Here is a 101,684-nt window from a genome sequence, read left to right as displayed (position 1 = left end):
GGTGGTCCACAGCTCCAGCGCCAGCGGCGCCGGGCTGGGCGGCGGCGTGGTCTGCAGGCCGCCCCACAGCAACAGGCCGATCACGCCGGCGTGGAACAGCGCCGAGGCGATGAAGGCCCAAGGGCGCGGAGAGGAGGGCGCTTGCGAGCTCATTGCTTGCTGATTTGCTTGACGGTCAGCGCCACGCGCTTGATGCCGGCCTGGTGCAGGCGGTCGGCGATCTTCACCACTTCGGCGTATTTGAGGTTGGCGTCGGCGGAGATGGCCACCGGGCGCTGTCCGGCGCCGGCCAGCGCCTGCAATTGGCTGGCCAGATCGTCCAGCGAGTCGACGCGGGTTCTCTGCTCGCCGTCCACCAGCTCGATCTTGCCGGCGGCGTCCACGGTGACCTCCAGCGGGCGGACATCGATGGCGGGCGCCTCGGAGACGCTGGGCACGTCGATCACGCCCGGCGTGAACATCGGGGCGGTGACCATGAAAATCACCAGCAGCACCAGCATCACGTCGATGTAGGGCACGACGTTCATCTGGTTCATCTGGCGGCGGGGGCGGCGGTTCAGCATGACGGTGACGGGGTAAGCTCGGTCAACAAACGGCCATCATAGCACCGGCGGGGGCGGCGGCGCTGTGGCCAAAACGTTACAGACCATTCGGCGATGGCGAAAGTTCATGCGCGCCGGCTAGCGGCGGGTGCACAGCGTCAGGCCGTCGCCTATCGGCAGCACGCACATGTGGACGCGCGGGTCGGCCTTCAGGCTGGCGTTGAACGCATGCACCAGGTGCACGCCGGGCGGGTCTTCCGGCTTGGGCTCCACCACGCGGCCGGACAGGAAGATGTTGTCGATGGCGATCACGCCGCCGGGGCGCACCAGCTCGAGGCAGGCTTCGTAGTAGTCGCGGTAGGACGGCTTGTCGGCGTCGATGAAGGCGAGATCGAAGCGGCCGGCCTGGTCGTCGTCCAGCAGCTCGCGCAAGGTGCTCAGCGCCGGCTGCAGCCGCAGGTCGATGCGGTCGGCGACGCCGGCCTTGGCCCAGTATTCGCGGGCGATGGCGGTGAAGGCTTCGCTGACGTCGCAGGCCACCACCTGGCCGTCTTCCGGCATCGCCAGCGCCACGGTCAGCGCGCTGTAACCGGTGAACACGCCGATTTCCAGGTAGCGGCGCGCGCCGATCAGCCGCGCCAGCCAGCCCATGAACTGGCCCTGGTCCGGCGAGATCTGCATCTTGGCCAAGCGGTGGCCGGCGGTGAATTCGCGCAGTTCGCGCTGCGCCGGATGCTCGGCGACGGCGATGTCGAACAGGTAATCGGAGAGGGCGCTGCTGAGCGCCACCGTGTGGCGGGTCATATTCGGGTTTCCAAAATGACGAAACGCCCGCGAGGGGCGTCGGGAACGATCCAGGCGGCGCTTATTCCGGCTGGTAGACGTAGGCCTTCTGCGGCACGCTGGACTCCTTCCAGCGGCGCTGGTCGTCCAGGTTGAGCTCGCGGTCCCACAGCGTCAGGCGCAGTTCGCGGCGCTCGCTGTCCACTTCCGGGTTCTTGTCCAGGAAGCCGTTGATGAACTGGGTGAATTCGGACTGGTACATCGTACCCTCCATGGTGGCTGATCGGACAATTTTAATCGATTCGCGGCCCCGCCGCCACGCCGGCTCAGTCGGTCCCGCCTTCGCCGTACAGCATGCACTCGATGCGCCGGTCGGGGACCAGCCACATCAGCGCCACCGCCAGGTACAGCGCGCCGGCCAGCCAGGTCTGGTACCAGGCGAGGCCGATCGCCAGCAGGTAGCACAAGGGCGAGATCTTGCCCTTGATGTCGCCGCCCAGCGCCTCGGACAGCCGGGTGCGGTTGCCGGGCAGGCACAGCAGCGCCTGCTGCATGATCCACCAGGCGATCGCGCACATCAGCAGCACCGAGCCGTACAGCGCCACCGGCAGCGGCGCGTAGTGGTTCTCTCCCATCCAGCCGGTGACGAAGGGAATCAGCGACATCCAGAACAGCAGGTGCAGATTGGCCCACAGCACCCGGCCGTCGACGCGGCGGGCGGCGTGGTAGAAGTGGTGGTGGTTGTTCCAGTAGATGCCCACGTAGACGAAGCTGAGCAGGTAGCTGAGGAACACCGGCAGCAACGGCGCCAGCGACTGCCAGTCGGTGCCGTGCGGCACCTTCAGCTCCAGCACCATGATGGTGATGATGATGGCGATCACGCCGTCGCTGAACGCCTCCAGGCGGTTTTTTTCCATGCGGGTCTCGTGCGGATGGTCCTGACTGGAATGTAGAGCGTAGGGGCGCGTTCGGCAAAGCGCGACGGCATCAGCCCCGCCTGGCGGCGCGGCAGGGCAGGCGGACGCGGGCCTGGTAGCGGTCGCCGCGCCGCTCGGCGGCGAGCGAGGCCTCGGCGTCGTACAGCAGCGCTAGCCGCTCGCGCAGGTTCTCCAGCGCGATGCCGCTGCCGGCGGTCGGCGCGGCGTCGGCCGGCAGCGGATTGTCCAGCGCCAGCTCCAGCAGGCCGCCAGATACGCGGGCGGAGATGACGATCTCCACCTCGCCGGCCACGCGCTCGGCGCCGTGACAGACGGCGTTCTCGGCCAGCGGCTGCAGCAGCAGCGGCGGCAGCTCGGCGTCCGGCGGCGCGTCGATGCGCCAGCTGACCGTCAGCCGCGGCCCCAGCCGTTCGGACTCTATCGCCAGGTACATCTTGGCCAGCTCGATCTCGCGCGCCAGCGTGGACAGCCTCTCCGGCGCGGCCATCTGGGCGCGGAACAGCTCGGCCAGATTTTCCAGCACTGTTTCCGCCTGCTGCGGCCGCGAACGGATCAGCGCGATGGCGGCGTTCAGGCTGTTGAACAGGAAATGGGGGCGGATGCGCGCCTGCAGCGCGGTCAGCCGCGCCTCGGCCAGCGCTGGCGACAGCGCGCGCCGGCGCAGCGCCAGGTAGTGCAGCAGCAGCGGGGCCGCCGCCATCGCCAGCGCCGCGGCGGTCCAGGTCCGCGGCCAGTCGTCCTGCAGCCGCCATTGGCACAAGGCGAAACTGGCGCCGGCGATCAGCGCAACCCAGGCGGCTCCGCGCCGCCGCTGCGACAGCCAGGGGGCGGCCAGCGCCAGCAGCGCCAGCGACAGCAGGCTGCCCGGAATCAGCGCCAGCGCCGATTGCAGCCAGCGCCACAGCGGCTGCTCGGCCGTCAGCGCCAGCAGGCCGTCGGCGCACAGCAGCAGCGCAGGCAGCTGCAGGATGCGCAGCATCACGCCGGGTTGGCGGAAATCCGGCAGCGGCGTCGGAATCGGGCGGGACATGGCGGGTCTCCGGGGGCGATGCTGCGATGATAGCGCGCGGAGGGGGAGCGCGCTCTTGCTGATGCCCCAGGTCCGTGCGGCGGGCTTTCTGAGCGGAGGCGCTTCCGCGTCAGCGGAAGCCGCTGTCGGGAGCTTGTGCAGCCTGCAGCAAGGCGTCGATGACGATGCGCATCCGGGGAGGCATATAGTGGTTTCGCGGCCAGATGACGTGAATGGGCATGTGTTCGCCGGACAACTGGTGCAGTACCGGGATCAATTCCCCGGTTTGCAAATGTTTGCTCGCCAGCCACGTAGGGAGCTGTGCCAAGCCGAGACCGGCCAGCGCGGCGGCCAGAATGGCCTCTCCGTCGCCCATTTCGTGGCGGACGGGTATCTGGCAAAGCTCGCCGCCGTCCTCCGTGCTCCTGAGGCGCCAAGCGTGGTTTGGTCCCCGGCGCCAGTCGACCAGGCAATCGTGCCGCTGCAGGTCTTCTTTGGCATGCGGCGTTCCTTTCCGTTCGATATAGGCCGGAGATCCGCAAATCAGCAGATGCTGCTCCCCCAGCCTGCGGGCGACCAGTTCCGCGTGGTCTTCGAGCCGGCCTATCCTCACCGCCAGGTCTATGCCATTGCCGATAAGGTCCACCATGCGTTCGCTGAACGTAATCGATAGATCCAGGCCCTGGTGCCGCGCGGCCAGTTCCAGCAGGACCGGCAGAACATGCCGTCGGCCGAAAGCCGCGGGTAGGTTGATATGGACGCGCCCAGCCGGCTCCGCCTGCCCGATGTTCAGGTAGCCCTCCGCATCCTCCAGAGCGGCGACCGCGCGCAGGCAACTGGCCAGATACACCTCTCCCTGGCTGGTCAAACTCACTCTGCGGGTGGTGCGATGCAGCAGTTTGCTCCCCAGCCGGGCTTCCAGCCGCATGATCTGCTTGCTCAGGGCGGAGCCGGTGACGCCCAGCGCATCAGCGGCGGCAGTGAAGCTGCCGGTCCGGGCGATGGCGATGAATTCCCGAATGCCAAGAAATTGATGCTTATCCATACCACATTACGTCTCTATGGGACCGAGTGTTTCAATATTTTCCAACTTAATGAATCTGCTGGAATCAATCAAGCTATGGGCGCGGCGCAAGAGGCCGGCGGCAGGAGCGGGTTGCCGCGGCGTTTGCATGGGTTCATGTCCCAGCGCGCCGTCTTGGTTCATTTTTCAATCCTCGGAATTTGGAGAAGACATATGGGTACGATGAAATTTCTGCAGGGCAAAACTGCATTCGTGCAGGGCGGGTCGCGCGGCATTGGCGCCGCCATTGTCAGGCGGCTGGCAGATGAAGGGGCCGTGGTGAGCTTCAGCTACGCGTCGGCTGCGGCCAAAGCCGAAGCGCTGGTAGATGGAATCGCCGCGGCAGGGGGTATGGCATACGCCACTCGCGCCGACAGCGCCGACGCCGAGGCGCTACGGCAGGCGCTGCGGCATGCCGCGGGACGTTTTGGCGCGCTCGACATTCTGGTCAACAATGCAGGCATCCTGCCGTGGGGATTCATCGAGGAGCTTTCCCTGGAGACGTTCGACCGCGCCATGGCGGTCAATGTGCGCAGCGCTTTCATCGCCAGCCAGGAGGCTGCGCGCCACATGGGCGATGGCGGCAGGATCATCAACATCGGCAGCGTCAATGCGGATCGCATGCCGGTCGCCGGCGGCTCGGTTTATGCGATGAGCAAGGCTGCGCTGGTCGGTTTGACCAAAGGCATGGCCCGCGATCTGGGCCCGCGCGGCATCACTGTAAACAATGTGCAGCCTGGGCCGGTGGATACGGACATGAATCCGGCGGATGGCGAGTCGGCCGAGCAACTCACGGCGCTGATGGCATTGGACCGCTATGGCCGCGCGGATGAAATCGCGGGTTTGGTCGCCTATCTAGCCGGTCCGGAGGCGGGATACATCACCGGAGCCAGTCTGAGCATAGATGGCGGCTTCTCCGCCTGAGTCCGGATCGGGGGCTGGCATTTTCGGACAGCGCTGACTTCATGTTGGATCGGCTGGCAGACGGCATCGGCCAATGAGCCGATGCTGATCTGGCGCAAACTTGCTCGCGAACGGCGGTTTTCCCCGCTTTACAACCCTGCCGCGCCGGCGCTAGTGTCAGCCTTGAATAATATCAGACAAATCTAATTTGCATCGCTGCCTGACGGCGAGCGATGGACCAGCTTGTCGAACGGTCGACGCACGGCTCCGCTGGATGGATTTATTGCGCCGCGCAATGCCTTCGGCATGTCCGATTTCCCGGTTGAATCAAGCCTGTCAGACGATATACGGTAGCCAATATATGCCTTGCATAATGCGGCGCAGCATGCATTTAATGATTTCCAAACGATCGTTCCCAACTGCCGCGCACGACCGTTCCCGTTTCTGATTCCACCATCCACTTGCAGGAGATATCCTATATGAATATCGTCATTCCGGCCGAGCGGCTGGCCGGCGAGCACCGTGTGGCGGCGACGCCGGACACGGTGAAGAAGCTGGTCGGCGCCGGCCACGCCGTCGTCGTGGAACAGGGCGCCGGCCTGGCGGCCGCGCTGCCCGACGCCGCCTTCCTGGCCGCCGGGGCGACCATCGCCGAGCGGCGGCAGGAGATGCTGGCCGCGGCCGACATCGTGCTGGCGGTGCGCATGCCCGAGGCCGCTGACGTGGCCGCGCTGAAGCCCGGCGCGGTGCTGGTCGGCATGCTGGCGCCGTACCAGAACCCGCTGCTGCCGCAATTGGCGGCGCAGCGGGTGTCGGCTTTCGCGCTGGAGCTGCTGCCGCGCACCACCCGCGCCCAGAGCATGGACGTGCTGTCCAGCCAGAACAACATCGCCGGCTACAAGGCGGTGCTGCTGGCCGGCCAGTTCTACCCCCGCTTCATGCCGATGCTGATGACCGCCGCCGGCACGGTGAAGGCGGCCAAGACGCTGGTGCTGGGCGTCGGCGTCGCCGGCTTGCAGGCCATCGCCACCGCCAAGCGGCTGGGCGCGGTGGTGGAGGCCTACGACGTGCGCCCCGCCACCCGAGAGCAGGTGGAGTCGCTCGGCGCCAAGTTCGTCGAGGTGCCGATGACGGATGAGGAGAAAGCCGCCAGCGGCGGCGTCTACGCCCGCGAGATGTCGGCCGAATTCCTGGCGCGGCAGAACGCGCTGATCGCGCAGCGCGCCGCCGCCGCCGACATCGTCATCTCCACCGCGCTGATTCCCGGCAAACCGGCGCCGCGCCTGCTGTCCGCCGACGCGGTGGCGGCGATGAAGCCGGGCTCGGTGATCGTCGACCTGGCCGCCGAGGCCGGCGGCAACTGCGAGCTGACCCGTCCCGGCGAGGCCTGGCTGACCGGCAACGGCGTGCGGGTGGTGGGCCTGACCAATCTGCCCGCGATGCTGGCGGCCGACGCCTCCAGCCTGTACGCGCGCAATCTTCATACCTTCCTCGGCCTGCTGTTGGGAGAAGGCGGCCTGACGCTGGATCTCGACGACGAGCTGGTCGCCGCCACGCTGGTCACGCACCAGGGCGAGCAGCGCTTCGGCGCCGCCGCCCGTCCGGCCGAGGCCGCCAATCACGACAAGGAGCCGCACCATGGCTGATCCCTTCATCACCAGCTTCACCATCTTCGTGCTGGCGGTGTTCGTCGGCTACCACGTGGTGTGGAACGTCACCCCGGCGCTGCACACGCCGCTGATGGCGGTCACCAACGCCATTTCCGGCATCATCGTCGTCGGCGCCATGCTGCAGGCGGTCGATATCGACGGCCAGGAGATCACCGTCACCTCGGTGTTGGGCGCTGTCGCCATCTTCCTCGCCAGCATCAATATCTTCGGCGGTTTCCTTGTCACCCAGCGCATGCTGGACATGTTCAAGAAGAAAAACAGGGGATGACGATGCAGAATGTTTCGGCTGTTCTTTATCTGGTCGCCGCGGTGCTGTTCATCCTGGCGCTGAAGGGCTTGTCCAGCCCGGCTTCGGCGCGGCGCGGCAATCTGTACGGCATCGTCGGCATGGCGATCGCGGTGCTGACCACGCTGCTGATCATTGACAAGCCAGTGCTGGCGCTGATCGCCGGCGCCATCGCCGCCGGCGCGGTCGTCGGCGCCTGGAAGGCGCGCACGGTGGAGATGACCGGCATGCCGGAGCTGGTGGCGGCGATGCACTCGCTGGTGGGCCTGTCCGCGGTGTTGATCGCGGTGGCGGCCATCTTCCACGGCGGCGTCGAGCACACGCCGGTGCAGAAGGTGGAGCTGTTCATCGGCGCCTTCATCGGCGCGATCACCTTCACCGCCTCGGTGATCGCCTACGGCAAGCTGTCCGGCCGCTTCGGCGCCAAGGCGATCAGCTTCGCCGGCCAGCATCCGCTCAATCTGCTGCTGGCGCTGGCCATGGCCGGTTTCGGCGCGGCCTACTTCTTCACCGGCAGCCAGGCCGCTTTCCTCGCCATGGTGGCGGTGGCCCTGGCCCTGGGCGTGACGCTGATCATCCCGATCGGCGGCGCCGACATGCCGGTGGTGGTGTCGATGCTGAACAGCTACTCGGGCTGGGCGGCGGCCGGCATCGGCTTCACGCTGAACAATCCGGTGCTGATAATCGCCGGCGCCTGCGTCGGCTCGTCCGGCGCCATCCTGTCCTACATCATGTGCAAGGCGATGAACCGCTCCATCGTCAGCGTGCTCTTGGGGGGCTTCGGCGCGGAGACCGTAGCCGGTCCGGCCGGCGACGCGGGGCCGGCCAAGTCCTACAAGGCCGGCAGCGCCGAGGACGCCGCCTTCCTGATGGCCAACGCCGACCAGGTGGTGATCGTGCCCGGCTACGGCCTGGCGGTGTCGCGCGCGCAGCACGCCTTGCAGGAATTCGCCGAACTGCTGCACGAGAAGGGCGTCGGCGTGCGCTACGCGATCCACCCGGTGGCGGGGCGGATGCCGGGCCACATGAACGTGCTGCTGGCCGAGGCCGAGGTGCCGTACGAACACGTGCTGGAAATGGAGGAAATCAACGCCGATTTCTCCACCACCGACGTGGTGCTGGTGATCGGCGCCAACGACGTGGTCAACCCGGCGGCGCAAAAGGACAAGCAAAGCCCCATCTATGGCATGCCCATCCTGGAGGCGCACAAGGCGCGCAACGTCATCGTGGTCAAGCGTTCCATGAACGCGGGATACGCGGGGCTGGACAACGAGCTGTTTTACATGGATAAAACCATGATGGTGTTCGGCGATGCCAAGAAAGTGGTGGAAGACCTGCTCAAGAACGCTGTGCACTGAGCGCTCGTCCGCCGTCCCGAACGCCCGCCATTGGCGGGCGTTTTGCCGTCCGCAGTCATGGAAAAGGAAACCCGCATGCCTTCTCTCGGCGCCCTGTTGATCAGCGGCAGCATGATGCTGCCGACTCAAGCCCTGCCCGACCTGCAACACACCGAATGGCGGCTCCAGTCGCCGGCCCAACCGGCGCCGCAGCCTACCCTGAGCATCTCCGACAGCCGCATCAGCGGCTTCGCCGGCTGCAACCGCTTCACGCTGGGCATAGACGAAGACGGCCGCCACCAGGTTTCCACCACCCGCATGGCGTGCGCGCCGGAGGCGATGGCGCGCGAGCAGGCCTTGCTGAAATTGCTGGGCGCGCCGTTCCGCCTGCTGCCGTCTGCCGATGGCCGCTATCTGACGCTGGCGGCCGGCAAGACCGTCTACCGCTTTGCGAAAGCGGACGCCGCCCAGGCGGCGGCCCCGGTTTCGCCGCAGGCGGCGTGGCGGCCGCAGGCTGGCGAGCAATACTGGTACGCGACGCGCGGCGACTGTCCGGACGGCACCTGCCTGCGCTTGCGCGGCAATGAAGGCGAGCCGTGGCGCGATTACCACGGCGAGATCGCCGGCTTCACGCCCGAAGCCGGCCGCAGCTACTACCTGAAGCTGCAAGGCGAGCCGGAACGCGGCGGCGGCACCGCGCTGCAATTGGTGAAAGTGATCTATCAGGAGACAGTGACGCCGGTTGTCGATTGACGGAACCTGTGAGCTCCTTAGGCGTCATAGTCTGTTTCTTGTTCAGGATATCGCGATGTCTTACCGACTGACCCTGCTGGCGCTCGGCGCCGCCTTGCTGGCCGGCTGCGCCAGCCCCACCGCTCCGGCTCGCCAGGGCCCCGCGCCGGCGATGGAGCAACTGCAAGGCGAGTGGAAGCAGACCGGCGCCGGCGACAAGGGCATCCTGCTGCGCATCGACCAGCAGCGGCTGTTCGCCAAGGCCGGCTGCAACGGCATGTTCGGCCCGGCCGCGATCGACGGCGGCAAGCTGCGCGCCGAGCGCCTGGCCTCGACGCTGATGATGTGCCCGCCGGAGGCGATGCAGCGCGACGCCAAGCTGTCGCGCCAGCTGGAGGCCGGCATGGATGTCAGCCTGGACGGCGAGCGTCTGAAATTGTCCGACGGCAAGGACGCGCTGACCTTCGAACGCCAGCCGCAGGGCGAGATCAAGTTCATCTACGTCGCCGCCGAGCGCAAGGCGTGCACCGGCGTCGCGCCGATGCAGTGCCTGCAGGTGCGCGCGGACAAGTCCAAGCCCTGGGAGCTGCACTACGGCGAGATCGAGGGCTTCCAGCCCGAGCCGGGGGTGGCCTACCGGCTGCGGATCAAGGAAGTGAAGGTGGACAACCCGCCGGCCGACGCGTCTTCCATCCGCTGGATTCTGGATCTGGTGGTTGAGCAGGAAGTGGTGAAGAAGCCCTGATCGGCAACTCACGATCTTTCGCATAGGTTTGGGATTGCACTCGCGAGAGACGGAGAACACCACGTATGCGATGTGCCCCCGGTCCCTCCAAGCCTGCCGCCGGGTGGCAGGCCCGAGGTCTTAAGCGGCTGCCTGTTCGAGCCCCGCGACGTTAGCGCGGGGCGAGTTCAGCCGCGCCTCGGGCCTGACGGGACCCGGCGGGTAGCCGAAGGCCAGGCTTGCAGGGTGGCTTTTAGGGGTGGAGGGGATATTTGGCCAAGCAAATATCCCCTCCCTGCTCGCCGGGCAGCCCCGGCTAAGAAAATCATCATCCGCGCAGCGGATGCAGAACCATGAAGATTGCGGGCAGACTCCGGCTCGGGCGCGGGATGACCGCTCTGCTACAATCGCGGCATTGAAATTGCAGGAGGCCGCCATGAGCCTGATTCCCGAAATCAAACCGCAGCAATCGCTGGAATTGCTCAAAGAGCTGCACATCCTCACCCGCGACGGCAAGATCAACCAGGACACCCGCCGCAAGCTGAAGCAGGTTTACCACCTGTACCAGTTCATCGAGCCCTTGATGGCCGACGTGCTGGAGAACAAGGGAACGATGACGCTGGCTGACCACGGCGCCGGCAAGTCCTACCTCGGCTTCATCCTGTACGACCTGTTCCTGAAGGACAAAGGCGCCGGGCACGTCTATGGCGTGGAGACGCGACAGGAGCTGGTGGACAAGTCGCGCGAGCTGGCCGACCGCCTGGGTTTCGATCGCATGGGCTTTCTCAACCTGACGGTGGAGCAGTCGATCACCTCGACCGAGCTGCCGGAACAGGTGGACGTCATCACCGCGCTGCACGCCTGCAACACCGCCACCGACGACGCGATCCGCTTCGCGCTGGCCAAGAACGCCCAGTACATCGTGCTGGTGCCGTGCTGCCAGGCCGAGGTGGCGTCGGTATTGCGGCAGAAGAAGAACGAGACCTTCGGCAAGACGCCGTTGTCCGAGCTGTGGCGCCATCCCATCCACACCCGAGAGTTCGGCAGCCAGCTGACCAATGTGCTGCGCTGCCTGCAACTGGAGGCGCGCGGCTACCAGCTGACCGTCACCGAGCTGGTCGGCTGGGAGCACTCGATGAAGAACGAGCTGATCATCGCCAAGAAGACCGGCAAGGGCAAGAACAGCGCCCGCGAGCGCCAGCTGGCCATTCTGGACAAGCTGAACCTGATGGATCTGCGCGAGCGCTTCGCCTATTGATGGCAGAACGATGCGGCGGGCCCTTCGTTCCGCCGCCCGTCTTTCCTCCTAGCGCGCCGCCGCCGGGACGAACTTGAACTCCTGCATCACCACTTCCACTTCCTTGCCGTCCGCCGGCGGCTTGCCCTGGAACAGCCACAGGTTCAGATGCACCGGCAGCGGCTGCTGCGGCACGCGCTGCGCCGCGTCGACCGGATTGAAGCGCCAGTGGGCGATGGGATAAAGGTCGCCGTCCTGGAAGCCGTGCAGCGACTGGTAGTCGACCGCGGCCGCGCTCCAGTCGAAGCGGTGGGTGCTGTAATCGCCGCCCAGCGCGAAATCGAAGGCGTAGGAGGTGGGGGCCGGACCCGGCCGGGCCGGGTAGACGGTGTAGTTGCCCATCGGATTGGCCGGGCTGCCCCAGCGCGAGAACTCGATGTCGATCTCGTTGCTGCCGTCGGGGCCGACGTCCGGCGTCGGATAGTTGAACAGGCCCAGCACCACATTGGGGTCGAAACGGTCCGGGCGGCCGATCAGCTTGAACTGGTAGCGGCCGAAACCCAGCCGCTGCGGCAGATAGAGTTCGGCGGCGGTCCATTGGCCGCCGCGCTTGGCGATTTTCAGGTGCAGCCGGCCCTGGGCGTCCAGCCAGGCGTTGTTTTCGTCCCAGACATTGGGGCCGGGGCCGCTGCTGCCCTGGCTGCGCACTTCCCAGTCGTAGCCTGAGAAGCGGATGGTCTTGGCGGCGGCGGGCTGGGCGCAGGCCAGCGCGGCCGATAGCGCGCAGCCGAGCGCGAACGCGATTTTCATGATGGCGGCTCCTGTGGGGAAAACCACCATGTTGCCACGGCCCGCGTCCGGCGCGTGGCCGCCTAGTCTATCGGGACAGTCCGGCAGAGAACTTTTCCCTACAAGCGGAAGCGCGCGGTGACGTTCTGCAGGTTATGCGACAGCGCGTTCAGTTCGCTGGAGGTGGTGGCCAGTTCTTCCACGGTGGCGCTGTTGGACTCGGCCATCTGCGACACCTGTTCCATGCTCTGCGCCAGGCTGAGGCTGGCGGTGCGCTGCTCGCTCAAGGCGCTGGTGATGTTGCCTATGGTGCCGACGATGTCGCGGGTGCTGCCCTCGATCTCCTCCATCGACTCGCTGGCCTCGCGCGCGGTGCCGGAGACGGCATCCACGCTGGACAGGCTCTGGTCCATGCTGCCCACCACCTTTTCCACGCCCTGCTGGATCGCGCGGATCATCTGGGTGATTTCCTGCGCCGAACTGGCGGTGCGCTCGGCGAGTTTCCTCACCTCGTCGGCCACCACGGCGAAGCCGCGGCCCATCTCGCCGGCGCGGGCCGCCTCGATCGCCGCGTTCAGCGCCAGCAGATTGGTCTGGTCGGCCACGTCGCGGATCACGGTGACGATGTTGCCGATGCGCTGCACCTCGCCGGTCAGCGTGCGCATCTCCTCCGAGGTGGCGGCCACCGCGGTGCTGACCGACTGGATCTTGCCGACCGAGGCCTGCACCGCGTGGCCGCCGCGGCCGGCCAGATCGCCGGCGTCGCGCGCCTGGCGCGAGGCCTGGTCGGAGTTGTCGGCGACGTGGTTGATGCTGACGGTCAGCTCCTCGATGGTGGCGGCGGCTTCGGCGGTGGCTTCGGACTGCCGCTGCGCGCCGGTGGCCACCTGCTGCGCCATGCTGGACAGCTGGTGCGCGGAATCGGACACCTGGTTGGCGTTGTCCTGAATGCTGGCCACCACCTCGCGCAGCCCCTGGCGCATGTTCTGCACGTTGCGGGCGATCTCCATCGCCTCGTCGCGGGATACCGGCAGCGCTTCGTCGGGTCCGGACAGATCGCCCTGTTCGATATTGCGCACTAGCGCCACCGATTTTCTCAGCGGCGTGGTCACCAGATTGGAGATGAACAGCGCCACCGCCACTGACAGCAGCAGCGCCACAGCGGCCGACCCTAGCAGGATGCCGATGGTTTGCTTGTATGCGCTTCTGCTGTCCTCCACGGCCTGTCGCACCTTGTCGTTCTGGTAGGCGGCCAGCTCGGTCAACGTTTTCATGAAGCCCTCGTTGGCGGGCACGAAGCGCTGCTTGAGAAAGGCCTGCGCCTCGGCGTCCTTGTTGGCGCGCACCAGCGCGTACAAAGGCGGGTACTGGGCGGACAGCGTTTCCCGCGCCTGCAGCGCCCGGGTCAGGATCCCGCGGCCCTTGGGCGAGACCAGGGTCCGGTCCAGTTCCTGAATGTAGCCGGTGTTTTGCGCGCGCAGCGCCTCGATTTTGGCAATGACGGATTCAACCTCTTGCGGGTTGCTGGCCATGATGGCGTCGCGGACCTTGCGCGCCACGTCGTAGGTGAGCAGCACGATCTTGTTCGCCAGCTCGGCTTTCGGATAGCGGTTCTCGGTGATGTCTTGGATCTGGCTTTCTATGGTGTTGAGCTTGGATATCGACGCCAGCACGATGACAACAAGGATCACGATCAGCAGGCCGTAGCCGGCCAGCAGCTTCTGTTTGACGGAGAGTTGCGACAGCATGGGTTTCTCCCATTGGGCGGCGCATGGAGGAGGGAAATGTCTGTAAATCAATTGTTTGCACGCGTCGCATGCATGAAAAATAGTCAGATTCGGAGGGATAAGCAAAATTCCCCCCCATCCGTTCGGCCGATTAGCGGATGGGCGAGGGCGGTTTCTCTTCCCTTCCCGGTGCGATTGCCTAAGCTCAAACCTGCGAAACCGGCAAGCGGGAGAGCGTCGATGCAGGTGGGTGAAATCTTTGAAAAGGCCTCGGGCAGGCTGCCGATGGTTCCCAAGGTGGTGCAGGAATTAGTGGCCAGCTTCCATCGTACCGACGTCAACATCACCGACATCACCGACAAGGTGATGCACGACCAGGTGCTGAGCGCCCGGGTGCTGAGGCTGGCCAATAGCGCGCGCTTCGGCAGCAGCCGCCGCGTCGGCTCGCTGGACGACGCGGTGATCCTGCTGGGCTTCGACAACCTCAGGGTGCTGGTGATCGCCTCCGGCGTCACCGGCGCTACGCTCGGCATCAGCGGCTTCGACATGAAGGCGTTCTGGCAGCGCAGCTTCGCGATGGCCAACACCGCCAAGCTGCTGGCCAGGCTGGCGGGGCTCGAGCCCCAACTGGGCTACACCTGCGGCCTGCTGGCCAATATCGGCGAACTGGTGCTGTACGTCGCGGTGCCGGAGCAGGCGCAGCAGATAGACCGCATCGTCGCCGGCGGCGCCGACCGCATCGCCACCGAGCGCATGTTGCTGGGCCTGGACCTGACCGAGCTGGGCGCCGAGCTGGCGCGGCGCTGGAACTTCCCCGACGAGATCCAGGGGGCGATCTACCGCCAGCACGACCTGCTGAATGAGGAGGCCTCGCCGTACGCGCAGCTGATCGGCCTGGCTACCTTCGTGGTGTCCGGCTTCCGCCATGGCATGAGCGGCGAGGACATGCTGTCCAGCCTGCCGGAGGGCGTGCTGGAGCGGCTGGCGCTGGACCGCGACCGCGTCGCCGGCTCGATCGAGCCGCTGCAGCAGTCCAGCACCCTGGTTGATGACCTGTTCTAGCGCCGGCCCGCCTCAGGCGGGCTGGCCGCTGCGCAGTTCGCGGCGCAGGATCTTGCCGACGTTGGACTTGGGCAGCTCGTCGCGGAACTCGACGTGGCGCGGCACCTTGTAGGCGGTCATATTGTCGCGGCAGTGGCGCAGCAGTTCCTCCGCCTGCAGCGACGGGTCCTTGCGCACCACCACGATCTTCACCGCCTCGCCGCTGCGCTCGTCCGGCACGCCGATGCAGGCCACCTCGCGCACGCCGGGATGCTGGGCCACCACGTCCTCCACTTCGTTCGGATATACGTTGAAGCCGGATACCAGCACCATGTCCTTCTTGCGGTCCACCAGCTTGAGCAGGCCGTCGGCGGTGCGGACGCCGATGTCGCCGGTGGCGAAGAAGCCGTCGGCGTGGAACACCTTGGCCGTCTCCTCCGGCCGCTGCCAGTAACCGGCCATCACCTGCGGCCCGCGCACGCAGACCTCGCCCGGCTCGCCGTCGGCGGCGGGCCGGCCGGCGTCGTCGCGCAGCTCCACCTCGGTGCCCGGCACCGGCATGCCGACGGTGCCGGTATAGCGTTCCACCGCCAGCGCGTTGACCGAGACCAGCGGCGAGGCCTCGGTCAGGCCGTAGCCTTCCAGCAGCACCAGGCCGGTTGTCCGCTGCCAGGCTTCGGCCACCGCCTGCTGCACCGCCGCGCCGCCGCCTATCGCCACCCGCCAGCGGCTGAAGTCCAGCTTGGCGAAGCCGGCGTGGTGCGTCAGCGCGTTGAACAGGGTGTTGACGCCGGTGAAGGCGTTGACCGGATGGCGGGCGAGCTCGGCCACCAGGCCGTCCAGATCGCGCGGATTGGTGATCAGCAGGCTATTGCCGCCCAGGCGGGCGATCAGCAGGCAGTTCACCGTCAGCGCGAACACGTGGTACAGCGGCAGCGGCGTCGCCACCACGGTCTGGCCTTCCAGCAGCGCGCCGCCCAGCACCAGCCGCGCCTGCTCGACGTTGGCCAGCAGGTTGCGGTGGCTGAGCATCGCGCCCTTGGCCAGGCCGGTGGTGCCGCCGGTGTATTGCAGGATGGCCAGCGCGTCCGGCGCCAGCCTGGCGTCGCGCCAGCGTCCGGCGTCGCCGCCGGCCAGCGCCCGACGGAAGGGAACGGCGCCCGGCAGATGGTAGGGCGGCACCAGTTTTTTCACGTAACGCACCGCCGCGTTGACCAGCCAGCGCTTGGGCGCGGGCAGCAGATCGCCGACCGCGGTGACGACCACATGCTGCAGCGAGGTGTCGGCGCGGGCTTCTTGCACTACCTGGGCGAAGTTTTCCAGCACCACGATGGCGCGGGCCTGGGAGTCGGCCAGCTGGTGGTGCAGCTCGCGCGCGGTGTACAGCGGATTGACGTTGACTGCCACCAGGCCGGCGCGCAGCACCGCGTACAAGGCCACCGGATATTGCAGCAGATTGGGCATCATCAGCGCCACCCGCTCGCCGGCGCGCAGCCCCAGCCCGCGGGTCAGATAATCGGCTAGCCGGGCGCTTTGCCGGTCCAGCTCGCGGTAGCTGAGGTCGCGGCCCATATTGTGGAAGGCGGTGTGGTCGGGGTAGCGGGCGACGGTCTGCGCCAGCATCTCTCCCAGCGAGGCGGCGGACAAGGCGTCGATCCGGTCGGGGGTGGCCGGGTGGCGGGCGAAATCCTGCATGTTTCCTCCTGTGCGCGCGGCGGAAGACGCGCCGCGGATGAGTCTTGTTATCGTGGGATGCGGGTGATGCGACATGCGGCAAGACGAGATTGCACCCGGGACGTTAATCCAATGTCATTGCAATTTCAATCGAACGTCCAGGCGGAACGTCCGCATGCGGGGGAGAAACCGTGAGAGTCCGCTCGTTGACGCGCGGATACAACAGGCGCGCGCGCCGGCCTTGAACAGGTTCTTGGGCGGACAAGCGCGAAAAAGCCGCCGGGCCTCGCGGCGCGGCGGCTTTCCATCAGGCGGGGAGAGCGCTCAGCTTTCCTCGTCCTCGCCGGCTTCTTCGACATGGTCGAGGCGGCCGGTGTAGCGCAGCTCCACGTCCTGGGTCAGCAGGTCCACCTTCACCACCGACAGCTGCACGCGGTCGCCGCGCGCCAGTTCCGGCAGGCCGGGTATGCGCAGCCTCAGCGGCAGGCCGTCGATGCGCACCAGGTCTTCCTTGATCACGGACGCGGTCGGCTCGGTGATGTTTTCCTGCAGCAGGTACTTCAGGCACCAGTAGTGTTCCATCTTGTCCTGGAACGACAGGTAGGCGCCGTAGGTGGCGTCGAAGTCGCGCAGGATGGCGAACAGCATCGCGTCGCCCTGGGCGAACTGCGGCTTCTCGCCTCGGATCATGGACGCCAGCTGGCGCTGGTTGATGAAGTCGCTGGCGCGGCGCAGCGGCGAGGTGCTCCACGCGTACTGGGCCACGCCCAGGCCCATGTGCGGTTCGGGGCGGGTGGTCATCCGCACCTTGCCCATGCTTTGCGCGCGGTACATTGCCGGGATGTCGGCCTCGGCCAGCATCCGGCCCCACTCGCTGTTGGCCAGGATCATCAGCTCGGACACCAGTTTGTCCATCGGCGCGCCGCGCTTGCGGATGGTGATGGACACCTGGCCGTCGACGACGTCGATGTTGTAGTCGTGCTGCGCCGGGCGGCTGGGGTCGTGCTTGCCGCGGCGCTTCTCCAGCGCCTCGGCGAACTGCCACAGCCACACCAGTTCGCGCTTGAACGGGTAGTCGACGCCGGGGTCGTTGGCCAGCGTTTCCTCGTTGAACACCTGCTCCAGCTCGGCGTGGCGCAGGTTGGCGGCCACCGGCACCCGCTCGATACGGTTTTCGAAGGCCAACAGCTCGAACTCCGGCGTCACCTCGGCGTACAGCGAGAACGCCGGGCAGTCGCGCCCTTCCTGCAGTGTGAACGCCTGCACCACGTCGTCCGGCAGCATGGTGATCTTGTCGCCGGGGAAGTAGGCGGTGGACAGCCGCGACAGCACCATCTTCTCGATGTCGGAATCCAGCGCCACGCCCAGCGTCGGCGCGGCGATGTGGATGCCGACGCGCTTGTTGCCGTTGGGCAGGTCTTCCACCGACAGCGCGTCGTCGATCTCGGTGGTGTTGGCGTCGTCGATGGAGAAGGCGCGCACCGCGGCCACCGGCAGCTCCGGCGGCTCGGCCGGCGGCGCGTACTTGCCGAAGCCGGCGCCCTTGGGGAAGTACTCCATCAGGAAACCGGCCATCAGGTAGTCGGGCACCGACGGAATGCCGCCCACCTTGTGCGCCAGGCGCAGCGGCGGCAGGTTCTGTTCGCGGCTGGCCTGATCGAAGGCCTTGAATTCCAGCGTGTTCTTGTCGGGCTTCCACAGCAGTTGCATCAGCTGGGCGCGGATGGCTTCCGGCAGCGCGCCGGCCTTCAGCTCGCCCACCCAGCCGTCTATCTGCTCCTGCTCGCGCTTCTTGCGCTCGACGCCTGCCAGCGCGGCCTGCAGCGCGTCCTGCGGCGCTTTCTTGTAGCGGCCCTTGCCCTTCTTGTAGAAGTACATCGGCGCGCCGTGCAGTCGGCTGATCAGCGCGGCGGCCTCGATCGCGGAGGGCTCGCGGCCGAAATAGTCGGCGGCCAGATCCTGGTAGCCGAACTCGTCGTCGGGGCTGCATTCCCACAGGAAATCCAGGTCGATGTCAGTGGCCACGTTGTCGGCCGACGGCAGAAAATCCGCCAGCGAGGAGCTAAACTCCAGAAAGACGTTGGCGCTCTTGATCTTGGCGCGTTTGCCGTACTGGGTGTCCACCTGCAGGCTGGCGTCGCTGCGCGACACGATGCTGCCGACTTTGAAACTGCCGCTCTCTTCGTAAAAAACGTTCATCAAAACTTGCCAGGCCGTTGAATTTAAGGGCGGATTATAGCAGTTCGCTCCGGCGGCAGAGCCACAAACTTCGCCGTCAGCCTGGCCGAATCCAACAGAAAACGGAACCATCGCCCGATGAAACAGGCTGCATCCATCCATCCGGGCCAGCGCATCCATCTGGCGCGGGAAATCGACCGCATCGGCTATATGCTGGTGTCGCGCTGGGAGCGGCCGCTGGCCGCGCATCTACTGTCGCTGGTGACGCGGATGGAAAACCTGGTGCGCGCCATCAGCTTGCTCGAGCTGGCCAAGGAGGCGCGCGCGTTGGCCGCGCTGCTGGAGCAGTGGCTGCAGCAGCCGGAGGCGGCGCCGTCGGAACGGGTGCGCTACGGCCAGCTGCGCCATCACCTGGGCGTGGTCTGCCAGCTGGGGCTGATGGAGCGCCAGCAGAACCTGGGCAGCCTGGACGGACTGCTGCAGCCGGGCGCGGAGGACGCCACGCTGTACATGTGGCTGCCGGCCGGCCTGGACGATGGCAGGCTGCAGCGCCAGCTGGCCTGCTTCGGCTTCGAGGTGACGGTGATGTCGCAGGCGGCCAAGCTGGCCAAGGCGCTGCAGCGGCAGGCGCCGGCCGCGGTGGTGGCGTTCGCCGACTTCACCGACAACGATCCCATCCGCCAGCTGGCGTCGGCGATCAGTAGCAGCTGCCCGCTGGTGATCACCTCGCCGCGGCGGGACTTCCCGGCCCGGTTGGAGGCGGTGCGGATGGGGGCCTGTGGGTTTCTCGACTGGCCGCTGCAGGTCAACCAGCTGGTGGATCTGCTCAGCTTCGGCGACATCGGCGAGCGGCGCGATCCGCTGCGGGTGCTGATCGTGGAGGACATGGCGTCGCTGGCGGGGCTGTACTCGCGCGTGCTGGCGGCGCACGGGGTGGAGGCCGCCAGCGAGACCAATCCGGAGCGGGTGCCGGAGCGTATCCAGCAGTTCAACCCGGACCTGATCCTGATGGACATGTACATGCCGCAGTGCAACGGCATCGAGCTGGCCAAGGTGATACGCCAGCAACGGCTGCTGGACGGCATTCCCATCGTCTTCCTGTCGGTGGAAAAGCGCCAGACGGTGCAGCTGGACGCGCTGACGCTGGGCATAGACGGCTTCCTGACCAAGCCGGTGGCGCCGGAAGAACTGGTGGTGACGGTGGTGAACCGCGCGCGCCGCTACCGCAAGCTGCGTTCCTACATCGTCAACGACAGCCTGACCGGCCTGCTCAACCACTCCCATCTGCACGGCCAGCTGGACAGCGCCGTCGAGCGCGCCCGCCGCGCCGGGCAGCCGCTGTCGCTGGCGATGCTGGATCTCGACTATTTCAAGCAGGTGAACGACAACTACGGCCATCAGGTCGGCGACGAGGTGCTGCTCAACCTGGCGCGTTTCCTGAAGGAGAGGCTGCGGCGCACCGACCTGGTGGGCCGCTACGGTGGCGAAGAGTTCGCCATCGTGCTGGCGGGCACGCCGGCGGACAAGGCGTGCAGGATGCTGGAAACATTGCGGCAGGATTTCTGCCGGCTGGAGCAGCAGGTGGGCGAGCGGACCTTCCGCCAGACTTTCAGCGTCGGCGTCAGCTCGCTGGCCAGCGCCGAAGACGCCACCAGCCTGGTGCAGCAGGCCGACGAAACGTTGTACCGCGCCAAGGCGGCCGGCCGCAACCGGGTGGAATGCTACGGCGGCTAGAAAAACAAAACCCCCGCGAGGCGGGGGCGTGCAAGCGGCGGACTAAGCCGCCGGCCCGTCCGGGGACGGGAAAGTCCATCAATTACTTGATGTTGTACTTGATCGAGTAGATCACGGCGTTCTGGTACGCGGTGCTGCCCAGCTTCTGGTCGGCGTAGCGGTACTGGATGCCGGTAGTCACTTCCTTGACCGGGGTCCACCACAGCGCGATGGCGCCGTTTTGGCCTACGCGCGGACGGTCGCCGGCTTTGTACGCGCCGATGAACTTGTCCTGGCGGTTGAACTCGGTTTCATGCCACTGGGTGATCATCAGGTTCTGGCCGAAAGCCTGGAACGGGTACAGCATCACATAACCGGTCATGAAGCCGTTGTAGCCGGATGCGGAGCCAGCAGGCATCAAGGCATCCATTTGGTTGTGGACACCGAAGAACGGCTTGATGCTCAATGCGCCGAAGCTCAGGTCGGTGCCCAGGCCCAGTACGCGGTTTTGAGTGAAGAAGTGGCGATCGGCGGGGCCGTTGCCACGGGTGTCGTAGATGTGGCCGTACAGCTGCACCGGCACGCCGCCGACTTCAGCCAAGTTGTAACGGCCGACTACTTTGGTGGTGAAACGGCGGTCGCGGCCCTCGGTATTGCCATTGCCCTTGCCCGGATTCTCGATGTCGAAGAAGCCGTACAGTTCGCCCCACTTGGCGCCCAGGCCGCCTTCGGCTTCCAGGTAACCAAAATCTTGTTTGCCGGATTGTTGGGTGGTGCGATCCGACCAGTCCAGCCAGTTGGCGCTGACGTTTGCGAAAGAGTATTCACCACCGGCGTGAGCCAGTGTGGAGGCGGCCAACAAGGACAGGGCCAGCAGCGACTTGCGAGTATTCATTGTTTCACCAGACTATTTTCGTGTAGTAAGCATCCGACAAGGCGTCGGCGAGCGCGCGCAGATTAGACTTAGAACCGGACGTATGCAAACAATTTGTCATCTGTCTGTCGCTTTTCTGCAAAGAAACGTTGAGCTGTTGTAACAAAATGACATAAGAGTTACATTCTGTTGCCATAATGCCACATGGAAATATCTCTACGTGGAGATAAGTATCTGAGCGCGCGCCGGTTTCTGGCTTGTTTCAGGTCAAACCATCGGGTCGGGCCAGCCGAAAATCCTCAGGTCCACCTTGCCGTTGGCATTGAATTCCACCCCTTCCTCCTCCAGCTGCAGCCGTTGCCAGTCGGCATGGTGGCTGCCCGGGCGCGACAGCCTGCCGCCGGCGCCCAGCACCCGGTACCAGGGCGCGGCGACGCCCTCGGGCAGGTTGCCGAGCAGATGGCCGACGTGCCGCGAGTGGCGCGGGTAGCCGGCCAGCTCGGCCAGCGTGCCGTAGGTGGTGACGCGGCCGGGCGGCACTTCGGCCAGCAGCGCCAGCACGCGGCGGGCGAATTCGGGCGGCATCAGCGGTAGCGCGGATTGGCGACGTAGGGATTGCCGCGCTTCTCCGCGCCTATGGTGGTGAACGGGCCGTGGCCGGGGATGACCACGGTGTCGTCGGGCAGGATGAACAGCTTTTGCTGGATCGCGTCTACCAGCTGCTGGTGGTTGCCCATCGGAAAGTCGGTGCGGCCGATCGAGCCCTGGAACAGCACGTCGCCGGCCACCAGCACCTTGGCCGCCGGGCTGTGGAACACCACGTGGCCGGGGGTGTGGCCCGGGCAGTGGATCACATTCAAGGTTTCCTCGCCGACGGTGACGGCGTCGCCCTCTTCCAGCCAGCGCTGCGGCGTCAGCGGCTCGCTGCGGGGGAAGCCGAACATCTGGCCCTGGGTGGGCAGCTGGTCCAGCCAGAAGCTTTCCGCGCGCTGCGGCCCTTCTATCTCCACGCCCAGCCGGTCGGCGAGAACGGCGGCGCCGCCGGCGTGGTCGATGTGGCCGTGGGTCAGCAGCAGCTTTTCCACCGTCAGGCCCTGGCTGTCCACCCAGGCCTGGATGCGGTCGATGTCGCCGCCTGCGTCGACGACGGCGGCCTTGCGGCTGGCGTCGCACCACAGCACGCTGCAGTTCTGGGCGAACGGGGTGACCGGGATCACGTGGTATTTCAGGGCCATGGCATTGCTCGCGGCGGAATCTCAATCCGCCATTTTGTCACGGCCGACGGCGCTTGGGGAGCGCCGGCTCACTGATACAGCGCGCTCTCGATGAAGTGGCGCGGCACTTTGGGTTTGGGCACCCGCGCGTCGAACCAGCCGCGCACGTCGCCGTCCAGGCCGATGCCGTGCATGAAGTTGTACAGCGCCTTGTTCAGCCCCTTGCCCATCAGCTCGTGGTCGGTGCCGGTGGGGTCGATGAAGCCGACGTCGTTCTTGGCGAAATCGCCTTTCGGCAGCGGCACCAGCTTGACGCCGTATTCTTCCGGGTTCTGTCCCACCGGCGAATGCACGGTGCAGGCGAAGCGGTGGAAGAAGCCGGACTGGATGCAGCCGTTGTCGAACAGCTGGCGCACGTATTCCAGCGCGTCCACCGTGTCCTGCACCGTCTGTGTCGGGAAGCCGTACATCAGGTAGGCGTGCACCAGCACGCCGGCTTCGGCGAAGCCGTGGGTGACGCGGGCCACCTGCTCCACCGACACGCCCTTCTTCATCAGCTTGAGCAAGCGGTCCGACGCCACTTCCAGGCCGCCGGAGATGGCGATGCAGCCGGATTCGGCCAGCAGCAGGGCCAACTCCGGCGTGAACGATTTCTCGAAGCGGATATTGCCCCACCAGGAGATGGACACCTTGCGCCGCAGCAGTTCCTCGGCCAGCGCTTTCAGCATCTTGGGCGGCGCGGCCTCGTCGACGAAGTGGAAGCCGGTCTGGCCGGTTTCGGCGATGATGGCCTCGATGCGGTCCACCAGCAGTTCGGCCGACGCGGTCTCGTAGCGCGAGATGTAATCCAGCGTCACGTCGCAGAAGCTGCATTTCTTCCAGTAACAGCCGTGGGCGATGGTCAGCTTGTTCCAGCGGCCATCGCTCCACAGCCGGTGCATCGGGTTCAGCATGTCCAGCAGCGACAGGTAGCGGTCTATCGGCAGGCCGTCCCAGGTGGGCGTGCCCACTTCGGAGAACGGCACATCGGCTTCCTGCATGTTCACATAGCGCACCGCGCCGTCCTGGCGCAGGAAGGTGCGCACCAGCCGGCTTGCGCCGCGTTTGCCCTCGATGTGTTCCATCAGCGCCAACAGCGGCCGCTCGCCGTCGTCCAGCGTCACGTAGTCGAAGTAATCGAACACCCGCGGCTCGGCCAGCTCGCGCAGCTCGGTGTTGGCGTAGCCGCCGCCGAGGCAGATCTTGATGTCCGGCCAATGGCGCTTGATGGTCTGGGCGATGCGAAAGGCCGCGTACACCGCGCCGGGGAACGGCACCGAGATCAGCACCAGTTGCGGCTGGTGCCGGTCGATCGCCTCGCGGGTCAGCGCGTCCAGCGTGTCGTCCACCCAGTTCGGCGCCGCCGCCAGCGCGCGCGCCAGCGGTTCGAAGCTGGGTTGCGACAAGGCCAGCGATTCGGCGTAGCGGACGAATTCGAAGCGCGGGTCCACCGCTTCGCGCAGCACGTCGGCGATGTCGTTCAGGTACAGCGTGGCCAGGTGGCGGGCGCGGTCCTGGGTGCCCAGCGCGCCGAAGGCCCAGGCCAGCGGATCGCCGCCGTCCGGATCGTCCGGGTCCACGTACACGTCCAACGAGGCGAAGCGCGGGCCTTCCGGCAAGTAGTTGCGGCCGGCGATGCGGTAGGACAGCGTGGCGTCGCGGCCTTGCAGGAAGCCTATCGCCGCGTCCACCGTCGCTGCGTAGCGGTCGTAGGAGATGTCGAACTGCATCATGCAGTCGCTGCGCTGGCGCATCGGGATGCGGTGCACGTGCTCGCGCAGCGTGGCCAGGCCGGCTTTGGAGAACAGCCGCAGCACCAGCGCCAGCGCCAGGTCTTCCTGGAACGCCGCCACGCCGCGCGAGCGCAGGAAGCCGGTGAGGTAGGCGGTGGATGGGTAGGGCGTGTTCAGCTGCGTCATCGGCGGGATGAGCGACAGCACGCGCAGGGAGCTGGCAGACATGCGAAAAATCCGGCGGGTGGTTCAAAAAGCATAGCCGGGTCAAGAGCCTGTTCATGATCTTTTTCCGGCGGCGGCCGCTCTTTGCCGGTGCAGGGCGCGAAAAACGAACCGCAGCAGTGTCATTCACTGCCAGGAGCGTTTGACAAAGCCATGCACCGGCAAAAAGCAGCCCCGAAGGGCAGACCAAGCCGGAGGCCATCTGAAGCGTTGTCAGGCTAGCCCTTGGAATGACCAAGGGCTGCGCCCTCCGCCTTTCATCTGGTCTCCGGCTTGGTCTGCGCTGTTCGCAAAAAGATCATGAACAGGCTCTTAAAGCCCGGCTGCGTGCGATTGTCCCACAGCGGACGGTGCGAGACTAGGCGGTCTTGGCGCTGAACTGCTCGAAGGCGGCCAAAGCGTGGGCGGAATACATCAGCGATGGGCCGCCGCCCATGTAGACGGCCATCGCCAGCGCTTCTTCCACTTCCGTCTTGCTGGCGCCCAGCTTGACCAATGCCTGGGCGTGGAAGCCCAGGCAGCCGTCGCAGCGCGCGGCCACGCCCAGCGCCAGCGCGATCAGCTCCTTGGTTTTCTTGTCCAGCGCGCCGTCGCGGGTGGCAGCGCGGGCCATGTCGTTGAAGCCCTGCATCACTTCGGGCACGTCGGCGCGCAGCGTGGCCAGGTGCTTGGAAATGGCGTGGGTCAATTCCGGGTAGTTGACTTCATTGCTCATGCTCAGGACTCCCTGTTGTGAAGATGGGCGGCGAACCGCTATTAGTATATTGATTTATATAATATCAATTGATATATTGAAGTCAAGCCGTTACGCAAGAGAGTCCGTCGTGAATCAAGCTTCTCCCCATCTCGCCGACATGCGCGCCGCCGCCGGGCAGGCCTGCGGCCTGCTGCGCGCGCTGGCCAATGAAGACCGCCTGCTGCTGCTGTGCCAGCTCAGCCAGGGGGAGCGGTCGGTGAGCGAGCTGGAAGAGACGGTTGGCATTCGCCAGCCGACCTTGTCGCAGCAGCTGGGCGTGCTGCGCAAGGAGGGCCTGGTGGCGACCCGCCGCGACGGCAAGCGCATCTATTACTCGGTGGCTGACGCCGACGCCTTGGCGGTGCTGGCCACGCTGTATCAACGTTTCTGTCCCGGGGAGGCATGACGATGATGGATTGGAGCCATTTCACGCCGGCGAGCGCCCTGGCCGGCGGCGCGCTGATCGGCCTCGCCGCCGCCTGGCTGATTTTGCTGAACGGCCGCGTGGCCGGCATCAGCGGCATCGTCGGCCATTTGCTGGCGCCGGGCGGCGACAAGGGCTGGCGGCTGGCCTTCGTCGCCGGCCTGGTGTTGTCGCCGTGGCTGTACCGGCTGTTCGCCGCGCCGCCGGCCATCCAGCTGGACGACAGGTGGTGGCTGTTGATTGCCGCCGGCTTGCTGGTCGGCTACGGCAGCCGGCTGGGCTCGGGCTGCACCAGCGGCCACGGCGTGTGCGGCTTGGCGCGGCTGTCGCCGCGTTCGCTGGCGGCGACGCTGGCCTTCATGGCCGCCGGCTTCGCCGCGGTGTGGCTGACGCGGCACTGGGTCGGATAGGAGGACAAGATGAAGCTTGTCAGCGCATGTCTGGCCGGGCTGATGTTCGGCATCGGCCTGATCGTTGCCGGCATGGCCAACCCGGCCAAGGTGCTGGGTTTCCTGGATCTGGCGGGCCGCTGGGACCCGTCGCTGGCGCTGGTGATGGCGGGCACCGTCGTTGTGGCGCTGCCGGCGTTCGCCCTGGCGAAGCGGCGCGATCGCGCGCTGCTGGGCGATGAAATGCGATTGCCGGCCGCGCGGAGCGTGGATCGTCGCCTGCTGCTGGGCAGCCTGGTCTTCGGCGCGGGCTGGGGGCTGGCCGGCGTCTGCCCGGGGCCGGCGCTGGTGCTGGCGGGCAGCGGCTTGCCTTCCGGCCTGCTGTTTTTGGCGGCGATGCTGGCTGGAATGCGGCTCCACCGCGCCCGCGCGGGGTGAATGCCGCCGTAGACGCGCAAGCAGGGGCGGCCGGAGCGATCTATATCTTCTTCATGTCATTGGAATGGAGATGGCCATGAGGCGATGGATACTCGCCGCGCTGCTTGGATGGGGATGGCTGGCGGGCGCGCCGGCGCGGGCCGAGCCGGCGCAACTGGCCCGGCAGCTGTGCGTCAGCTGCCACGGCGTGGATGGCAAAGGCCCGGGGGTCGCGCCGCGGCTGGCAGGCCAGCAGGCCGCCTATATCGTCCAGCAGCTGCAGGCGTTCCGCCTGCATCAGCGCGCCGACGGCGGCGCCCATCAGGCGGCGCTGGCCGTGCTGAAGGACGAGGCTGCGCTGCGGCAGTTGGCCGACTTTTTCGCCGCCCGTAAGCCGGCGCTCGGCGCGGCGCGAGGCGTCGACGCCGGGCTGGCGGCGGCGGGGCGCAAGCTGTACGCCGAGGGCAATCTGGCGGTAGGCACGCCGCCCTGTTTCAGCTGTCATGGCGAACGCGGCGAAGGCGGCTCGGCCGCGCCCAGGCTGGCCGGGCAGCTGCCGGACTACCTGGCCCGGCGCATGCGGGTGTCGGACGCGCCGCAGCCGGATTCGGCGATGGAGATGCAGGAAATCCTGAAGACGATGAGCGCCGACGACATCAAGGCGCTGCTGGCCTATTTGGCCACGCTGTAGCCGGACAAAAGAAAAGGCCACGCAAGGTGGCCTCAAGTTTCGGAGAAAAAAATCCTTCCGGCACGGCGGTCCGGATGGACACGGGCCGCGCACGGCCCGTCTTTTTCAGCCGGTGATTCTAACGTCGACGATGGCGCGAGGCAATCGTTTCAGTCGCCCAGCGCCGCCAGCAGCTCCGCTTGCTGTTCGGCGATCAGCGCGCTGGTCAGTTCGACCAAGTCGCCGTCCATCACCTGGTCCAGCTTGTACAGCGTCAGGTTGATGCGATGGTCGGTGATGCGGCCTTGCGGATAGTTGTAGGTGCGGATGCGCTCGGAGCGGTCGCCGGAGCCGATCAGGCTCTTGCGTTCGGCGGCTTCCTTCTGGTTCTTTTCGCGCAGCTGGATGTCGTAGATGCGCGCGGCCAGCACCTGCATCGCGCTGGCCTTGTTGGCGTGCTGCGAGCGGCCGTCCTGACACTCCGCCACAATCCCCGTCGGAATATGGGTGATGCGCACCGCCGAGTCGGTCTTGTTGATGTGCTGGCCGCCGGCGCCGCTGGCTCTAAAAGTATCGATGCGCAGGTCGGCCGGGTTCAGCACCACTTCGGCGATCTCATCCGCTTCGGCCATCACCGCCACCGTGCAGGCGCTGGTGTGGATGCGGCCCTGGGTTTCGGTGGCCGGCACGCGCTGCACGCGGTGGCCGCCGGATTCGAACTTCAGCCGCGAGTACGCGCCCTGGCCCACCAGGCGGACGATGGCTTCCTTGTAGCCGCCGAGGTCGGATTCGCTGGAGGACACGATCTCCACCTGCCAGCGGTTGCGCTCGGCGTAGCGGGTGTACATGCGCAGCAGGTCGGCCGCGAACAGCGCCGCCTCGTCGCCGCCGGTGCCGGCGCGGATTTCCAGGAAGATGTTCTTGTCGTCGTTGGGATCCTTGGGCAGCAGCAGTTTCTGCAGCTCGACGTCCAGCGCTTCCAGCCTGTCCTTGCCCTCGGCGATTTCCGCCTGGGCGAATTCCTTCATTTCCGGATCGGCCAGCATGTCCTCGGCGGCGGCGATGTCGCCCTCGCACTGCCGGTAGGCGGCGAAGGTTTCCACCACCGGCGTCAGCTCGGCGTGTTCGCGGGTGAGTTTGCGGAAGGCCTCCATGTCCTGGGTGGCCGTTTCGCTGGCAAGCAGGTGGGTCACCTCTTCCAGACGGTCGGCCAGCTGGGCGAGCCTGGCCGCGATAGACGCTTTCATTACGACTCCGGATGTAAACGGTAAAGCCGCGCGATGGTCTGCACCTGCGCGTCATGCTCCGCGCCGCTGCCCGAGGACAGGGCCTGGGTCGGCGGGTGCATCAGTTTGTTGGTCAGCTGGACGGACAGGGCCTCCAGCACTTTTTCCGGCGCGTCGCCGCGCGCCAGTTGCTTCATCGCGCCTTCCAGCGCGTGGCGCCGGGCGCGGTCGGCCTCGTCGCGCAAGGCGCGGATCAGCGGCACGGTTTCTCGTTTCTTCAGCCAGTCGGTGAACTCCGCCACCCGCGTCTGGATGATGGTTTCGGCCTCTTCTGCGGCGCTCTGCCGCGCTTCCTTGCCCACTTCGACGATGCCGGCGATGTCATCGACGCTGTACAGGAACACGTCGTCCAGCTTGCCCACCTCCAGCTCGACGTCGCGCGGCACGGCGAGGTCCAGCATGAACATCGGCCGATGGCGGCGCGCCTTGATCGCCCGCTCCACCATGCCCTTGCCGATGATGGGCAACTGGCTGGCGGTGGAGGTGACTACCACGTCGTAGCGCGCCAGCGTTTCCGGCAGCTCGGCCAGCGTGACGGCGTTGCCGCCGAACTGCTCGGCCAGCCGTTGCCCGCGCTCCAGCGTGCGGTTGGCCACGGTGATACAGGACGGATTGCGCGCGGCGAAGTGGGTGGCCACCAGTTCGATCATCTCGCCGGCGCCGACGAACAGCACGTTCAGTTCGGCGATGGATGGAAAGATCTGCTCCGCCAGCTTCACCGCTGCCGCCGACATCGATACCGAGCTGGAACCGACCGCGGTGTTGGACCGCACTTCCTTGGCCACCGCGAAGGTGCGCTGGAATAGTCCGTTCAGCAGCGTGCCCAGCGTGCCGGCGTGTTCGGCGCTGCGCACCGCGTCCTTCAACTGGCCCAGGATCTGCGTCTCGCCCAACACCATCGAGTCCAGCCCCGACGCGACGCGGAAGGCGTGGCGCGCGGCCTGGGACGCCTCCAGCCGGTACAGATAGGGCTCCAGCTCGGTCCGGTTCAGGCCGTGGAACTGGCACAGCCAGTCCAGCGCGGCATGGGGGTCCGGGCTGCTGCAGTAGATCTCGGTGCGGTTGCAGGTGGAGACGATGGCCGCCTCCCGCGCCGCTTGCGAAGCCAGCAGACTTTCCAGCGCGCGCGGCAGGGTTTCGGCCGGGAAGGCCAGCTTTTCCCGTATCGACAGCGGTGCGGTGTGATGGTTGAGTCCGAAGGCAAGCAGATGCATGGGCGGAAACGCCGCGGGACGAAAACAGGACATTTTAGCCTAAGTCGCCGATGCCGTCCCGCGAGGCGTGACGCGTGCATGGGATTGGATGATCCGATGAGGCTGCCTGACCGGAATGATTGGGCGGAGAATGGGGATCATGACAACTTGTTGTTTTGTTGACACAGTCTTCGCGCTGAATATCGAGCGGTGTTAATGGAAAAACACACTTTTCATCAATGGATTAACAAATGGGGGCGCTGCTTCCCCATTCTTTCTGGTGAGAGGCGGAAGGCAAACAATTTGCCGTTGACATGTTTTGATGCCATTTTCATTCCCTGCCGCAGTGTTGCAACCATGTGACAACGACGGCATAGATTTGCGCCCACGCAGCGCAGACACCGTGATGAACAAAGGGAAACGAGATGAGAGTCAAGACTCTTGCCCAGGCGATCGCCGCGATCGGCCTGCTGGGCAGCGGCTTCGCGCATGCCGCAGAAGACAGCCAACTGGAACGGGTGACGATTACCGGCTCCAACATCAAGCGCAGCATCAAACAGGAAAAAGCGCTGCCGGTCACCATCCTCAAGACTGAAGAACTGGCCAAGCAAGGCTTGACCACGGTCGAGCAAGTGGTCAACAGCATAGCAGCCAACCAGTCCACTCAAGGCTCCTCCTACTCGGTGGGTGCGTCCACTGGCGGCGGCTCTTTCGCTAGCCTGCGCGGGCTGGGCAATCAATACACGCTGGTATTGCTGGATGGCCGCCGCATGGCCAACCAGGCCATTGACGGCACTTCGGCCGACCTGAACGCCATCCCGTTGTCGGTGATCGACCGGGTGGAGGTGTTGCTTGACGGCGCGTCCGCGATCTACGGCACCGACGCGATCGGCGGCGTGATGAACTTCATCACCAAAAAAAGCGTCAAGGGTCTGAATATCGGTGGCAGTTTCGCCAATCCCCAGCATGGCGGCGGCGATGAAAAGCGCATCAATGCTTCGTATGGCCTGGGTGATCTGGCGCAAGACGGCTTCAATGTCTACGGCGCGATCGACTATCTGAAGCACGATGCCATCATGGCCAGCCAGCGCGACTTCTCCAACAAGATCACCGCGGATACCGGCAACAGCCCGAATGCTTGGCCGGGCAATTACGTGGACGGCGTGAGCAAGACCTGGAAAGGCACCAGCGCGAAGTGTCGGCCGCCTTATTCCCAACCGATTGGTGGGATTTGTAAAGAATACTATTCTCTGTACCCGGCATTGTCGCCTGAGGTCGAGCAGATTTCCGGCATCCTGCGCGGCACCAAGCGTTTGGGCGACAACCATGAGCTGTCGCTGCAATACACACGCACCGAAACGATCACCACCTCGCAAAACGCGCCGCTGCCAACCGGCGGTGAGATCACTCGCGCCAACGCGACCGACCCGACCAAGCGCGACCTTCTTTATGTCCGCACCGTGCCGCTGGGCAATCGCGAAACCGAGGCCAACTCCGTCACCCAGCGATTGATGCTGAACCTGGAAGGCTTGGTGGCTGGTTGGGATTACCGGGCTGGCATTGGCCGTTCGGAAAACCTGGTGAAAGAGACGCTGACCTCGGGTTATGTCAGTAAATCCAGAATGCAGGCCGCGGTGGATAGCGGCGCGTTGAATCCGTTCGACGGCAGCAACCTCGCCGCCTGGCGCGCCGTGGGAATCTCCGGCCAGACCAAGGAGGCCAAGTCCACGATCGACATGGCGGATGCCAAGATCAGCCGCGAGTTGTTCCAATTGCCCGCCGGCATGGTCGGAGTGGCATTGGGCGCTGAAGTGCGCCGTGAAAGCTTGAGCACGGTCTACAACAAGGCCATCACCCGCGACGCGCTGAGCACGGGTCAGAGCAAGACAGAGGATTCGATGGGCAGCCGTTCCGCCTACGCCATTTTCGGCGAGGCGGAGATTCCGGTGGTGAAAAACCTGGATCTGCAGCTCGCCACTCGCTACGACCATTACAGCGACACTCAGAGCTCGTTGAACCCCAAGGTGGCGTTCAAGTTCCAGCCTGATCCGAAGGTGCTGTTCCGCGGCTCCGCCAGCAAGGGTTTCCGCGCGCCGTCGCTGTACGACATTTATCGTCCCAATCAGCTGCAGCTGACCGGCACCAAGTTCGTCGATAACGCCGCGTGTCCGGGGGGCGTGCCCCTGCCAGGCACTGATGGCACCGGTTGCAGCAAGATGCAGCGCGACAAGCGCGTCGGCGGCAGCAAGAACCTGAGCCCGGAAAAGTCGTCCTCCCTGTCGTTCGGCATGGTGATCGAGCCGACCAAGGATTTCACCGCCAGCGCGGATCTGTGGTGGACGATGATCAAGGACCAGATCAATATTCTCGACGAAACCCTGATCCTGGATAACCCGTCGAAGTATGCCAACCGCTATGTGCGCGACGCCAACGGCAACTACGATTACATCATCGACGACATTTCCAACCTGGGGAACATCAGCGCTTCCGGTGTCGACCTGCGCATGAGCTGGACGCTGCCGAAATCGTCGTTCGGCACTTTCATGCTGACGCTGGACGGCACGTATTTGGCCAAGTATTCGTATCAGAACGAAAAAGGCGGCGATTACACCAATAGCGTCGGCACTTACGTGGACGCAGGTCCCAACTTCCGCTGGCAGCACAACCTGACGCTGAATTGGATGTATGGACAGTGGAGCACGATTCTGTCGCAGAACTACAAGTCCGGCTACACCGACCAGAACGCTACCGATAACTCGGCGGGCAGCAATCACATGGTCAAGCCTTACTCCACCTGGAATCTGTCCGCTTCCTACGCCTGGAACAAGCAATTCACGGTGACGGCCGGCGTCAAGAACCTGTTCGACCAGGAGCCGCCGTACAGCAATCAGCAAAGAATGACCCAGCAGAACTACGATCCGCGTTTCACCGATCCGACGGGCCGCAGCTTCTTCCTGAAGGGCGCGTACAAGATGTAAGCTTGCTTCATCTTTCGCTGAAAGACGAAACGGACAACCTGAGGGTTGTCCGTTTTTTATGGCTGGCGGCGCTTACTCCCGCCTCATGTCCACATGCAGAATCCCGCCGTCGTCATATGGTTCCGACACCGGCAGGAAGCCGAATGACGCGTACAGCGAGCTGGCGTCCACCTGGGCCGACAGCATGACGGGCGCGTCCGGGAAGTGGCTCTGGCACTGCGCCACCGCCTGCTCCATCAGCGCCTTGCCCAGGCCCCGGCCGCGCGCTTCCGGCGCCACCACCACCCGGCCGATGGCCGCCGCGTCCGGGTATTTCTCGCCCGGGGCGATCAGGCGCGCGTAGGCGAGCAGCCGGCCGGCGTCGTCGCGGCCGGACAGGTGCAGGCAGCGGGTGTCCACGCCGTCCACGTCGCCGTAGATCGACTGCTGCTCCACCACGAACACCTGGTCGCGCAGTTGCAGCGCCTGGTACAGCGCGAGCGGCGTGAAGCCGTCGAAACCGTGGCAGTGCCACGCTATCTTGTTTGCCATAGTAGAATCCCCTCATTCCGGTAACGACCGCTCCGATGTTATGCCATCCGGCGCGGCCATGTGCCCTTATCCAGATCAAGACACCAACATCAAGAATATGAACGACCACGATCTCTTCGCCCAGCCGGACGCTGCCGGCGATAACCTGCCGCCGCCGCCCGCCGCGCCGGATGCCGTCGGCGGCGACTGGATTCCGCTCGACCTCTACGCCGAGCGCGCCTATCTGGAATACGCGATGAGCGTGGTCAAGGGCCGCGCGCTGCCGGAGGTGGCCGACGGCCAGAAGCCGGTGCAGCGCCGCATCTTGTACGCGATGCGCGACATGGGCCTGGCCCACGGCGCCAAGCCGGTGAAGTCGGCCCGCGTGGTCGGCGAAATCCTGGGTAAATACCACCCGCACGGCGACAGCTCGGCCTACGAGGCGCTGGTGCGGATGGCGCAGGACTTCACGCTGCGCTACCCGCTGATCGACGGCCAGGGCAACTTCGGCTCCCGCGACGGCGACGGCGCGGCGGCGATGCGTTACACCGAGGCGCGGCTGACGCCGATCGCCGAGCTCTTGCTGTCCGAGATCGACATGGGCACGGTGGACTTCATCCCCAATTACGACGGCGCCTTCGAAGAGCCGTCGCTGCTGCCGGCTAGGCTGCCGATGGTGCTGCTCAACGGGGCCTCCGGCATCGCCGTCGGCATGGCGACGGAAATTCCGCCGCACAATCTGACCGAGGTCGCCGCCGCCTGCGTGGCGCTGCTGGACGACCCGACGCTCGACACCGCCGCGCTGATGCGCTACGTGCCCGGCCCCGACTTCCCCGGCGGCGGCCAGATCATCACCCCGGCCGCCGACATCCTGTCCGCCTACGAAACCGGCAGGGGCAGCGTGCGGGTGCGCGCCAAGTGGGAGCTGGACAAGTTGGCGCGCGGCCAGTGGCGCGCCATCGTCACCGAGTTGCCGCCCGGCTCGTCGGCGCAGAAGGTGCTGGCGGAGATCGAGGAAGCGACCAACCCCAAGCTGAAGGCCGGCAAAAAGCAGCTGTCGCAGGATCAGCAAAACCTGAAGAAGCTGATGCTGGACCTGCTGGACCGCGTCCGCGACGAGTCCGACAGCCAAAGCCCGGTGCGGCTGGTGTTCGAGCCCAAGTCCAGCCGCCAGGACCCGGACGAATTCATGAACATCCTGTTGGCGCAGACCAGCCTGGAAGGCAACGCCTCGCTGAACCTGGTGATGATAGGCCTGGACGGCCGCCCGGGTCAGAAGGGCCTCAAGCCGATTCTCACCGAGTGGATAGACTTCCGCCGCGCCACCGTCACCCGCCGGCTGGCGCACCGCCTGGCCCAGGTGGACAAGCGCATCCACATCCTGGAAGGCCGGATGATCGCCTTCATCCACATCGATGAAGTGATCCGGGTGATCCGCGAGTCGGACGAGCCCAAGCCTGACCTGATCAAGGCCTTCGGCCTCACCGAAATCCAGGCCGAGGACATCCTGGAAATCCGCCTGCGCCAACTGGCGCGGCTGGAAGGCTTCAAGCTGGAAAAGGAGCTGTCCGATCTGCGTGAAGAACGCGAGGGCCTGCGCCACATTCTGGACACCCCGGATGCGCTGACCCGCCTGATCCGCGACGAGATCCAGGCCGACGCCGCCAAGTACGGCGACAAGCGCCGCAGCGAGATCAAGGCCGCCGAGCGCGCGGTGCTGACCCAGACCACCGCCGACGAGCCGGTGACGCTGCTCCTGTCGCAAAAGGGCTGGATCCGCGCCCGCGTCGGCCACAACGTGGAGCTGGAAACGCTGAGCTTCAAGGATGGCGACGCGCTGGCAGCGGTGGTGGAGACGCGCACGGTGTGGAACGCCATCGTGCTCGACCACAACGGCCGCGCCTACACCATCGACCCGGCCACGGTGCCGACCGGCCGCGGCGACGGCGTGCCGGTGGCGTCCTTGGTGGACCTTCAGGACGGCGCCAAGCCGGCGCAGCTGATTTCCGGCCGCGACGAGGATAAGTTCGTGGTGGCCGGCAGCGGCGGCTACGGCTTCATCGCCAAGATCGGCGACATGGCCGGCCGGGTGAAGGCCGGCAAGGCCTTCATCACGCTGGACGCCGGCGAGACGGTGCTGGAGCCGGTGAAACTGCCTGCCGCGCCGCTGGAACAGTTGCAACTGGTGGCCGCCAGCGACAGCGACCGTCTGCTGGCTTTCCCGGCCGCCGAGCTGAAGGAGCTGGCCAAGGGCCGCGGCCTGATGCTGATGGCGCTGGACGACGGCGCGGCCTTGACCGCGATCGGCCTGGTAGCCGGCGACAAGGCGCTGCTGTCCACCACTTCCGTCCGCGGCAAGGTGGCGGACGAGAAGCTGGCGCTGGAGGAGTTCGTCGGCAAGCGCGCCAAGAAAGGCAAGCTGATGCCGAAGAAGTGGCGGGTGAGCAGGATTCGGGAGCTGCCGATGTGATGTTCAGGACAGCCCAGCCGCAAACGCTCAGTCCCCGCGCCGCCTTGTTGTTCGTCAACGGCTTCCGCGCGTTGCTGTTGCTGGTGCTGTTCACGCTGTCGCTGCTGCCCGGCGGCGACGGCCAGTCGCTGATCGAGGGCGGCCGGCAGTTCTATGCCTGGTCCGGCATCTACCTGTTGCTGATCGGCGTCTGGTATTCGCTGCGCGAGGGCAAGCTGGGCCACACGCTGCAGCTGACGCTGGCCATCGCCGCCGACATCGCGATGATGGTATGGCTGATGGCGATGAACGACGGCATACACGGCGGCTTTGGCCTGCTGCTGCTGCCCTACCTCGCCGCCGCCGGTCTGTTGTCCACTGGCCGCTACGCCTTGTTCTACGCCGCCATCGCCACGCTGGCGCTGTTCAGCTATTCCGGTTTTGAGCACTGGCTGGGCTTGGCCCGCCAGTTTGACCTGTCCTACAGCGCGCTGCTGGCTTCCGCCTGCTTCGTCACAGCCATCGCCACCTGGCGGCTGGGCCGGATGGCGCGGGCGTCGGAGGAACTGGCGGCGCAGCGCGGCGGCGAGATCGCCAACCTCAACCACCTGAACGAACTGATCCTGCAAAGCCAGCGCGACGCGGTGGTGGTGCTGGACGAGGACGGCCACCTGCGCCAGTTCAACTTGCAGGCCGAGCGCTATTTCAACCGCTTGCAGCGCGGCCAGCTGTTGCCCGAGCTGTTGCCGCTGGTAAGCCGCTGGCGCGACGACGGCTCGCCGGCGCTGCCCACCTTCGTCGAGCACAGCGCGCGCGGCCGACAGTTGGTGGGGCGGCTGGTGCCGGTGCCGGTGCCCGAAGGCCAGATGCGCGGCGTGGTGCTGTTCATGCGCGACATGGCCGACATGGCGGAGGAAGCCAAGCGGGTGAAGCTGGCGGCGCTGGGCCGCCTTACCGCCAACATCGCGCATGAGATCCGCAACCCGCTGTCCGCCATCAGCCATGCCGGCGACCTGCTGGCCGAGGATGAAACCGACCCGGCGCGGCAGCGCCTGCTGCGCATCGTCCAGGACAACGCGCGCCGCATCAACGGCATGGTGGAGGATGTGCTGACGCTGGGCCGGCGCGATCGAGTCCGCCGCGAACCGATAGAACTCGCGCCCTTCGTCGCCCAGCAGCTCGAGCATTTTTCGATGTCGCAGCCGGATGCCGCCGGCGCTGTGCGCTGCGAGCTGGCCGACGATTGCCGGCTGAGCTTCGACCGCGGCCACCTGGCCCAGATACTGGGCAACCTGCTGGCCAACGCCTGGCGCCACGGCAGCCGCCGGCCCGGCTCGGTGCGGCTGCAGGCCGGCATCGCCGAAAACCACCTGATCCTGCGCGTGATCGACGACGGCCCCGGCGTGGCCGAAGCCGACCAAGCGCGGCTGTTCGAACCCTTTTTCACCACGGAAAGCGCCGGCAGCGGCCTGGGGTTGTACATCGCTCGCGAGCTGGCCGAGGCCAACGGCGCGCGGCTGGACTACAGCCCGCCCGGCGGCGTTTTCCGGCTGATCTGTCACCTGGCCTATGACTAAGACACTGCGCGTATTGATCGTCGACGACGAGCCGGACATCCGGGAGCTGCTGGAGCTGACCTTGCTGAAAATGGGCCTCGCCCCGGCATGCGCCGGCAGCGTCGCCGAGGCGCGCGCCGCGCTGGACGGGGGAGGCTTCGATCTGGCGCTGACCGATATGCGGCTGCCTGACGGCGAGGGTCTGGAGGTGGTCAACCACATCGGCGAGTCCGGACTGGATGTGCCCATCGCCGTGATCACCGCCTACGGCAGCGCCGACAATGCGGTGCGGGCGATGAAGGCCGGCGCTTTCGACTATCTGCAGAAGCCGGTCAGCCTGGCCCAGCTGCGCAGCCTGGTGAAGACCGCGCTGAAGGTGGAAACGCCGGTCGCCAAGGCGGTCGCGCAGCAAAGGCTGCTCGGTGAGTCGCCGGCGATCCAGGACGTGCTGCGGCTGGCGGACAAGCTGTCGCGCAGCCAGGCCGCGGTGTACATCGGCGGCGAGTCCGGCACCGGCAAGGAACAGGCGGCGCGGCTGATCCACGAACTGGGGGCGCGCGCCGACAAGCCTTTCGTCGCCGTCAACTGCGGCGCGATTCCGGAAACCCTGATGGAGAGCGAATTCTTCGGCTGCCGCAAGGGCGCGTTCACCGGCGCCGACGCCGACCGCGACGGCTTTTTCCAGCAGGCCCAGGGCGGCACGCTGTTCCTGGACGAAGTGGCCGAGCTGCCGCTGGCGATGCAGGTGAAGCTGCTGCGCGCGATCCAGGAAAAGACCGTGCGCAAGCTGGGCGCCAGCCAGGAAGAGGCCTTGGACGTCCGCATCATCTGCGCCACCCACCGTGATCTGGCGGCGCGGGTGGAGTCGGGGCAGTTCCGCCAGGACCTGTATTACCGCCTCAATGTGCTGCCGCTGAAGATGCCGCCATTGCGCGAGCTGCGCGACGACATCCCCCTGTTCGCCGAGAGGCTGCTGCAGCGCTTCGGCGGCGCGGCGGCACCGCAGTTGTCCGCCGACGCGCGCCGCGCGTTGCTGGACTACGCCTACCCCGGCAACTTCCGCGAACTGGAAAACATACTGGAGCGGGCGGTGGCTTTGGCCGCCGGCCCTTCGCTGTCCCGCGCCGACCTGCAGCTGACCCCCTGCGCCGACTACGCGCCGGAGCTCGGCAGCGACGAGCCGCTGCAGGATTATCTGGATCGAGTCGAGCGAGAGGCCATCGTCAAGGCGCTGGAAGGCACCCGCTACAACCGTACCCAGGCCGCGAAAAAACTGGGCGTCACCTTCCGGTCGCTGAGGTATCGGATGGAGCGGCTGGGGGTGAAATAGGCTGCGGGCGGCGCAAGCGGCGGTTTGCCTACGCCGCGGCGTCGACGATCCTGATGCCGTGGCAGCGGTGCAGTTCGCCCAGGATATAGATCCCGATATTGGGGCTCCAACTCGCGTCCAGCAAATTCAGCAAGGCGTCCACGCGAAGAATCTCGCCGTCATTGATCTTCGCGATGAATGGAATCAGGCAGGAGAAGTACCTGAATTCGACTTTGTGGCCTCGGACATAGATATACATCTTCTCGGTGGCGATGGATTCGCGCAGCAAGATCTTGTACGGTTTTTCAATCTGAATCCGGTCCTGCAGCGCAAGACTGACGCGGTCTTCCCGCGGGAAGGGCGCGTTCCTGTAGCCGGCGTTGCTATGCACGCAGTAGCGCCAGTCTTGATAGGTTTTCCTGAGCAGCTCGCTGTAGCTCAGCTGCTTGTACTCATCGGCAACCTGGTATTTTTCGACGATGTGGTCAATCCCGCTGGTGTCGTCGAGCGGGGTGGTGTCGTATTGGAAATCGTCGGTGGTTTCAACGGGAATCTGCTTGATGATGCGCTGATGCAGATGTTTCGCCAGATGGTCATCGGTATGGTTGTAGCGCCAGATAGTGATGCCGATGGATAGGGCATCCTGCTGGCCGATATGGTAAGTGCCTTCCGGCATGTAATAGATGTCGCCGCTTTCGAATTGATACTCTTCCGCGTATGGCCGCAGCTCATTGAAATTTTTCTTGGTAAAGCCGTGCGTCGCCAGAAGGTCGCGATACTGCTTGGGCTCCCAGACATACATGGTCTTGCCGGCGGGGCCAAGATGGAAGTGCATGACGCTCTCCCCTCTTTTATCCTGGTGTATGCCAAGAGGGGTCTTGTCGTAGTTGCCGACGAAGATGGTGAACTGGGCTCCGCCGCGCGGATACCCTATTTTCTCAAAAAATGGGGACAAGCAAATGGCTATCTCGCTTGTCAATGCCAGATCGAATTTTTCGCCGGAGTTAAGAATGATGCCGAATTTCTTGCCGCCAAAAACGCGATCCGTCCACTGTTCCAATGTTTCCGCATCCTGAGGCGCAAGTTCGAAGAAATTCTCCATCTCTTCGAAATCCAATTGCCGGCCCTCAACGTAAACCCGATACCCGAACTGGGTGGTTTTTAGTTTGCCAAGCTGGGACAGTATGCCCATCACGCTCTGTTTGTATGATTCCACTCTGTTCTGGCTGATGGCGTTTTTTATTACAGCCGGCTTGTTGAGACTGTCGGTTTGAGTAATGAATTTGTCCCACCAGGTGTTGCTGAATTCTGTATTGTGAGTTTTTTTTTCGGATTCAGTCACTGTAGTCTTTCCAGAGATAAGTGGTTCGATACTGCGGTGAGGGACAGCCTGGTCGAAAGCAAGCGCGATATAGAACCTCATATCGCAGCTTGCTTTCAAGTGTTGGAATCAGCTGGGGTGCCCGGGCGATTCCTCACTTTGCGGCATTAGTCTTGTTGCTGTTGTTGTTGCTCTTGCTGCTCCACCTCAAGCCGGCCGCCGGAAACAGAGATTTCTTCCGCGGGAGTCAGGACCTGGATACCCAGAAAGTCCTTGATGTCTTCTTCTTTGGTGAAGTCGGCAACTTGCTTTTGATTCGACATGGTTTTTCCTCTAGTGATGTAAGTTGTTATGACGGACAACTTTTCCGTTACTGCCACATCTACCTAGGCAAATCATGCCTGGGCAAATTTTGAATCGCGCGGCCAGCCTGTCAAAATAGAGGGCCGATTTAGCTAAAAGGGCAGGGAGACCAGAATCATGTCAATAAATGTGACGGAATCTGATTAATTCGAGGATTATGTTTTCTCAATGTCATTGTCATTACTTTTGCAAGTTGCGATCGACTTTGTCAATGCGCATGAATATGACGATGATCTTGTCGCGGCGGGGTGTCTCAACATCACAACAAGCAGTCGGCCGAGCCTCCGCTCTGCTGGAGGAAGGCTATGGGCATGCGGAATAAGACCATGCGGCGATGCCACACGCCGATCCGCTTCCGCAGTCCCGCCTGGCTCGCCGACGCGCATGGGGTGAAGGGGCGGCATGGCGCTGGAGGCTAGCCGGCAGTGGCCGGCTCCGCTTGCGCACTGCGCTTGCGTCGGCGCATCCAGTAGTCCAGCACCAGTCGTTCCGGCAGGTTCAGCTTGAATGACGGGCAGCCGGTTTCGCCGTTGTACCACAGCTTGGCGCAGCCGCCGCCGCATACCGGAAACAGCGGGCAACGGGGACAGGGCGACAGGCCGGTCCGGATGTCGGCGTACCACTCGCGGGTAACGGCCTTGTCGTTGCGCGCCTGGTCTATGGTGCGGATGTGGCCGATCTTGTATTGGGGCGCATCGTATTTGGGCGTATACGGAAACTCGTAGCAGGGGTAGATATTGCCGTAGGCGTCATAGACCTCGGCGTCGGGCATCACCACCATGCAGGGCGCGATGGAGCGGGCCGGCAGGATGCGGTCGAATTCAAAACCCCGCCGGATCGCATGCGCCGTCCAGTCTATTTCCCGCGCGGCGAAGTCCGCCGCCGCCAGGCTGTCGCGGTCGGCCTGGTTGCCGCCCCAATCCACCACCGGGCGAAAATCCAGCCCCACATTGCGCGCCGCCAGCCCCCGATCGGCCAGCAGGTCTATCAGATCGGCAACCTTGTCCTGGTTGTGGCGGTTGATATTGATGCGGATCGTGATGCCGCTGCGGTTGGCGCTGAATTCCGGCATGCCGGTCACGTCGACCAGATTTTGCAGGATGATGTCGAAACTGCCGCCGCCGGCCTTGACCGGCCGCATCAGGTCGTGGGTGTCGCCGATGCCGTCCAGCGTGATCTGGAAGCTGTTGACGCGTTGTCGCTGCAGGCGCAGATACACGTCGGGTTTGAAGCTGAGCCCGTTGGTGACCATGGAGGCGAAGAAATGGACGCCGGCCGGCCCGCATTGTTCAATCAACTGGCCGCTGATGTCCTCTATCTGTTTCAGCGCCAGAATGGGTTCGCCGCCATACCAGTTGATCGCCAGCCTGGTGTAGGACTTGCGCCGCAGCGTGTCCATGATGCGGGCGACGATGCGGGCGGAGGTGTCGTCATCCAGATTCTTTTTGACGTGCTGCTGGCCGCAGTACCCGCAGCCCAGCTGGCAATTGGCGGTAGGCTGCAATGTCAGGCTGAGGGTATGGGTTTCGCGTATGCCGCGCTGGTTCTTTTCCAGCAGGTCCAGGAATTCGTCGCTAGTGGGCGGGACCAGCACCTCGTCGGCCCGCAATTGCAGCAGCGTCGCCTGATCGATACGGTCGAACTCGCCGGCGAGCAGGCTGCGGTAGATCCTTTCCTTGACCAGCAGCGACTTGCCGGTCCGGCTGGCGAACAGCAGGCGGGAAGGATCGGGATGGTGGGCCGGACTGACGATGTCCGAGGCGATCAGGTATCGGGACAGAACGTATTCGCCATGCATGCTGGCTCTCCCAGGTCATCGGAACGGCAAGGCCATGCGGGCGACGCAGGCGGTCCGGCCACTGCCATGGCCTGGGGCGGGCCGCCTTTGTCGTTTCGGAGCGGCGGGCTGCAAGGGCGCATCGCGTGTTTTCCCGCTTCGCGCGGCGCGCCGGATCCTGCCTGCCGCGATCAGCCGGCTGGGACTGCCTTAGCCGGAGAAGCCCTTGTCACATCTGACATAACCCGAGTCGCATTGCGTCGGATCCTCTTCCATTTCGCCGCCGGAAACGAATTCCAGGTCCTGGTCGGCGATTTCGTGCATGGTCGAGGACGATTCTTCGCCCAGCTCGTCCAGCATGGTTTGCAAGCTCTGATTCTTCATATGCGTCTCCTAAGTGGCTCAGGCTGCTAGTTTTGCGACATCAAGCCCGGATCGGTCGCATGGCAAAGGATGTGCCGGAATCGGCCCGCAATCAGCCCGGCGTGACGGCGATGCCGCGATAACGGTGCAGCAGGCCGAGCAGGTAGTGGACTTTCTTTTCGGCCAGCGGGTCGTCGACCATGGCGACGATGTCTCCGACGGCGAGTTTGCCGCCGCCGTTCAACCGGTCGACGATGCCCTCCAGCTCCGGGAAGCTGCCGAGCGAGATCTTGGTGCCGCGCACATAGAGTTCGAGGCGGCCGGCTTCCGGCGCCGGGCGGCACAGCATCCGGTACGGCGGTTCGATGGCGACGCGGCTGTCCGCATGCATCGCGGGCTTGTCCTCGCGCGGCACAGGGCTGTTGCGGTAGCCGCCATTGCTGAACAGCGAATAGCGCAGGTCGCGATAGACATCGCGCATCAGCGCGCGCAGATCGCCGTCGCTCGGCAACGCCAGCAGCGACAGCGCGGATTCGACGGCGCCGATATCGTCTATCGGCCGCCGGTCGGCCTTTAGCATGATCTCGGATGGCCGCAGATGGGCTTCCCGGACGCGGTGCAGCAGTTCACAGGCGAAGTCGTGGTCGGAGCGGTTGTAGAACCAGCAGGCGATGCCGATGGACAGCTGGTCCTGGGTGCCCAGGTGGAACATGTTTTCCGGCATGAAGTAGAGCTGGCCCTCGCCGAAGGTGTGGCGGACGGCGCTGGGCAGGTGAGGCGCGATGTCCCGATTGTTGTGGCGTTTCTCGCCGGGCGCAGTGACATAGTCGTCGTCGCGCCAGGTGTACATGGTTTTAGGGCCTGGCCCGAGGTGGAAGTGGATCACGCTCTTGCCGGGAGAGTCTTTGTGTATGCCCAGCGGCGTCATGTCGTAATTGCCGATGAACACGGTGAACAGGATGCCTTCGGTCGGCATGCCTATCGTCTTCAACGCCGGCTCCAGAATGTGCGCGATCGCCTGGGACAGGCCGGGGCTGAACTTCTCGCCGCGGTTCAGGATGATGCCGAACTTGCGTTCGCCGAAGGCGCGCCCCACCCAATCTTCCACATTCTCGCGCGGCAGCGGATGCAGGGCGAAGTGCTCGTCGAGTTCATCGACCTTCAGGCCGTCCAGCCACAGGCGGTAGCCGTATTTCGCCTTGTGCACCTGGCCGAGCTCGGCAAGGATGTCCAGCACCTGGCGGCGCATGACGCGGGCCTGGCTGGCGTCCAGCGCGTCATCGAAGACGCAGGGCTGGCTCATCTGCTCGGTTCGGGCGAGGAAACCGGTCCACCAGTCGGCATCGAATTGTTGCCGCAAGCGGTCCGGAGTGAGGCTGTCGTCTATCGTTTCATTCTCGCGGGGGTGATACATGCTTGGCTCCCTGGCGCGGGTGGGGGAAGGCGGTCAGTCCGATGGCGGGTCCAGCCGGCGGATGCCGCGCCAGCGGAGCAGCTCGGCCAGGAGGTGCAGGCCTATCTTGTCTGGCCAGCGCGGGTCTAACAGGCCCAGCAGGTCTGCCACGACGCAGGCTTCGCCCTGATTCAGCCTGTCCAGCAATGAGATCAGGCCGGGATGGCGGTTCATTTCCAGCTTGTTGCCGCGCACGTAGACGGCCATCCGGCCTGGCATCGTATCCCGCGTCAGGATGCGGTACGGAGTTTCCGCCTGCACCCGGTCGGATCGGGTCAGCGGGGCTGCTGGCTCCAGAGGAAAGGGCGAATTGCGATAGCCGGCGTTGCTGGCCAGGCAATGGCGCCAGTCCAGATAGGCCTTGCGCAGCAGCTGTTCGTAATTCGATGCGCGGTACTCTTCCGGCAGGTGGCGCGCGGCGAGGACGGCGTCCAGACCGCCGGCCTGATTCGGCGGCGAGGGGTCATGGACGATGGCTTCGTCCGGCGGTCCGGCTATCTGCTTGAGCAGGAAGGCGTGCAGACTCTCGGCCAGGGCCTGGTTGGTATGGGTGTATTGCCAGACGGTGATGCCTATCGACAATTCGCTCTGCGCGCCGATGTGGAAAGTGCCTTCCGGCATGAAGAACAGGTCGCCGGTTTCGAAGTGGAAGGTCCTGGCGTGGGGGCGCAATGCGGAAAAGTCGCGTTTGTCCATGCCTGCTGCTTCGGTCAGCCCGCGGTACTGCTCCGGGTCCCACAGGTACATGGTTTTGGCGCCGGGGCCGACATGGAAATGGATGACGTTTTCGCCGCGCCGGTCCTGATGTATGCCGAGCGGGGTTTTGTCGTAATTGCCAATGAAGATGCTGAATTGGACGCCGTCCCGCGGCAGGCCGATTTTCTCGAACAGCGGCGCCAGCATCCGCGCGATGTCGCGCGATAGCTCGTGGTGGAATTTCTCTCCGGCGTTGAGAATGATGCCGAAGGGCGTGTCGGGAAATACCCGGCCGCTCCAGTCCTCCAGGCTTTCGCCCGGTTGTGGAGGATTGTCGTAGATGCGTTCCATTTCATCGCGGCCCAGCAGCCGGCCCGCCGCGTATATGCGGAGGCCATAACGATTGGTGCGCAGGTTCGCCAGGGTGGCGAGGATGTCCAGCACGGCCTGCCGAAATGCCACGACATGGCTCTGGCCGAGAGCGGCCTTGAACACGATGGGGCTGCTCAGTTGCCTGGACTCTTGTAGAAAGTCCTCCCACCATGCGTCGCTGAAGTTTGGAGCGTGTCTGTCCATCGCATGCATTCCTCGAATGGCGGTCGGCTGAGCAGGGGGCGGAGCGCCCGGCCCCGCGAGGGGGCGGGCATCGGAACGGTGTTCCTCAAGGCGGGCTCAATGATGGGTGAGCCGGCCTGGCATGGATCATTGCGCCTTGTGGACGTGATCGTGATCCTCGTGCTGTACCTCGCCGCCGGAAACAGCGGCTTCCTCCAGCGGGGACAGGACGGTGATGCCGAGGATGTCGGCGATTTCCTGGTCCTGATCCAGTTCGGTCTGCTCCACTTGCTTGTCGGTTTGCATGGTGCTTCTCCTTTGCGTGTGTGGGGGTCGACAGTGGTCGGCCCGAACGCGTCATCATATGGATCCCGCAGCCTGGCGATGGCCGATGGGAGAAGAGGTATGGATCATTCCATTGATGACAGTGAACTATTGGACGGCGCCGATGGGGGAACAACCCGGGCGATTACGGATGCGCGGCAACGGCGGAACCGGGACGGCTTGTCTGCATCGCGCAACAGATCAGTAATCCTTGCCCAGCATGGTTATTGCCGATGGAGGAGGCGGAACTTGTTCGAAATGACGGTTATCGGCCAGTCCTAATGGACAGTGTGGCGCGCATGTAGTCCGTAATGAGAATTTAAAGAAGAAGACCAAGTTGCCGCGGCGGCCGTCCAAACGTTATGGAGTTGGAGTGTCGGGTCGAGTTTCTTGTCGCTTAAAATGCCAATGGAATTGATGATAGAGTGTCTAATCTCCGCATGCCGCGGCGCGGCATGCCTACCAAAGGCGTCCTATCCGTGCCACTTTTTCGTTCCGCCGCTCTCAGCCACGCCTCAGACCGGCGCTATGGCCGCATCGTGCTGCTGCGTCCCGCCAGCTTCGCCTGGCTGACTGGCGTGTTCGCGTTGATCGCCATCGCCATCGTTCTGTTCTTTTCCCTGGCCAGTTATACCCGCAAGGCGCAGGTGCCGGGCGTGCTGCTGCCCAGTCTGGGCCTGATCCGGCTGCAGCCGGCACAGTCCGGCGTGGTGGCCGAGGTGAAGGTGCGCGAGGGTCAGCAAGTGCGGGCCGGCGACGTGCTGTTCGTGCTCGGCAACGAGCGCGAGAGCGCCACCCGCGGCGACGCCGGGCGCGAGATCACCGCGCTGCTGCAATCGCGGCGCGACAGCCTGGCAGGCGACCAGGCGATGCTGCGCATGCAGGCCAGGCAAAAACAGGAGACGCTGCGGCGCAAGGCGGACGACCTGGCGCGCGAGCTGCAGCGGATGGACGAACAGATCGGCCTGCAGCGGCGGCGGGTGGCGCTGGCCGAGGAAACGCTGCAACGCAACCGCAAGCTGCTGGCGTCGCAATTCATTTCCGCCGCCGCGCTGCAGGACAAGCAGGCGGAAGTGATAGACCAGCAGACCAAGCTGGCCGACCTGCAGCGCGGCCGCGCCGCCTTGCAGAGCGACCACGACACGGCCTTGTCCGATCTGGGCGACCTGCAGCTGCAAGCCAAACGCGACGAGGCGGCGGCGCAGCGAGGCATGGCGGAGCTGGAGCAGGACCTGACCGAGAACGAAGCCAAGCGCAAATTGCTGGTGCGCGCGCCGCAAGCCGGCATGGTCAGCGGCATCGCCGCCCAGGCTGGCCAGACCGTGGCGTTAGGACAGACGCTGGCGAATCTGTCGCCGGCCGGCTCGCCCTTGGAGGCGGAGCTGTACGCGCCGTCGCGCGCCGCCGGCTTCGTCAAGCCGGGCATGGCGGTGCTGATCCGCTACCAGGCTTATCCCTACCAGAAGTTCGGCCAGTTCAAGGGCACGGTGCGCGAGGTGTCGCGCAGCGCGCTGCGGCCGGAGGAGCTGTATCTGCCCGGCGGCCAGGGCGGTTCCGGCGAGCAGCTGTACCGGGTGCGGGTGAAGCTGGAGCGCCAGAGCGTCATCACCTACGGCCAGAACCAGTCCTTGAAGGCCGGCATGGCGCTGGACGCCAGCGTGCTGCTGGAGCGGCGCAAGCTGTACGAATGGGTGCTGGAGCCGCTCTACAGCATCAGCGGAAAGGTGTGAGATGAGCCATCAGCAACCGACCTTGCGATTCTGGGGCCGCCGCCGGCTGCCGCTGCTGCTGCAGACCGAGGCTGCCGAATGCGGCCTGGCCAGCCTGGCGATGGTGGCCGGCTATTGGGGCCACCGCATCGACCTGGCCAATATGCGCCGCCGTTTCTCGGTGTCGCTGAAGGGCAGCACGCTGAAGAGCCTGATCGCGATGGCCCAGGGGCTGGGCCTGGCGTCGCGGCCGCTGAAGCTGGACCTGCAGCACCTGCCGCAGTTGAAGCTGCCCTGCGTGCTGCATTGGGACATGAACCATTTCGTGGTGTTGAAACAGGTGGCGGCGCGACACATCGTCATTCACGATCCGGGAGTGGGCGAGCGCAAGCTGAGCCTGGACGAGGCGTCCAAGCATTTCACCGGGGTGGCGCTGGAGCTGACGCCGGACACCTCGTTCCGCAAGACCGAGGAGAAGCTGCAGTTCAGCCTGCTGTCGCTGATGGGCCGGGTGGACGGCCTGGGCGGCGGCTTGCTCCAGTTGCTGCTGCTGGGCCTGGCGCTGCAGGTATGCGCGCTGGCCGCGCCGTTCTATCTGCAGTGGGTGGTGGACGAGGCGCTGGTGGCGGCCGACCGCGACCTGATCACCGTGCTGGGCATCGGTTTTCTGCTGCTGGTGCTGTTGCAGACGCTGATAGGCGCGGTGCGTTCCTGGGCAACCACGGCGCTGGCCACCAGCCTCAATTTCCAGTGGCTGGGCAACGCCTTCGCCCACCTGATGCGCCTGCCGCTGCCGTGGTTCGAGAAGCGCCACCTGGGCGACATCACCTCGCGTTTCGGCTCGATCCAGACCATACAGAAAAGCCTGACCACCCAGTTTGTGGAGGGGGTGATAGACGGCCTGCTGGTGATCGCCACGCTGATCGTGATGCTGTTGTACAGCGCGCCGCTGGCCATGGTGAGCCTGATCGCGGTGGCGCTGTACGCGCTGCTGCGCTGGAGCATCTTCCGCGCGCTGCGCGAAGCGACGGCCGAGCAGATCATCCACGCGTCGCGGCAGAATACCCATTTCATCGAGTCGGCGCGCGGCGCGCAGAGCGTGAGGCTGTTCGGCCGCCAGGAGGAGCGGCGCATCGGCTGGATGAACGCGTTGGCCGAGCAGTTCAACGCCGACCTGCGCATCGCCCGGCTCAGCCTGTCGTTCCAGACCGCCAACGCGCTGCTGTTCAACGCCGAGCGGGTGGTGGTGGTGTGGCTGGCGGCGCTGGCGGTGATGGATGGCCGCTTCTCGGTGGGCATGCTGTTCGCCTTCCTCAGCTACAAGGACCAGTTCAGCCAGCGCATCGCCGCGCTGATCGACAAGCTGTTCGAGCTGCGCATGCTGCGGCTGCACGGCGAGCGCGTCGCCGACATCCTGCTGACCGAGCCGGAGCCGGAGCTGAACGACGTCGAGATCGATCCGGCCCATGTCCAGGCGGCGATCGAACTGCGCAATGTTTCCTTCCGTTATTCCGACAGCGAGCCCTATGTGCTGCGCGAACTGAGCCTGGCGATTCCGGCCGGCCAGTGCCTGGCCGTCACCGGCGCCTCCGGCTGCGGCAAGACCACGCTGCTGAAGCTGGTCCTCGGTCTGATGGAGCCGACCGAGGGCGAGGTGCTGGTGGGCGGCGTGCCGCTCAGGCAGCTGGGCCTGGGCAATTATCGCCAGATGCTGGGCACGGTGATGCAGGACGATCTGCTGTTCTCCGGCTCCATCGCCGACAACATCTGTTTTTTCGATCCGCAGCCGGACCAAGAGCGCATCCGCCGTTGTGCCGGTTTCGCCGCCATCCACGACGAAATCATGGCGATGCCGATGAACTACAACACCCTGGTCGGCGACATCGGCTCCGGCCTGTCCGGCGGCCAGAAGCAGCGTGTGCTGCTGGCGCGGGCGCTGTACAAGCAGCCGCGGCTCTTGGTGCTGGACGAAGCCACCAGCCACCTGGACGTATGGAACGAGCAGCTGGTCAACGCTGCGGTGCGGGATATCGACATGACGCGCATCCTGGTCGCCCACCGGCCGGAAACCATCGCCATGGCGGAGCGGGTGGTGGTGCTGGAGCAAGGGCGCATCGTGCAGGACTCCCCGGCGGCGGCCGCGGCGGAACAGCGGAGGGCGAGGGCCGGCGGCGGTCCCGGTCGGGCCGGCGATCATGTAGAATGACCGCGTCCGGCGGCACCCGAACGCTCCGCCGCGCATCCCCATATTCCGCGGCGCGGCCCGCGCCGCCAGACAAGGAAAACCTCATGTCCCGCAATCTGGAACTGTTCGAACGTGGCAAGCAAGTGATCCCAGGCGGCGTCAATTCGCCGGTGCGCGCCTTTGGCCAAGTCGGCGGCACGCCGCGCTTCGTCGCCCGCGCCGAGGGCGCCTATTTCTGGGACGCCGACGGCAAACAGTATCTGGATTACGTTGGTTCCTGGGGCCCGGCCATCGTCGGCCATGCTCATCCCGAGGTGGTGAAGGCGGTGCAGGATGCCGCCGTCGGCGGCCTGTCCTTCGGCGCGCCGACCGAGGGCGAGGTGGTGATCGCCGAGGAGATCTGCAAGCTGCTGCCGTCCGTCGAGCAGGTGCGGCTGGTATCGTCCGGCACCGAGGCGACCATGACCGCGATTCGCCTGGCGCGCGGCTTCACCGGCCGCGACCTGATCGTCAAGTTCGAGGGCTGCTACCACGGCCATTCCGACAGCCTGCTGGTCAAGGCCGGCTCCGGCCTGCTCACTTTCGGCAACCCGTCCTCCGGCGGCGTGCCGGCCGACTTCACCAAGCACACGCTGGTGCTGCAATACAACGATGTCGAGCAGCTGGCGCGCACCTTCGCCGAGATCGGCGACAAGATCGCCTGCGTGATCCTGGAGCCTATCGCCGGCAATATGAATCTGATCCAGCCGTCGGCCGAGTTCGTGCAGGCGCTGCGCAGCCTGACCGAGCAACACGGCGCGGTGCTGATCTACGACGAAGTGATGACCGGCTTCCGCGTGGCCAAGGGCTGCGCCCAGGGCCTGCACGGCGTCACGCCGGACCTGACCACGCTGGGCAAGGTGGTGGGCGGCGGTATGCCGCTGGCGGCCTTTGGCGGCCGCGCCGACATCATGGGCAAGATCGCGCCGCTGGGCACCGTCTACCAGGCCGGCACCCTGTCCGGCAATCCGCTGTCCGTCGCCGCCGGCCTCGCGACGCTGAAACTGATCCAGCAGCCCGGCTTCTACGAAACGCTGGGACAGCGCACCGCGCGCCTGGCCCAAGGCCTGGCCGAAGAAGCGCGGAAAGCCGGCGTCACGCTGTCCACCGACAGCGTCGGCGGCATGTTCGGCTTCTACTTCAGCGACAAGGCGCCCAAGTCCTATGCCGAAGCCACCGGTTGCGACATCGAGCGCTTCAAGCGCTTCTTCCACGCGATGCTGGACGAGGGCATCTACTTCGCGCCGTCCGCCTACGAGGCCGGCTTCGTTTCCGCCGCGCACAGCGACGGCATGATCGAACAAACTCTCGCGGCCGCCGGCAGGGCTTTCGCGCGCATTTGAACGATTCGCGCGGGTGAGGAACCAGGGAGCTTCGGCTCCCTTTTTTCATGGCGCTGGAAAAAACGAGGCGAGTTGGTAATATTGCCCCGAATGAAAAAAAGATTCGGACCCGATGGGTCCGCGGGACATTGCGGCAGTGAAGGGGATGTGGATGGAAAGGAAGACCAGGCTGCGCCTGGCCGCTGGCGGCGTCGCGCTGGCGGCCGCGATCCTGGCCGGAGGCTTGCTGCTGCGAGGCGGCGATCAGGTCAAAGTGGAGAGATTGGCGCTGGCCGACGCATCCGCGCGGAGGCTGGCGGCGGCCATCATGAATCGCGCTTACGGCAGCGAGCAGCGCGATCCGCAGCGGGACTGCTGGCATTATCTGCGCGAGGACGGCGGCGATTACTGCCTGCGGCCAGTAGCGCTGGACCGCGTCGTGTCCGGCGGCGAACGCCGGCTGTATCTGTTCGCCAGCGGCAGCAAAGACGCCGCGCGCGACGAAGACCTGAGCGGTCTGGCCGGCGCCTTCGTCGCCGACGCCGATACCCTGGCGCCTATCGCCGGCAGCCGCGAGCTGGATTTTCTCAATCGCCGCGCCGCCGGTCCCGAGCAGGCGCAGCTGCTGCGTTTGTCCCGCGATGGCTATATGGGCTGGTTCGCTGCCGGACGCGACGCATCCGAGGATTTCCCGCAGTTTTACGCGTCCAAGGACGACAAGGTGGTGGCAATCGGCGGCGACGTGTTCGGCCGCGACGCCGATACCGTCGCCGGGCTGAAGTTCGCCTACCAGCTCGACAGCGCCCGGGGCGAGGCCGCGGCCTATCCCCTGTCGGCGATTGTCCGCGACGGCAAAGGCAAGCAGCTGGCCAGCTTCGATTTCCGCTTCGACCGCCGTCGTTGGGAATATGTTTGCGCCGATGTCGACTGCCGGGTGCGCGCCGGCCTGCCGACGCGGCCGGAGCGCGAGGCGCAGGTCCAGGGGCCGGACACGCCGGCGGCCGATGCCAACGAGGCCTTGTTCGGCAAGGGGCGCAAGCTGTCGGATGTCGATCTGCAAGATGTATTGGCGCAGCTGGACATGCGCTATGTCTCGCAGGACGGTGAAGCGGGATTCGTCGGCCCGAACGGTTGCGACGATCCTTACCCATTGAATGGCCATTTCGAACGCGACGGCGGACAAGAGCAGTTATGGGTGCGCGGCGGCAATGGCTGCACCTCGGGCGCGGCCGGCGCTTCCGTCTGGGTCTTCGTCCGCGACGGCGGGGGCCGCCTGCGCGCCAATCTGGGCATGCCGGCCGCCGAGGTGCGCCGCACCCGGGATGTGTCGGCGGGCGTGCATGATCTGCGCGTGGGCTCGGCGGGCTTTTGCGACCGCTTGTGGCGCTGGAACGGCAAGGCCTTCATCCATCTGCTGAACATCCCCACCCAGGCCGGCGGCTGCGACGGCGGCAGCGCGTAGCTCACAGGAACGGCGGCCGAGGCCGCCGTTTTCGCATGTGGGGGGTAATCGCGCATTCTCTTTTTCCTCGACAAGCTCAGCCGCCATTTTCATTTCATTGGCATTGCCGGGCGGACACGTTTTCCATTCATCCTGATAGAATGACAAGTCAAATTTATTGATGCTTATTTCTTCAATTGGCATTGAATCATTCGGATTGAGACGATATGGAAAATAAGAAAAAACTCGCGTTGCTGGCTGGCGTGGTCCTGCTGCTGGCCGCTGGTTTCGGCGGCTGGAAGTACTGGAAGTCGCACCAGGCGGTGCAGATGGAACGGCTGGCGCTGGATGGCGAGCCCGGCAAGCAACTGGCCAGTGACATCATGGACAAGATGTACGGCAAGGACGCGTACGACGGCAAGGAGAAATGCTGGAACATCGACCACAAGATCGATGGGGATGCATTCACCTACTGCATGCGTCCGGTGACACTGGACAGGGTGCAGGCAGATGGCGAGGAACGGCTCTATCTGTTTGCCGGGGGCAGCCATCCGGATGGCACGCATGCGGATACCGAAGGATTGGCCGGCGCCTTCATTACTCAGGCGAAAACCGGGCAACTGATTGCTGGAGACCGCGAATTGCCGTTTGTCAGCGGCTCGGGCTCGGCTCCCGATGCCGATGCGGTCAAACTTCTGGCGCTGTCCAAAACCGGTTATATGGCATGGATGGCCGAGGGATACGACGAACAGATGGGTGTCAGCTCCAGCTTCCCGCAGATGTTCGCGCCCAAGGGCAAGAAGATCGTCGATATCGCCGGCGATGTTTTTGGCAAGGAAGAAGGCATGGCGGAGCAGCTGAAATTCGAATACCTGTCGGACGCCGCCCAGGCTGACGCCAAGGTGTTTCCGCTGTTGCTGAAGGTCAGCGACGACAAGCACAAACAGGTGGCCAGCTTCAGGTTTCGCTTCGACAGCCAGAAATGGAAATACGTCTGCGCCGACGTGGCCTGCAGCAAGAAGGAGGGCATTCCCGAGGCCCAGCCCATGAGCCAGCAGGATGACGAGGGCGGCAGCACGGATCAGCCGCCGGCCAATGCCAACGCGGCTTTGTTCAGCGACGGCACCGAGCTGTCCGCGGCCGACCTGAAGGACGTCCTGGCCGCGGTTAATGCCGCTTTCGTGGTGAAGGACCAGCAAACTTGGGGCTTTGTGACGCCCGAGTGCGCGAAGCCCTTCCCGCTGTCGGCCGAGGTGGTCAAGGGGTATGAGGACAATCGAAACATGCTGTGGCTGCAAGGCGGAAACAGCTGCACCTCCGGCAATACCGAGCACAGCATCTGGCTGTTCATCCGCGGCGAGGACGGCCACCTTCGCGCCAATCTGGGCCTGCCGGCCAAACAAGCCACCGTCACCGACGACGCGACAGACGGCTACCACGACATCCGCCTGTCCGGAAACGGTTTCTGCGAGGCGGTGTGGCGCTGGAACGGCAGCCAGTACGCCCATCTGAAGAACATCGCCACCCAGCCGGGCGGCTGCGGCGGCGAATAAGACTGGGAGGCCGGCGGAGTTTGGTCCTCCGGCCTTTCTTGTCCGGGCCTCTTGCCTGGGCTACTCAAGGATATTCCGTGAAATTGAACAAGAAACACTGGATCGCGCTGGTGGCGGCGGCCATCGCGCTGCTGGGCCTGATCGGCGCGGCCTACTGGGTGATGACGAGAAACGATGGCCGCGTCGAGCGGCTGGATCTGGCCAAGGAGCAGAACAGCCAACTGGCGGATGCCTTGCTCGATAAGATGTACGGGCATGGCAGCTACGATCCCAAGCAGCGTTGCTGGAAGGTGACCAGCGATTACATGTATTTCTGCATGAAGCCGGTGAGCCTGGACCGGGTGGAAACCGTGGAAGGCAGCAAGCTGTATCTGCTGGCGGGCGGCGATGGCTCCAGCGAATCCGAGGACGGCGTCGCAGGCGGCGCGGACCCGCGGCTGGGAGCCTTCATTTTCGATGGCAAAACTCATGAGGCGCAGGCTTCCGGCCTGATCCTTCCCTTCCGCAACCATAACTTTCTCGCGCCGGCCGATTCTCGCCTGATCCGCCTGAATGCCAAGGGCGACATGGCTTGGCTGGTCGAGGGGAGTGACAAAGGGAAGGGATTTCCGCAGTTGCTCGCCGCTCATGGCAAGGATGTAGTCAGCATTGCTGGCCAAATATTCGGCGCGCTGCCCGACGACGGCGACGCGCGCTTCGATTACCGGGCAGATTCGCAGACCGATCCGCGTGGCTTCCACCCGCTGACGCTGAAGATCACCGGGGGTAAGAGAGCGGGCTCATTCCACTTCCGGTTTGACGACAAGGAATGGTCGTATCAATGCGAGGGGCAGGCGTGTTCCGACCGCTACACCGAATGGTCGGAAGACAGCAGCGATGAGCCGGATGACGAAGGAGACGATCAGAGCGCCTCGTCCAGCCAGCCCCCCGCCGACGCCAACGCCGCCTTGTTCGAAGACGGCAACGCCTTGTCCGACGCCGATCTGAAGGAAGTGCTGGCTGCCTTGGGCGTGAGCTATGTGATCAAGGACCAGGACACCTGGGGCTTCGTCACCGACAAGTGCCACACGCCGTTCCGCCTGAGCGGCTGGTATACCAAGAACCACAAGGAAGACCATAACGAAATCTGGATACGAGGCGGGGACAGCTGCACCTCCGGCAGCGTAGGCCAGAGCATCTGGGCTTTCGACCGTGATGATGACGGGCACTTGCGCGTCAGCTTCGGCGTGCCGGCGACCAAGTTCGTCGTGGTGACTGATGGTCCGGACAGCGACTCGGACAATCCGTACCATGATATCCGCCTGTCCGGCAACGGCTTCTGCGAGTCGGTCTGGCGTTGGGACGGCAAGCAGTACCAGCGCTTGCGCAACGAGGCGATCCAGCCCGGCGGTTGCGATCATGAACCGGCGGCGCAGCAGTAAGCGCCCCTGGATGCGATAGGAAACGGCGGCTTAGGCCGCCGTTGTCTTTTACGGCTTTGCAGCGCGGGCCGAATCCGGCAACATCGGCCCCACCTTCCGTTTCTCGATGCGCAATGACCGAACCGCAACCCTCTTCCCGCCTGATCTGGCGCTTGCGCCTGGCCGACTCCGGCGCCCAGCTGCAGCCCTTGCTGCAAAGCGCCGGCCCCGATGGCTGGAGCCGCGGCCGCGCCTGTTCGCTGTCCGGCCTGCTGCAAGACCAGGCCGAGGCGGTGCGGCCGCACGACCTGCCGCTGTTGCGCCAGCTGCTGGCCCTGCTGGAGAGGCACGACGGCGACGCCGGCCTGATCGACGCCGCGCCGTTGCTGCCGGCCTTGATCGATCATCCGCTGCTGTTCGACGCCGACGCGCCGGCGCGTCGCATCCGCGTCGAGGCCGGCCAAGCGGCGCTGCAGATGGAGCGGGTCGGCGCGGAGTTGCGGCTGAAGCTGCTGCCGGAAGGCCTGGCCGGTTGCGGCGGCGCTTTGTGGCAACGGCCGCAGCCGGAGCGGCTGCTGGTCTACCAGCTGACCGACGAGCTGAAGGCGCTGGCCGATCTGGTCGGCCACGGCCTGGCCGTGCCCTGGCAGGCGCGGCAGCGGGTGCTGGAGGCGATACGCGATGTCGCGCCCGGCCTGCCGCTGGTGGACGCTAGTCCGGCGTTCGATCCGGAACTGCCCAGCGAAGCGGCAGATCCGGCCTTGTACGCCCTGCTGACCCGCCAGCCGGAAGGCCTGCGGCTGCAGTTGAAGGTCAAGCCGCATCCGGCCGCCGCCTGGAGCGCGCCGGGCCGCGGCGCGGCCGGCCTGGTGCTGGATATCGACGGCGAGTACCGCCAATTCGTCCGCGACCTGGCCGATGAGGCTGCCCGCCTGCGCGCGCTGCGCGAGGCCTGCCCGGCGATAGGACGCGGCCAGCGCGACGGCGACGGCTGGCTGTTTTCCGATCAGCATTCGGCCTTGTCCTTGCTGGCGCAGTTGCAGGCGGCCGGGGAGGCGCGTGTCGCCTGCCTGTGGCCGCATGGCGACAAGATCCGCCTGGCCGCCGCCGACGGCATGCCGCAGCTCAAACTCAAGGTGAAGAAGCGCGGCGGCTGGCTGCAGGCCGACGGCGAGCTGGAGCTGGACGACGGCCGCATCCTGACCTTGCGCCATCTGCTGGCGGCGCTGGCCAGCCAGAAGGGCAAGTATCTGCAACTGTCCGACGGCGACTGGCTGATGCTGTCCGGCAGCCTGGGCGAGCGGCTGGGCGAACTGGCCCGCATGATCGACCATGCCGGCCCGGACGGGCTGGCGATCAGCCCGCTGGCCGGTCCGCGCCTGCAGGCGCTGGGCGAGGACGCCGGGCAGTTCGACGGCGACGACGGCTGGCAGCGGCAGGCGGCGCGCTGGCGCGAGGCGGCTGTTTTCGATCCCCAGGTCCCGGCGACGCTGAACGCCACGCTGCGGCCTTACCAGCTGCAAGGCTTTGCCTGGATGGCGCGGCTGGCGCACTGGGGCATGGGGGCGTGTCTTGCCGACGACATGGGCCTGGGCAAGACGGTGCAGACGCTGTCCTTGTTGCTGACCCGCGCCCACCTGGGGCCGCAGTTGGCGGTGGCGCCGACTTCGGTGGCGCTGAATTGGCTGGCCGAGGCCGCCCGCTTCGCGCCCAGCCTGCGCTTGCGCGCCTACCATCAGCAGCGCCGGCTGGACGATGTCGGCCCCGGCGATCTGGTGGTGGTCAGCTACGGCCTGCTGCAGCGCGAGGCCGAGGCGTTTTGCGACGTGCATTGGGCGTCGGTGGTGCTGGACGAGGCCCAGGCGATCAAGAACCCGCAGAGCCAGCGCGCCCAGGTGGCGCAAAGCCTGCGCGCCGATTTCCGCCTGGCGGCCAGCGGCACGCCGGTGGAAAACCATCTGGGCGAGCTGTGGAGCCTGTTCCGCTTCATCGCGCCTGGGCTGCTCGGCAATCTGGCGCAGTTCGAGCAGCGCTACGCCCAGCCGATCGCCGACGGTGACGAAACCGCGCGCGCGCAGCTGAAAGCGTTGATCCAGCCCTATCTGCTTCGTCGCACCAAGCGCGAGGTGCTGACCGAATTGCCGCCCAAGACCGAGACCACGCGCTTGATAGAATTGTCCGAGCAGGAGCGCCACGTTTACGAAGCGATGCGGCAGGAGGCCCTGGCCCGCGTGGCGGAGGCCGATCCCGCCGCCGGCGGCCAGAGCATGCAGGCGCTGGCCGAGCTGACCCGGTTGCGCCGCTTTTGCTGCCATCCCAAGCTCACGCAGCCCGACAGCGCGCTGCCGGCCAGCAAGCTGGCGGCTTTCGCCGAGATTTGCGAGGAGCTGCTGGACAACGGCCACAAGGCGCTGGTGTTCAGCCAGTTTGTCGACCACCTGGCGCTGGCGGCCGAGCACCTGAAGCAGCAAGGCGTCCGCTTCCATTATCTGGACGGCAGCACGCCGACCAAGCAGCGCAAGGCCAGCATGGACGCGTTCCAGGCCGGCGATGGCGACATGTTCCTGATCAGCCTGAAGGCTGGCGGCACCGGCCTCAACCTCACCGCCGCCGATTACGTGATCCATCTGGACCCGTGGTGGAACCCGGCGGTGGAGGACCAGGCGTCCGACCGCGCCTACCGCATGGGCCAGCAGCGGCCGGTGACGGTGTACCGGCTGGTGGCTGCCGGCACCATCGAAGAAAAGATTGTCGAGCTGCACCGCGACAAGCGCGCGCTGGCCGATAGCCTGCTGGCCGGCGGCGACGCCAGCGGCAGGCTGGACGGCGAGGCGTTGCTGGCCTTGCTGCGCGGCGATGTCCGGTAATGGGACAATTGCCTGTTTACAATTGAATTGGCATGATGGCAGCCATCTTCATGACACCAAGGTTGCATCATGTCGCGTTACTCCCTGTTGGCCGGCGCTGTGCTGCTGGCCGCTTCCTGGCCCGCGCTGGCGGATCCCTCCATCGGCAATAACGGCTCGCAAACCATAGGCATGGGGGCCTTGTCCATCCTGGCCGCGCCGGTGGTGAGCGTGGGCGGCGCGTCGCAGGGGCATGGCGAATCGGCATTGGGCCCGGTGCTGGCGGTGACCGGCAGCGCCTATGTGATCGCCGGCATCGTTCAGGGCGCAGGCGACGTGGCGGAACTGACGCTGGACTCGGTGCAGGGCGGCGCCAAGCTGCTGGTCAAGGCCTCCGGCTCCGCGGTGAAGGCGTCCGGCGCGGCGGTCGGCGCTGCGGTGCAGGTGACCGCCACCGCCAGCGGCACGCTGCTGGTGGCCTCGGGCAAGGTGCTGGCCTTCATCCCCAACAAGGTGGGCGAGGCGCTGCTGGAGCATTCGAGGATTCCGGGATGAAGCCGGCGCGCTTGCTTGCCGCGCTCGCGCTGACGCTGCCGGCATTGGCCGTCGCCGGCCAGAGCTGCGAGGAAAAGCCGCTGACGCCGGAGACTTTCCGCATGGCGATGCAGACCGCGCAGAAAGTGCAGCAGCGGCTGGACCAGCTGGGCAGCGACGTGGTGGTGCTGGGCCGGATGGGCCAGGACCTCAGCCAGTACAATCTGCGCTACACCCATGCCGGCATCGTCTATCGCACCGAGCCGGACCGCCGCTGGCGGGTGGCGCATCTGCTGAACGATTGCGGCACCGACCGCTCCGAGCTGTGGTACGAAGGGCTGGGCAATTTCTTCCTCGACGACATGTTCCGTTTCGACTCGGTGGCGCTGGTGCCCCCGCCCCAGGTGGCGTCGCGGCTGCTGGCGCGGCTGAACCAGCCGGCCAAGCTGCGCGAGCTGCACACCGCGAAGTACAATCTGCTGGCCTACCCGTTCTCCACCCGTTACGAGAATTCCAATGTCTGGGTGCTGGAGCAGCTGGTGGCGGCGGAAAGCCGCGAGACGGCGATACGCAGCCGCGAGCAGGCGCAGATGTGGCTGAAACTGAACGGTTACCAGCCCACCGAGCTGAAGCTGGGGCCGATGACCCGGCTGGGCGGCCGCATGTTCAAGGCCAACGTCGCCTTCGACGACCACCCCAACGAGCTGCGTTTCGCCGACCGCATCCAGACGGTGTCGGTCGACTCCATCATCCAGTTCCTCGACGCGCGCGAGGAAGGCTGGAAGGTGGAAGAGATCGCCGGCGCGCAAGCGCGCCGCTACTGAGTCCGGCGCTTTCGCCAAACGGCCCCGCGGGGCCGTTTTCGTGTCCGGCGCGCCCGATCGCGCGGAGAGGGCGGGCTAGGCCTTGCATACGGCGGCGGCGGGAGCCGGCCGCGGCGCGGCGCGCCGTTCCCGCGCCGCCAGCCAGGCGCCCAGGCTGACGCTGACGAGGCCCGCCGCCAGGCTGGCGGTCAGCGGCTCGCCCAGCAGGGGCGCGGCCAGCAGGCCGGCCAGAATCGGAATCAGCGCGAACAGCACGCCCATCTTCACCGCGCCCAGCACGGCCGCCGCCCGCAGGTAGAACAGCATCGCCAGGATCGCCGCGCCCACGCCCTGGTACAGCGCCTGGAAGGCCAGCATGCCCCAGGAGGCTTCCGCCAGATGCTTGGGCAGCCACAGCAGATAGACGGGCAGATAGAGCAGCGCGGCCATGATGGTGATCGCGCGCGTCAGCGGCCAGGCCGCGAAGCCCCAGCGCCGGGCCAGCACGCCGAACACCGCCCAGCTGACCGAAGCGGCGAGCAACATCAGATCGCCTATCCAGGCCTGGCCGGCATCGTGTCCGCCCAACTGCGGCAGCGCGCTCAGCAGCAGGCCCAGCGCGATCAGCGCATAGCCGGGCAGCTTGTGTTTTTGCGGCGCCTCCCCCAGCAGCGGCCAGGCGGCCAGCGTCACCAGGAAAGGCTGCAGCCCCGGCAGAAGCAGGCCGCCGTGCGCCGCCGGCGCGAATTTGAACGCGCAATAGGCGAAGATGCTGACGCCGAGGCCGCCGAGCAAGGTCAGCAGCCACAGCCGGGCGTCGCGCAGCGCGCCGCGCGGCAGGCCGCCGCAGGCCAGCAGGATCAGCGCGGCGGTGCCGACGCGCAGCGCCAGAATGTCGGTGCCGGCCAGCGCGCTCTTGCCGGCCAGCCGCGACACGATGTTGAAGCCGGTCCAGATGGCGACGGCGCCGGCCGCCGCCAGATAGCCCTGCCTGATGCTTGGTGAGGTCATGATGATTCTCCAGATGGGTTTCCCGCATCCTAGACCGCTTCATTATTCTTAAAAAATGAATTATTGTGATTGAAATAATCTCTGGAAAAGAATGATGGAGCTGGATGAGCTGAGAATCTTCCAGGCGGTGCTGCAGGAGGACGGCATCACCCGCGCCGCGCAGCGGCTGCACCGGGTGCAGTCCAACGTCACTACCCGGCTGCGCCAGCTGGAGGACAAGCTGGGCGTGGCGCTGTTTCTGCGCGAGGGCAAGCGGCTGGTGCCCACCGCCGCTGCCTGGCGGCTCAACGATTACGCCCAGCGGCTGCTGGACTTGGCCGAGGAGGCCAGGCTGGCGATGGCGGACGCCGCGCCCAGCGGACGGCTGCGGCTGGGCGCGATGGAGAGCACGGCGGCGGCCAGGCTGGCGCCGGTGCTGGCCGATTACCACGCGCGCTATCCGGCGGTGCAGCTGGAGTTGCAGACCGGGGAGTCGCGGACCCTGACCGTCGGGGTGCTGGACGGGCGGCTGGACGCGGCGCTGGTCAGCGGGCCGCTGGACGACGACAGGCTGGAGCAGATCGTGGTGGCGGTGGAGGATATCGTGCTGGTGGCCGCCGCCGCGCGGGGCGCGCCGTCGCTGGAAGAACTGGCCGACTCCACGCTGCTGACCTTCGGCAGCGGCTGCTCGTACCGCCAGCGGCTGGAGGCTTGGCTGCGGCGCCAGGGCGTGCAGCCGCGGCGCATCGTCGAGTTGGGCTCCTACCATGCGATGCTCAGCTGCGTGGCTTGCGGCATGGGTCTGGCCTTGCTGCCCCAGGCTTTGCTGGACAGCATGCCGCAGATGGCGGCCCAGGTGTCGACGCACGCGCTGCCGGACGACCTGTCCCGCGCGCCGACCCTGCTGATCCGCCGCCGGCAGGCGCGCCTGCCGGCCTTGCACGCGCTGGAAACGATGCTGCTGGAGTGCGCATGGAAAGGGGGAGGCAGCTTGGGAGCTTACGCAAATAATTGATTTAAAATATTTCCAAAATGGAAAATAAATTGTAGAACTAGTTCGATGTGAAAATATTTATCCAATTTTCATATTTGTCCCGTATGATGCGCCGCGCTGGCATTTCGCCAGCCATCAAAACAAAAGCAATCATCCGGGAGAGAACATGAAGAAGGCACTCGCACTGCTGTTGTCCGCCGCTTTCGCCGCCAGCAGCGCCCAGGCGCTGGCCTGGGGCCAGGAAGGCCACCGCATCACCGGCTATATCGCCCAGCAACTGTTGAGCGCCAAGGCCAAGGCCGAAGTGGCCAAGCTGGTTCCCAACGCCGATTTCGCCCAGCTGGCGCTGTACATGGACCAGCACAAGCAGGATCTGAAGCAGACCCTGCCGGGCTCCGACCAGTGGCATTACAACGACGAGCCGGTGTGCAGCGGCGTGACCGAGGACGAGTGCCCGGACGGCAACTGCGCGTCCAACCAGATCGACCATTACCGCAAGGTGCTGGCCGACCGCGCCGCCAGCAAGGCCGATCGCGCGCAGGCGCTGACCTTCCTGATCCACATGGTGGGCGACATCCACCAGCCGCTGCACGCGGCCGACAACCTGGACCGCGGCGGCAACGACTTCAAGGTGCAGCTGCCGGGCAGCAAGAAGGTCAGCAATCTGCACTCGGTGTGGGATACCGCGCTGGTGCAGCAGGAGCTGAACGGCGCCAACGAGAAGGCCTGGGCCGCCAGCGATCTACAGCGGTACCAGCGCAACGTCGCCGGCTGGCAGGGCGGCGGCGTGATGGACTGGGTGCATGAGTCCAACCAGTACGCGCGCGCCGACGTCTACGGCCCGCTGGCCGGCTTCAGCTGCGGCGCGTCGCCGTCCACGCCGGTCTATCTGGACAACACCTATCTGCGCGCCGGCGGCTTGCTGGTGGACCAACAGCTGGCCAAGGCCGGCGCCCGCATCGCGGCGGTGATCAACCAGGCGCTGAACTGAGCGCCGCGCAGGTTCAGGTTCCGCCTGCAGCGGGCGGAACCTGATCGCGCGCATTTCCGGCGCGGCCGCGTTCGACTAAGATGGACGGCCAAGGAGGAAACATGTCGCTGAACCTTGCCGATATCCGTCTGGAATACTCGAAGAAAGAATTGTCGCCGGAAGACTGCCTGCCCGACGCGGCGGCGCAGTTCGAAGTCTGGCTGAACGAGGCGATCGCCGCGCAGGTGCCGGAGCCGACGGCGATGAACCTCGCCGCGGTCGGCGCAGATGGCCGGCCGTCGTCCCGCATCGTCTTGCTCAAGGGTGTGGAGGATGGCCAGCTGCTGTTCTACACCAACTACCACAGCCGCAAGGGGCTGGCGCTGGATGCCAATCCCTACGTCGCCTTGAATTTCTTCTGGCCGGAGCTGGAGCGCCAGGTGAGGGTGGAGGGCAAGGCCGCGCGCGTGGCGCCGGAGGTGTCCGACGCCTACTTTGCCAGCCGGCCGTATACCAGCCGCCTGGGGGCATGGGCCAGCGAGCAGAGCAGCGAGATCGCGTCCAAGGCCGTGTTGGTGACGCGCGCCGCGATGTTCGGCGCCCGGCACCCGATCAATGTGCCGCGCCCGCCGCATTGGGGCGGCTACGCGGTGGCGCCGGAGCGGGTCGAGTTCTGGCAGGGCCGCCCCAGCCGGCTGCACGACCGGGTGTTGTACACATTGCAGCCCGATGGCGGTTGGCGCCGCTCGCGCCTCGCGCCCTGACTTCCGAACCGTGTTCGCGATCCGCTTCTCTCCCCTGCCATTGAAAAGGCCCGGTCAACCGGGCCTTTGCCATTTCTCGGCCTCGCCGGCTCTCGCCATCGCGTGGCGCGTGGCCTTTCTGCAAGTGTCATATTTTTGCAAATAGGACCGGTACAGAAAAACCGATGTGTAAATATTTGTTGTTTTTCAGTTTGAATCAGACCTCCAAGATCATCACGTAATGCATTGATTCGCAATTGATTCAGCGCAGCCTTTTTTTGCAAGGATCGCGACAACTGCTCAAAAGTACAGATGAATCTCAGCAAGAAAAATCCAATACATAATTTATGCATTTGGGATTTAACGGGCCGGGATAATCCGGGTTAAGTCCGGAGGCGTGGCAGACGCTTCCAGCTCGTCCCAAGGCTAGTCGCAGGCCTGTCCGGCAGCAGTTCCGGGCGGCGGCCGGCGGCGGCAGACGATGCGCACGGCCCGCACAGAATGGCGCCGGCGGCCACCATCGTCCGTCGCGGCCATCCGCCTTCTCCGACGGCGTTTCCGCCGCGGAGCGACCCACCCGACCCGGCCAGATCGCGGCTCCCGGTACCGCCGGCCATGAGCTGGCGGTGTTGCGCGGGACGCATCCCGTCCCGCTCCGTCTACATTTGGAGTTCCGTGATGAGAAAACAGCAACTGATGCTGCGTGGTTTGGTCCTGTCCGCTTTGGCTGTCTTCAGCGCCTCGGCGATGGCGGCTGAGCGTATCAACCTGGAAAAGCTGGGCAAGGCCCAGGCCAGCAGCGCTACGGCGTTCGCCGGCGTCAACCAGTCGGATCTGAAGCCGCTGCGCAGCACCCAATTCGCCTCCGGCAAGGTGGTGACCCGCTACCAGCAGTACTACCAGGGCGTCCCGGTCTGGGGCGAGGCCGTGGTGGAAGAGAAGCCGGCCGCCGCGCTGAAGGCGGTCCAGGGCAAGCTGTCCGGCAGCTACATCGCCGGCATCCAGTCGGATCTGGCTTCCGCCAAACCGACGCTGAGCGGCGCGCAAGTGCTGTCGCAGGCCAAGTCGCTGAAGGCCAACGGCAACCCCACCTACAACGACAAGGCCGAACTGGTGGTGCGCCTGAACGAGCGCAACGTCGCCCAACTGGTCTATCTGGTGTCCTTCGTGGTCGACGGCAAGGAGCCGAGCCGCCCGCACCTGATCATCGACGCCAACAATGGCCAGGTGCTCAAACAGTGGGAAGGCCTGAACCACGCCGAGGCCAATGGCCCCGGCGGCAACGCCAAGACCGGCAAATACCTGTACGGTACCAACTACGGTCCGCTGATCGTCACCAGCGACTGCAAGATGGACAGCGGCAACGTCGCCACCGTCAACCTCAATGGCGGCACCAGCGGCAGCACGCCGTACAAGTTCGCTTGCCCGACCAACACCTACAAGGCCATCAACGGCGCCTACTCGCCGTTGAACGACGCCCACTATTTCGGCAACGTGGTGTTCAATCTGTACAAGGATTGGTTCAACCTGAAGCCGATCACCCAGAAGCTGCTGATGAAGGTGCACTACAGCCGCAACTACGAAAACGCGTTCTGGGATGGCACCGCGATGACCTTCGGCGACGGCGCCAGCACCTTCTACCCGCTGGTGTCGCTGGACGTGTCTGCGCATGAAGTCAGCCACGGCTTCACCGAGCAAAACTCCGGTCTGGTCTACGACGGCCAGTCCGGAGGCATCAACGAGGCGTTCTCCGACATGGCCGGCGAAGCCGCCGAGTATTACATGAAGGGCAAGAACGACTTCCTGGTCGGCGCGGAGATCTTCAAGAAGACCGGCGCGTTGCGCTACTTCGCCGATCCGACCAAGGACGGTCAATCGATCGGCAATGCCAAGGACTACTACGACGGCCTGGACGTGCATTATTCCAGCGGCGTGTACAACAAGGCCTTTTACCTGATCGCCACCAGCCCGGGCTGGAACACCCGCAAGGCGTTTGAAGTGTTCGTCGACGCCAACCGCCTGTACTGGACCGCCAACGCCACCTACAACAGCGCCGCTTGCGGCGTGGTCAAGGCGGCCGATGCGCGCGGCTACAGCGGCGCGGACGTCACCAAGGCCTTCTCCGCCGTCGGCGTGACTTGCCAATAAGCCGCCGCCAACGCGGTCCCGCCCGGGGCCGCATCTGACTGCCCGGCCGGCGTCGAAAGACGCCGGCCTCCGCTCGGGAGTCCCTCATATGTTGAAACTACGTCAAAGCGCCTTGCTGATCCTGTTGGGTCTGGCCGGCGCCGCCCAGGCCCAGCCGGTCTGGATTTCGGTAGGCGATCAGGGCTACCAGTTGCTGCGCAAGCTGGATGCCGGCGCCAAGAGCCGGGAAAGCCGCCAGCTGGCGGCGGACGGTCGTCTCGCCAAGGGCGCCGCCGGAGAAACCGTGCATCTGGTTCAGGTGGACGAGGCCTTGCTGCCCAAACTGTCCGACTCCATCCATGAAAACCTGCGCCATTGCGGTGGCTTCATCGTCCATCGCGACCTGCGGGAAGCCCAGGCCGCGCTGAAAGGCTCGACCGCGCCGCTTGCCGGCCTGGTCGCGCCCAGCTACGCGATAGACAACCAGGCCGCCGTCAATCAGCTGCTGCCGCAGCTGCAGGACAGCAACATCCTCGGCACCATCCAGTCGCTGTCCAGCTACCAGAACCGTTTCTACACCACTAGCCACGGCGTCAACGCGTCCAACTGGATCGCCGCCCAGTGGAAGCAGTTGGCCGGCAGCCGCGGCGACGTCACCGTCGAGCAGTTCGCCCACGCCAGCTGGCCGCAGAAATCGGTGATCCTGACCATCAAGGGCACCGACAACTCGGCCGAGACCATCGTGCTGGGCGGCCATCTGGACTCCACCGTCGGCAGCGGCACCGGCGAGAGCAGCCGCGCGCCGGGAGCCGACGACGACGCTTCCGGCGTGGCCAGCCTGACCGAGGTGATCCGCGTGCTGCTGGCCGGCAACTACCAGCCGCGCCGCACCATCAAGTTCATGGCGTACGCGGCGGAAGAAGTGGGCCTGCGCGGCTCGGCCGACATCGCCAAGCGCTTCAAGCAGCAGCAGGCCAAGGTGGTCGGCGCGCTGCAGCTGGACATGACCAACTACCAGGGCGACGCGCAGGACATCTTCCTGTTCACCGACTACACCAACGCCGCGCAGAACACTTTCCTGGCCAATCTGGCCAAGACCTATCTGCCCAGCCTGAAGGTTGGCTACAGCCAGTGCGGCTACGCTTGCTCCGACCACGCTTCGTGGAACGCGCAGGGCTATGCGGCGTCGTTCCCGTTCGAGTCCAGCTTCAACAACTCCAATCCCTACATCCATAGCCGCAACGACACGCTGGCGAGTTCCGGCAACCAGGCCAAGCATGCGTTGAAATTCTCGCAGCTGGCGCTGGCCTACGCGGTTGAGCTGGGCAGCGACGGCCCGGCGGCCAAGCTGCGCTGAGTCTGTTTTCGCCGCGGCGGTGCTCCTGCCGCGGCGGTTGCCGCGACGCGGAGCCGGCTTTGCCGGCCCCGCGTTCTTTTTGTCGGCAACCGCCAGCCGGTTCGGGCCTACAGGCGAATCGCAAGGAGGTCCGATGCTTGGCCGGCCGGTTCTCAGCCGGTGTTGCGCAAGCCGGCCGAGGTGCCGTTGATGGTCAGGTGGATCGCGTACAGCGTCTCCTCGTCCTCCGGCTCGGCGCGCAGCCTGGCCAGCAAGTCGGCCTGCAGCAGGCCCAGCGCGTCGAGGAAGGGCAACCGCGTTTCCAGGCTGCGGCGCAGCGTCGGGTTGCTTTCCAGCAGCTCGGCCTGTCCGGTGATGGCGAAGAAGGCGTCGTGGGTCTTGCGCCATTCGGCCTCGATCGTGCCGAACAGCCGCGCCGCCAGCTCGCGGTCGTCCACCAGCTCGGAGAAGCGGCGGGCGATGCCCAGGTCGGCCTTGGCCAGCACCTGCTCCATATTGGACAGCACCACCTGGAAGAACGGCGAGTGGCGGTACAGATGCTGCAGCTTGGCCAGGCCGGCGTCGCCGTGCTTCTGCACGTAGGCGGCCACCGCCGAGCCGACGCCGAACCAGCCCGGCAGCATCAGCCGCGACTGCGACCACGAGAACACCCACGGTATCGCCCGCAGGTCGCCGATGGACGACAGGCTCTTGCGCGAGGCCGGCCGGCTGCCGATGTTGAGCCGGGCGATCGCGGTCACCGGCGTCGCCTCCAGGAAGTACTGCATGAAGCCCGGCGTTTCCACCAGCGCGCGGTAGGCGGAGAAGGCGCTGGCCGACAGCTCGTCGAACAGCGCGGTGTCCACCTCGCCGCCCGGGATGTTGCCCAGGCTGGCCTCCAGCGTCGCCGCCACCAGCGCTTCCAGATTGCGGCCGGCGATGGCCGGATCGGAATACTTGGCGGTGATCACCTCGCCCTGCTCGGTGATGCGGATGCGGCCGGCGACGCTGCCTGCCGGCTGGGCGACGATGGCCTCGTACGACGGGCCGCCGCCGCGGCCGACTGAGCCGCCGCGGCCGTGGAACAGCTGCAGCCGCGCTCCGGCGTCGGCGAACACCCGCACCAGCCGCGTCTCCGCCTGCCATAGCTGCCATTGGCTGGTCAGGTAGCCGCCGTCCTTGTTGCTGTCGGAATAGCCGAGCATCACTTCCTGCACCCGCTCGCGGCTGTCCAAGAGCTGCTTGTACCACGGCAGCGCGAACAGCGCGCGCATCACCGTTTCGCTGTTTTCCAGGTCGGCGATGGTTTCGAACAGCGGCACCAGGTTGACGTTGGCGCGCGGCTGGCCGTCCTCCAGCCGGATCAGGCCGGCTTCCTTGCACAGCAGGGCCAGCGCCAGGATGTCGCTGACGCTGGCGCAGTTGGAGATGATGCACTGGCCGATGGCCTCGACGCCGAACTCGCGCTGGATCGCCGCCGCCTCGCGGAAGATGGCCAGCTCTTTTTCCGCCTGCTCGCCGTAGCGCAGGTAGGGCGAGAACAGCAGCCGCGGCGTCGCCAGCTCGCGGGTCAGCACCCGCACCCGCGCCGCCTCGTCCAGCGCGCGGTATTCCTCCAGGCCGGCGGCGCTGAACAGCTCGGCCACCACGCCTTCATGCACCGCCGCGTGCTGGCGCAGGTCCAGCGGCATCAGGAAGAAGCCGAACACGTCGACGCTGCGGATCAGCCGCGACAGCCGGCCGTCGGCCAGCAGCGCGCTGCCGTGCGCGCGCAGCGAGGCGGACAGGCTGGCCAGATCCTGGATCAGCTCGCGGTGGTCGCGGTAGGGCGCGCGCTCGTCCCAGCGGCAGGCCAGCTCGACGCCGCGCAGCCGGGCCATGGCGCGCAGCTTGCCCTGCATCGTCGCCAGCGCGCGGCGGTACGGTTCCTCGCCGCGGCTGACCGCCTGGTCCGGCGACTGCTCGGCCAGCGCCAGCACCTCGGCGCCGGCGTCCACCAGCCGCGACGACAGCGACAGCTCGCGGTACAGGCTCTTCAGCTCCTGCAGGTAATGTTCGAACGCCTGCTGCGCCTGGCGCGTCACCGCGTGGCGCAGCAGGCCGGCGTCGACATTGGGGTTGCCGTCGCGGTCGCCGCCTATCCAGCTGCCGACGCGGATGAAGGACGGCAGCCGCGCCTCCTCGCCCCACAGCTGGCCGATTTCGCGCTCCAGCCGGCGGTACAGCGCCGGCAGCGCCTCGAAGAAGGCCAGCGGGTGGTAGGCGACGCCGTTGGTGATCTCGTCGCGCACCGTCATCTTGAAGTGGCGGATCTCGGAGGTCTGCCACAGGGCCAGGATGGCCCGCTTCAGCTTGGCCTCCAGCTCCTCGCGCTCTTCCGGCGTCAGGTCCGGCGCGTTCAGCTGCGATAGGAAGCGGCGCACCGCGCGGTGGCCGTCCAGCACGCTCTGGCGCTGCACCTCGGTCGGGTGGGCGGTGAGAATGGCGCCCACTCTGGCATGGCTGAGCAACTGGTGCAGCGCGTGGAAGCTGACGCCGTCCTGGCGCAGCCGCTGCAGCGCGCGCGGCAGGCTGCCCTGCTGCGGCGCGGAGCCGGCCAACTGGTGGGCGCGGCGGCGGCGGTTGTGGTGCAGGTCTTCGGCGATGTTGAACAGCTGCGCGTACAGGCCGCAGGCGCGCAGCAGCGAGGCGGCCGCCTCCGGCGCCAATTGCGGCAGCGGATGGCTGCGCTCGTCGCCGCGCCGCAGCGCGATCGCCTGCACCGCGCCGGACACCACCGCGCCCTCCTGTTCGCCCACCACTTCCGACAGCAGCCGGTCCAGACAGGCCAGGTCGGCCCGCAGAGGCAGGTCCTTGTCGTGATCGCTCATATTCTTGTTCCCGTGTTCGACTCGTCAGGCATGGCCACGGCCTCCATGGCCATGCCTCACCAGCCGCGGGCAAACATTCATCATAAGCAGCTTCCGCGCCGTAGTGGACACGCTACGGCATTTTTCCGCGCCTTGCCTTGATCTTGCTGCGTCGCAGCAACAACCGGGCCAAGCCCATGACGGCAGCGTGGTAGAATCCGGAGCTGATTACACCCTCTCTATTGGGATCCGGTTTCATGGACAAGATCGTCATCGCCAGCCGCGAAAGCCGGCTGGCCATGTGGCAGGCCGAGCACATCCAGGCCCGGCTGCAAGCGCTGTACCCGCACCTGGCAGTGGAAATCCTGGGCATGACCACCCAGGGCGACCAGATTCTGGACAAGACGCTGTCCAAGATCGGCGGCAAGGGGCTGTTCGTCAAGGAGCTGGAGCAGGCGCTGCTGGACGGCCGCGCCGACCTGGCCGTGCATTCGCTGAAGGACGTGCCGATGACGCTGCCGGACGGTTTCGCGCTGGCCGCGGTGTGCGAGCGCGAAGACCCGCGCGACGCCTTCGTCTCCAACCGCTACCACAGCCTGGCCGAGCTGCCGGCCGGCAGCGTGGTGGGCACCTCCAGCCTGCGCCGCGAGGCCCAGCTGCGCGCCCGCTTCCCGCAACTGGCGGTGAAACCCTTGCGCGGCAATGTGCAGACCCGGCTGAGGAAGCTGGACGACGGCGAGTTCGACGCCATCATCCTGGCCGCCGCCGGCCTGAAGCGCCTGGGCCTGGCCGAGCGCATCAAGGGCGAGCTCGCGCCGTCGGAAAGCCTGCCGGCGGCGGGGCAAGGCGCGCTGGGCATCGAGATCCGCGAAGGCCGCGCCGACCTGCTGGCGCTGCTGGCGCCGATGAACCACCCGGACACCCGCGCCTGTACCGCCGCCGAGCGCGCGCTGGCCAAGGAGCTGGGCGGCAGCTGCCAGGTGCCGCTGGGCGCGTTCGCCACGCTGGCCGACGGCGCGCTGACCCTGGGCGGACTGGTCGCCCATCCGGATGGCTCGGTGGTGCTGACCGCCAGCGCCAGCGCGCCGGCAGACTATGCCGAAGCGCTGGGCCGCGCGGTGGCGAAGAAGCTGATCGACGCCGGCGCCCGTCCGCTGATAGACGCGGTGCTGGCCGAGCCGCGCTGAGCCGGCGATGACACGCGTACTCGCCGCCCGTCCGCTGGCGCAGTGCGCCGGCCTGCTCGGGAAACTGCGCGCCGAGGGCTGGCAGGCGGAGCATCTGCCGCTGATGGAGATCGAGCCGCTGCCCGCCGCGCTGGCCGCGCTGCCGCGACAGGCGGCGCAGGCCGACGCGCTGTTCTGGGTCAGCCCCAGCGCGATAGACGCGGGATGGCCGGCATTGGCGGGCCTGGATCTGTCCGGCAAGCGCCTGGCCTGCGTCGGCGCGGCCAGCGCGAAGCGGCTGGCCGATGTGTCCGGACAGCCGGTGCTGCATCCGGCCGCGGGCAGCGACAGCGAAACGCTGCTGGCTCTGCCGGAGCTGGCCGATGTGTCCGGCCAGCGCTGGCTGATCGTCCGCGGCGAGGGCGGCCGCGCGCTGCTGGCGGATACGCTGGCCGCGCGGGGCGCCCGGGTGGAGGTCGCCGAGGTCTACCGCCGCGTCGACGGCGCGCCGGACTGGGCCGCGTTCGACGCCGCTCCGCCCGATGCCGTCATCATCACTTCCGGCGAAATGGTAGAGCAATTGTTCCGACTGGCTGGCCCGCGCCGGATGGGAACGCTACAATGCCTGCTGTACTGCGTGCCGCATCCGCGTATCGCCGAGCGCCTGGACGCTTTCGGCGCGACACGCATCGTGACAACCCGAGCCGACGATGCCGCACTGGTCGCCGGCCTCAAAGAATGGTTCCGTCGTCACCCATGAGCGAATCCCAGATCAACGAAGCCATCCCGGCCCAGGCCGGCCCGTCCCGCAAGCGCCCCGGCCTCGCCGTGTGGCTGGCCGTCGCCGCCCTGGGCGTGGCCGGCTGGCAGTTCTACACCACCCAGCAGCAGCTGGATTCGATGCGCCAGGAACTGGCGCGCCGTCTGGCCGAAGGCAGCGGCGCAGGCAAGGAGCAGCGCGCGATCGCCGAGCAGGCGATGCTGGCCGCCCGCGCCACCGACGGCAAGCTGGCGCTGGTGGAGGCGCGCGTCAACGAGGCCGCCGGCCAATACGCGACGCTGAACGGCATGTACCAGGAGCTGACCAAGAACCGCACCGACTGGCTGCTGTCCGAAATCGAGCACACGCTCGCCATCGCCAGCCAGCAGCTGCAGCTGGCCGGCAACGTCAGCGCCGCCGTCTCCGCGCTGGAGATGGTGGACGCGCGGCTGGCCAAGTTCGACCGTCCGCAGCTGATCGGGGTGAAGAAGGCCGTGGCCACCGATCTGGAAAAACTGAAGGCGCTGCCCTACCTCGACACCGTCGGCCTGACCGTCAAGATCGACCGGCTGATGCTGAGCGTGGATTCGCTGCCGCTGGTGGTGGATTCGCATCGCCTGGGCGGCGCGCAGCCGGGCAAGCCGGCGCAGCCGGCGGCGGACGCCCCGTGGTGGGAGCGGCTGTCCGCCGAGATCAGCGGCAGCCTGGGCGAGCTGATCCACATCCGCCGCATGGACAAGCCGGAGGCGCTGCTGCTGTCGCCGGAGCAGGCCTTCTTCCTGCGCGAGAACCTGAAGATGCGCCTGCTGGACGCGCGCCTGGCGCTGATGCAGCGCGACGGCAAGACCTACGCCGCCGACATCGCCGCCGCGCGCAGCTACGTGCAGCGTTATTTCGACCGCGACGCCGCCGCCTCCTCGCAGTGGCTGGCGACGCTGGGCGAGCTGGAAGGCGCGCCCCTGGACATCAGCCTGCCTGACATGAGCGCCAGCCTGAAGGCCGTGCGCGACGCCCAAGGCAATAGCGGGGAGTAAACGGTGAGATTCGCATTGTGGATAACCGGCCTGTTCGCATTGGCCGTGCTGGTGGGGCTGGCCTCCACCCTGAATACCGGCTACGCCATCCTGTTCCTGCCGCCTTACCGGATGGAAGTGTCGTTCAATCTGATGATCGTGCTGGTGGTGGCGCTGATCGTCGTCACCCACATCGCGCTGCGGCTGATCGCGCTGGCCGCGGACCTGCCGCGCCAGGTGCAGCGCTTCCAGCGGCAGAAGAAACTGAAAGCCGCCCGCCACGCGCTGCGCGAAGCCGGCATCGCCTTCTTCGAGGGCCGTTTCCAGAAGGCCGAGCGCGAGGCGTCCAAATCGCTGTCCGACGAATACTCGGCCGAGAACCGCGCGCTGGCGCTGCTGATCGCCGCCCGCGCGGCCGGCTCCGCCGGCGACGGCGGCAAGCGCGACGAATACTTGAACCAGCTGGAGCAGCTGCCGGCGCGGCTGCAGCTGGCGCGCCACATGCTGGACGCCGAGCTGAGGCTGGAGGACAAGGACGCGCTGGGCGCGCTGGCCGCCATTGAGCGCGCGCGCGCGCTGTCGCCCAACCTGACCAACGCGCTGCGGCTGGAGCTGAAGGTGCGCCTGCTGCAGAAGCAGCCGGAAACCATCCTGCTGCTGACCGAAAAACTGCTGAAGGCCGACGCGCTGGAGCCGGAGCAGGCGCGCCGCTACCGGCTGGCCGCCTACCAGCAGCAGCTGTCCGGGCTGTTGTCCGAGCGCGAAGTGCGCGACTGGCTGCGCCGCATCCCCGACGCCGAGCGCGGCAATCCGCAGCTGCTGCAGCAAGTGGTGTCGCACCTGATCCGCTTGCAGGAATACGACTACGCCGCCACGCTGCTGGCCGGCGCGCTGTCCAGCGACGAAATGGAGCTGCCGGAGCTGGCGCGCGAACTGGGCCAGCTGGCCGCCCACCTCAGCGTGGAAAAGCGGCTGGCGCTGCTGAAGGACGCCGAGAACTGGCTGAAACTGCGCCCGCGCGACCACTGGCTGCTGCTGGCCCTGGGCCGTCTGGCGCAGGCGCAGCAGCTGTGGGGCAAGGCGCAGAGCTATCTGGAAGCCAGCGTGTCGATCCAGCCCACGCTGTGCGCGCACGCCGAGCTGGCGCGGCTGTTCGAGGCCACCGGCAAGGAAGAGGCTTCGCAGCTGCATTACCAGAAGAGCCTGGAGCTGGCGCTGAGCCAGGGTTGCTGAGCGCAGCCGGCCAAGCTCGCCGTCCGCGATGCCGCCCGCCGTTTCGGCCGGCGGCATTTTTCTTGCCCGCGCGCCTGGGGCAGGCAAAAAAAATCGGACCCCGAGGGGCCCGTGCATGCCAACGTGGACTGGCAGACAATCAATCGATACGAGAGCGCGGGCGGTATCCTGTCTGACAATAAGGATGCCGAACGACGAAAGCTGTGCCAGAATCAACCATTATGCATGGCTGACCTCAGACCTATGCATGGCGCTTGCTTCCGCCGCGACGATGCCGGCCGCGACAATGTTCACCAGCATACGTGGAGGCGGCGGTTTGCACAAAGCAGTTAATCTCATGAAAACTATGAAGAAAAGGCATGTAACAGCATGAAGCTGCCTCCGCTGAATGCCCTGCGCGTGTTCGTCGTCGCCGCCGAGCACCTGTCGTTCACCCGCGCCGCCGCCGCGCTCAGCCTTACTCAGGGCGCGATCAGCCGCCACGTCCAGACCTTGGAAGAGTATTACGGCGCCACGCTTTTCACCCGCCAGGCGCGCGGTCTGGCGCTGACCGCCGAGGGCGAGGCGCTGGTGAAGCCGGCGCGCGAGGCGTTCCAGCTGCTGAACGAAGCCAGCGAGGCGCTGCGCCTGCGCCAGAGCGATCTGCGGGTGCGGATGCCGCCGACGCCGGCGATGCGCTGGGTGCTGCCCAATCTGGCCGACTTCCAGGCGCGGCATCCGGAGTACACGCTGCACTTGCTGACCCAGCTGATACACAACAAGCCGTTCAACCGCGCCGAATACGACCTGGCCGTGGTGGGCCTGTCCAGCCCGGAGGCGGCGGCCGATCTCCGGCTGGAGTGCATCTGCCGCGAAAAGCTGATCCCGGTGTGCTCGCCCAGCCTGCTGGCCGGCAAGCACCCCCTGCACGTGCCGGACGACCTGAGGCACCACACGCTGCTGCACCCGTGGCGCGACCAGAACACCTGGAAGCGCTGGCTGACGCTGGCCGGCGTGTCCGGCGTCAACCCGGAGAGCGGCGTCACCTTCGACGCGCTGGAATACGCGCTGCACGCCGCGGTGGCCGGCATGGGCGTGACGCTGGCCCAGGCGTCGATGGTCACCCAGGACCTGGACAGCGGCCGGCTGGTGATCCCGTTCGACACCGTGCTGGAGACCGAGTGGGCCTACTATCTGGTCTATCCGCACGAGCTGGCCGAGCTGCCCAAGGTGCGCGCCTTCCGCGACTGGCTGGTGCACACCGTCGCCAACAGCGAGGAAGCCAGCTGGCTGGCGCGCCAGGGCTACTGAGCGCCGCCGGCATCAGCCGCCGATTCTCCGCGGCGGCCTCCCCCTTTTCCGCCAACATTTGTTAACCGCTGGGGCGTGGCGCGCCGGTCCGGCGTTCCGGATAATGATTGACATAGCAACTATTGCCTTATCAATCATGAACGCTCCTTCCTCCCCAGCCGGCCTGGCTGCCGGTCTGGACTTCCGCCAGCGGCTGATGGCGATGCTGGGCCTGTGCTGCGTGCTGATCATGGTGGCGCTGGACCAGACCGTGGTCGGCACCGCGATGCCCACCGTGGTAGCCGATCTGCATGGCTTCGCGCTGTACGCCTGGGTGGGCACCTCCTATCTGCTGACTTCGGTGATCACTGTCCCCGTCTTCGGCAAGCTGGGCGACGACCACGGCCGCAAACCCTTCGTGCTGACCGCCATCGTATTGTTCACCGCCGCCTCCATGCTGTGCGGCCTGGCCCAGGACATGCTGCAGCTGGTGCTGGCGCGCGCCTTGCAGGGCGTCGGCGGCGGCATGCTGGTGGCCACCACTTTCGCCTGCGTGCCGGATCTGTTTCCCCACACCCGCGAGCGGCTGCGCTGGCAGGTGATGCTGTCGGCGTCCTTTGGCCTGGCCAACGCCATCGGGCCGTCGCTGGGCGGTTTTCTCACCGAGTACCTGGGCTGGCGCTGGGTGTTCTTCGTCAATCTGCCGGTCGGCGTGGCCAGCCTGTGGCTGGTCTGGCGCTTCCTGCCGGTGATCCGCCACGACGAGCGGCCGCCGTCGCGGCTGGACTGGCAGGGCGCGGTGCTGATCGCGCTGTTCCTAGGCTCGCTGCAGCTGACGGTGGAGTGGCTGCCGCAGCACAAGCCGCCGCTGCTGCTGGCCGCGCTGGCCGGATTGGGCCTGGCCGCGCTGGCGGCGCTGCTCTGGTGGGAAAAGCGCAGCCCCAATCCGCTGCTGCCGCCCAGCATGCTGTCGCACAAGGGCCTGGCGCCGCTGTTCGGGCTGTCCTTGCTGATGGGCTTCGGCATGTTCGCGGTAATGTATTACGCGCCCTTGATGTTCCAGGCCGGCTTCGGCTTGTCGCCCAACCAGGCCGGCCTGCTGGTGACGCCGCTGGTGGTGTTCATCACCATAGGCAGCATGCTCAACGGCCGCATCGTGCAACGGCTGAAGCATCCGACGCGGCTGCTGGGCCTGGGCCTGCTGATGTTCGCGGCCACCGCTGCGCTGTTGGCGCGCACTACGCCGTCCACGCCGCACGCGCTGATTTTCGCCAATATGATGATGGGCGGACTGGGACTGGGCCTGCTGATGCCCAACTTGACCATCTTTGTCCAGCAACTGGCGCCGCGCCAGCAACTGGGCGTGTCCACCGCGATGCTGCAGTCGACGCGGATGGTGGGCGGCATGCTGGGCACGGCGGTGATGGGGGCGGTGGTCAGCCACCGTTTCCGGGAGAGCGTGGAGGCGCTGCTGACCGCGCGCCACGGCGAGAGCTGGCGGTCCTGGCTGGCGGATCCGCAGACGCTGCTGAACGCCGACAGCCTGGCGCAGTTCCGCCATGCGGCGGTCGGCGCCGACGGCTTGCTGGCCGCCAGCCGCGAATTGCTGGTGGACGCCATCCATTGCAGCCAGTGGCTGGTGGCGCTGGGGTTGCTGCTGGGCCTGTGGCTGGTGCGCAAGGTGCCGGCGGTGAGGCTGGACAGCGCGGTCCCGGAACAGGAGCTGCGGCATGAATGAGCATCCCCCCAATCTGCTGCAGCAACTGGGCCGCAGCAGCCGCGCGATGTACAGCGCCTTCGAGGGCCGGGTCGGCGAGGCGCTGCCGCGCTGGCGCATCCTGAAGGCGCTGGAGGATCTGGGCACCGCCAGCCAGAAGCAGCTGGCCTGCCATCTGCAGATGGACCCCGGCGCGCTGACGCGGCAGTTGAAGCCGATGGAGGCCGGGAAGCTGGTGCGGCGGGACACCGATCCGGCCGACAACCGCCAGACGCTGGTGACGCTGGACGAGGCCGGCGCGGCGCTGTTGCGCGCGGCGGCGCCGCAGCGGCAGGCGTTTTTCGATCAGGCCTTGAACGGCATCGACGCCGCGGAGCTGGCGGCGACGCTGCGGGTGTTGCGGCTGCTGGAGGAGCGTTTCCGCGGCATGGCCGCCGACGCGCGCTAGCGGCTGGCTGTCGCCTCGTCGCGTCCGGCGATCACCAGCCGGTTGCGGCCTTGCTGCTTGGCGCGGTAGAGCTCGCGGTCGGCGGCCTCGATCAGCTGGCGGCTGTCCGCCACCTCGTGCGGATGCACGGTGGCGCCGCCTATGCTGATGGTGACGATGCTGGCCACCGCCGAGCTGGCGTGCGGCAGCTGCAGTTCGCGCACCGCCTCCAGCACCGCCTCGCCGACGACGGCCACGCCCTCGGCGCCGGTGTCCGGCAGCAGGCAGATGATCTCCTCGCCGCCGTAGCGCGCCACCAGATCCTGCGGCCGCCGCACGCTGCCGCGTATCGCCTGCGCCACCTCGCGCAGGCAGTAGTCGCCGCTGACGTGGCCGTAGTGGTCGTTGTAGAGCTTGAAGTAGTCGATGTCTATCATCAGCATGCCCAGCGGCGCGCCCAGCCGCCGCGCCCGCCGCCATTCGCCGTCCAGGCTTTCCTCGAAGCAGCGGCGGTTGGCGATGCCGGTCACCGAGTCCACCCGCGACAGCGCCAGCACCTCGGCGTGCGATTGTTCCAGCGCCAGCGTGCGGATGCGCACCTGCTGTTCCAGCTGCTCCTGCTGCCTTCCCAGTTCTTGCTTGATGAGGCGCTGCTCGCTCATCAGCGCGGCGACGCACAGCGCCACCACGGTCAGGATGCCGATATAGGTCTGCAGGATGATCAGCGTGCTGTAGGCGGAAAAGCCCAGATAGGGGCCGCCGCCGTGGCGGGTGCCCCATAGCGCCAGCAGGGTGATCAGCAGCAGCGCCAGCGCCACCTCCCGCGGGCTGAAGCGGAACGCCGCCCACGCCACCAGCGGCAGCACCAGCATGTCCAGCGGATAAGTGGTGTCCATGGTGGGATGCCACCAGATGAAGATGCTGGCGGTCAGCAGCGCCACCGTGCCGAAGTAGGCCAGCATCTCGTACCAGGCTTCGCGGCCCAGCCTGGGCCAGCCGTGGTAGTAGAGATTGAGCAGCAGGCTGCCGAACAGCAGCGTGCCGCTGGCATTGCACAGCCACCACAGGCAGCCTTGCGCCAGCAGCATTTTTTGCGGCACCAGTTGGCCCAGATAGGCGAAGGCGATGGCGATCAGCGTGCCCAGCAGCGCGGACGCCGCCACGATTAGGCAGAACAGCAGGCAGTGGCCGAAGCTGCCCAGCGGATTGCCGGCGCCGAGATGGCGGCGCACCAACCAGGCACCGGCCAGCGTCTGCGCCAGCACGCCGGCGGCGATGCCCAGCGCCGGCAGCAGCCAGTTCAGGCCGGGGGCCTGGCCCGACCAGCGCCATCCTTCCACCAGCAGCGCGCCCAGCAGCACGCCCGGCCAGGCCCGCCGGCCTCGCAGCAGCAGGGCGGCCAGTGCCAGCGCTGGCTGCGGCCACAGCACCGTGTCCATTCCCAGCTCCAGCATCAGAAAGCGGTCGCCCAGCCAGGCCGCCGCGCAATACAGCAGCGCCACCAGGGCATTGGGCAGCCAGTCCGGGACCGCCGGAGGGCGCGTGAGAGTGCCGCGCATAGATTCCCTTCTACCGATGGCTGCGGCGCGACGTGGCCGCCGCAGCGTGCTTTTCTTAAGTTTTATCGTAGTTTGCGAATGGCTGCGGCGCAGCAGAGAGGCGGGGGAAGGGCATAAAAAAACGGCCGCAGCGGGGCTGAGGCCGTTTGGCGTGGCGGATGGGCGGTTACATCTTCACGCCCAGTTCGCGCAGGCGCTCGTCCAGGTAGGCGCCGGCGGTGCAGCGGTCGGACAGGATCACGTCCGGGCGCGGATGCAGGAACAGCGGCAGCGAGATGCGGCTTTTCTTCGCGCCCTCGCCGCTGGGGTTGACCACGCGGTGCTGGGTGGACGGGTAGTAGCCGGCCGACGCTTCCTGCAGCATGTCGCCGATATTGACCACCAGGGTGCCGAAGTCGCAGGGCACGTCCAGCCACTCGCCGTCCTTGCCTTGCACTTGCAGGCCCGGCTCGTTGGCGGCGGGCAGGATGGTCAGCAGGTTGATGTCGCCGTGGGCGGCGGCGCGCAGCGAGCCGGCGGGCTCGTCGCCGGTCAGCGGCGGGTAGCGCAGCACGCGCAGCAGCGTCTGCTGGCTGTCCTGGATCATGTGGGACAGCGGCTCGCGGTAGTTGGCGGCGATGTCGGCCGGGGTGTATTGCTGCACCCAGGACAGCAGTTCCCGCGCCAGCTGGTTGGCGATGCCGTAGTAGCGGTCGGCGTCGGCCTTGAGCTGGGACGGCGCGCGGCCCCACGGGTAGATGTGGAAGTATTCCTTGATGTCCTTGAGCGTGGCGCCCTTGGCGGTTTCCGACACTTCCGGGGAGAACCAGCCATCCTGCTTTTCCGCCGAGAAGGCGTAGTCGAATTTCTCTTCGCTGTTGAAAAAGCCCAGCCAGTCGGCGTAGATCTTTTCAACCAGGTCTTGCGGGATGGGGTGGTTGGTCAGCACGCCGAAGCCGGTTTCGTGCAGGGAACGGGTGAACTGCTCCGCGGCGTCCGGGGCGCGGTAGTCGACAACTCTGACGTTCATGGGGTGGTTTTCCTGATGAACCCGGCGCCGCCATGCAATATCGGGGCGGTCGCCGGCCGCGCGCATTGTAGCGGCTAAGCTACACAGCGCCAAGCCGTTGGCATCGGTACTGTTGGAAAACTACCAAAACAGCCGCAGCCTTGCCGCGCAAGGCCGCAAGCGAGATGCCGGGGGGCCGGCTTCAGGAAGCGCCGGCAGGACAGACGGGTTGTCGGGCGGCGCCGGGGCGCAGGCCCCGGTGTACTTTAATTACAGAAAAACGGCACCTACACCCGTTGGTCCATGTCCAGCGCCGGGGTGCCCGGACAGGCCTGGGCCACGATGCGGGCCGGCACGCCGGCCACGGTGGCGTGGGGCGGCACGTCTTCCAGCACCACGCTGCCGGCGCCCACTTTCGCGCATTCGCCGACGCGGATATTGCCCAGCACCGCGGCGCCCGCGCCCAGCATCACGCCATCGCCTATCTTGGGATGGCGGTCGCCGCGCTCCTTGCCGGAGCCGCCCAGCGTCACGCCGTGCAGGATGGACACGTTATTGCCGATCACGGCGGTTTCGCCGACCACCAGGCCGGTGCCGTGGTCCAGCATCACGCCCTGGCCGACGCGCGCGGCGGGGTGGATGTCGGCGCCGGTCACCTCGGAGATGCGGTTCTGCAGGAACAGCGCCAGCGTGGTCCGGCCCTGCTGCCACAGCCAGTGGGTGACGCGCTGGCTCTGGATCGCGTGGAAGCCCTTGAAGTACAGCAGCGGGGTGGAATAGCGGTCGCAGGCGGGGTCGCGCTCGAAACAGGCGCGGATGTCGGCGCGCAGCGCGGCGCTGATCGCCGGATCGGCCTGGAAGGCCTCGCGGAACAGCTCCTGCAGCGCGCGCGGATCCATCACCGGGCTGGCGAGCTTGGTGGACAGGTGGAAGGCCAATACGTCTTCCAGCGTGGCGTGGCGCAGAACGGTCATGTGCAGGAAACTGGCCAGCAGCGGCTCGTCGTTGACCGCCGCCAGCGTTTCGTCGCGGATGGCCGACCACAGCGGATCAACCAGGGTGGAACTCATCGAGGACTCCGGATAATGACATCTAGTCGAAATATTGTAGCCTGCCACGGTCCGCGCCGTCAGCCCAAGGCGGCGCGATGTCAGGATTCGCGCCGCGCAGCGACCAACCGGCATGGACGGGGAGAGGGCCTATGAGATCGGGAATCATGCTGGCGCTGCTGCTGGCGGCGTTGAGCGCGGGCGCGGCGGAGCCGGAGGTGCCGGGCTGGCGGGAATACCAGGCCGGGCATCTGGCCGCGGCCCGCATCGCCTTCTGGCAGGCGGCGCAGAACGGCGACCGGGTGGCGGCCTTCGATCTGGCGATGATGGACTGGAAGGGCGAGGCCGGCGCGGTGGACAAGACGCGGGCGGTGTACTGGCTGAAGCGCTCGGCGGAGCTGGGGCTGGACCGGGCGCAGCACGCGCTGGGACTGTTGGCCGAGCGGGGCGACGGCGTGCCTAAATCGCTGCCCGAGGCGACGCGCTGGTTCCAGCTCTCCGCCCGCCAGGGCTATCTGCCGGCCCAGATCGACCTCGCCACCCAGTACTTCCTCGGCCGCGGCGCGCCGCAGGACGACCGCCTGGCCGCCTACTGGTACGAGGAGGCGGCCAAGCAGGGCGATGCCGGCGCGCAGTATCTGATCGCCAGCATGTACGAGCATGGCCAGGGCGTGAAGCGGGACATCCCGGCGGCGATACGCTGGTATGCGCGCGCCGGCGCGCAGGGCGATATCGGCGCGCGGGTCAAGGCGCTGGATCTGGCGAAGCGCGAGAGCGCCCGCCGCGCTCAGAGCGCGTCCAGCGGCAGCTTCAAATAGCGGACCCCGTTGTCGTCGGCCGGCGGCGGCATGCCGGCGCGGATGTTGACTTGCACCGCCGGCAGCAGCAATTGCGGCATCGCCAGCGTCTTGTCGCGCGCGGCGCGCATCTGGACGAAGGCGGCTTCGTCGACGCCGTCGCGGGCGTGCAGATTGGCGGCGCGCTGCTCCGCCACGGTCGCGCTCCAGGCAGGCTCGCGCCCGGCCGGGGGGTAGTCGTGGCACATCAGCAGCCGGGTGTCGGCCGGCAGCGCCAGCAGCTTGCGGATGGAGCGGTACAGCTCGGCCGGATCGCCGCCGGGAAAGTCGCAGCGCGCGGTGCCCACGTCCGGCATGAACAGCGTGTCGCCGACGAAGACCGCGTCCCCGATCTGATAGCCGACGTCGGCCGGGGTGTGGCCGGGCAGCGCGATCACTCGCGCCTCCAGCTCGCCGATGCGGAAGGTCTCGCCATCCTGGAACAAGTGGTCGAACTGCGAGCCGTCGCAGCGGAAGGCCGGCTCCAGGTTGAACACGCGGCGGAAGATGGCCTGCACCTCGACGATGCGCGCGCCGATGGCGACGCGGCCGCCGGCCTGTTGCTTCAGATAGGGCGCCGCCGACAGATGATCGGCGTGGGCGTGGGTTTCCAGTATCCACTGCAGCGTCAGCCGCTGCTCGGCCAGGAAGGCCAGCAGCCGGTCGGCCGACGCGCGCGAAGTGCGGCCGGAGCGGAAGTCGAAGTCCAGCACCGGATCGACCGCGGCGGCGCATCCGCCCGGGCGGTCGTAGACGATGTGGCTGATGGTGCCGGTGGCGGCGTCGAAAAAGCTGGCGATCTGGGCGGTCATTCTGTCCTCCGGGCATGGCGCGCGCGGCGGCTGAAATAATATACTGTTATAAGCATATTTCTTTTAGAAATTTCATCATGACGATTTTACTGTCCAGGCGGACATGGCGCTGACTTTGTTGCTGGGCGCGCTGGTGGGCGCGGTGCTGGGCCTGACCGGCGCCGGCGGCGGCATTCTGGCGGTGCCGGCGCTGATGGCGTCCCAAGGCTGGAGTGTGCCGCAGGCGGCGCCGGTGGCGCTACTGGCCGTGGCGGCCGGCGCGGCTTTCGGCGCCTGGGAGGGATGGCGGCGGGGCGAGGTGCGCTACCGCGCGGCCGCGTTGATGGCGCTGTGCGGCCTGCCGGGATCGGCGCTGGGAACGCGGGCGGCGCATCTGTTGCCGGCCGCCTGGCTGGCGGCGAGTTTCGCGCTGGTGTTGCTGATCGTCGCCTGGCGCGCCTGGTCCGGCGCGCGGGACGGCCAAGCGGAGAGGGATGGACGCGGCGCCTTGTGCCGGGTGCAGCCGGAAACCGGCCGCCTGGCCTGGCATCCGGCCAGCATCGCCGCGCTGGCCGGCGTCGGCGCGTTCACCGGCTTTCTCACCGGCCTGCTGGGCGTGGGCGGCGGTTTCGTCATTGTGCCGGCGTTGCGCCGGCTCAGCGACCTGGGCATGCACGCCATCGTCGCCACTTCGCTGCTGGTGATCGCGCTGGTCGGCGGCGGCAGCGCGCTGTCCGCCTACTGGCACGGCGCGCGGCCGCCGGCGCTGCCCACGCTGGCCTTCGCCGCCGCCGCGCTCGCCGGAATGATGGCCGGGCGCTGGCTGATACGGCGGCTGGCGCAGCGGCAGGTGTCGCGCGGCTTCGCGTTCGTGGCCGCCGGCGTGGCGGTGGCCATGCTGTGCCACGCCGCCGGCTGAGGGCTCAGCCAGCGAAGCTGAACGCTTCTCCGCTGCCGGCGCGGATGGCCTCGGCCAGCGTCGCGTAGAACTCCGCGCCGTCGCGGCTGGCGATCCAGTCCTCGCCGCGGCGCGAGAAGTGGTAGCCGCCGCTCTTGGCGGCGATCCACATTTCCTGGTTGACGGCGTGGCGGTTGACGATCACCTTGTCGCCGCTGTCGAACTCGATCTCCAGCACATTGCCCTGGCGCAGCGTGTCGGCGTCCAGCCCGTGTTGGTCTATCGCCTGTTCGATGCGATCGAAGATGTCGTCGCTCAGTTGCAGGAATTCGCTTTCGGTCATGATGTTTCCCTGATGGCGCCGGCGGCGGCAACACCGCCCGGCAAGGTTTTGCTAGTATGTCGATTTTGCCATATCGGATTGCCATCAGTATGCGTACCCTGCTCGCTTGCGCAAGTTTGACCCTGATCCTGGCCGCTTGCGGCTACAAAGGCCCGCTGGTGCTGCCGCAGCAGCCCAAGAAGGCGCCGTCCGCCGCCCACGCCGTCAAACCGGACGCCTCCGCGCCCAAGGCGGACGCTTCCGCTTCCCGTTGAGCGCGGCGACATAAGGATATTTCCAAGCAATCGCTTGTCTGAACGGGGCTTGGCCTAGAATGGGCCGTCGTTTCCCGGGAATAGGAGCCGCCATGCCCCACTACGCGCGTCATCTGGAACACCATACCATCGTCAACCCGTTTCCCGGCATCGCCAAGCTGGAGGCGGCGCTGGGCCGCAAGGTGGTCAGCCGGCTGGGCGCCAACGAGAGCATGGTGAAGCCGGCCTCGCCGCTGTTGGAGCCGTGGGGCGAGGCGCTGGCCGAATTGGCCCGGCTGTACCCGGACCCGTACGCGCTGGCGCTGCGCGAGCGGGTGGCGCAGCGGCTGGGGCTGGAAAACAGCCAGGTGCTGTTCGATTGTGGCGCCGACAGCCTGATCCTGCTGGCGCTGCGGCTGCGCTGCAACGCCGGCGACGCGGTGGTGTGCAGCGCCGGCACCTACCCGGCCTTCCGTTATTTCGCCGAGGGCGTCGGCGCCCGCATCCTGGAAGTGCCGTACCAGGCGCAGGGCGTGGGCCTGCGGCCCGATCTCGCCCGCCTGTGCGAGGTGGCGCAGGCCGAGCGCGCGGTGGTGGTCTACCTGGCCAATCCAGACAATCCCACTGGCCATTATTGGTCGGCGGCCGACATCCAGGCGCTGCGCCAGCAGCTGCCGTCGCAGACGCTGCTGATCCTGGACGAGGCCTATATCGATTTCTGTACCCTGCCGGAGGACGCCCCGCCCTCCGGCGTGCTGGCCAATACGCTGCGGCTGCGCACGCTGTCCAAGGCCTACGCGCTGGCTGGCCTGCGCGTCGGTTTCGCGCTGGCGCCGGCCGACGTCATCGCCAAGGCGGACCAGATCCGGCCGCAGTACGCGCTGTCTGGCATCGCCCAGCACGCGGCGGCGACGGTGCTGGACGCGCCGGATTACGCCTGTCAGCTGGTGCAGGCCACGGTATTGCTGCGCGACAAGCTGGCCGACGCGCTGCGCGAGCGCGACCTGACCGTGCTGCCCTCGCACACCAATTTCGTCAGCGTCGTCTATCCCAACGCCGCGCAGTCCGAGGCCATCCAGCGCCAGCTGCTGGCCGAGGGCATCGCGGTGCACCGGCCGCCGCACCCGGCGCTGCGCCATCTGCTGCGCGTCACCGCCCAGCCGCAGGCCTTGTCCAGCAAGGTGCTGGAGGGCATGGCCGGTCGCTGACGGGCATAGTTACATTGACAGGCGCAAACGCCAATGACATAAGCGGTGGGTTGGTAAAACCCATCGCTTATTTTTTTGCGGTCCGGCGAGCCGCCCCCACGTTCCGCCAAGAGAACCATGACACATCATCGCACCCGCCTGATCGCCAGCCTGTGCCTGCTGGCCAACTGCCATGCCGCCGCCGCCATGCCGGTGCGCGCCGACGGCGACACCCGACTGACGCTGCGCGGCATCGTCACCGGGCCGATCTCCAGCGGCAGCAAGGCCGAGGGCACGCTGTTTCGCGCTCATTACCTGAGGCTGCGCCGCCCGCTGCGGCTGGACGACGGCGCCGCCTGCGGCGGGCAGACGATGGCCCGGCTGGCCTTGAACCAGGAAGGGATGGCGCGCTACCAGGGGAGGACCGTCACCGTAGAGGCCAGGGTGTTCTGCCAGGAAAGCCGTACCGGCACCTATCATCTGGCGGACATCGAGATCCGCTGAGCCGGGCCGACGACGGAGCCGGCCGCTCAGGACTGGCGCAGCCGCGCGTCAAGCGGCGCGGCGATGGCTTCGAGAACCCGGCAGCGGCCGGCAGCGGGGTGCAGCGGGTTGAGCAACAGGTTCCAGCCTTCCACCGCCAGCGCGCTCGGCACCCGCAGCAGCGCGCTGGGCGCCTGCGCCAGCCAGGCGTCTCCCAGCCGCCGGGTGTCTTCCTGGCGGGCGCGCCAGCCGGCGGGCAGCGCGGCCGGGTCCAGGTCCAGCATGCCGTCGTCCGGCAACTCCACTTTCAATAGCTGGAAGCTGGCCGGCAGGCGGCGCAGCTCGCTGTGCACCAGCATTTCCAGCATCGCGCTGGCGGCGTGGTCGGCCAGGTAGACCACGGGCCGGCCGGCGTGGTGCCAGCGGCCGTCGGCGCGCAGCCCGCCCAGGCCGTTCAGATCGGCGTAATTGCTGATCCGCCAGGCGATCACGCCACGTAGCCTTCGTCGATCTGAACCAGCAGGTTTTCCACCAGCCGCGCGCCCTGCTCGGTCTGCGCCATTTCCAGCGGGCTGGCGTCGTCGAAGCGGCGCAGCGGCTGCCGCAGCCAACCGGTGGCTTCCTCCCCCAGCACCTGCTGCGCCAGCACCAGCAGGCTGGCCACCCGCACGCCGCGCTCGGACTCGTCGCGGCTCAGCTTTTCGTGCTTTTTGATGCGGTGGGACAGCGTGCGCGCCGGAATCACGAACTCCAGCTCCTTGCGGGTGAGTCCTTCGCCGGCCAGATGGTCGATCAGGCCGGTGTCGGCGCCGTTGGCGACATAGCGCGCCACTTCCAGGTCGGAGCGCACTTTCTGGCCGATGATGCGCGACAGCCGGGCGAAACGCAGCGCCGGCGCGCGCGGCTGTTCCGGCAGCGAGCCGGCATCGGGTTTGAACAGGGCTTGGGACATGATGGCCTCCATCGGCATTTGCCTTGTTAGTATTGGCATTTTGCCTGAAAGTGGCAAGCCCGCCGGGCGGCGGGCGGTGTTGCTATGCGGTCCAGTCCAGGCTGCCCGGTTGCGGGCAGGTCCACGACGCCTGCAGCCGCTGGCGGATCTCGGCCAGCGTTTGCCTGGCCAGCAGCTCGCCGTCGCGGAACACCGGCCGCAGCGCGCCGCCGTCGGCTTCGGCCGGCGTCTGTTGCTGGTGCAGAACGTAGCGGCCGTTCTCCTCTTCCACCCGCAGCAGGCCGCGGGCCGATTTCTTGGTGCCGTCGTCGGTGGCCGGGTCCTTGTAGATGTCGACGGCCTCGCCGTCCACCTCGGCGTAGATCGCCTTCAGCGCATAGCCGAAGGTGTCGCGCGAATTCATGCCGTAGACGAAGCTGCCGATGCCGAACACCACATTGCTGGAGGCGAAGCCCTTGTCGGCCAGCCGCAGCAGGATGTCTCGGGCGCGCGGCAGGGTGATGGAGTCGCCGTAGATCAGGCCAACGTGGCTGTCCAGCGCGCGGTAGCCGCGCTCGGTGACGCCGCCGCCGAAGATGTCCCACAGGCACTCCACCGCGCCCTTGCGCTCGGCTGCGCTGACCGGGCGGCCATCGTCGCGCGCGGTGCAGTTGCCGGCGTCGTCGAACAGCAGCTCGTCGTCGCGATAACCGGTGAGGATCTTCACCGGGTCGCCGGAGTCCGGGCGGAACACCACCTTGGCGTTGCCCAGCGCGTCCGGGCGGCGGGCCAGGATGTCTTCCTTCAACTCGTGGGCGATCACGGTGACGACGTTCCAGAAGTCGAAGGTGTCGGCAACGATGGACACCATGCCCGCCGGGTAGTCGCGGCTGACGAATTCGCGCACCACCTCGCGTTCGGCCAGCCGGCGCAGCGCCTTGTCGTCCAGTCCGCTGTGCGCGGGCATCCGCGCCAGCCGCTGCCGCGTCAGCAGGATGCGCAAGGCCATCACGCTGTGCTCGGACGCCGGGATGGAGCCGCCGACCAGTTCTTGCTCGGCGTCGGCGCCGTAGTGGTCTTCCAGATAGTCCAGAGCCGGGATGGTGTCGGTGCCGGTGAACGACAGCAGGTGGCCGGCGCCGCAGCGCATCGCGTCGTGGACGCCGCTCATGCCGCGCATCGAGAAATCGTGGCCTTGCCAGGCGACGAAGTCCTGCGGCGCGCCGGTGAGGGCGGCGAAGTAAGTCAGCAGCTTGCGGAATTCGAAGGCGATGGTGGCCACGGTGGACGGCTTCCAGCTCTCGCAACTGAACAGCGTTTCAAAGTAAGTGGCCACCCAGGGGAAGTCCGGATGGGTATTGGAGAAAGTGACCGGCGGCACCTTGATGTCCACCCGCGCGCCTTCCGGCAGCGAGCGGATTTCCAGCGGCAGGTAGCCCAGATCGTGCAGCGCTTCCAGCCGGCCGCCGTCCACCGCGCCGGTGCCGAGCGCGGTGTCCATCCGGCGCTGGTAGCGGCGCACCGCGTCCGCTTTCGGGCGCTGGAAGAATTCGCGGTTGAATAGATCGATCAGGTATTCCTGGATGAAGCCCTGCAGGCCGAACCACACCACCTTGTCGTCGAACAGCTGCGGCAGCACCGGCGCGTATTTGGCCGAGCGCGGCGTGAAGTTGGCCACCAGCCGGGTGGTTGCGCGCGGGTACATCGCCGGGTGGCCGGTCTTGTAGAAGTCGGCCAGGTTGAACGGAGCCAGCTGGTTCTTGTCTTGCGCGGTTTTCGGGGTGGTCATCATGCTTCTCCTTCGATCTGTGTTTGGACTTGGGCGGCTGAGCCGAGGCGTGCCGCGGGATCTGGGCTTTGTCGGCGCGCTCAGACGAGGCGGCAGCGGGCGTCGCAGCTCCAGTCATTGCGGGCGAACACGGCGTCGAAGCGCTCCAGCAGGCGGTCCAAGCCGCGGCTGAAGATGCCGTGGGTCACGTACAGGTACAGCGGCGCGAGCTGGCCTTCCGCCGCCTGGCGGGCGGCGATGGCTTCGGCCAGGCCGACGAAGGTACCGCCGCCGTCGCAGATGTCGTCCACCACCAGCAGCGGGCCGGCCGGCAGCGCGCCGTGCAGTTCGATGCCGCTGATCTTGCCGGTGACGGTGTCGCGCACCTTGTCGGCGCAGACGGCGCCGCAGCCCAGCTGCTGGGCCAGCTTCAGCACCCGCTTGCGGGCGCCGGCATCCGGCGCCACCAGCGTGGCCGGGCCGATCGCCTCTAGCGCGCGGCGCAGCGCCGGCAGCGGGTCTTCCACCTCCACCCGGTCCAGCAGCGCGGTCACCACGTCGCTGTGCGGGTCCTGGATCCGCACCCGGCTGTAGCCTTGCTGGTTGATCAGGCCGCAGAACACCTTGGCCGACAAGGCCTCGCCCGGATTGGCCACCCGGTCCTGGCGGGCGTAGGGCACGTAGGGTAGGCACAGCTCCAGCGGCGCGCCGGGATAAGCGCGCCGCAGCGCGTCGGTAGCCATCAACAGGGAGATGATCGCGCCGGCGTCGCGCAGGTCGGCGCGGATGCAGAGCTCGGCGGCCGGCGCGCCGGTTTCCGCCGTGGCGTGCACTTCGCCGCCGGGGAAGGTGAAGAAATCCAGGCGCAGCGCGCGTTGCTGGCCGTTGTGGCTGAGGTAGCTGGCGGTGATCATCGATGCGGTCCTTTGTTGTGTGCTGCCGGGGGCAAACCATGTCGGCTGGCAATCTTAGTTGTTTTTTTCAACTATCTTGTGCGCAGTATATCCGTGCTTAGTTGAATTTTGCAACTAAGAAGGCGAAAATATCGGAAAGAATCGATTAAACGGATACCTCATGCACCCTAATCGCCCCGCTCTCATCGTCAGCGTGGATGTCGTGTTGCTCACTCTGCGCCAGGGCAAGCTGCAGGCGGCGCTGCACCGGCGCGCCCGCCCGCCGTTCCAGGGCTGCCTGGCCCTGCCGGGCGGCTATGTGCATCCGCAGGAGGACGCCACCGCCGAGGACACCGCGCGCCGCGTGCTGCGCGAAAAGACCGGCGTCGAGCCGCGTTACCTAGAGCAACTGGGCACTTTCGCCGGCGCGGCGCGCGATCCGCGCGGCTGGTCGGCGGCCATCTCCCACGTGGCGTTGATGCCGCACGAGGAGCTGCGCCAGGCCGGCGGCGAGGTGTTCCATTTCTATGATGTCGACCAATTGCCGGAGCTGGCCTTCGACCACGCCGAGCAGATCCGCGCGGCGGCGGAGCGGGTGCGCAACAAGGCCAGCTACTCCACGCTGCCGTGCTGGCTGCTGCCGGAGCAGTTCACGCTGACCCAGCTGCAGCGCACCTATGAGCAGATCTTCGGCGAGACGGTGTCGCGCGGCACCTTCCGCTCCCGGCTGGGCATCAAGGTGGGGGACATGAGCCCCGGCGAGGCGGCCGACCAGGCCGACATCCTGATCGCCACCGACCAGTTCCAGGGCGGCAGCCAGCGGCCGGCGCGGCTGTTCCGCGTCAACCGGCTCAGCCTGTTCAAGCGCGCCAGCTGGTAGCCGGGTGGCCAGCAGGCGGCGCGCGGCGTATCATCGCCACCCTTGCGCGGCATCGGTAATCATTCCTTTGTGCTAGAACGTTTCCTGCGTTACCTTCTGGGCTGGGGAAGCGGGCGCCTGGGGCGACAAGCGATTCTCATTCCGCGATGAATATGCAGACAATCGGACGGACCGCCATCGGGCGGGCGGCACGTCCGGCAAGAGGTGAACCATGATTGCAACCATCAAGGGCAAGATACTGGCCGGCTCCGGCCTGTTGATCCTGATCGGCTTTACCGTGCTGGCGGGGGCCAATATCTACAACAGCTACCGCAACGCGGAAAGCGCGGTGCTGGAGCATGCCCGCCTGCTGGCGGGCAGCGAGGCCGGCCGCGTGCAGCGCATGCTGGGCAAGACCTATGATTCCGCGCAGGCGATGGCCGAGGCCGCGGCCGGCGTGAAGGCGGCGCTGCCGTCTAATGGCCGCTCGCTGTTGTCCGAAGTGGTGAGGCGCCAGCTGCCCAACAACCCGGACGCGGTCGGCTACTGGGTGGATTGGGAGCCCAACGCCTTCGACGGCCGCGACGCCGAGCTGGCCGGCAAGCCGGAAAACGACCACACCGGCCGCTACGGCGTGTACTGGTTCCGCAAGGCGGGCAAGGTGGATGTGGTGTGGGGCAGCGACGGCGTCGACGAAAGCGCCTACTACACCGAGCCGCGCAAGACCGGCAAGCCGATGCTGACCGAGCCCTATGTCGACCCCGATGTGAAAATCCTGATGGGCACCATTTCCTTCCCGCTCAATATCGGCGGCAAGGTGCTGGGCGTGGCCGGCTGCGACATCGCGCTGGGCCACCTGCAGGAAATGGCGGCCAAGGTGCAGCCCTACGGCGCCGGCTTCATGAGCCTGTACTCCAATGGCGGCGTGCAGCTGGCCGGCCGCCAGCCCGGGCTGAACGGCAAGGCCGCGCCGGACCTGCCGGCCGAGGCCAAGGCGGCGATCAAGGACGGCCGCCCGGCCGAATACCGCAGCGACGACGGCTTCCGCCACTTCATCATGCCCATCGTGGTCGGCGAGGCCGGCACGCCGTGGGCGGTGCGCATCTCCATTCCCGAGGACGAGGCCTTCGCCCCGGTGCGCGCGGCCAGCTGGCAGTCCGCCTTCATCAGCCTGGGCATCCTGGCGCTGATCCTGCTGCTGTTGGGCGCCACGCTGAACCAGCTGCTGCGTCCGCTGGGCCGGCTGCAGGGCGCGATGACCGAGCTGGCCTCCGGCAGCGGCGACCTCACCCGCGAGCTGTCCATCGCCAGCCGCGACGAGATCGGCCAGGCCGCCGGCGCTTTCAACACCTTCACCGGCTCGCTGCGCCGAATGATGCTGGACGTGCGCCGCCATGCCGGCGACATGCTGGGCTCGGTGCGCCAGCTGTCCGGCGACGTGAACCAGATCCGCGACAGCTCCGCCCGCCAGTCGCAGGCGGCCAACGCCACCGCCGCCAGCGTCGAGCAGCTGTCGGTCAGCGTCACCCACATCGCCGAATCGGCGCGGGTGGCCGAGCAGCGTGCCCGCGAGGCGGACACCCTGTCCAATCAGGCCGCCGCCAACGTGGACGCCACCGCGGCGGAGATCGGCCGCATCGCCGGCACCGTGCGCCAGTTGGCCGAGGTGCTGGGCGGCATGCAGCAGCGCTCCGACCGCATTTCCGGCATCGTGTCGGTGATCCGCGATATCGCCGACCAGACCAATCTCTTGGCGCTGAACGCGGCGATTGAAGCCGCCCGCGCCGGCGAGCAGGGCCGCGGCTTCGCGGTGGTGGCGGATGAAGTGCGCAAACTGGCCGAGCGTACTGCCAAGGCCACGCTGGAAATCTCTGACGTGATCCAGACCATGCAGAAAGACACCACCCACGCGTCCGACAGCATGAACGGCGCGCTGGAGCAGGTGGAGCAGGGCGTGAGGCTGGCTGGCGAATCGTCGCAATCGATTCAGCAGATCAGCGGCCAGGCGCAGCAGGTGGTGCGCGCGGTGGGCGACATCGCCGTCTCCACGGCCGAGCAGTCCAGCGCCAGTCAGGAAATCGCCCGCCACATCGAAAACATCCACGGCATGCTGCTGCAGACCGACGATTCCATCCACCAGGCGCAACAGGCTACGGTGGCGCTGGCGCGGCTGGGCGAGGAGCTGGAAAGCCTGATCGGGCAGTTCAAGCTGTAAGCGGCGGGCAGCGATGCGCGATCGCAGGCGAGGCGGGATACCGCCTCGCCTGTTTGTTTATGGACGCGTGGTGGCTAGCGGCATAGGCTCGCCCGACCCGGCGCGATCATCACCACCGAGTAATCGACGTCTTGCAGGCTTTCCACATGCACCACCAGGTTGCCGCCCTTGCGGCGATATTCCGGCCAGCGCATGTCATCGCCTGGGCGGGCGGTCAGCGTATCGGCGCAGGCGTAGCGGTCCAGCTCCGGCAGCAGTTCGCGGCGCAGCCGCTCTAGCGGCCATGCTTGGTACCGGGAGGCCGGCTGGTCGCCATGGAATGTGAAATAGAGGTGGTAGCCGTCAGCCATGATCAGGTCGTGGTAGGTCAGCGGCGCATCCTCTGCGCCAGGATGGAGGTAGTCCAGGAAGTCGGAGGCTTGGGCGATGTCTTTGGCGGCCAGGCATGGGCCGGCGAGTGTCAGCAGGCCGGCGGCGAGCAGCGCGCGGAACGGGGCAGGTTTACGCATGGGTTTGGTTTTCTTCTGGCGTGTAGATTGGCTAAAGCGTGGCCGCGACGGATTGCGGGCCGTAGTTTTTCTTCATGGCGGGGACTGCGGCTTCGCGATGGTTCGCCGCAAGCTATCGATAAAGCGCGCCAGCGCCGGATTGCCTGCCTCCCGTTTCCAGACGAAACACAGCGGCAGCGGCACCGACAGATTCTGCAGCCGGTAAAACCGTACCTGCGCCGGCGGACGCGCCAGATTGGCCGCATTGACGATGGCCGCGCCGATGCCGGCGCAGACCAGCGATAGCATCGCCGCCTCGGTGGGCTGCTCCTGCACCACGTCCAGCCGGATGCCAGCCTGCAGGCAGGCGCTGAACAGGCGGTCGTGGTATTCGGGATAGACCGCGCGGGGGAAAGAAACGAAGGGCCGCCCAGCCAGCGCGCGCAGGTCGAACGGTTGCGCCTCGTCGTGCGCTATCCGCCAGGCGCGCGGCAGCGCCAGCACCACGTCTTGCCCCAGCAAGGGCAGCGTGTTGAAGCCATCCGGCAAGGGGCCCAACTGATAGACAAAGCCGCCGTCCAGCGCACTCTGATCGATGGCGGCGAACTGTTCCGGGCTGTTCAGCGTGGACAGCGACAGGCTCACGTCCGGCGTTTGCGCCTGAAAACGGTGCAACGCCTGCGGCACCACGCCATCCCAACCAGTGTTTTCCACATAGCCCAGCCGCAGCTGGCCGGCAGCGCCGTCGGCAACCCGGCGCGCGCTCGCGCCGGCTGCGTCAAGCGCGGCCAGTATCCGGCGGATGTCGCGCAGATAGCTGTCGCCCGCCGGCGTCAGCCGCAGCCCGCGGGGGGAGCGCGTGAACAGCGCGAAGCCCAGCTCTTCCTCCAAGTCCTGGATCTGGCGCGTGATGGCCGGCTGGGTGATGTGCAGCCGCTCGGACGCGGCCCGCATGCTGGTGTGTTCGGCCACCGCCGCGAAATAACGCAGATGCCGCAGCTCCATGATGATCTTTCCAATGCCAGTGATGCCTGAAATTTATCACAAATTCATAAATCGGCATTGGAAGGCATGAATACTTTCCGGGATAGTAGAGCTCTACCCGGCGCCGCCCAGGCGGCGCATTGATGATCAAGAGAGCCACGATGAACGCCCAAACCTACCGCATCGGCAATGCGCGCGTAACGCGCGTGACGGATACCCTGCTCACCGGCATCACTCCGACCTACCTGTACGTGGACTGGCGCGATGGCGTGTTGGCCGAGCAGCCGCAACTGCGCGCGCTGTTCGACGATAGCGGCGAGCACATCATCCTCAGCGTGCATACCTGGGTGGTGGAGCTGGGCGGCAAGGTGTTCCTGATCGACACCGGGCTGGGCAATGACAAGGAGCGTCCGTTCAACGCGCTGTTCCACCGGCTGCGCACGCCGTTTCTGGAGCGTCTGGCAATGTTGAACATCCAGCCGGAAGATGTGGACCACGTGCTGCTGACCCATCTGCATGCCGACCATGTCGGCTGGAACACAAGGCTGGTGGACGGCCGCTGGGTGCCCACTTTCCCCAATGCCCGTTACGCGATGCCGCAGGGCGAGTTGGACTTCTTCGCCACGCCGGAGGCCGACAAGCGCCGCATGGTGTTTGACGACAGCGTGGCCCCGGTGCTGGCCAGCGGCCAGGGGATTGGCATCCATGCGGGGGGTGACGATTACGAAGAGGCCTTCCATTTCCATCCCACGCCCGGGCATTGCGCCGGGCACATGTCCATCACGCTGCATTCCGCCGGCGAAACCGCCATCTTTACCGGCGACGCGATGCATTCGCCGGTGCAGGTCTACCACCCGGAATGGAACTCAGCCTTCTGCCGGGAGCAAGACGGCGCGCGCGCTTCCCGCCGTTGGCTGCTGGAGTACGCCTGTGAGCACAAAGCCACCGTGTTCACCGCTCACTTTGGCTCGTCATCGGCTGGTGTGGTGAGCCGGGAGGGGGATGGTTTTGGGTGGCGGTTTCTGTGAAATTGGTAGCTCTGCTTCGTATTGAATAGTTTAAGGCGCAACCTTGTCATTGAGCATAGCAGTGGTGTAGTAGCTTTAATCGAATAGAATGGATTGAGAGTAGCTATTGCCATTGTTTTGGAATGGCCGAGCCATGTCACATGGGTTTATTTAAAAAGCTTTTTGCATGCAAGATCTAAAGCATCACTATCTAGCTCACCCATAACTGAGCTATTGATCTGCTTTCCTATTTTTATATCATAAACACCTGGGTATGAATCGCCTGTGCAATCAGGATCCCCATTGACAGAAATATATCGACCATCTTTTGAGATGATTCCATTGCTGGTTAAAGTGAATACATTTGCTAGCTGTTTTTCTACTGATACTCTTTTGTTAAAAAAGCCTTTTGCTTGAAAGATGCTTTTCTTTAACTTTGTATCATACAAATCTGCTAAGTAACCATCAGGAGATGTTGAGAATATATCAGCGCTTAATATTAATCCCTTATTTTTATTGATGTCAAAAAGGAGGCTATTTATAGAAGAGGCTTTGACTTGATTGATACAGTCCTTAAGTGCATTTTTGGATATATAATCATGCTCTGATAATATGATATATTCCTCATCATTGCTGAGCCTAAGGGGTAGCCTAGGGTCTGCTCCTGGAGTGGATTTTAAATTTGTTATTGTACATTTTTGTTCTTTTCCTACAGCTAAAACAATATTGGGCGAGATTACTGAAAAAGTGTATCCACCTGCGATAGGGAGCTGATAGTCCTCACCTGCAAAGACTGTGGATGAAAAGAACAGCGCCATGCAAGCTAATTTATTCCAAGAGTATTTTTTCAATTCGCTCCGTGTGCTTTTTTCTATCTGGAAGACCAATGTCACCTCCATTAATTGCCAATGTTATTAGCCTTACGGCCTCGGAACCACGTTGCCCCATAATCTTTAAGGATTTGGGCCGCTCAAATGCTAGGTAGAATCCACCAGCATCAATGCAGTTGTAATCATCAATAGTTATTTTTTGTGGATCATCGATTGGCGCAGGTCGCTTTTTCATAGATTTAGCATCCTTGCTCTTATACGCATGATCGTTCCACCAACCGTCATCATATTGATTTTTTTTAAGAATCCACGATAAACCCAATAAGCGGCATAGTTAGATCTCCCTGTTAGTTGTTTAAAGCCTCGCCCTCTAAATTTTTGTGCATCTATATCGCCGCAGTTGCCATTCAACCAGCTGTATGATCCTGTAATTCTAATTCCTTTGCTATTGTATTTCTCTTTTGAATAATATAGATCTTGCTCCTCAGATATAGCCCCATACCAATGTCCCAAATCTTTTTCTGAGGCGATAGATCTAGGTTCTAATCCTAGCCCCTTTTTATTTATATAATCTTGCTTTTGGCTTTGCTCAACCATCTTGGTTAGTAACCCAGACTCTACTGCGCCTTGTCCATAAAAATGGGTAAGTTTAATCGGAGAGTTGTATATATATTTTCTGGTTACCTTGTTAAGATGGGTGCGATATTGCTCACGTAATTCGTCAGGGGTTTGGTTAGCCATTTTAGGTATTAGTTTGTTTGGATATACCTTCTCAAGTTCATCTTTGCTTAGCCAGCAATTTTTTCTGAATTGCGAGATAAATATTCTTGGGCAAAGGTGCCAGTGATTACTATCAATACCAATAGCAGCTTCATCCCAAAAACAGAGTGCTTCTACGTATGCTTTGAACTCGGCATACTTTTCTTCTGTCATCGGTTCGTCGAGGATGTCACTCTTCTGTTTCAGCCAAGCATAACGGGTATCTAGTTGGGATTTTTCCCACTCGGTTGGGAATTTACATATTGCGTGTGAGAGCCTAGATTGAATTTTGGGGTCGGCGACTGCGGTAGTAACAATATCTTTAGTTAGTTTTTTGCCAGTATTTCCCAAAAGCCACTTTTCTAGTGTTGGGGAGTTACACTGGCTATCTGGTGTAGGGTCATCACTAATCAACGTCCAATCCATCCAGTGAGGGAAGTCGGCATCACTGAATTTTTTGACCTCTACAGAATTTAGATCGACCCATCCTTGCCCCCCCGGATAATTCACCATGTGCCAATGCGGAATTGAACCTGGTGCAATGGGAGCTTCGTGATCTGTATTGATCACTCGGCCAAAGCGTAGCAGCTCATACGTTGCGCTGGGTGCGATATGAAAAGCATCTGCTAGCTTATTCGCTTTTGCATAGAGATTATACTCGTACTCGTTATCCTTTTCGGGTATCTCTTGGCCAACATCAATATACAGGCTCTCCTGATGTTGATCTTCCTGGCGGGTGGACAACAAGCACTTTCCGCGCTCGAATCGCATCGTCACAAACAAAGGCACCGTGGAGGTATGCACAGGCGCCCCGCTGCCGGTGGGCGCTTGCGGTGAGGCAATCGATGCATAGAACGGTGTGCCGGGCGGCAGGTAGAAATGCATGTCGCCGTAGATGATCTTGTCCCGGCCATCCGTGCTGATGTCCAGCTTCCCGGAGCTTCTGCCGACGATCTTTTTCAGGTTGGCGTCGTCGCAAATGATTTCCAGATGAATGGCGTTCTTGCCGTTGCAGCTGCCTACGCTGCCCAGGCTGTCCTTGCGGTTTACCGGCTGCTTGTTTTTGACGAAAACTTCCTTGAGATGCATGTAGATGGAGTAGTACTCGATCTGGCCATCCGGCCCCTCGCCTATTTCCGTGTTGTGCTTGATCACCACGCAGCCGTTGTCAGTCTCTCCCTGGTAAGCCAGCGGCTTTTTGTCGGCGTCGGGCGAGGGCGTTCTCTTGTATACGACCACGCCGTCGGCGATGGCGCGCACCGGTTCGCCGTGCGCGCCGGTGTCGGTATGTTCGATGTGTTGGCCGCCATGCCACGCCATCCGGCTGGCGATGGGGAAGCCGCCTCGGGAAGAGAACGGCATCAGGCTGGCAAGCCATTGCTCATCACCGGCGTTGCCTTGGGGCGTTTTGAGAATGGGAGGGCTGATAATCATGTTGGTATCCGCTTATTCCGAGAACGGATGGGTATTGGGTGGGGTGTACTTGTCTTTGGGGAGCGTTGGCAGCGGAGGGTTCATGCTGGCCGGTCCGCTCAGATCGTGGCTGGCGCCCTTGACGCTGACGGTGCCGGGGCAATGCACCTCGATATTGCCCCCGGCGATGCGGATATAGCCGCCGCCGGCTGTGACCAGGATTTCTTGCTTGGCGTTGACGACAACCCTTTCCTTGCATGAAGTAATCGTCACATCCTGATCCGCCGTGATTTCCATCATGTCGCTTTGCGCCTGTACCTGTACCCTGCCCTTGGCGGCGATCAGCTTCAGCGCCACCTTGTCTTTCACGCCTGTAACGAACAGGCTGATGCTCTTGCCGACATTGTTAATCCAGCGGCGGCCGGTGGTGTGGTTAGCGTCGCGCTGGGCAACAAGGTTGAGATTGGCTCCGGCTGCCAGCGTCTGGCTCAGTTCGGTTGCGCTTACGATGCCGGCCGGAGCGGACAGGATCAGTAGCGGCTGCTGGCCGGCTTGGTCTTTCGCGGTCTTGCCGTCTTTATCGGTGTTGGTGCCCGCCTCCCACGCGGCCAAGGCATCCAGCTGGTGCTGCGCGTGGCCGGTGGCTTTCTTGCCGGTCTTGGCGTTGTCCGGGCCGATTTCGTCGGGGCCGGTTTCCATGGTGTCGGCCAGCTGGCCGGCGGCGGTTTCGGCCAGCGCTTGGCTCAAGGCGACAGCGGACTGCAGCTGGTTTTGCGCATGTTCGCGCGCCAGTTGCTTGCCAGAAGCGCCGTTCTGCGCCTCGGTGGACAGCAGCAGGCCGTGGGCGGCGCGGATGGCGCCGTGGTGGTCGGTTCTGAGTTCGAAGCCGTCGCCGCGCGGCTGGGCTTTGCCGTTGCTGCGCGGGTGGGCGAGGTAGCCCTGGTTGAGCTGGGTCTTGTCCGGTTCGCTCGACAGCTTGGCGCGCACTTCGCCGGGCGTGTCGTCGAACAAGAGTTCGTTGTAGCCGCCGCCCTGGTGCTCTTTGGATTTGATGCCGGACAGAGTCTTGTTGGCGGGGAGCGAGCCGGCGCCGCTGAAGTCGGGCGTGGGGTGGCTGCCGTTGTACAGCACGCCGGTGATCACCGGGCGGTCGATGTCGCCTTCGATGAAGTCGACCAGCACTTCCTGGCCGAGGCGCGGGATGAACTGGTGGCCCCAGCCGGCGCCGGCCGACGGCATGGCGACGCGCAGCCAGCAGGAGGATTTGTCGTCGAGGCCGGCGCCGATGGTGGGATGCTCGTCCGGCCGCTGCCAGTGGAACTGCACCTTGATCCGGCCTTGTTCATCGGTGTGGACTTCTTCGCCGGCGGGGCCGACCACGGTGGCGGTCTGCACGCCGCGAGATTTCGGTTTGGCGTGCTCGGTATCAGTAAACACCGGCGTCAGCGGGATGCCGCGGCGCTGGGTCTGGATGCGGGTGCGGAACGGGGCGGCTTGACTACCATTCTCCCCCGGCCCCTCTCCCGCAAGGGGCCTGGGGGACAAGGCCAGCAAGCTGGGCGCGGTTTGCTGCAGCTGGCGCGTCAGGTCCGTCGGCAAGTTGTTGCGGACCTGGAAGCTTTGGCCGGTGACGACAAATTCGCGCTTTTCCGCCGCGTCGCCGTCATGGGCGGGATGGTCATCCAGGCGGAACCACTCGCCCGGCAGCAGTCCGCGCACCGATCCGCTGCCGCTGAACGATTTGGCCTGCAAATCGTTGGCTTGCTGCCGCAGTTCGGCGTAATGGCCCAGTTGCTCCTCATCGCCGGCATAGTACAGGCCCGGCGCGTCGTACTGCGTCAGGCTGCTTTGCAGGGCTTGGCCGGTTTGGCCTTGGTCGATATGGCTGTCATCGCGGTTTTGCTGGGTGTAGACCGGTTTGTAATCGTAGCTGGCCAAGGCGGTGCCGCCGGGCACGATCTGGCGCGCGGCACTCCAGTCGGTGAGGCCATCCTCCTCTTCCGTCGCATCGCTGCGATGGAAGCGCACTCGTTCCAGTTTGGAGCCCGGCAGGCGGTGGGCATCGTCAAAGATGGCCAGTTCCACCTGCGGGCTATTTCCTCGCGACGCTTCGCTACCTCGCTCGGTCACTTCATCCAGATGAACGAATCGCCAGGCGTAGCCTTCCTCATGCAACAGCCTGACGATGAAATCGAAATCGCTCTCGCGATACTGCAGCGTGTAGCTGCGCGGCTGGGCCGGCTTGACCTGAATGTCCAGCGTTTGCACCCGGGCGAAGGCCGGGTTGGCAGCCTGATGCTCGGACAGGATCTGTTTGACGATGTCTGGAACCGACAAATCCTGGAATACGCGAGAAGTGCGGCGGTGGCGCAGCAGCGCGAAGGGAGGCTCGATGGTCAGCTCGTATTTGGCGAAGCCGCCATCCGATCCCGCCAGCTTGGCCTGGCTGACCACGCCGCAGCGGATGGTTTCGTCTCCGTCCGCATCCGCAATGCCGATTCGGGCCGGCTGGCCCAGCAGCGTCTTGAGTTCGATATTGCCGTCCGGCGACAGGCAGGTGAGCGTGTAGCGGTAGGCGCGGGAGACGCCTTCCTCGCCGTCCAGGCTTAGCGGCAGCAGCTGCTCGGCGGCTATCTGGGCGGTGCCAAGCTGCAGCGTCAACATCCGGTTATCTTGGCCAAAGGCGGAAGCAAAGCTGGCCAGCAGTGAATTCAGATCCATCAGACTCCCAAATAAAAATACCCTCGAAAGAGGGTATGTTATTGAACTGAAAGGGGATAAGAATTTTATGATGTTGAGGGGGAAGCAACAACTCAAATTGTCGGAAACGGTTGACATGACTGTACTAAAGTACAGGTATGTTATTGGTAGGGACTGGATGATTTTCTCAATACTGGGGCCTAATGTGCTCAGTACGTTTTTTGAATCCAGTGATACTCTAGAAATAAAAATGGCCCCCAAACCTGGAGGCCATTCTTCTCACAGCGTAGGCTGTGCATGAAATCCCAAAAATCTAGAAAAGTGGGAAAAATCTAGAGTTTTGTGGGATCCTACACCTTTTGTAGGATCCCATCTTCCTCTAGATGAGCCCCACGACAGATCAACGGGGTTCTAGACGAAAGTGGGACGGAGGCGGTACGGGCGTCCCATCTTCCTGGATTATCCTCTCCCAGGCCTTCAGCCGCCGCTGCACCGTGTCCCGCCACTTGATCGGATCCCCCACCTGATATCTCTCGATAAATCGGGTAAGCGTATCGGTGCGAGTATATACCAGTTGGCGGCAAGCTTCGATGCTGGTGCCGCGGAGCGGGTAGATGGCTAAGTGTTTGAGCATGTTCATCACTTTCCTGGGCGAGCGGCCGGTCAGGTCTGCGATCTCGGTGCCGAAGATGTACTGCCGCAGGAAGCGGTCGACATCCGCTTTGCGTACCCTGGAGCCTTGGTGCTTCTGGTTGCCCAGTTTGTGTGAGCGGATGTAGTCGTTCTGCGTCAGCCAGTACGCGACCTGCTGCTTCACGCCCAGCACTTCGGCCAACTCCGGGATGGTGACCCAGTTGGCTCGATCCGTGGGGAGACCGGCTCGCCACTGCTGCAGGGCCTTGCGCTTGAACACCCAGCGGGTGATCCCGGTCTTGCCGATGAGGGTGGCGCAGACGGCCAGTTTGCCGGCCTGGACCTCCTCGACCAGTGACACCACTTCATCGGCATTCCACTGCCAGTAATGCAGCACATCGGCCAGCGAGGTTTCATCTTCATCGAGGGAGTAGACCCGCGGCAGATCCTCGCCGTACTCCGCCAACTGATAGACCTCCGAGCTGGAAATGCACCACGGCAGCAAGGGTTGGTCGTTGACTCGGCGGGCGGAGGGGAATAGCAGCTTCAGGATCCGGCGCATCCTCACCTTGCCCAGGCCCAGCACCTCCATGGCCTTGGTCATGGTGATTTCTCCGGCGAGCTCTTCCTCCACCTGGATCAGCCGGTCTTTGCGTACCATCAGGAAGCGGCGGCCTTTACTGCTGATGGTTTCCTGCCCCTCCAGTTGTCCGGATCGGATCAGGTAGCGCAGTCGCGCCATGGAGATGCCAAGTCGGTTGGCGGCGGCCTTGCCAGGAATCCACTGGATGTTTTCTAGGACCTCGAGGGTAAACCGTCGATTCCGTCTCGCCACGCCGCCTTTCCAGCGCTGTGTCACCCACTGTTCGAAAGCCTCGCGCATTGGAAGGTAAACGCCATCGCGTAGCCCGCCATCGTAAAGGTAGCGATAAGCCTCCTCAAATACGGTGTTCAAGCTGATCTGCGGATCCCCGCTGGACGTTTGCAGGGCGTCGAGGGCGGCGTGGAACTTGTCGGGCCAGAAAACCAGCATCTCCGCTGCCAATGAGGTGATGGGCCAGGACACTTCCAGTAAGCCCGCATTCATGATTTTGAGTGGTTTGAGCGTGGCGACCGGATTCAGATAAGTGCCCAGATAGCGGATCAGGCGCTGTATCTGCTCCAGGGTGAGCCCCTGGAAGGGATAGCCATACTCTTGTGGAACAGCTTGC

At 65.6% G+C, this 101,684-nt stretch carries 89 protein-coding genes (1 of these 89 running past the window's edge); 46 read left to right on the top strand and 43 right to left on the bottom strand.

Going from position 1 to position 101,684, the window contains the following annotated elements:
• Window positions 1-149: 149 nt before the first annotated feature.
• From VL52_RS00940 to VL52_RS00915, 6 genes are all read right to left on the bottom strand, one after another.
• Window positions 150-563: a biopolymer transporter ExbD gene (locus tag VL52_RS00940; RefSeq protein WP_046155300.1), complete on the bottom strand. Its 414-nt coding sequence runs from the start codon at window positions 561-563 to the stop codon at window positions 150-152.
• A gap of 117 nt (window positions 564-680) precedes the next feature.
• Window positions 681-1,346 carry a class I SAM-dependent methyltransferase gene (locus tag VL52_RS00935; protein ID WP_046155299.1) on the bottom strand — a complete coding sequence of 222 codons (666 nt, stop codon included), beginning with the start codon at window positions 1,344-1,346 and terminating at the stop codon, window positions 681-683.
• Between the two features lie 61 nt (window positions 1,347-1,407).
• The gene (locus VL52_RS00930; RefSeq protein WP_046155298.1) at window positions 1,408-1,587 is read right to left on the bottom strand and encodes a DUF3460 family protein; all 180 of its coding nucleotides are present in this window, start codon (window positions 1,585-1,587) and stop codon (window positions 1,408-1,410) included.
• 64 nt (window positions 1,588-1,651) lie between these two features.
• Window positions 1,652-2,242 carry a TMEM175 family protein gene (locus VL52_RS00925; protein WP_046155297.1) on the bottom strand — a complete coding sequence of 197 codons (591 nt, stop codon included), beginning with the start codon at window positions 2,240-2,242 and terminating at the stop codon, window positions 1,652-1,654.
• Window positions 2,243-2,312: 70 nt separating this feature from the next.
• On the bottom strand, window positions 2,313-3,293 hold the full coding sequence (locus tag VL52_RS00920) for a sensor histidine kinase (RefSeq protein ID WP_046155296.1): 981 nt from the start codon (window positions 3,291-3,293) through the stop codon (window positions 2,313-2,315).
• A 109-nt stretch (window positions 3,294-3,402) separates the two neighbouring features.
• On the bottom strand, window positions 3,403-4,236 hold the full coding sequence (locus VL52_RS00915; RefSeq protein WP_235429167.1) for a LysR family transcriptional regulator: 834 nt from the start codon (window positions 4,234-4,236) through the stop codon (window positions 3,403-3,405).
• On the opposite strand from VL52_RS00915, the gene VL52_RS00910 reads away from it, so the two are divergent.
• The 7 genes from VL52_RS00910 to VL52_RS00880 all read left to right on the top strand — a co-directional run bounded on the left by VL52_RS00910 (window position 4,162) and on the right by VL52_RS00880 (window position 11,245).
• Window positions 4,162-5,259, top strand: a complete 1,098-nt coding sequence (locus VL52_RS00910) for a 3-oxoacyl-ACP reductase family protein (protein WP_235429165.1) — start codon at window positions 4,162-4,164, stop codon at window positions 5,257-5,259. The two genes, VL52_RS00915 and VL52_RS00910, sit on opposite strands and share 75 nt — an antisense overlap.
• A gap of 458 nt (window positions 5,260-5,717) precedes the next feature.
• Window positions 5,718-6,884, top strand: a complete 1,167-nt coding sequence (locus VL52_RS00905; protein ID WP_046155293.1) for a Re/Si-specific NAD(P)(+) transhydrogenase subunit alpha — start codon at window positions 5,718-5,720, stop codon at window positions 6,882-6,884.
• Window positions 6,877-7,176: a proton-translocating transhydrogenase family protein gene (locus tag VL52_RS00900; protein WP_046155292.1), complete on the top strand. Its 300-nt coding sequence runs from the start codon at window positions 6,877-6,879 to the stop codon at window positions 7,174-7,176. Before VL52_RS00905 ends, VL52_RS00900 begins: the two co-directional genes overlap by 8 nt.
• A 2-nt stretch (window positions 7,177-7,178) precedes the next feature.
• Entirely contained in the window at window positions 7,179-8,552 is a 1,374-nt protein-coding gene (locus VL52_RS00895; protein WP_046155326.1) for an NAD(P)(+) transhydrogenase (Re/Si-specific) subunit beta, read from the top strand.
• A gap of 75 nt (window positions 8,553-8,627) precedes the next feature.
• On the top strand, window positions 8,628-9,284 hold the full coding sequence (locus VL52_RS00890; protein WP_046155291.1) for an META domain-containing protein: 657 nt from the start codon (window positions 8,628-8,630) through the stop codon (window positions 9,282-9,284).
• A gap of 55 nt (window positions 9,285-9,339) precedes the next feature.
• Window positions 9,340-10,008, top strand: a complete 669-nt coding sequence (locus VL52_RS23030; protein ID WP_052717494.1) for an META and DUF4377 domain-containing protein — start codon at window positions 9,340-9,342, stop codon at window positions 10,006-10,008.
• A gap of 415 nt (window positions 10,009-10,423) precedes the next feature.
• Complete coding sequence (locus tag VL52_RS00880) at window positions 10,424-11,245, top strand: class I SAM-dependent methyltransferase (RefSeq protein ID WP_046155290.1); 822 nt, start codon at window positions 10,424-10,426, stop codon at window positions 11,243-11,245.
• Window positions 11,246-11,293: 48 nt separating this feature from the next.
• Here the strand turns inward: VL52_RS00880 and VL52_RS00875 are convergent, their stop codons facing one another.
• Both VL52_RS00875 and VL52_RS00870 read right to left on the bottom strand, forming a co-directional pair.
• Complete coding sequence (locus VL52_RS00875) at window positions 11,294-12,034, bottom strand: glycoside hydrolase family 16 protein (RefSeq protein WP_046155289.1); 741 nt, start codon at window positions 12,032-12,034, stop codon at window positions 11,294-11,296.
• Between the two features lie 98 nt (window positions 12,035-12,132).
• Entirely contained in the window at window positions 12,133-13,761 is a 1,629-nt protein-coding gene (locus VL52_RS00870) for a methyl-accepting chemotaxis protein (protein WP_052717493.1), read from the bottom strand.
• Window positions 13,762-13,980: 219 nt separating this feature from the next.
• Here VL52_RS00870 and VL52_RS00865 point away from each other — a divergent pair, with 219 nt between their 5' ends.
• Window positions 13,981-14,802, top strand: a complete 822-nt coding sequence (locus VL52_RS00865) for an HDOD domain-containing protein (RefSeq protein WP_046155288.1) — start codon at window positions 13,981-13,983, stop codon at window positions 14,800-14,802.
• A gap of 12 nt (window positions 14,803-14,814) precedes the next feature.
• Here the strand turns inward: VL52_RS00865 and VL52_RS00860 are convergent, their stop codons facing one another.
• Window positions 14,815-16,476: an AMP-binding protein gene (locus VL52_RS00860; RefSeq protein WP_046155287.1), complete on the bottom strand. Its 1,662-nt coding sequence runs from the start codon at window positions 16,474-16,476 to the stop codon at window positions 14,815-14,817.
• A 303-nt stretch (window positions 16,477-16,779) separates the two neighbouring features.
• Entirely contained in the window at window positions 16,780-18,654 is a 1,875-nt protein-coding gene (locus VL52_RS00855) for a ribonuclease catalytic domain-containing protein (protein ID WP_046155286.1), read from the bottom strand.
• A gap of 117 nt (window positions 18,655-18,771) precedes the next feature.
• Here VL52_RS00855 and VL52_RS00850 point away from each other — a divergent pair, with 117 nt between their 5' ends.
• Window positions 18,772-20,367, top strand: coding sequence for a GGDEF domain-containing protein (locus VL52_RS00850; RefSeq protein WP_235429164.1), 1,596 nt, complete (start codon window positions 18,772-18,774; stop codon window positions 20,365-20,367).
• 82 nt (window positions 20,368-20,449) lie between these two features.
• Here the strand turns inward: VL52_RS00850 and VL52_RS00845 are convergent, their stop codons facing one another.
• From VL52_RS00845 to VL52_RS00825, 5 genes are all read right to left on the bottom strand, one after another.
• Window positions 20,450-21,241: a nucleoside-specific channel-forming Tsx family protein gene (locus VL52_RS00845; RefSeq protein ID WP_046155285.1), complete on the bottom strand. Its 792-nt coding sequence runs from the start codon at window positions 21,239-21,241 to the stop codon at window positions 20,450-20,452.
• A 246-nt stretch (window positions 21,242-21,487) separates the two neighbouring features.
• The gene (locus VL52_RS00840) at window positions 21,488-21,805 is read right to left on the bottom strand and encodes an MGMT family protein (RefSeq protein WP_046155284.1); all 318 of its coding nucleotides are present in this window, start codon (window positions 21,803-21,805) and stop codon (window positions 21,488-21,490) included.
• Window positions 21,805-22,455 (bottom strand): MBL fold metallo-hydrolase, encoded by a 651-nt coding sequence (locus VL52_RS00835; RefSeq protein ID WP_046155283.1) that lies wholly within the window; start codon window positions 22,453-22,455, stop codon window positions 21,805-21,807. The genes VL52_RS00840 and VL52_RS00835 overlap by 1 nt, the downstream gene beginning before the upstream one ends.
• Window positions 22,456-22,523: 68 nt before the next feature.
• Window positions 22,524-24,434, bottom strand: a complete 1,911-nt coding sequence (locus VL52_RS00830; protein WP_046155282.1) for a B12-binding domain-containing radical SAM protein — start codon at window positions 24,432-24,434, stop codon at window positions 22,524-22,526.
• A 355-nt stretch (window positions 24,435-24,789) separates the two neighbouring features.
• Window positions 24,790-25,146, bottom strand: a complete 357-nt coding sequence (locus tag VL52_RS00825) for a carboxymuconolactone decarboxylase family protein (RefSeq protein ID WP_011133640.1) — start codon at window positions 25,144-25,146, stop codon at window positions 24,790-24,792.
• A 109-nt stretch (window positions 25,147-25,255) separates the two neighbouring features.
• Between VL52_RS00825 and VL52_RS00820 the strand changes: the two genes are divergently transcribed.
• From VL52_RS00820 to VL52_RS00805, 4 genes are all read left to right on the top strand, one after another.
• On the top strand, window positions 25,256-25,573 hold the full coding sequence (locus VL52_RS00820; protein WP_268753672.1) for an ArsR/SmtB family transcription factor: 318 nt from the start codon (window positions 25,256-25,258) through the stop codon (window positions 25,571-25,573).
• Between the two features lie 2 nt (window positions 25,574-25,575).
• Window positions 25,576-26,001 (top strand): YeeE/YedE family protein, encoded by a 426-nt coding sequence (locus tag VL52_RS00815; RefSeq protein ID WP_200895935.1) that lies wholly within the window; start codon window positions 25,576-25,578, stop codon window positions 25,999-26,001.
• 9 nt (window positions 26,002-26,010) lie between these two features.
• A complete protein-coding gene (locus VL52_RS00810; RefSeq protein WP_046155279.1) occupies window positions 26,011-26,418 on the top strand; it encodes a DUF6691 family protein in 408 nt (135 codons plus the stop codon).
• 76 nt (window positions 26,419-26,494) lie between these two features.
• On the top strand, window positions 26,495-27,088 hold the full coding sequence (locus VL52_RS00805) for a c-type cytochrome (RefSeq protein ID WP_160298901.1): 594 nt from the start codon (window positions 26,495-26,497) through the stop codon (window positions 27,086-27,088).
• Between the two features lie 149 nt (window positions 27,089-27,237).
• Here VL52_RS00805 and prfA read toward each other — a convergent pair whose 3' ends face one another.
• Complete coding sequence (gene prfA / locus VL52_RS00800; RefSeq protein WP_046155278.1) at window positions 27,238-28,314, bottom strand: peptide chain release factor 1; 1,077 nt, start codon at window positions 28,312-28,314, stop codon at window positions 27,238-27,240.
• Complete coding sequence (gene hemA, locus VL52_RS00795) at window positions 28,314-29,567, bottom strand: glutamyl-tRNA reductase (protein ID WP_021478851.1); 1,254 nt, start codon at window positions 29,565-29,567, stop codon at window positions 28,314-28,316. The genes prfA and hemA overlap by 1 nt, the downstream gene beginning before the upstream one ends.
• Before the next feature lie 404 nt (window positions 29,568-29,971).
• Between hemA and VL52_RS00790 the strand changes: the two genes are divergently transcribed.
• Window positions 29,972-32,524 (top strand): TonB-dependent receptor, encoded by a 2,553-nt coding sequence (locus VL52_RS00790; protein WP_046155277.1) that lies wholly within the window; start codon window positions 29,972-29,974, stop codon window positions 32,522-32,524.
• Between the two features lie 72 nt (window positions 32,525-32,596).
• Here the strand turns inward: VL52_RS00790 and VL52_RS00785 are convergent, their stop codons facing one another.
• The gene (locus tag VL52_RS00785) at window positions 32,597-33,055 is read right to left on the bottom strand and encodes a GNAT family N-acetyltransferase (RefSeq protein ID WP_046155276.1); all 459 of its coding nucleotides are present in this window, start codon (window positions 33,053-33,055) and stop codon (window positions 32,597-32,599) included.
• Between the two features lie 97 nt (window positions 33,056-33,152).
• Here VL52_RS00785 and parC point away from each other — a divergent pair, with 97 nt between their 5' ends.
• The 3 genes from parC to VL52_RS00770 are packed head-to-tail and all read left to right on the top strand — an operon-like array spanning window position 33,153 to window position 38,369.
• Window positions 33,153-35,504: a DNA topoisomerase IV subunit A gene (gene parC, locus VL52_RS00780; protein ID WP_046155321.1), complete on the top strand. Its 2,352-nt coding sequence runs from the start codon at window positions 33,153-33,155 to the stop codon at window positions 35,502-35,504.
• A complete protein-coding gene (locus VL52_RS00775; RefSeq protein WP_046155275.1) occupies window positions 35,504-37,060 on the top strand; it encodes a two-component system sensor histidine kinase NtrB in 1,557 nt (518 codons plus the stop codon). The genes parC and VL52_RS00775 overlap by 1 nt, the downstream gene beginning before the upstream one ends.
• Window positions 37,053-38,369, top strand: coding sequence for a sigma-54-dependent transcriptional regulator (locus VL52_RS00770; protein WP_046155274.1), 1,317 nt, complete (start codon window positions 37,053-37,055; stop codon window positions 38,367-38,369). Before VL52_RS00775 ends, VL52_RS00770 begins: the two co-directional genes overlap by 8 nt.
• Window positions 38,370-38,397: 28 nt before the next feature.
• Here the strand turns inward: VL52_RS00770 and VL52_RS00765 are convergent, their stop codons facing one another.
• The 7 genes from VL52_RS00765 to VL52_RS24925 form a co-directional block, all read right to left on the bottom strand.
• Window positions 38,398-39,690, bottom strand: coding sequence for a hypothetical protein (locus tag VL52_RS00765; RefSeq protein ID WP_046155273.1), 1,293 nt, complete (start codon window positions 39,688-39,690; stop codon window positions 38,398-38,400).
• A gap of 146 nt (window positions 39,691-39,836) precedes the next feature.
• Window positions 39,837-39,992, bottom strand: coding sequence for a hypothetical protein (locus tag VL52_RS24935; protein ID WP_160298900.1), 156 nt, complete (start codon window positions 39,990-39,992; stop codon window positions 39,837-39,839).
• A gap of 455 nt (window positions 39,993-40,447) precedes the next feature.
• A complete protein-coding gene (locus VL52_RS00760; protein ID WP_046155272.1) occupies window positions 40,448-41,830 on the bottom strand; it encodes a radical SAM/SPASM domain-containing protein in 1,383 nt (460 codons plus the stop codon).
• Window positions 41,831-42,019: 189 nt separating this feature from the next.
• Complete coding sequence (locus VL52_RS24930; RefSeq protein WP_021478861.1) at window positions 42,020-42,193, bottom strand: hypothetical protein; 174 nt, start codon at window positions 42,191-42,193, stop codon at window positions 42,020-42,022.
• A gap of 91 nt (window positions 42,194-42,284) precedes the next feature.
• Complete coding sequence (locus tag VL52_RS00755; protein WP_144410132.1) at window positions 42,285-43,586, bottom strand: hypothetical protein; 1,302 nt, start codon at window positions 43,584-43,586, stop codon at window positions 42,285-42,287.
• Window positions 43,587-43,619: 33 nt separating this feature from the next.
• Window positions 43,620-44,897, bottom strand: a complete 1,278-nt coding sequence (locus VL52_RS00750; RefSeq protein WP_046155270.1) for a hypothetical protein — start codon at window positions 44,895-44,897, stop codon at window positions 43,620-43,622.
• 126 nt (window positions 44,898-45,023) lie between these two features.
• The gene (locus VL52_RS24925; RefSeq protein WP_021478864.1) at window positions 45,024-45,182 is read right to left on the bottom strand and encodes a hypothetical protein; all 159 of its coding nucleotides are present in this window, start codon (window positions 45,180-45,182) and stop codon (window positions 45,024-45,026) included.
• A gap of 497 nt (window positions 45,183-45,679) precedes the next feature.
• Here VL52_RS24925 and VL52_RS00745 point away from each other — a divergent pair, with 497 nt between their 5' ends.
• The 9 genes from VL52_RS00745 to VL52_RS00705 all read left to right on the top strand — a co-directional run bounded on the left by VL52_RS00745 (window position 45,680) and on the right by VL52_RS00705 (window position 59,053).
• On the top strand, window positions 45,680-46,930 hold the full coding sequence (locus VL52_RS00745) for an HlyD family secretion protein (RefSeq protein WP_052729044.1): 1,251 nt from the start codon (window positions 45,680-45,682) through the stop codon (window positions 46,928-46,930).
• Between the two features lies 1 nt (window position 46,931).
• Complete coding sequence (locus VL52_RS00740) at window positions 46,932-49,115, top strand: peptidase domain-containing ABC transporter (protein WP_046155269.1); 2,184 nt, start codon at window positions 46,932-46,934, stop codon at window positions 49,113-49,115.
• Between the two features lie 83 nt (window positions 49,116-49,198).
• On the top strand, window positions 49,199-50,476 hold the full coding sequence (gene hemL / locus VL52_RS00735; RefSeq protein WP_046155268.1) for a glutamate-1-semialdehyde 2,1-aminomutase: 1,278 nt from the start codon (window positions 49,199-49,201) through the stop codon (window positions 50,474-50,476).
• A gap of 151 nt (window positions 50,477-50,627) precedes the next feature.
• Window positions 50,628-51,917, top strand: a complete 1,290-nt coding sequence (locus VL52_RS00730; RefSeq protein ID WP_144410131.1) for a hypothetical protein — start codon at window positions 50,628-50,630, stop codon at window positions 51,915-51,917.
• Between the two features lie 206 nt (window positions 51,918-52,123).
• Window positions 52,124-53,449: a hypothetical protein gene (locus tag VL52_RS00725; protein ID WP_046155266.1), complete on the top strand. Its 1,326-nt coding sequence runs from the start codon at window positions 52,124-52,126 to the stop codon at window positions 53,447-53,449.
• Window positions 53,450-53,526: 77 nt separating this feature from the next.
• Window positions 53,527-54,870 carry a hypothetical protein gene (locus tag VL52_RS00720; RefSeq protein ID WP_046155265.1) on the top strand — a complete coding sequence of 448 codons (1,344 nt, stop codon included), beginning with the start codon at window positions 53,527-53,529 and terminating at the stop codon, window positions 54,868-54,870.
• Between the two features lie 113 nt (window positions 54,871-54,983).
• Entirely contained in the window at window positions 54,984-57,716 is a 2,733-nt protein-coding gene (locus tag VL52_RS00715; RefSeq protein WP_052729042.1) for a DEAD/DEAH box helicase, read from the top strand.
• 69 nt (window positions 57,717-57,785) lie between these two features.
• Window positions 57,786-58,250: a hypothetical protein gene (locus VL52_RS00710; RefSeq protein WP_046155264.1), complete on the top strand. Its 465-nt coding sequence runs from the start codon at window positions 57,786-57,788 to the stop codon at window positions 58,248-58,250.
• Window positions 58,247-59,053, top strand: coding sequence for a DUF2145 domain-containing protein (locus tag VL52_RS00705; RefSeq protein ID WP_046155263.1), 807 nt, complete (start codon window positions 58,247-58,249; stop codon window positions 59,051-59,053). Before VL52_RS00710 ends, VL52_RS00705 begins: the two co-directional genes overlap by 4 nt.
• Before the next feature lie 75 nt (window positions 59,054-59,128).
• Here the strand turns inward: VL52_RS00705 and VL52_RS00700 are convergent, their stop codons facing one another.
• Complete coding sequence (locus VL52_RS00700) at window positions 59,129-60,043, bottom strand: DMT family transporter (protein WP_046155262.1); 915 nt, start codon at window positions 60,041-60,043, stop codon at window positions 59,129-59,131.
• Window positions 60,044-60,137: 94 nt separating this feature from the next.
• Between VL52_RS00700 and VL52_RS00695 the strand changes: the two genes are divergently transcribed.
• From VL52_RS00695 to VL52_RS00675, 5 genes are all read left to right on the top strand, one after another.
• On the top strand, window positions 60,138-61,037 hold the full coding sequence (locus tag VL52_RS00695; RefSeq protein ID WP_046155261.1) for a LysR family transcriptional regulator: 900 nt from the start codon (window positions 60,138-60,140) through the stop codon (window positions 61,035-61,037).
• Window positions 61,038-61,182: 145 nt separating this feature from the next.
• A complete protein-coding gene (locus tag VL52_RS00690; RefSeq protein WP_052717488.1) occupies window positions 61,183-62,007 on the top strand; it encodes a S1/P1 nuclease in 825 nt (274 codons plus the stop codon).
• 101 nt (window positions 62,008-62,108) lie between these two features.
• Window positions 62,109-62,750, top strand: coding sequence for a pyridoxamine 5'-phosphate oxidase (pdxH, locus tag VL52_RS00685; protein ID WP_046155260.1), 642 nt, complete (start codon window positions 62,109-62,111; stop codon window positions 62,748-62,750).
• A gap of 657 nt (window positions 62,751-63,407) precedes the next feature.
• On the top strand, window positions 63,408-64,877 hold the full coding sequence (locus VL52_RS00680; RefSeq protein WP_052729041.1) for a M4 family metallopeptidase: 1,470 nt from the start codon (window positions 63,408-63,410) through the stop codon (window positions 64,875-64,877).
• Window positions 64,878-64,965: 88 nt separating this feature from the next.
• The gene (locus VL52_RS00675) at window positions 64,966-66,213 is read left to right on the top strand and encodes a M28 family metallopeptidase (RefSeq protein WP_046155259.1); all 1,248 of its coding nucleotides are present in this window, start codon (window positions 64,966-64,968) and stop codon (window positions 66,211-66,213) included.
• A 152-nt stretch (window positions 66,214-66,365) separates the two neighbouring features.
• Here VL52_RS00675 and ppc read toward each other — a convergent pair whose 3' ends face one another.
• On the bottom strand, window positions 66,366-69,062 hold the full coding sequence (gene ppc, locus VL52_RS00670; RefSeq protein WP_046155258.1) for a phosphoenolpyruvate carboxylase: 2,697 nt from the start codon (window positions 69,060-69,062) through the stop codon (window positions 66,366-66,368).
• A gap of 236 nt (window positions 69,063-69,298) precedes the next feature.
• On the opposite strand from ppc, the gene hemC reads away from it, so the two are divergent.
• The 7 genes from hemC to VL52_RS00635 all read left to right on the top strand — a co-directional run bounded on the left by hemC (window position 69,299) and on the right by VL52_RS00635 (window position 76,647).
• Window positions 69,299-70,228 carry a hydroxymethylbilane synthase gene (gene hemC, locus VL52_RS00665; RefSeq protein ID WP_046155257.1) on the top strand — a complete coding sequence of 310 codons (930 nt, stop codon included), beginning with the start codon at window positions 69,299-69,301 and terminating at the stop codon, window positions 70,226-70,228.
• Between the two features lie 7 nt (window positions 70,229-70,235).
• Window positions 70,236-70,967, top strand: a complete 732-nt coding sequence (locus VL52_RS00660; protein WP_046155256.1) for a uroporphyrinogen-III synthase — start codon at window positions 70,236-70,238, stop codon at window positions 70,965-70,967.
• Window positions 70,964-72,001, top strand: a complete 1,038-nt coding sequence (locus VL52_RS00655; RefSeq protein ID WP_200895934.1) for a uroporphyrinogen-III C-methyltransferase — start codon at window positions 70,964-70,966, stop codon at window positions 71,999-72,001. The genes VL52_RS00660 and VL52_RS00655 overlap by 4 nt, the downstream gene beginning before the upstream one ends.
• Window positions 72,002-72,004: 3 nt before the next feature.
• Window positions 72,005-73,213, top strand: coding sequence for a heme biosynthesis protein HemY (locus VL52_RS00650; protein ID WP_046155255.1), 1,209 nt, complete (start codon window positions 72,005-72,007; stop codon window positions 73,211-73,213).
• Window positions 73,214-73,582: 369 nt separating this feature from the next.
• The gene (gene gcvA / locus VL52_RS00645) at window positions 73,583-74,503 is read left to right on the top strand and encodes a transcriptional regulator GcvA (RefSeq protein ID WP_021478883.1); all 921 of its coding nucleotides are present in this window, start codon (window positions 73,583-73,585) and stop codon (window positions 74,501-74,503) included.
• A gap of 136 nt (window positions 74,504-74,639) precedes the next feature.
• Window positions 74,640-76,220: an MDR family MFS transporter gene (locus VL52_RS00640; protein WP_046155254.1), complete on the top strand. Its 1,581-nt coding sequence runs from the start codon at window positions 74,640-74,642 to the stop codon at window positions 76,218-76,220.
• The gene (locus VL52_RS00635; protein ID WP_046155253.1) at window positions 76,213-76,647 is read left to right on the top strand and encodes a MarR family winged helix-turn-helix transcriptional regulator; all 435 of its coding nucleotides are present in this window, start codon (window positions 76,213-76,215) and stop codon (window positions 76,645-76,647) included. The genes VL52_RS00640 and VL52_RS00635 overlap by 8 nt, the downstream gene beginning before the upstream one ends.
• On the opposite strand, the gene VL52_RS00630 is transcribed toward VL52_RS00635, so the two are convergent.
• The 3 genes from VL52_RS00630 to cysE all read right to left on the bottom strand — a co-directional run bounded on the left by VL52_RS00630 (window position 76,644) and on the right by cysE (window position 80,243).
• Window positions 76,644-78,185 (bottom strand): sensor domain-containing diguanylate cyclase, encoded by a 1,542-nt coding sequence (locus VL52_RS00630; RefSeq protein WP_046155252.1) that lies wholly within the window; start codon window positions 78,183-78,185, stop codon window positions 76,644-76,646. The two genes, VL52_RS00635 and VL52_RS00630, sit on opposite strands and share 4 nt — an antisense overlap.
• A 166-nt stretch (window positions 78,186-78,351) precedes the next feature.
• Entirely contained in the window at window positions 78,352-79,194 is an 843-nt protein-coding gene (locus VL52_RS00625) for an isopenicillin N synthase family dioxygenase (protein WP_046155251.1), read from the bottom strand.
• A gap of 266 nt (window positions 79,195-79,460) precedes the next feature.
• Window positions 79,461-80,243 carry a serine O-acetyltransferase gene (gene cysE / locus VL52_RS00620; RefSeq protein WP_021478888.1) on the bottom strand — a complete coding sequence of 261 codons (783 nt, stop codon included), beginning with the start codon at window positions 80,241-80,243 and terminating at the stop codon, window positions 79,461-79,463.
• A gap of 131 nt (window positions 80,244-80,374) precedes the next feature.
• Here cysE and VL52_RS00615 point away from each other — a divergent pair, with 131 nt between their 5' ends.
• Window positions 80,375-81,040 (top strand): tetratricopeptide repeat protein, encoded by a 666-nt coding sequence (locus VL52_RS00615; protein ID WP_046155250.1) that lies wholly within the window; start codon window positions 80,375-80,377, stop codon window positions 81,038-81,040.
• Here the strand turns inward: VL52_RS00615 and VL52_RS00610 are convergent.
• Window positions 81,010-81,870: an MBL fold metallo-hydrolase gene (locus tag VL52_RS00610; protein WP_046155249.1), complete on the bottom strand. Its 861-nt coding sequence runs from the start codon at window positions 81,868-81,870 to the stop codon at window positions 81,010-81,012. The two genes, VL52_RS00615 and VL52_RS00610, sit on opposite strands and share 31 nt — an antisense overlap.
• Window positions 81,871-81,973: 103 nt before the next feature.
• Between VL52_RS00610 and VL52_RS00605 the strand changes: the two genes are divergently transcribed.
• Window positions 81,974-82,768 (top strand): sulfite exporter TauE/SafE family protein, encoded by a 795-nt coding sequence (locus tag VL52_RS00605; protein ID WP_046155248.1) that lies wholly within the window; start codon window positions 81,974-81,976, stop codon window positions 82,766-82,768.
• Window positions 82,769-82,772: 4 nt separating this feature from the next.
• Here VL52_RS00605 and cyaY read toward each other — a convergent pair whose 3' ends face one another.
• Window positions 82,773-83,093 (bottom strand): iron donor protein CyaY, encoded by a 321-nt coding sequence (cyaY, locus tag VL52_RS00600; protein WP_046155247.1) that lies wholly within the window; start codon window positions 83,091-83,093, stop codon window positions 82,773-82,775.
• A gap of 86 nt (window positions 83,094-83,179) precedes the next feature.
• Here cyaY and lptM point away from each other — a divergent pair, with 86 nt between their 5' ends.
• The 3 genes from lptM to VL52_RS00590 all read left to right on the top strand — a co-directional run bounded on the left by lptM (window position 83,180) and on the right by VL52_RS00590 (window position 85,014).
• Complete coding sequence (lptM, locus tag VL52_RS24345) at window positions 83,180-83,344, top strand: LPS translocon maturation chaperone LptM (RefSeq protein WP_160298899.1); 165 nt, start codon at window positions 83,180-83,182, stop codon at window positions 83,342-83,344.
• Window positions 83,345-83,436: 92 nt separating this feature from the next.
• Entirely contained in the window at window positions 83,437-84,531 is a 1,095-nt protein-coding gene (locus tag VL52_RS00595; RefSeq protein ID WP_046155246.1) for a pyridoxal phosphate-dependent aminotransferase, read from the top strand.
• Between the two features lie 117 nt (window positions 84,532-84,648).
• Window positions 84,649-85,014: a hypothetical protein gene (locus VL52_RS00590; RefSeq protein ID WP_046155245.1), complete on the top strand. Its 366-nt coding sequence runs from the start codon at window positions 84,649-84,651 to the stop codon at window positions 85,012-85,014.
• 26 nt (window positions 85,015-85,040) lie between these two features.
• Here VL52_RS00590 and VL52_RS00585 read toward each other — a convergent pair whose 3' ends face one another.
• From VL52_RS00585 to VL52_RS00570, 4 genes are all read right to left on the bottom strand, one after another.
• Window positions 85,041-85,484 (bottom strand): RES family NAD+ phosphorylase, encoded by a 444-nt coding sequence (locus tag VL52_RS00585; protein WP_046155244.1) that lies wholly within the window; start codon window positions 85,482-85,484, stop codon window positions 85,041-85,043.
• The gene (locus VL52_RS00580; protein WP_160298898.1) at window positions 85,481-85,945 is read right to left on the bottom strand and encodes an Xre family toxin-antitoxin system antitoxin; all 465 of its coding nucleotides are present in this window, start codon (window positions 85,943-85,945) and stop codon (window positions 85,481-85,483) included. The genes VL52_RS00585 and VL52_RS00580 overlap by 4 nt, the downstream gene beginning before the upstream one ends.
• An 82-nt stretch (window positions 85,946-86,027) precedes the next feature.
• Entirely contained in the window at window positions 86,028-87,713 is a 1,686-nt protein-coding gene (locus tag VL52_RS00575; RefSeq protein ID WP_046155243.1) for a nicotinate phosphoribosyltransferase, read from the bottom strand.
• Window positions 87,714-87,793: 80 nt separating this feature from the next.
• On the bottom strand, window positions 87,794-88,606 hold the full coding sequence (locus tag VL52_RS00570) for a ribose-phosphate pyrophosphokinase-like domain-containing protein (protein ID WP_046155242.1): 813 nt from the start codon (window positions 88,604-88,606) through the stop codon (window positions 87,794-87,796).
• A 160-nt stretch (window positions 88,607-88,766) separates the two neighbouring features.
• Here VL52_RS00570 and VL52_RS00565 point away from each other — a divergent pair, with 160 nt between their 5' ends.
• Both VL52_RS00565 and VL52_RS00560 read left to right on the top strand, forming a co-directional pair.
• Window positions 88,767-89,465, top strand: coding sequence for an NUDIX hydrolase (locus VL52_RS00565; protein WP_046155241.1), 699 nt, complete (start codon window positions 88,767-88,769; stop codon window positions 89,463-89,465).
• Window positions 89,466-89,676: 211 nt separating this feature from the next.
• Window positions 89,677-91,659, top strand: a complete 1,983-nt coding sequence (locus tag VL52_RS00560; protein WP_046155240.1) for a methyl-accepting chemotaxis protein — start codon at window positions 89,677-89,679, stop codon at window positions 91,657-91,659.
• A 74-nt stretch (window positions 91,660-91,733) separates the two neighbouring features.
• On the opposite strand, the gene VL52_RS00555 is transcribed toward VL52_RS00560, so the two are convergent.
• Both VL52_RS00555 and VL52_RS00550 read right to left on the bottom strand, forming a co-directional pair.
• Window positions 91,734-92,168 (bottom strand): hypothetical protein, encoded by a 435-nt coding sequence (locus VL52_RS00555; RefSeq protein ID WP_046155239.1) that lies wholly within the window; start codon window positions 92,166-92,168, stop codon window positions 91,734-91,736.
• 72 nt (window positions 92,169-92,240) lie between these two features.
• Window positions 92,241-93,152, bottom strand: a complete 912-nt coding sequence (locus VL52_RS00550) for a LysR family transcriptional regulator (RefSeq protein ID WP_046155238.1) — start codon at window positions 93,150-93,152, stop codon at window positions 92,241-92,243.
• Window positions 93,153-93,292: 140 nt separating this feature from the next.
• Here VL52_RS00550 and VL52_RS00545 point away from each other — a divergent pair, with 140 nt between their 5' ends.
• Complete coding sequence (locus VL52_RS00545) at window positions 93,293-94,159, top strand: MBL fold metallo-hydrolase (protein WP_046155315.1); 867 nt, start codon at window positions 93,293-93,295, stop codon at window positions 94,157-94,159.
• A 146-nt stretch (window positions 94,160-94,305) separates the two neighbouring features.
• On the opposite strand, the gene VL52_RS24340 is transcribed toward VL52_RS00545, so the two are convergent.
• The 5 genes from VL52_RS24340 to VL52_RS00530 form a co-directional block, all read right to left on the bottom strand.
• A complete protein-coding gene (locus VL52_RS24340) occupies window positions 94,306-94,989 on the bottom strand; it encodes a hypothetical protein (RefSeq protein ID WP_160298897.1) in 684 nt (227 codons plus the stop codon).
• The gene (locus VL52_RS24335; protein WP_144410129.1) at window positions 94,967-95,203 is read right to left on the bottom strand and encodes a hypothetical protein; all 237 of its coding nucleotides are present in this window, start codon (window positions 95,201-95,203) and stop codon (window positions 94,967-94,969) included. Before VL52_RS24335 ends, VL52_RS24340 begins: the two co-directional genes overlap by 23 nt.
• On the bottom strand, window positions 95,200-97,161 hold the full coding sequence (locus tag VL52_RS00540) for a peptidoglycan DD-metalloendopeptidase family protein (protein ID WP_052729040.1): 1,962 nt from the start codon (window positions 97,159-97,161) through the stop codon (window positions 95,200-95,202). Before VL52_RS00540 ends, VL52_RS24335 begins: the two co-directional genes overlap by 4 nt.
• A gap of 12 nt (window positions 97,162-97,173) precedes the next feature.
• Window positions 97,174-99,861, bottom strand: coding sequence for a type VI secretion system Vgr family protein (locus VL52_RS00535; protein WP_046155237.1), 2,688 nt, complete (start codon window positions 99,859-99,861; stop codon window positions 97,174-97,176).
• 379 nt (window positions 99,862-100,240) lie between these two features.
• A protein-coding gene (locus VL52_RS00530; RefSeq protein WP_046155236.1) for a helix-turn-helix domain-containing protein crosses the window boundary here: on the bottom strand, window positions 100,241-101,684 show its 3' portion. Its footprint extends 533 nt past the window's final position; the window shows 1,444 of its 1,977 coding nt (coding positions 534-1,977); the start codon falls outside the window, past its right edge; its stop codon occupies window positions 100,241-100,243.

The organism is Chromobacterium vaccinii (genome assembly GCF_000971335.1).
GTDB classification, from domain to species: domain Bacteria; phylum Pseudomonadota; class Gammaproteobacteria; order Burkholderiales; family Chromobacteriaceae; genus Chromobacterium; species Chromobacterium vaccinii.
Note: the sequence above shows the minus strand (reverse complement) of the source record. Positions and strands in the feature narration are given on the sequence as shown.

What these genes read in the sequence shown, in the direction of transcription:
- VL52_RS00860 (WP_046155287.1), bottom strand. Translation starts at nt 16,476, where the DNA reads ATGCAGGATTTCGCCCGCCACCCGGCCACCCCCGACCGGATCGACGCC.
- VL52_RS00545 (WP_046155315.1), top strand. Translation starts at nt 93,293, where the DNA reads ATGAACGCCCAAACCTACCGCATCGGCAATGCGCGCGTAACGCGCGTG.
- VL52_RS00695 (WP_046155261.1), top strand. Translation starts at nt 60,138, where the DNA reads ATGGAGCTGGATGAGCTGAGAATCTTCCAGGCGGTGCTGCAGGAGGAC.
- VL52_RS00640 (WP_046155254.1), top strand. Translation starts at nt 74,640, where the DNA reads ATGAACGCTCCTTCCTCCCCAGCCGGCCTGGCTGCCGGTCTGGACTTC.
- VL52_RS00850 (WP_235429164.1), top strand. Translation starts at nt 18,772, where the DNA reads ATGAAACAGGCTGCATCCATCCATCCGGGCCAGCGCATCCATCTGGCG.
- VL52_RS00865 (WP_046155288.1), top strand. Translation starts at nt 13,981, where the DNA reads ATGCAGGTGGGTGAAATCTTTGAAAAGGCCTCGGGCAGGCTGCCGATG.
- VL52_RS00655 (WP_200895934.1), top strand. Translation starts at nt 70,964, where the DNA reads ATGAGCGAATCCCAGATCAACGAAGCCATCCCGGCCCAGGCCGGCCCG.
- VL52_RS00730 (WP_144410131.1), top strand. Translation starts at nt 50,628, where the DNA reads ATGGAAAGGAAGACCAGGCTGCGCCTGGCCGCTGGCGGCGTCGCGCTG.
- VL52_RS00870 (WP_052717493.1), bottom strand. Translation starts at nt 13,761, where the DNA reads ATGCTGTCGCAACTCTCCGTCAAACAGAAGCTGCTGGCCGGCTACGGC.
- VL52_RS00770 (WP_046155274.1), top strand. Translation starts at nt 37,053, where the DNA reads ATGACTAAGACACTGCGCGTATTGATCGTCGACGACGAGCCGGACATC.
- VL52_RS00890 (WP_046155291.1), top strand. Translation starts at nt 8,628, where the DNA reads ATGCCTTCTCTCGGCGCCCTGTTGATCAGCGGCAGCATGATGCTGCCG.
- VL52_RS00715 (WP_052729042.1), top strand. Translation starts at nt 54,984, where the DNA reads ATGACCGAACCGCAACCCTCTTCCCGCCTGATCTGGCGCTTGCGCCTG.
- VL52_RS00595 (WP_046155246.1), top strand. Translation starts at nt 83,437, where the DNA reads ATGCCCCACTACGCGCGTCATCTGGAACACCATACCATCGTCAACCCG.
- VL52_RS00635 (WP_046155253.1), top strand. Translation starts at nt 76,213, where the DNA reads ATGAATGAGCATCCCCCCAATCTGCTGCAGCAACTGGGCCGCAGCAGC.
- VL52_RS00725 (WP_046155266.1), top strand. Translation starts at nt 52,124, where the DNA reads ATGGAAAATAAGAAAAAACTCGCGTTGCTGGCTGGCGTGGTCCTGCTG.
- VL52_RS00855 (WP_046155286.1), bottom strand. Translation starts at nt 18,654, where the DNA reads ATGAACGTTTTTTACGAAGAGAGCGGCAGTTTCAAAGTCGGCAGCATC.
- VL52_RS00580 (WP_160298898.1), bottom strand. Translation starts at nt 85,945, where the DNA reads ATGTCCCAAGCCCTGTTCAAACCCGATGCCGGCTCGCTGCCGGAACAG.
- VL52_RS00540 (WP_052729040.1), bottom strand. Translation starts at nt 97,161, where the DNA reads ATGATTATCAGCCCTCCCATTCTCAAAACGCCCCAAGGCAACGCCGGT.
- VL52_RS00660 (WP_046155256.1), top strand. Translation starts at nt 70,236, where the DNA reads ATGACACGCGTACTCGCCGCCCGTCCGCTGGCGCAGTGCGCCGGCCTG.
- VL52_RS00630 (WP_046155252.1), bottom strand. Translation starts at nt 78,185, where the DNA reads ATGCGCGGCACTCTCACGCGCCCTCCGGCGGTCCCGGACTGGCTGCCC.
- VL52_RS00880 (WP_046155290.1), top strand. Translation starts at nt 10,424, where the DNA reads ATGAGCCTGATTCCCGAAATCAAACCGCAGCAATCGCTGGAATTGCTC.
- VL52_RS00755 (WP_144410132.1), bottom strand. Translation starts at nt 43,586, where the DNA reads ATGTATCACCCCCGCGAGAATGAAACGATAGACGACAGCCTCACTCCG.
- VL52_RS00830 (WP_046155282.1), bottom strand. Translation starts at nt 24,434, where the DNA reads ATGTCTGCCAGCTCCCTGCGCGTGCTGTCGCTCATCCCGCCGATGACG.
- VL52_RS24335 (WP_144410129.1), bottom strand. Translation starts at nt 95,203, where the DNA reads ATGAAAAAGCGACCTGCGCCAATCGATGATCCACAAAAAATAACTATT.
- ppc (WP_046155258.1), bottom strand. Translation starts at nt 69,062, where the DNA reads ATGAGCGATCACGACAAGGACCTGCCTCTGCGGGCCGACCTGGCCTGT.
- parC (WP_046155321.1), top strand. Translation starts at nt 33,153, where the DNA reads ATGAACGACCACGATCTCTTCGCCCAGCCGGACGCTGCCGGCGATAAC.
- VL52_RS00815 (WP_200895935.1), top strand. Translation starts at nt 25,576, where the DNA reads ATGATGGATTGGAGCCATTTCACGCCGGCGAGCGCCCTGGCCGGCGGC.
- hemL (WP_046155268.1), top strand. Translation starts at nt 49,199, where the DNA reads ATGTCCCGCAATCTGGAACTGTTCGAACGTGGCAAGCAAGTGATCCCA.
- VL52_RS00535 (WP_046155237.1), bottom strand. Translation starts at nt 99,861, where the DNA reads ATGGATCTGAATTCACTGCTGGCCAGCTTTGCTTCCGCCTTTGGCCAA.
- VL52_RS00740 (WP_046155269.1), top strand. Translation starts at nt 46,932, where the DNA reads ATGAGCCATCAGCAACCGACCTTGCGATTCTGGGGCCGCCGCCGGCTG.
- VL52_RS00840 (WP_046155284.1), bottom strand. Translation starts at nt 21,805, where the DNA reads ATGCCGCCCGAATTCGCCCGCCGCGTGCTGGCGCTGCTGGCCGAAGTG.
- VL52_RS00825 (WP_011133640.1), bottom strand. Translation starts at nt 25,146, where the DNA reads ATGAGCAATGAAGTCAACTACCCGGAATTGACCCACGCCATTTCCAAG.
- prfA (WP_046155278.1), bottom strand. Translation starts at nt 28,314, where the DNA reads ATGAAAGCGTCTATCGCGGCCAGGCTCGCCCAGCTGGCCGACCGTCTG.
- VL52_RS00570 (WP_046155242.1), bottom strand. Translation starts at nt 88,606, where the DNA reads ATGATCACCGCCAGCTACCTCAGCCACAACGGCCAGCAACGCGCGCTG.
- VL52_RS23030 (WP_052717494.1), top strand. Translation starts at nt 9,340, where the DNA reads ATGTCTTACCGACTGACCCTGCTGGCGCTCGGCGCCGCCTTGCTGGCC.
- VL52_RS24935 (WP_160298900.1), bottom strand. Translation starts at nt 39,992, where the DNA reads ATGTCGAATCAAAAGCAAGTTGCCGACTTCACCAAAGAAGAAGACATC.
- VL52_RS00625 (WP_046155251.1), bottom strand. Translation starts at nt 79,194, where the DNA reads ATGAACGTCAGAGTTGTCGACTACCGCGCCCCGGACGCCGCGGAGCAG.
- VL52_RS00590 (WP_046155245.1), top strand. Translation starts at nt 84,649, where the DNA reads ATGACACATCATCGCACCCGCCTGATCGCCAGCCTGTGCCTGCTGGCC.
- VL52_RS00845 (WP_046155285.1), bottom strand. Translation starts at nt 21,241, where the DNA reads ATGAATACTCGCAAGTCGCTGCTGGCCCTGTCCTTGTTGGCCGCCTCC.
- VL52_RS00550 (WP_046155238.1), bottom strand. Translation starts at nt 93,152, where the DNA reads ATGGAGCTGCGGCATCTGCGTTATTTCGCGGCGGTGGCCGAACACACC.
- pdxH (WP_046155260.1), top strand. Translation starts at nt 62,109, where the DNA reads ATGTCGCTGAACCTTGCCGATATCCGTCTGGAATACTCGAAGAAAGAA.
- VL52_RS24925 (WP_021478864.1), bottom strand. Translation starts at nt 45,182, where the DNA reads ATGCAAACCGACAAGCAAGTGGAGCAGACCGAACTGGATCAGGACCAG.
- VL52_RS00910 (WP_235429165.1), top strand. Translation starts at nt 4,162, where the DNA reads ATGCAGCAGTTTGCTCCCCAGCCGGGCTTCCAGCCGCATGATCTGCTT.
- VL52_RS00675 (WP_046155259.1), top strand. Translation starts at nt 64,966, where the DNA reads ATGTTGAAACTACGTCAAAGCGCCTTGCTGATCCTGTTGGGTCTGGCC.
- cysE (WP_021478888.1), bottom strand. Translation starts at nt 80,243, where the DNA reads ATGAGTTCCACCCTGGTTGATCCGCTGTGGTCGGCCATCCGCGACGAA.
- hemC (WP_046155257.1), top strand. Translation starts at nt 69,299, where the DNA reads ATGGACAAGATCGTCATCGCCAGCCGCGAAAGCCGGCTGGCCATGTGG.
- VL52_RS00925 (WP_046155297.1), bottom strand. Translation starts at nt 2,242, where the DNA reads ATGGAAAAAAACCGCCTGGAGGCGTTCAGCGACGGCGTGATCGCCATC.
- VL52_RS00900 (WP_046155292.1), top strand. Translation starts at nt 6,877, where the DNA reads ATGGCTGATCCCTTCATCACCAGCTTCACCATCTTCGTGCTGGCGGTG.
- VL52_RS00560 (WP_046155240.1), top strand. Translation starts at nt 89,677, where the DNA reads ATGATTGCAACCATCAAGGGCAAGATACTGGCCGGCTCCGGCCTGTTG.
- VL52_RS00835 (WP_046155283.1), bottom strand. Translation starts at nt 22,455, where the DNA reads ATGGCCCTGAAATACCACGTGATCCCGGTCACCCCGTTCGCCCAGAAC.
- VL52_RS00610 (WP_046155249.1), bottom strand. Translation starts at nt 81,870, where the DNA reads ATGACCGCCCAGATCGCCAGCTTTTTCGACGCCGCCACCGGCACCATC.
- VL52_RS00875 (WP_046155289.1), bottom strand. Translation starts at nt 12,034, where the DNA reads ATGAAAATCGCGTTCGCGCTCGGCTGCGCGCTATCGGCCGCGCTGGCC.
- VL52_RS00905 (WP_046155293.1), top strand. Translation starts at nt 5,718, where the DNA reads ATGAATATCGTCATTCCGGCCGAGCGGCTGGCCGGCGAGCACCGTGTG.
- gcvA (WP_021478883.1), top strand. Translation starts at nt 73,583, where the DNA reads ATGAAGCTGCCTCCGCTGAATGCCCTGCGCGTGTTCGTCGTCGCCGCC.
- lptM (WP_160298899.1), top strand. Translation starts at nt 83,180, where the DNA reads ATGCGTACCCTGCTCGCTTGCGCAAGTTTGACCCTGATCCTGGCCGCT.
- VL52_RS00710 (WP_046155264.1), top strand. Translation starts at nt 57,786, where the DNA reads ATGTCGCGTTACTCCCTGTTGGCCGGCGCTGTGCTGCTGGCCGCTTCC.
- VL52_RS00615 (WP_046155250.1), top strand. Translation starts at nt 80,375, where the DNA reads ATGAGATCGGGAATCATGCTGGCGCTGCTGCTGGCGGCGTTGAGCGCG.
- VL52_RS00690 (WP_052717488.1), top strand. Translation starts at nt 61,183, where the DNA reads ATGAAGAAGGCACTCGCACTGCTGTTGTCCGCCGCTTTCGCCGCCAGC.
- VL52_RS00935 (WP_046155299.1), bottom strand. Translation starts at nt 1,346, where the DNA reads ATGACCCGCCACACGGTGGCGCTCAGCAGCGCCCTCTCCGATTACCTG.
- VL52_RS00750 (WP_046155270.1), bottom strand. Translation starts at nt 44,897, where the DNA reads ATGGACAGACACGCTCCAAACTTCAGCGACGCATGGTGGGAGGACTTT.
- VL52_RS00605 (WP_046155248.1), top strand. Translation starts at nt 81,974, where the DNA reads ATGGCGCTGACTTTGTTGCTGGGCGCGCTGGTGGGCGCGGTGCTGGGC.
- VL52_RS00895 (WP_046155326.1), top strand. Translation starts at nt 7,179, where the DNA reads ATGCAGAATGTTTCGGCTGTTCTTTATCTGGTCGCCGCGGTGCTGTTC.
- VL52_RS00700 (WP_046155262.1), bottom strand. Translation starts at nt 60,043, where the DNA reads ATGACCTCACCAAGCATCAGGCAGGGCTATCTGGCGGCGGCCGGCGCC.
- hemA (WP_021478851.1), bottom strand. Translation starts at nt 29,567, where the DNA reads ATGCATCTGCTTGCCTTCGGACTCAACCATCACACCGCACCGCTGTCG.
- VL52_RS24930 (WP_021478861.1), bottom strand. Translation starts at nt 42,193, where the DNA reads ATGAAGAATCAGAGCTTGCAAACCATGCTGGACGAGCTGGGCGAAGAA.
- VL52_RS00555 (WP_046155239.1), bottom strand. Translation starts at nt 92,168, where the DNA reads ATGCGTAAACCTGCCCCGTTCCGCGCGCTGCTCGCCGCCGGCCTGCTG.
- VL52_RS00805 (WP_160298901.1), top strand. Translation starts at nt 26,495, where the DNA reads ATGAGGCGATGGATACTCGCCGCGCTGCTTGGATGGGGATGGCTGGCG.
- VL52_RS00775 (WP_046155275.1), top strand. Translation starts at nt 35,504, where the DNA reads ATGTTCAGGACAGCCCAGCCGCAAACGCTCAGTCCCCGCGCCGCCTTG.
- VL52_RS00790 (WP_046155277.1), top strand. Translation starts at nt 29,972, where the DNA reads ATGAGAGTCAAGACTCTTGCCCAGGCGATCGCCGCGATCGGCCTGCTG.
- VL52_RS00575 (WP_046155243.1), bottom strand. Translation starts at nt 87,713, where the DNA reads ATGACCACCCCGAAAACCGCGCAAGACAAGAACCAGCTGGCTCCGTTC.
- VL52_RS00705 (WP_046155263.1), top strand. Translation starts at nt 58,247, where the DNA reads ATGAAGCCGGCGCGCTTGCTTGCCGCGCTCGCGCTGACGCTGCCGGCA.
- VL52_RS00940 (WP_046155300.1), bottom strand. Translation starts at nt 563, where the DNA reads ATGCTGAACCGCCGCCCCCGCCGCCAGATGAACCAGATGAACGTCGTG.
- VL52_RS00930 (WP_046155298.1), bottom strand. Translation starts at nt 1,587, where the DNA reads ATGTACCAGTCCGAATTCACCCAGTTCATCAACGGCTTCCTGGACAAG.
- VL52_RS00680 (WP_052729041.1), top strand. Translation starts at nt 63,408, where the DNA reads ATGAGAAAACAGCAACTGATGCTGCGTGGTTTGGTCCTGTCCGCTTTG.
- VL52_RS00785 (WP_046155276.1), bottom strand. Translation starts at nt 33,055, where the DNA reads ATGGCAAACAAGATAGCGTGGCACTGCCACGGTTTCGACGGCTTCACG.
- VL52_RS00920 (WP_046155296.1), bottom strand. Translation starts at nt 3,293, where the DNA reads ATGTCCCGCCCGATTCCGACGCCGCTGCCGGATTTCCGCCAACCCGGC.
- VL52_RS00565 (WP_046155241.1), top strand. Translation starts at nt 88,767, where the DNA reads ATGCACCCTAATCGCCCCGCTCTCATCGTCAGCGTGGATGTCGTGTTG.
- VL52_RS00760 (WP_046155272.1), bottom strand. Translation starts at nt 41,830, where the DNA reads ATGCATGGCGAATACGTTCTGTCCCGATACCTGATCGCCTCGGACATC.
- VL52_RS00810 (WP_046155279.1), top strand. Translation starts at nt 26,011, where the DNA reads ATGAAGCTTGTCAGCGCATGTCTGGCCGGGCTGATGTTCGGCATCGGC.